Source organism: Terrabacter ginsenosidimutans, assembly GCF_039539425.1.
In the GTDB taxonomy this organism is placed as follows: Bacteria; Actinomycetota; Actinomycetes; order Actinomycetales; family Dermatophilaceae; genus Terrabacter; species Terrabacter ginsenosidimutans.
Map to the genome: position 1 here is coordinate 279,848 of NZ_BAABDC010000001.1, position 112,766 is coordinate 392,613.

The 112,766-nt window shown below is 71.3% G+C and carries 110 protein-coding genes, 4 tRNA genes and 1 pseudogene (2 of these 115 running past the window's edge); 50 read left to right on the forward strand and 65 right to left on the reverse strand.

Going from position 1 to position 112,766, the window contains the following annotated elements:
• From rlmB to ABD831_RS01435, 7 genes are all read right to left on the reverse strand, one after another.
• Positions 1–867: the 5' portion of a 23S rRNA (guanosine(2251)-2'-O)-methyltransferase RlmB gene (gene rlmB / locus ABD831_RS01405; protein ID WP_344940463.1), read on the reverse strand. Its footprint begins 102 nt before the window's first position; 867 of the gene's 969 nt are visible here — the first part of the coding sequence; the start codon lies at positions 865–867; its stop codon lies off the left edge, out of view.
• 1 nt (position 868) lies between these two features.
• Positions 869–2,362: a cysteine--tRNA ligase gene (gene cysS, locus ABD831_RS01410; RefSeq protein ID WP_344940466.1), complete on the reverse strand. Its 1,494-nt coding sequence runs from the start codon at positions 2,360–2,362 to the stop codon at positions 869–871.
• Positions 2,363–2,440: 78 nt separating this feature from the next.
• Complete coding sequence (locus ABD831_RS01415) at positions 2,441–3,115, reverse strand: MBL fold metallo-hydrolase (protein ID WP_344940469.1); 675 nt, start codon at positions 3,113–3,115, stop codon at positions 2,441–2,443.
• Complete coding sequence (locus tag ABD831_RS01420; protein ID WP_344940473.1) at positions 3,112–4,194, reverse strand: S-(hydroxymethyl)mycothiol dehydrogenase; 1,083 nt, start codon at positions 4,192–4,194, stop codon at positions 3,112–3,114. Before ABD831_RS01420 ends, ABD831_RS01415 begins: the two co-directional genes overlap by 4 nt.
• A gap of 130 nt (positions 4,195–4,324) precedes the next feature.
• Positions 4,325–4,819 carry a 2-C-methyl-D-erythritol 2,4-cyclodiphosphate synthase gene (gene ispF, locus ABD831_RS01425; RefSeq protein WP_344940476.1) on the reverse strand — a complete coding sequence of 165 codons (495 nt, stop codon included), beginning with the start codon at positions 4,817–4,819 and terminating at the stop codon, positions 4,325–4,327.
• Positions 4,816–6,453, reverse strand: a complete 1,638-nt coding sequence (ispD, locus tag ABD831_RS01430) for a 2-C-methyl-D-erythritol 4-phosphate cytidylyltransferase (protein ID WP_344942988.1) — start codon at positions 6,451–6,453, stop codon at positions 4,816–4,818. The genes ispF and ispD overlap by 4 nt, the downstream gene beginning before the upstream one ends.
• On the reverse strand, positions 6,419–6,901 hold the full coding sequence (locus ABD831_RS01435; protein WP_142176769.1) for a CarD family transcriptional regulator: 483 nt from the start codon (positions 6,899–6,901) through the stop codon (positions 6,419–6,421). The genes ispD and ABD831_RS01435 overlap by 35 nt, the downstream gene beginning before the upstream one ends.
• Before the next feature lie 298 nt (positions 6,902–7,199).
• Between ABD831_RS01435 and ABD831_RS01440 the strand changes: the two genes are divergently transcribed.
• Positions 7,200–7,721 (forward strand): hypothetical protein, encoded by a 522-nt coding sequence (locus ABD831_RS01440; RefSeq protein WP_344940480.1) that lies wholly within the window; start codon positions 7,200–7,202, stop codon positions 7,719–7,721.
• A 121-nt stretch (positions 7,722–7,842) separates the two neighbouring features.
• Here the strand turns inward: ABD831_RS01440 and ABD831_RS01445 are convergent, their stop codons facing one another.
• The gene (locus ABD831_RS01445) at positions 7,843–8,526 is read right to left on the reverse strand and encodes a response regulator (protein WP_142176767.1); all 684 of its coding nucleotides are present in this window, start codon (positions 8,524–8,526) and stop codon (positions 7,843–7,845) included.
• Between the two features lie 92 nt (positions 8,527–8,618).
• Positions 8,619–9,827, reverse strand: a complete 1,209-nt coding sequence (locus tag ABD831_RS01450) for a sensor histidine kinase (RefSeq protein ID WP_344940485.1) — start codon at positions 9,825–9,827, stop codon at positions 8,619–8,621.
• 271 nt (positions 9,828–10,098) lie between these two features.
• Between ABD831_RS01450 and phoU the strand changes: the two genes are divergently transcribed.
• A complete protein-coding gene (gene phoU / locus ABD831_RS01455; protein WP_142176766.1) occupies positions 10,099–10,815 on the forward strand; it encodes a phosphate signaling complex protein PhoU in 717 nt (238 codons plus the stop codon).
• Between the two features lie 70 nt (positions 10,816–10,885).
• Here phoU and ABD831_RS01460 read toward each other — a convergent pair whose 3' ends face one another.
• From ABD831_RS01460 to mshA, 3 genes are read right to left on the reverse strand one after another with little or no spacing between them, the layout of a single operon-like run.
• Positions 10,886–11,629, reverse strand: a complete 744-nt coding sequence (locus ABD831_RS01460) for a phosphoglyceromutase (RefSeq protein ID WP_344940489.1) — start codon at positions 11,627–11,629, stop codon at positions 10,886–10,888.
• Between the two features lie 24 nt (positions 11,630–11,653).
• On the reverse strand, positions 11,654–12,229 hold the full coding sequence (locus ABD831_RS01465; protein WP_344940492.1) for a type III secretion system chaperone family protein: 576 nt from the start codon (positions 12,227–12,229) through the stop codon (positions 11,654–11,656).
• A complete protein-coding gene (gene mshA, locus ABD831_RS01470) occupies positions 12,226–13,539 on the reverse strand; it encodes a D-inositol-3-phosphate glycosyltransferase (RefSeq protein WP_344940495.1) in 1,314 nt (437 codons plus the stop codon). The genes ABD831_RS01465 and mshA overlap by 4 nt, the downstream gene beginning before the upstream one ends.
• 158 nt (positions 13,540–13,697) lie before the next feature.
• Here mshA and ABD831_RS01475 point away from each other — a divergent pair, with 158 nt between their 5' ends.
• Positions 13,698–14,498, forward strand: coding sequence for a class I SAM-dependent methyltransferase (locus ABD831_RS01475; protein WP_344940498.1), 801 nt, complete (start codon positions 13,698–13,700; stop codon positions 14,496–14,498).
• Positions 14,499–14,574: 76 nt separating this feature from the next.
• Here ABD831_RS01475 and ABD831_RS01480 read toward each other — a convergent pair whose 3' ends face one another.
• The 9 genes from ABD831_RS01480 to ABD831_RS01520 form a co-directional block, all read right to left on the reverse strand.
• The gene (locus tag ABD831_RS01480) at positions 14,575–15,012 is read right to left on the reverse strand and encodes a phosphomannose isomerase type II C-terminal cupin domain (protein WP_344940501.1); all 438 of its coding nucleotides are present in this window, start codon (positions 15,010–15,012) and stop codon (positions 14,575–14,577) included.
• A 76-nt stretch (positions 15,013–15,088) separates the two neighbouring features.
• Positions 15,089–15,403, reverse strand: coding sequence for a DUF2516 family protein (locus tag ABD831_RS01485; RefSeq protein WP_344940504.1), 315 nt, complete (start codon positions 15,401–15,403; stop codon positions 15,089–15,091).
• 90 nt (positions 15,404–15,493) lie between these two features.
• A complete protein-coding gene (dtd, locus tag ABD831_RS01490; protein WP_344940507.1) occupies positions 15,494–15,919 on the reverse strand; it encodes a D-aminoacyl-tRNA deacylase in 426 nt (141 codons plus the stop codon).
• 30 nt (positions 15,920–15,949) lie between these two features.
• Positions 15,950–16,954, reverse strand: coding sequence for an asparaginase (locus ABD831_RS01495; RefSeq protein WP_344940510.1), 1,005 nt, complete (start codon positions 16,952–16,954; stop codon positions 15,950–15,952).
• A 106-nt stretch (positions 16,955–17,060) separates the two neighbouring features.
• Positions 17,061–18,185: a prolipoprotein diacylglyceryl transferase gene (locus ABD831_RS01500; RefSeq protein WP_344940513.1), complete on the reverse strand. Its 1,125-nt coding sequence runs from the start codon at positions 18,183–18,185 to the stop codon at positions 17,061–17,063.
• A gap of 1 nt (position 18,186) precedes the next feature.
• Positions 18,187–18,675 carry a helix-turn-helix domain-containing protein gene (locus tag ABD831_RS01505; RefSeq protein ID WP_142176758.1) on the reverse strand — a complete coding sequence of 163 codons (489 nt, stop codon included), beginning with the start codon at positions 18,673–18,675 and terminating at the stop codon, positions 18,187–18,189.
• 80 nt (positions 18,676–18,755) lie between these two features.
• Complete coding sequence (locus tag ABD831_RS01510) at positions 18,756–19,610, reverse strand: beta-keto acid cleavage family enzyme (RefSeq protein WP_344940517.1); 855 nt, start codon at positions 19,608–19,610, stop codon at positions 18,756–18,758.
• Positions 19,611–19,647: 37 nt separating this feature from the next.
• Entirely contained in the window at positions 19,648–20,694 is a 1,047-nt protein-coding gene (ygfZ, locus tag ABD831_RS01515; protein ID WP_344942991.1) for a CAF17-like 4Fe-4S cluster assembly/insertion protein YgfZ, read from the reverse strand.
• A gap of 51 nt (positions 20,695–20,745) precedes the next feature.
• On the reverse strand, positions 20,746–21,243 hold the full coding sequence (locus ABD831_RS01520) for a heme-binding beta-barrel domain-containing protein (protein WP_344940520.1): 498 nt from the start codon (positions 21,241–21,243) through the stop codon (positions 20,746–20,748).
• A 23-nt stretch (positions 21,244–21,266) separates the two neighbouring features.
• Here ABD831_RS01520 and ABD831_RS01525 point away from each other — a divergent pair, with 23 nt between their 5' ends.
• Positions 21,267–21,638 carry a DsrE family protein gene (locus tag ABD831_RS01525; protein ID WP_344940523.1) on the forward strand — a complete coding sequence of 124 codons (372 nt, stop codon included), beginning with the start codon at positions 21,267–21,269 and terminating at the stop codon, positions 21,636–21,638.
• 23 nt (positions 21,639–21,661) lie between these two features.
• On the opposite strand, the gene ABD831_RS01530 is transcribed toward ABD831_RS01525, so the two are convergent.
• Positions 21,662–22,510: a hypothetical protein gene (locus tag ABD831_RS01530; protein WP_344940526.1), complete on the reverse strand. Its 849-nt coding sequence runs from the start codon at positions 22,508–22,510 to the stop codon at positions 21,662–21,664.
• A 6-nt stretch (positions 22,511–22,516) separates the two neighbouring features.
• On the reverse strand, positions 22,517–22,816 hold the full coding sequence (locus ABD831_RS01535; RefSeq protein WP_344940529.1) for a MoaD/ThiS family protein: 300 nt from the start codon (positions 22,814–22,816) through the stop codon (positions 22,517–22,519).
• A 66-nt stretch (positions 22,817–22,882) separates the two neighbouring features.
• Between ABD831_RS01535 and ABD831_RS01540 the strand changes: the two genes are divergently transcribed.
• Positions 22,883–23,587 (forward strand): winged helix-turn-helix domain-containing protein, encoded by a 705-nt coding sequence (locus ABD831_RS01540; protein WP_142176754.1) that lies wholly within the window; start codon positions 22,883–22,885, stop codon positions 23,585–23,587.
• Between the two features lie 76 nt (positions 23,588–23,663).
• Here the strand turns inward: ABD831_RS01540 and ABD831_RS01545 are convergent, their stop codons facing one another.
• Positions 23,664–25,460: a bifunctional metallophosphatase/5'-nucleotidase gene (locus tag ABD831_RS01545; protein WP_344940534.1), complete on the reverse strand. Its 1,797-nt coding sequence runs from the start codon at positions 25,458–25,460 to the stop codon at positions 23,664–23,666.
• Between the two features lie 242 nt (positions 25,461–25,702).
• Between ABD831_RS01545 and mshD the strand changes: the two genes are divergently transcribed.
• The 7 genes from mshD (at position 25,703) to pstB (ending at position 34,339) form a co-directional block, all read left to right on the forward strand.
• A complete protein-coding gene (gene mshD / locus ABD831_RS01550) occupies positions 25,703–26,653 on the forward strand; it encodes a mycothiol synthase (protein WP_344940537.1) in 951 nt (316 codons plus the stop codon).
• Between the two features lie 44 nt (positions 26,654–26,697).
• Positions 26,698–29,046, forward strand: coding sequence for an RNA degradosome polyphosphate kinase (locus tag ABD831_RS01555; protein WP_344940540.1), 2,349 nt, complete (start codon positions 26,698–26,700; stop codon positions 29,044–29,046).
• Positions 29,047–29,083: 37 nt separating this feature from the next.
• Positions 29,084–30,034, forward strand: coding sequence for an NUDIX hydrolase (locus ABD831_RS01560; protein ID WP_344940543.1), 951 nt, complete (start codon positions 29,084–29,086; stop codon positions 30,032–30,034).
• A 301-nt stretch (positions 30,035–30,335) separates the two neighbouring features.
• On the forward strand, positions 30,336–31,457 hold the full coding sequence (gene pstS / locus ABD831_RS01565) for a phosphate ABC transporter substrate-binding protein PstS (protein ID WP_344940546.1): 1,122 nt from the start codon (positions 30,336–30,338) through the stop codon (positions 31,455–31,457).
• Positions 31,458–31,572: 115 nt separating this feature from the next.
• The gene (gene pstC, locus ABD831_RS01570; protein WP_142176748.1) at positions 31,573–32,580 is read left to right on the forward strand and encodes a phosphate ABC transporter permease subunit PstC; all 1,008 of its coding nucleotides are present in this window, start codon (positions 31,573–31,575) and stop codon (positions 32,578–32,580) included.
• A complete protein-coding gene (gene pstA, locus ABD831_RS01575; protein WP_344940550.1) occupies positions 32,577–33,542 on the forward strand; it encodes a phosphate ABC transporter permease PstA in 966 nt (321 codons plus the stop codon). The genes pstC and pstA overlap by 4 nt, the downstream gene beginning before the upstream one ends.
• A gap of 20 nt (positions 33,543–33,562) precedes the next feature.
• Positions 33,563–34,339, forward strand: coding sequence for a phosphate ABC transporter ATP-binding protein PstB (pstB, locus tag ABD831_RS01580; protein ID WP_142176744.1), 777 nt, complete (start codon positions 33,563–33,565; stop codon positions 34,337–34,339).
• A gap of 79 nt (positions 34,340–34,418) precedes the next feature.
• Here the strand turns inward: pstB and ABD831_RS01585 are convergent, their stop codons facing one another.
• The 7 genes from ABD831_RS01585 to ABD831_RS01615 all read right to left on the reverse strand — a co-directional run bounded on the left by ABD831_RS01585 (position 34,419) and on the right by ABD831_RS01615 (position 40,449).
• Positions 34,419–35,423: an inorganic phosphate transporter gene (locus tag ABD831_RS01585; RefSeq protein WP_142176742.1), complete on the reverse strand. Its 1,005-nt coding sequence runs from the start codon at positions 35,421–35,423 to the stop codon at positions 34,419–34,421.
• A 7-nt stretch (positions 35,424–35,430) separates the two neighbouring features.
• A complete protein-coding gene (locus ABD831_RS01590) occupies positions 35,431–36,051 on the reverse strand; it encodes a DUF47 family protein (RefSeq protein WP_142176740.1) in 621 nt (206 codons plus the stop codon).
• 144 nt (positions 36,052–36,195) lie between these two features.
• The gene (locus ABD831_RS01595) at positions 36,196–36,492 is read right to left on the reverse strand and encodes a hypothetical protein (RefSeq protein WP_142176738.1); all 297 of its coding nucleotides are present in this window, start codon (positions 36,490–36,492) and stop codon (positions 36,196–36,198) included.
• Positions 36,493–36,782: 290 nt separating this feature from the next.
• Complete coding sequence (locus tag ABD831_RS01600) at positions 36,783–37,394, reverse strand: hypothetical protein (protein ID WP_142176736.1); 612 nt, start codon at positions 37,392–37,394, stop codon at positions 36,783–36,785.
• A gap of 231 nt (positions 37,395–37,625) precedes the next feature.
• Positions 37,626–38,210: a LutC/YkgG family protein gene (locus ABD831_RS01605; protein WP_344940558.1), complete on the reverse strand. Its 585-nt coding sequence runs from the start codon at positions 38,208–38,210 to the stop codon at positions 37,626–37,628.
• On the reverse strand, positions 38,207–39,697 hold the full coding sequence (locus tag ABD831_RS01610; protein ID WP_344940561.1) for a lactate utilization protein B: 1,491 nt from the start codon (positions 39,695–39,697) through the stop codon (positions 38,207–38,209). The genes ABD831_RS01605 and ABD831_RS01610 overlap by 4 nt, the downstream gene beginning before the upstream one ends.
• Complete coding sequence (locus ABD831_RS01615) at positions 39,694–40,449, reverse strand: (Fe-S)-binding protein (protein WP_344940564.1); 756 nt, start codon at positions 40,447–40,449, stop codon at positions 39,694–39,696. The genes ABD831_RS01610 and ABD831_RS01615 overlap by 4 nt, the downstream gene beginning before the upstream one ends.
• Positions 40,450–40,639: 190 nt before the next feature.
• Here ABD831_RS01615 and ABD831_RS01620 point away from each other — a divergent pair, with 190 nt between their 5' ends.
• The gene (locus ABD831_RS01620) at positions 40,640–41,428 is read left to right on the forward strand and encodes a sigma-70 family RNA polymerase sigma factor (RefSeq protein WP_344940567.1); all 789 of its coding nucleotides are present in this window, start codon (positions 40,640–40,642) and stop codon (positions 41,426–41,428) included.
• Between the two features lie 189 nt (positions 41,429–41,617).
• Here ABD831_RS01620 and ABD831_RS01625 read toward each other — a convergent pair whose 3' ends face one another.
• Positions 41,618–42,139 (reverse strand): YbhB/YbcL family Raf kinase inhibitor-like protein, encoded by a 522-nt coding sequence (locus ABD831_RS01625; RefSeq protein WP_344940570.1) that lies wholly within the window; start codon positions 42,137–42,139, stop codon positions 41,618–41,620.
• Positions 42,140–42,304: 165 nt separating this feature from the next.
• Here ABD831_RS01625 and ABD831_RS01630 point away from each other — a divergent pair, with 165 nt between their 5' ends.
• The 3 genes from ABD831_RS01630 to ABD831_RS01640 all read left to right on the forward strand — a co-directional run bounded on the left by ABD831_RS01630 (position 42,305) and on the right by ABD831_RS01640 (position 47,004).
• Positions 42,305–43,234 (forward strand): hypothetical protein, encoded by a 930-nt coding sequence (locus ABD831_RS01630; RefSeq protein ID WP_344940572.1) that lies wholly within the window; start codon positions 42,305–42,307, stop codon positions 43,232–43,234.
• A 137-nt stretch (positions 43,235–43,371) separates the two neighbouring features.
• On the forward strand, positions 43,372–43,962 hold the full coding sequence (locus ABD831_RS01635; protein ID WP_344940575.1) for a hypothetical protein: 591 nt from the start codon (positions 43,372–43,374) through the stop codon (positions 43,960–43,962).
• Positions 43,963–44,439: 477 nt separating this feature from the next.
• Positions 44,440–47,004 (forward strand): glycoside hydrolase domain-containing protein, encoded by a 2,565-nt coding sequence (locus ABD831_RS01640; protein ID WP_344940578.1) that lies wholly within the window; start codon positions 44,440–44,442, stop codon positions 47,002–47,004.
• A 91-nt stretch (positions 47,005–47,095) separates the two neighbouring features.
• On the opposite strand, the gene ABD831_RS01645 is transcribed toward ABD831_RS01640, so the two are convergent.
• Positions 47,096–48,256: a DUF4236 domain-containing protein gene (locus tag ABD831_RS01645; protein WP_344940581.1), complete on the reverse strand. Its 1,161-nt coding sequence runs from the start codon at positions 48,254–48,256 to the stop codon at positions 47,096–47,098.
• An 85-nt stretch (positions 48,257–48,341) separates the two neighbouring features.
• Positions 48,342–49,694 carry an HNH endonuclease family protein gene (locus ABD831_RS01650; RefSeq protein ID WP_344940583.1) on the reverse strand — a complete coding sequence of 451 codons (1,353 nt, stop codon included), beginning with the start codon at positions 49,692–49,694 and terminating at the stop codon, positions 48,342–48,344.
• Between the two features lie 669 nt (positions 49,695–50,363).
• On the opposite strand from ABD831_RS01650, the gene ABD831_RS01655 reads away from it, so the two are divergent.
• Both ABD831_RS01655 and ABD831_RS01660 read left to right on the forward strand, forming a co-directional pair.
• A tRNA-Lys gene (locus ABD831_RS01655) sits at positions 50,364–50,436 on the forward strand.
• 72 nt (positions 50,437–50,508) lie between these two features.
• Positions 50,509–51,702 carry a thiolase family protein gene (locus ABD831_RS01660; RefSeq protein ID WP_344940586.1) on the forward strand — a complete coding sequence of 398 codons (1,194 nt, stop codon included), beginning with the start codon at positions 50,509–50,511 and terminating at the stop codon, positions 51,700–51,702.
• Positions 51,703–51,817: 115 nt separating this feature from the next.
• On the opposite strand, the gene ABD831_RS01665 is transcribed toward ABD831_RS01660, so the two are convergent.
• The 10 genes from ABD831_RS01665 to ABD831_RS01710 form a co-directional block, all read right to left on the reverse strand.
• Entirely contained in the window at positions 51,818–52,099 is a 282-nt protein-coding gene (locus ABD831_RS01665; RefSeq protein WP_344940589.1) for a hypothetical protein, read from the reverse strand.
• Between the two features lie 63 nt (positions 52,100–52,162).
• Positions 52,163–52,900, reverse strand: a complete 738-nt coding sequence (locus tag ABD831_RS01670) for an SDR family NAD(P)-dependent oxidoreductase (RefSeq protein ID WP_344940592.1) — start codon at positions 52,898–52,900, stop codon at positions 52,163–52,165.
• Positions 52,901–52,911: 11 nt separating this feature from the next.
• The gene (locus tag ABD831_RS01675; RefSeq protein ID WP_344940594.1) at positions 52,912–54,156 is read right to left on the reverse strand and encodes a sialidase family protein; all 1,245 of its coding nucleotides are present in this window, start codon (positions 54,154–54,156) and stop codon (positions 52,912–52,914) included.
• Positions 54,153–54,956 carry an HpcH/HpaI aldolase family protein gene (locus tag ABD831_RS01680; RefSeq protein ID WP_344940597.1) on the reverse strand — a complete coding sequence of 268 codons (804 nt, stop codon included), beginning with the start codon at positions 54,954–54,956 and terminating at the stop codon, positions 54,153–54,155. The genes ABD831_RS01675 and ABD831_RS01680 overlap by 4 nt, the downstream gene beginning before the upstream one ends.
• Positions 54,953–55,945, reverse strand: coding sequence for an aldo/keto reductase (locus tag ABD831_RS01685; RefSeq protein WP_344940600.1), 993 nt, complete (start codon positions 55,943–55,945; stop codon positions 54,953–54,955). The genes ABD831_RS01680 and ABD831_RS01685 overlap by 4 nt, the downstream gene beginning before the upstream one ends.
• Positions 55,942–56,790, reverse strand: coding sequence for an ATP-binding cassette domain-containing protein (locus tag ABD831_RS01690; protein ID WP_344940603.1), 849 nt, complete (start codon positions 56,788–56,790; stop codon positions 55,942–55,944). The genes ABD831_RS01685 and ABD831_RS01690 overlap by 4 nt, the downstream gene beginning before the upstream one ends.
• Positions 56,783–57,640 carry an ABC transporter ATP-binding protein gene (locus ABD831_RS01695; RefSeq protein ID WP_344940606.1) on the reverse strand — a complete coding sequence of 286 codons (858 nt, stop codon included), beginning with the start codon at positions 57,638–57,640 and terminating at the stop codon, positions 56,783–56,785. Before ABD831_RS01695 ends, ABD831_RS01690 begins: the two co-directional genes overlap by 8 nt.
• Positions 57,637–58,590 carry an ABC transporter permease gene (locus tag ABD831_RS01700; protein WP_344940609.1) on the reverse strand — a complete coding sequence of 318 codons (954 nt, stop codon included), beginning with the start codon at positions 58,588–58,590 and terminating at the stop codon, positions 57,637–57,639. Before ABD831_RS01700 ends, ABD831_RS01695 begins: the two co-directional genes overlap by 4 nt.
• A complete protein-coding gene (locus ABD831_RS01705; RefSeq protein ID WP_142176704.1) occupies positions 58,587–59,519 on the reverse strand; it encodes an ABC transporter permease subunit in 933 nt (310 codons plus the stop codon). Before ABD831_RS01705 ends, ABD831_RS01700 begins: the two co-directional genes overlap by 4 nt.
• Before the next feature lie 29 nt (positions 59,520–59,548).
• Positions 59,549–61,177, reverse strand: coding sequence for an ABC transporter substrate-binding protein (locus tag ABD831_RS01710; RefSeq protein ID WP_344940613.1), 1,629 nt, complete (start codon positions 61,175–61,177; stop codon positions 59,549–59,551).
• A gap of 246 nt (positions 61,178–61,423) precedes the next feature.
• Between ABD831_RS01710 and ABD831_RS01715 the strand changes: the two genes are divergently transcribed.
• The 3 genes from ABD831_RS01715 to ABD831_RS01725 are packed head-to-tail and all read left to right on the forward strand — an operon-like array spanning position 61,424 to position 64,567.
• Positions 61,424–62,764: a four-carbon acid sugar kinase family protein gene (locus ABD831_RS01715; protein WP_344940616.1), complete on the forward strand. Its 1,341-nt coding sequence runs from the start codon at positions 61,424–61,426 to the stop codon at positions 62,762–62,764.
• Positions 62,761–63,768: a 4-hydroxythreonine-4-phosphate dehydrogenase PdxA gene (gene pdxA, locus ABD831_RS01720; protein WP_344940619.1), complete on the forward strand. Its 1,008-nt coding sequence runs from the start codon at positions 62,761–62,763 to the stop codon at positions 63,766–63,768. Before ABD831_RS01715 ends, pdxA begins: the two co-directional genes overlap by 4 nt.
• Positions 63,769–63,778: 10 nt before the next feature.
• Positions 63,779–64,567 (forward strand): DeoR/GlpR family DNA-binding transcription regulator, encoded by a 789-nt coding sequence (locus ABD831_RS01725; RefSeq protein ID WP_344940622.1) that lies wholly within the window; start codon positions 63,779–63,781, stop codon positions 64,565–64,567.
• A gap of 84 nt (positions 64,568–64,651) precedes the next feature.
• Here ABD831_RS01725 and ABD831_RS01730 read toward each other — a convergent pair whose 3' ends face one another.
• The 3 genes and pseudogenes from ABD831_RS01730 to ABD831_RS01740 all read right to left on the reverse strand — a co-directional run bounded on the left by ABD831_RS01730 (position 64,652) and on the right by ABD831_RS01740 (position 67,420).
• A complete protein-coding gene (locus ABD831_RS01730) occupies positions 64,652–65,956 on the reverse strand; it encodes a phosphoketolase family protein (RefSeq protein WP_425582785.1) in 1,305 nt (434 codons plus the stop codon).
• A 27-nt stretch (positions 65,957–65,983) separates the two neighbouring features.
• Positions 65,984–66,989 (reverse strand): annotated as a pseudogene (locus ABD831_RS01735) (phosphoketolase family protein); the annotation flags it as partial.
• Positions 66,990–67,225: 236 nt separating this feature from the next.
• Positions 67,226–67,420, reverse strand: coding sequence for a CsbD family protein (locus ABD831_RS01740; protein ID WP_344940628.1), 195 nt, complete (start codon positions 67,418–67,420; stop codon positions 67,226–67,228).
• 135 nt (positions 67,421–67,555) lie between these two features.
• Here ABD831_RS01740 and ABD831_RS01745 point away from each other — a divergent pair, with 135 nt between their 5' ends.
• The 11 genes from ABD831_RS01745 (at position 67,556) to ABD831_RS01795 (ending at position 74,940) form a co-directional block, all read left to right on the forward strand.
• Positions 67,556–68,587, forward strand: a complete 1,032-nt coding sequence (locus ABD831_RS01745) for a cation diffusion facilitator family transporter (protein WP_425582770.1) — start codon at positions 67,556–67,558, stop codon at positions 68,585–68,587.
• Positions 68,584–69,096, forward strand: a complete 513-nt coding sequence (locus tag ABD831_RS01750) for a methylated-DNA--[protein]-cysteine S-methyltransferase (protein ID WP_344940631.1) — start codon at positions 68,584–68,586, stop codon at positions 69,094–69,096. Before ABD831_RS01745 ends, ABD831_RS01750 begins: the two co-directional genes overlap by 4 nt.
• Positions 69,097–69,201: 105 nt before the next feature.
• Positions 69,202–69,702: an RNA polymerase sigma factor gene (locus ABD831_RS01755; RefSeq protein ID WP_344940634.1), complete on the forward strand. Its 501-nt coding sequence runs from the start codon at positions 69,202–69,204 to the stop codon at positions 69,700–69,702.
• Complete coding sequence (locus ABD831_RS01760) at positions 69,695–70,306, forward strand: methylated-DNA--[protein]-cysteine S-methyltransferase (protein WP_344940637.1); 612 nt, start codon at positions 69,695–69,697, stop codon at positions 70,304–70,306. Before ABD831_RS01755 ends, ABD831_RS01760 begins: the two co-directional genes overlap by 8 nt.
• 163 nt (positions 70,307–70,469) lie before the next feature.
• Positions 70,470–71,018: an NUDIX domain-containing protein gene (locus tag ABD831_RS01765; RefSeq protein ID WP_344940640.1), complete on the forward strand. Its 549-nt coding sequence runs from the start codon at positions 70,470–70,472 to the stop codon at positions 71,016–71,018.
• A gap of 148 nt (positions 71,019–71,166) precedes the next feature.
• The gene (locus ABD831_RS01770) at positions 71,167–71,670 is read left to right on the forward strand and encodes a SigE family RNA polymerase sigma factor (RefSeq protein ID WP_142176684.1); all 504 of its coding nucleotides are present in this window, start codon (positions 71,167–71,169) and stop codon (positions 71,668–71,670) included.
• Positions 71,667–72,542 (forward strand): hypothetical protein, encoded by an 876-nt coding sequence (locus tag ABD831_RS01775; RefSeq protein ID WP_344940644.1) that lies wholly within the window; start codon positions 71,667–71,669, stop codon positions 72,540–72,542. The genes ABD831_RS01770 and ABD831_RS01775 overlap by 4 nt, the downstream gene beginning before the upstream one ends.
• Positions 72,543–72,581: 39 nt before the next feature.
• Complete coding sequence (locus ABD831_RS01780) at positions 72,582–73,628, forward strand: PHP domain-containing protein (protein ID WP_344940646.1); 1,047 nt, start codon at positions 72,582–72,584, stop codon at positions 73,626–73,628.
• Positions 73,629–73,720: 92 nt separating this feature from the next.
• Positions 73,721–73,793, forward strand: a tRNA-Glu gene (locus tag ABD831_RS01785).
• Positions 73,794–73,825: 32 nt separating this feature from the next.
• Positions 73,826–73,899, forward strand: a tRNA-Asp gene (locus ABD831_RS01790).
• Positions 73,900–73,983: 84 nt separating this feature from the next.
• On the forward strand, positions 73,984–74,940 hold the full coding sequence (locus tag ABD831_RS01795) for a D-2-hydroxyacid dehydrogenase family protein (RefSeq protein WP_344940649.1): 957 nt from the start codon (positions 73,984–73,986) through the stop codon (positions 74,938–74,940).
• Between the two features lie 33 nt (positions 74,941–74,973).
• Here ABD831_RS01795 and ABD831_RS01800 read toward each other — a convergent pair whose 3' ends face one another.
• On the reverse strand, positions 74,974–76,191 hold the full coding sequence (locus ABD831_RS01800; RefSeq protein WP_486389326.1) for a PucR family transcriptional regulator: 1,218 nt from the start codon (positions 76,189–76,191) through the stop codon (positions 74,974–74,976).
• A gap of 84 nt (positions 76,192–76,275) precedes the next feature.
• On the opposite strand from ABD831_RS01800, the gene ABD831_RS01805 reads away from it, so the two are divergent.
• Genes ABD831_RS01805 through ABD831_RS01815 form a run of 3 tightly spaced genes read left to right on the forward strand, consistent with a single transcriptional unit; the run spans position 76,276 to position 79,335 of the window.
• The gene (locus ABD831_RS01805) at positions 76,276–77,346 is read left to right on the forward strand and encodes a ferredoxin reductase (protein ID WP_344940655.1); all 1,071 of its coding nucleotides are present in this window, start codon (positions 76,276–76,278) and stop codon (positions 77,344–77,346) included.
• A gap of 14 nt (positions 77,347–77,360) precedes the next feature.
• A complete protein-coding gene (locus tag ABD831_RS01810; protein WP_344940657.1) occupies positions 77,361–78,644 on the forward strand; it encodes a fatty acid desaturase family protein in 1,284 nt (427 codons plus the stop codon).
• A gap of 4 nt (positions 78,645–78,648) precedes the next feature.
• Positions 78,649–79,335: an HAD family hydrolase gene (locus ABD831_RS01815; RefSeq protein ID WP_344940660.1), complete on the forward strand. Its 687-nt coding sequence runs from the start codon at positions 78,649–78,651 to the stop codon at positions 79,333–79,335.
• 48 nt (positions 79,336–79,383) lie between these two features.
• Here ABD831_RS01815 and ABD831_RS01820 read toward each other — a convergent pair whose 3' ends face one another.
• Together ABD831_RS01820 and ABD831_RS01825 are read right to left on the reverse strand one after the other, a co-directional pair.
• Positions 79,384–80,289: a hypothetical protein gene (locus ABD831_RS01820; RefSeq protein ID WP_344940663.1), complete on the reverse strand. Its 906-nt coding sequence runs from the start codon at positions 80,287–80,289 to the stop codon at positions 79,384–79,386.
• 121 nt (positions 80,290–80,410) lie between these two features.
• A complete protein-coding gene (locus ABD831_RS01825; RefSeq protein ID WP_344940667.1) occupies positions 80,411–81,847 on the reverse strand; it encodes a GuaB1 family IMP dehydrogenase-related protein in 1,437 nt (478 codons plus the stop codon).
• Positions 81,848–82,042: 195 nt separating this feature from the next.
• On the opposite strand from ABD831_RS01825, the gene ABD831_RS01830 reads away from it, so the two are divergent.
• Both ABD831_RS01830 and ABD831_RS01835 read left to right on the forward strand, forming a co-directional pair.
• Entirely contained in the window at positions 82,043–83,074 is a 1,032-nt protein-coding gene (locus tag ABD831_RS01830; RefSeq protein WP_344940670.1) for a M12 family metallopeptidase, read from the forward strand.
• 126 nt (positions 83,075–83,200) lie between these two features.
• A complete protein-coding gene (locus ABD831_RS01835) occupies positions 83,201–83,722 on the forward strand; it encodes a hypothetical protein (RefSeq protein WP_344940673.1) in 522 nt (173 codons plus the stop codon).
• Positions 83,723–83,771: 49 nt separating this feature from the next.
• On the opposite strand, the gene ABD831_RS01840 is transcribed toward ABD831_RS01835, so the two are convergent.
• Positions 83,772–84,338 carry a YceI family protein gene (locus tag ABD831_RS01840; protein WP_344940676.1) on the reverse strand — a complete coding sequence of 189 codons (567 nt, stop codon included), beginning with the start codon at positions 84,336–84,338 and terminating at the stop codon, positions 83,772–83,774.
• Positions 84,339–84,574: 236 nt separating this feature from the next.
• Here ABD831_RS01840 and ABD831_RS01845 point away from each other — a divergent pair.
• From ABD831_RS01845 to ABD831_RS01860, 4 genes are all read left to right on the forward strand, one after another.
• Positions 84,575–84,651: transfer RNA gene (locus ABD831_RS01845), tRNA-Phe, on the forward strand.
• 546 nt (positions 84,652–85,197) lie between these two features.
• Positions 85,198–86,172, forward strand: coding sequence for a cupredoxin domain-containing protein (locus ABD831_RS01850; RefSeq protein ID WP_344940679.1), 975 nt, complete (start codon positions 85,198–85,200; stop codon positions 86,170–86,172).
• A gap of 741 nt (positions 86,173–86,913) precedes the next feature.
• Positions 86,914–87,834 carry a hypothetical protein gene (locus ABD831_RS01855; protein ID WP_344940682.1) on the forward strand — a complete coding sequence of 307 codons (921 nt, stop codon included), beginning with the start codon at positions 86,914–86,916 and terminating at the stop codon, positions 87,832–87,834.
• Positions 87,818–88,276, forward strand: a complete 459-nt coding sequence (locus ABD831_RS01860; protein WP_344940684.1) for an SRPBCC family protein — start codon at positions 87,818–87,820, stop codon at positions 88,274–88,276. The genes ABD831_RS01855 and ABD831_RS01860 overlap by 17 nt, the downstream gene beginning before the upstream one ends.
• Before the next feature lie 200 nt (positions 88,277–88,476).
• Here ABD831_RS01860 and ABD831_RS01865 read toward each other — a convergent pair whose 3' ends face one another.
• Complete coding sequence (locus tag ABD831_RS01865; protein WP_344940686.1) at positions 88,477–89,238, reverse strand: DUF4386 domain-containing protein; 762 nt, start codon at positions 89,236–89,238, stop codon at positions 88,477–88,479.
• 260 nt (positions 89,239–89,498) lie between these two features.
• On the opposite strand from ABD831_RS01865, the gene ABD831_RS01870 reads away from it, so the two are divergent.
• Both ABD831_RS01870 and ABD831_RS01875 read left to right on the forward strand, forming a co-directional pair.
• Complete coding sequence (locus ABD831_RS01870) at positions 89,499–91,733, forward strand: glycosyltransferase (protein ID WP_344940688.1); 2,235 nt, start codon at positions 89,499–89,501, stop codon at positions 91,731–91,733.
• Positions 91,730–93,058, forward strand: a complete 1,329-nt coding sequence (locus ABD831_RS01875; protein ID WP_344940691.1) for a nucleotide disphospho-sugar-binding domain-containing protein — start codon at positions 91,730–91,732, stop codon at positions 93,056–93,058. Before ABD831_RS01870 ends, ABD831_RS01875 begins: the two co-directional genes overlap by 4 nt.
• A gap of 4 nt (positions 93,059–93,062) precedes the next feature.
• On the opposite strand, the gene ABD831_RS01880 is transcribed toward ABD831_RS01875, so the two are convergent.
• From ABD831_RS01880 to ABD831_RS01905, 6 genes are all read right to left on the reverse strand, one after another.
• Complete coding sequence (locus ABD831_RS01880) at positions 93,063–94,373, reverse strand: guanine deaminase (protein ID WP_344940694.1); 1,311 nt, start codon at positions 94,371–94,373, stop codon at positions 93,063–93,065.
• Complete coding sequence (gene xdhC, locus ABD831_RS01885) at positions 94,370–95,191, reverse strand: xanthine dehydrogenase accessory protein XdhC (protein WP_344942996.1); 822 nt, start codon at positions 95,189–95,191, stop codon at positions 94,370–94,372. The genes ABD831_RS01880 and xdhC overlap by 4 nt, the downstream gene beginning before the upstream one ends.
• A 1-nt stretch (position 95,192) precedes the next feature.
• Complete coding sequence (xdhB, locus tag ABD831_RS01890; protein WP_344940696.1) at positions 95,193–97,643, reverse strand: xanthine dehydrogenase molybdopterin binding subunit; 2,451 nt, start codon at positions 97,641–97,643, stop codon at positions 95,193–95,195.
• Positions 97,640–99,139, reverse strand: coding sequence for a xanthine dehydrogenase small subunit (locus ABD831_RS01895; RefSeq protein ID WP_344940699.1), 1,500 nt, complete (start codon positions 99,137–99,139; stop codon positions 97,640–97,642). The genes xdhB and ABD831_RS01895 overlap by 4 nt, the downstream gene beginning before the upstream one ends.
• A gap of 91 nt (positions 99,140–99,230) precedes the next feature.
• On the reverse strand, positions 99,231–99,926 hold the full coding sequence (locus tag ABD831_RS01900; RefSeq protein WP_344940702.1) for an AfsR/SARP family transcriptional regulator: 696 nt from the start codon (positions 99,924–99,926) through the stop codon (positions 99,231–99,233).
• Between the two features lie 305 nt (positions 99,927–100,231).
• The gene (locus tag ABD831_RS01905) at positions 100,232–100,501 is read right to left on the reverse strand and encodes a hypothetical protein (protein WP_344940705.1); all 270 of its coding nucleotides are present in this window, start codon (positions 100,499–100,501) and stop codon (positions 100,232–100,234) included.
• A 185-nt stretch (positions 100,502–100,686) separates the two neighbouring features.
• Here ABD831_RS01905 and ABD831_RS01910 point away from each other — a divergent pair, with 185 nt between their 5' ends.
• From ABD831_RS01910 to ABD831_RS01925, 4 genes are all read left to right on the forward strand, one after another.
• Positions 100,687–100,881 (forward strand): hypothetical protein, encoded by a 195-nt coding sequence (locus ABD831_RS01910; RefSeq protein WP_344940708.1) that lies wholly within the window; start codon positions 100,687–100,689, stop codon positions 100,879–100,881.
• A gap of 84 nt (positions 100,882–100,965) precedes the next feature.
• On the forward strand, positions 100,966–101,169 hold the full coding sequence (locus ABD831_RS01915) for a hypothetical protein (RefSeq protein ID WP_344940711.1): 204 nt from the start codon (positions 100,966–100,968) through the stop codon (positions 101,167–101,169).
• 92 nt (positions 101,170–101,261) lie between these two features.
• Entirely contained in the window at positions 101,262–103,781 is a 2,520-nt protein-coding gene (locus ABD831_RS01920) for a MinD/ParA family ATP-binding protein (protein WP_344940714.1), read from the forward strand.
• Positions 103,778–104,503, forward strand: coding sequence for a hypothetical protein (locus ABD831_RS01925; RefSeq protein WP_344940717.1), 726 nt, complete (start codon positions 103,778–103,780; stop codon positions 104,501–104,503). The genes ABD831_RS01920 and ABD831_RS01925 overlap by 4 nt, the downstream gene beginning before the upstream one ends.
• A gap of 15 nt (positions 104,504–104,518) precedes the next feature.
• On the opposite strand, the gene ABD831_RS01930 is transcribed toward ABD831_RS01925, so the two are convergent.
• From ABD831_RS01930 to ABD831_RS01955, 6 genes are read right to left on the reverse strand one after another with little or no spacing between them, the layout of a single operon-like run.
• On the reverse strand, positions 104,519–105,232 hold the full coding sequence (locus tag ABD831_RS01930; RefSeq protein WP_344940719.1) for a GTP cyclohydrolase II: 714 nt from the start codon (positions 105,230–105,232) through the stop codon (positions 104,519–104,521).
• On the reverse strand, positions 105,229–105,924 hold the full coding sequence (locus ABD831_RS01935; protein WP_344940722.1) for a RibD family protein: 696 nt from the start codon (positions 105,922–105,924) through the stop codon (positions 105,229–105,231). The genes ABD831_RS01930 and ABD831_RS01935 overlap by 4 nt, the downstream gene beginning before the upstream one ends.
• Complete coding sequence (locus ABD831_RS01940; RefSeq protein ID WP_344940724.1) at positions 105,917–106,888, reverse strand: lysylphosphatidylglycerol synthase transmembrane domain-containing protein; 972 nt, start codon at positions 106,886–106,888, stop codon at positions 105,917–105,919. Before ABD831_RS01940 ends, ABD831_RS01935 begins: the two co-directional genes overlap by 8 nt.
• A 60-nt stretch (positions 106,889–106,948) precedes the next feature.
• Positions 106,949–108,022, reverse strand: a complete 1,074-nt coding sequence (locus ABD831_RS01945) for a glycosyltransferase family 4 protein (protein WP_344940727.1) — start codon at positions 108,020–108,022, stop codon at positions 106,949–106,951.
• A 35-nt stretch (positions 108,023–108,057) separates the two neighbouring features.
• Positions 108,058–108,456 (reverse strand): 6-pyruvoyl trahydropterin synthase family protein, encoded by a 399-nt coding sequence (locus tag ABD831_RS01950; RefSeq protein WP_344940730.1) that lies wholly within the window; start codon positions 108,454–108,456, stop codon positions 108,058–108,060.
• A gap of 12 nt (positions 108,457–108,468) precedes the next feature.
• Complete coding sequence (locus ABD831_RS01955) at positions 108,469–109,497, reverse strand: zinc-dependent alcohol dehydrogenase (protein WP_344940733.1); 1,029 nt, start codon at positions 109,495–109,497, stop codon at positions 108,469–108,471.
• A gap of 84 nt (positions 109,498–109,581) precedes the next feature.
• On the opposite strand from ABD831_RS01955, the gene ABD831_RS01960 reads away from it, so the two are divergent.
• The 3 genes from ABD831_RS01960 (at position 109,582) to ABD831_RS01970 (ending at position 112,618) form a co-directional block, all read left to right on the forward strand.
• A complete protein-coding gene (locus tag ABD831_RS01960; RefSeq protein WP_344940736.1) occupies positions 109,582–110,418 on the forward strand; it encodes a CDP-alcohol phosphatidyltransferase family protein in 837 nt (278 codons plus the stop codon).
• A complete protein-coding gene (locus ABD831_RS01965) occupies positions 110,415–112,133 on the forward strand; it encodes an LTA synthase family protein (RefSeq protein ID WP_344940739.1) in 1,719 nt (572 codons plus the stop codon). Before ABD831_RS01960 ends, ABD831_RS01965 begins: the two co-directional genes overlap by 4 nt.
• Before the next feature lie 95 nt (positions 112,134–112,228).
• A complete protein-coding gene (locus ABD831_RS01970) occupies positions 112,229–112,618 on the forward strand; it encodes a hypothetical protein (protein ID WP_344940742.1) in 390 nt (129 codons plus the stop codon).
• Positions 112,619–112,674: 56 nt separating this feature from the next.
• Here ABD831_RS01970 and ABD831_RS01975 read toward each other — a convergent pair whose 3' ends face one another.
• A protein-coding gene (locus tag ABD831_RS01975; protein WP_344940745.1) for a sensor histidine kinase crosses the window boundary here: on the reverse strand, positions 112,675–112,766 show its final stretch. It continues 1,717 nt past the right edge of the window; the window shows 92 of its 1,809 coding nt (coding positions 1,718–1,809); the start codon falls outside the window, past its right edge — the gene reads right to left on this strand; its stop codon occupies positions 112,675–112,677.

A 112,766-nucleotide genomic window follows, 5' to 3' on the forward strand; every position in this document is an offset into this window, starting at 1 on the left:
GTCGCACGTCTCGCGCACCAGGCGCGAGAGGCCCTTGCCCTCGGACCCGGTGACGATGACGAGCGGCTCGGTCGCGAGCGTGAGGTCGGGCAGCTCGACGTCGCCGTCCATGTCGAGACCGAGGATGAAGAAGCCGGCCTTCTTGAACTCCTCGAGGGCTCGCGTGAGGTTGCTGGCGCGGGCCACCGGTATGCGGGCGGCCGCGCCGGCCGACGTCTTCCACGCCGACGCCGTCATGCCGACCGAGCGACGCTCGGGGACGACGACGCCGTGACCGCCGAAGGCTGCCACCGAACGCACGATCGCACCGAGGTTGCGGGGGTCGGTGATGCCGTCGAGCGCGACGACGAGCGGGATGCCGGGCATCTCGGGGTCGATGAGGTCGTTCGGGTGGGCGTACTCGTAGGGCGGCACCTGCAGTGCCATGCCCTGGTGCACGCCGCCGTCGGTGAGCCGGTCGAGCTCGCCGCGCGGCGTCTCGAGGATGGGGAGCCCGCGCTCGGTGGCGAGCTTCAGGGCCTCGCGCACCCGGTCGTCGGTGTCGATGCGGGTCGCGATGTACATCGTCGCCACCGGCACGTCGGCACGCAGGGCCTCGACGACGGAGTTGCGGCCGTAGACCATCTCGCTCGAGGCCTTGCTCCGCGACTTGCTCCGCGACTGGCCGCGGCCGGCGGCACCGGACGAGCCGCCGGCACGCTTCGCCGACGACGTGGCCCGCTTGTGCGCGGGGTGGTACTCGCGGTCGGCGGCCTTGGGGGTCGGCCCCCGGCCCTCGAGCCCGCGGCGACGCTGGCCGCCCGAGCCGACGGTCGCGCCCTTGCTGTTCTTGCGGATGGCGCCGCGCCTCTGGGAGTTGCCTGGCATGTCAGCCCTGTGCCTTCTCGGCCCCACGGGCCGCGCTGGTGGTTTCGGTGGAGTCGTGGTTCGCGTCCGTGCCGCGGCGCGCGAGCGACCACTGGGCGCCGGAGGGGGTGTCGGTGATCTCGATGCCGACGGCCGTCAGGGTGTCGCGAATCTCGTCGGCCCGGTCGAAGTCGCGCTCCTGCCGCGCGACCTGGCGGGCGTCGAGCTGGGCCCGCACGAGCGCCTCGAGCGCCAGCTCGGCGGCGGCGTCCTCGCGGCTGCCGCCCGAGCCCCAGTGCGCCGCAAGGGGGTTCACCCCGAGCACCTCGGTCATGGCCACGACGGCTCCGGCAGCCGCGAGGGCAGCCTCGTCGTCGTCCTCGTCGAGCGCGCTGTTGCCGGCGCGCACCGTGTCGTGCACGACGGCGAGCGCCCCGCTGACGCCGAGGTCGTCGTCCATCGAGGCGACGAACGAGGCCGGGAGGTCGGTGGTCGACACGGGCTCGATCGAGCCGCGCCGTGCCGCACGCTCGAGGAAGCCCTCGATGCGCTCGACGGCGCCGGCAGCCTCCTCGAGGGAGCCCTCGTGGTACTCGATCGTCGACCGGTAGTGCGCCGCGGTGAGGTAGTACCGCAGCACGATCGGCCGTGTCTGCTCGAGCAGGTGGCGCACCTCGAGGGCGTTGCCGAGCGACTTGCCCATCTTCTGGCCCCTGACCGTCACCCACGCGTTGTGGAGCCAGTAGCGGGCGAAGCCGAGACCGGCCGCGCGCGACTGCGCCTGCTCGTTCTCGTGGTGCGGGAAGCGCAGGTCGATGCCGCCGCCGTGGATGTCGAACTCGTCGCCGAGCCAGCGTCGGGCCATCGCCGAGCACTCGAGGTGCCAGCCCGGCCGGCCGGCGCCGAAGGGCGTCGGCCACGAGGCACTCTCGGGCTCCTCGGACTTGTGGCCCTTCCACAGCGCGAAGTCACGCGGGTCGCGCTTGCCGCGCGGGTCGGCGTCGTCGGCGTTCGCCATGTCGTCGAGCGACTGCCCCGTCAGGGAGCCGTACTCGGGCCAGGAGCGCACGTCGAAGTACACGTCGCCGCTGCCGTCGGGGGCGGCATACGCGTGCCCCTTCTCGACGAGGGTCTCCATCAGGGTGACCATGTCGGGCACGTGGCCGGTCGCGCGGGGCTCGTAGGTCGCCGGCTCGACGCCCAGCGCGTCGAGCGCCTGCGAGGTGAGGCGCTCGTTGCGGTAGGTCAGGGCGAACCACGGCTCACCGGCCTCGGCCGCCTTGCGCAGCACCTTGTCGTCGATGTCCGTCACGTTGCGCACGAGGGTGACGTCGTAGCCGTGGCCCGTCTCGAGCCACCGGCGCAGCACGTCGAAGGCGACGGCGAAACGGATGTGCCCGATGTGCGGCGCGCCCTGCGTCGTGAGGCCACAGATGTACATGCCGACCTTGCCCGCCTCGCGCGGCGTGAAGTCGCGCAGCTCCCGGGTTGCGGTGTCGAACAGTCGTAGGCTCACCCGCCGAAGTCTATCGGCGCGTCGCCGCGCACCCGACCAGCGACCGACGGCGTATGCCGTGTGGCGGCTGAGGGCGCGTCAGTGGCCCCGGCGGACCCACTCCTCGACGTCGGGCTTCTCGTCGGCGATCGTCGTGGCGCTCCCGTGCCCGGTGAGGACGGTCGTCTCGGGCGGGAGCGGGAGGAGCTTGTCCTTGATCGCCTCCACGATGGTCGGGAAGTCGGAGTACGACCTGCCGGTCGCGCCGGGGCCGCCCTGGAACAGCGTGTCGCCCGTGAAGACGACTCCCAGGTCACGCGCGTGGAAGCAGCACGCTCCGGGCGCGTGGCCCGGCGTGTGCAGCACGAGGAGCTCGACGTCGCCCACCTGCACGACGTCACCGTCGGCGAGGTCCTGCGTCGGGGGGACGCCCGGGTGGGTCTGGTCCCACAGCACCCGGTCGTCCGGGTGGAGCGCGACCGTCGCGCCCGGGTGGGCCGCGAGCAGCTCGGGGACGATGGTCACGTGGTCGTCGTGCGCGTGCGTGAGCAGGACGTGCGTCAGGCGACGGTCGCCGACGAGCTCGAGGATCGGGCCGGCGTCGTGCGGGGCGTCGATGACGACGCACTGGGTGTCGTCGCCGACGACCCAGACGTTGTTCTCGACCTCCCACGTGCCGCCGTCGAGGCTGAAGGTGCCCGAGGTCGTCGCGTGGTCGACGCGGACGCCACCCGGTGAGGGCTTGACCTGCTCGTACCTGCCGGGGGCGCTCACAGCTCCACCACCGAGCGCAGGACCTCGCCGGCGTGCATCTTGTCGAACGCCGCCTCGATGTCACCGAGGCCGATGCGCTCGGTCACGAAGGCGTCGAGGTCGAAGCGGCCCTGCTTGTAGAGCTCGACGAGCATCGGGAAGTCGCGGCTCGGCAGGCAGTCGCCGTACCAGCTCGACTTGAGCGCGCCGCCGCGACCGAAGATGTCGATCATCGGCAGGGTCACCTGCTGGTCCGGGGTCGGCACGCCCACGAGGACGACCGTGCCGGCGAGGTCGCGGGCGTAGAACGCCTGCTCGTAGGTCTCGGGGCGGCCGACCGCCTCGACGACGACGTCGGCGCCGTTGCCGCCGGTCAGGCTGCGGATCGCCTCCACGGCGTCCGTGCTCCTGCTGTTGACGGTGTGCGTGGCGCCGAAGTGCTTCGCCTGCTCGAGCTTGGCGTCGCTGACGTCGACGGCGATGATCGTCGTCGCGCCGGCCACCAGGGCGCCCGCGATCGCGGCGTTGCCGACACCACCGCAGCCGATGACGGCGACCGAGTCACCTCGGCCCACGCCGCCGGTGTTGACGGCCGCGCCGAAGCCGGCCATGACGCCGCAGCCGAGCAGGCCGACCGCGGCGGCGTCGGCCTCGGGCACCTTGGTGCACTGGCCGGAGGCCACGAGGGTCTTCTCGATGAAGGCGCCGATGCCGAGCGCCGGCGTCAGCTCGGTGCCGTCGGTCAGCGTCATCTTCTGCGTCGCGTTCGCGGTGTTGAAGCAGTACCACGGCTTGCCCTTGGCACAGGCGCGGCACTGGCCGCACACCGCTCGCCAGTTGAGGATGACGAAGTCGCCGGGGGCCACGTCCGTCACGCCCTCGCCGACGGCCTCGACGTAGCCTGCCGCCTCGTGCCCGAGCAGGAACGGGTAGTCGTCGTTGATGCCGCCCTCGCGGTAGTGCAGGTCCGTGTGGCACACGCCGCAGGTCTCGATCTTGACGACCGCCTCACCGGGCCCGGGGTCAGGCACGACGACGTCGACGACCTCGACGTCGGCTCCCTTGCTGCGGCTGATGACACCCTTGACGGTCTGCGGCATGACTTCTCCTGTCGATCTGCGGACGTGCGGCCACTCGGGCCTTCCTTGACCTACCCAAACGTCCCCTGGGTCCGGACGCAACGAGCCCCCGCCGGGTGTTCAGTCCCCGGCCCAGGCTCCCGTCGAGTGCTCAGTCCCCGACGGTGGCGACGACGAGGGCGGTGGCGATGGCTGCGACCCCTTCGCCGCGGCCGGTGAGCCCGAGGCCGTCGGTCGTCGTGCCACTCACCGAGACCGGGGAACCCGCGGCGGCCGACAGTGCCGCCTCGGCCTCCGCACGCCGGGTCCCGACCTTCGGGCGGTTGCCGACGACCTGGACGGCGATGTTGCCGATCTCGTAGCCGGCCGCTCGCACGAGCCGCGCGGCCTCGGCCAGCAGCGTGACCCCCGAGGCGCCGGCGAGCTCGGGGCGGGACGTGCCGAAGTGCGCCCCGAGGTCACCGATACCGGCGGCCGAGAAGATCGCGTCACAGGCGGCGTGCGCGGCGACGTCGGCGTCGGAGTGCCCCTCGAGCCCGCGCTCCCCCGGCCAGAGCAGACCGGCGACCCACAGCTCGCGGCCGGTGCCCTCCGGAGCGTAGGCGTGGACGTCGACCCCGACCCCGACGCGCGGGAGCTGCGTCACCGGGCGTCCTTCCAGTCGATCGGCCCACGGTGGATCTTGTGCGGGGCCGCCTGCGCCACCGGCTTGATCACCATCGTGTCGATGTTGACGTGCTGCGGCAGCCCGACGACGAAGCCGACGCACTCCGCGACGTCGTCGGCCACGAGCGGGCGGTCGACGTTGTCATAGACCCTGTCCGCCGCGGCCTGGTCGCCGTGCAGGCGCGTCAGGGAGAACTCTTCCGTGCGCACCATGCCGGGGCGGATGTCGACGACCCGGATGTTCTCGCCGTTCAGCTCCAGGCGCAGGGTCTCGGACACGACGGACGTGCCGTGCTTGGCCGCGACGTAGCCGCCGCCGCCCTCGTAGACACGCTCGCCGGCGATGGAGCTGATGTCGACGACGGTCGCGCGCGCCGACCGTCGGAGCAGCGGCAGCACGGCCTGGGTGACCCGGAGGGTGCCGACGACGTTGGTCGCATACATCCGCTCCCACTCCTCGGGGTCGCCGTCCTCGACGCGCGTCACGCCGAGCGCGCCGCCGGCGTTGTTGACGACGACGTCGCACCGACCCAGCGAGCCGATCCCGGTCGTGACCGACTCGGGGTCGGTGACGTCCATGACGAGCGCCCGCGCGGTGCCACCGGACCGTTCGATGCCGGCCACGACCTCGTCGAGCTTGTCCTTGCGGCGTCCGGCGACGACGACGTCGAAGCCGTCCCGCGACAGACGTCTCGCGATGGCGGCCCCGATGCCGGTGCCACCACCGGTGACGAGAGCCAGGGGTCGGGTCCGGTCAGCCGTCTGCTCGGTCGTCGCGTCGGTCACGCTGCCGAGGATAGGCAACTCCACCGGATCGAGGTATTCCGCGGTCACCTTTGACGGCCGGGACACCTCAGACGGGTGGAGGGGCAGGAGGCGAGCCGCTGTCTCGAGGTCGGCGGGAGTCGTGACCTTCAGCGCCCGGGGGTCGCCCTCGACGACGAGGACCCGCTCCCCGAGCCGCTCGACGAGGCCGGCGTCGTCGGTGGCGGCGCTCGAGACGGCGTGCGCCCGCTCGAGGACGTCGCGCCGGAAGCCCTGGGGCGTCTGCACGGCCCGCAAGGCCGCACGGTCAGGAGTCCCGACGACGAAGCCGCTCTCGTCGACCTGCTTGATGGTGTCGACCACCGGGGTCCCTGGCACGACCGCGACGGCTCCGGCCGCGACGGCGGCCACCACCCGGTCGAAGACGGCCACCGGTGTCAGGCACCGGGCGGCGTCGTGGACCAGCACGATCTCGACGTCGTCGCCGAGCACCGCCAGCCCTGCGGCGACGGAGTCGCCCCGCTCGGCCCCACCGGGCACCACGGTCACGGACGTCGCGGACCCGAGCTCACGGCATACGTCATCGGCCACGGCCTCGGCGTCACCCCGGTGCGCCACCGGGGCGACGACCACCACCTCGGACACCGCCGGGCACGAGAGAGCCCCCCGCAGGGCGTGCCCCAGCAGGGGCACCCCGGCGAGGGGCACGAACGCCTTGGGAACCGTGGCCCCCAGACGCGAACCGGAGCCGGCCGCGACGACGATGACGCCGACGCGACCGACCCCGGTCTCGTTGTTCAGGATCTCACCCGAATCAGGAAGCGAGGACCTCGTCGAGGATGGTCTCAGCCTTCTCCTCGTTGGTCTTCTCCGCGAGCGCGAGCTCGGAGACGAGGATCTGGCGGGCCTTGGCGAGCATGCGCTTCTCGCCGGCCGACAGACCGCGGTCCTGGTCACGACGCCACAGGTCACGAACGACCTCGGCGACCTTGATGACGTCACCCGACGCGAGCTTCTCGAGGTTGGCCTTGTAGCGGCGCGACCAGTTGGTCGGCTCCTCGGTGTGGGGAGTGCGCAGGACCTCGAACACCCGGTCCAGGCCCTCCTGGCCCACGACGTCGCGGACACCCACGAGGTCGCAGTTCTCGGCGGGGACTTCAATCGTCAGGTCACCCTGAGCGACCTTGAGCTTGAGGTAGAGCTTGTCCTCTCCCTTGATCGTTCGTGTGTTGATCTCTTCGATCAGTGCAGCCCCATGGTGGGGGTACACGACCGTCTCGCCGACCTTGAAAACCATCTGCTGTTTTCCCCTTTCGCGACCTCCAGATTATCACGAACCAAGGCACATAGCGATCTCAGGATCCGGCATCGTCGCAGGTCAGAGCCTTGATTGCCGACTCGGGAGCGATGATTGACGTCTTGACAGAACCCACATCGGCATGCATCACGCACCCCTCGTGACGGCCGTCCTGCGCCCTCACCGGCCCGGCCGGACGCGCGCGCCACCGACCCCGCGCTGCCGTCCCGGGGCCCGGCACGCGCACTCGCGCCGGGTGCACGGGTCCGCCGGGCGGCTCGCCGGTAGGCTGTCGCCCGTGAAGCGTCGAATCCTCGCCCCGGCCCCCGCGCGTCGCCCGTCCACCCGCCGGGTGACGACGGTGCTCGCCGGCGTGGCCCTCGCCCTCGCGACGACCGGATGCCAGGTCAACTCGCCGGTCCAGACCAACGTCGCGTACGTCCCGGCCGACGGAGTGCCGGCAGACGTGGGCCAGCTCGCGCTGCGTGACCTGGCGCTCGTCGGGGACGGCACCGGCCCCGTCGTCATCTCCGGCTCGGCCGTCAACCTCGGCGACCAGGACATGACCGTCCAGATCGCCGCCCAGGCCGACCCCAACGCGACGGCCGCCCCCACCGGCTCCGAGATCCAGCTGCGCCCGCGCGAGCAGGTCAACCTCGCGACGAAGGGCCTGCAGCTGAGCGGAGTCACGACCAAGCCGGGCGACCTCGTGCCGCTCACCATCACGTCGAGCAGCGGCGGCACCGGCGTCGTCAAGGTGCCCGTGCTCGCCCCCAAGGACTACTACTCAACGGTCACACCCGCACCGACCGGCAGCTGACCGACCCGAGCACGACGATGACCGGCCCACCACACGGGGGGCCGGTCATCTTCTCGTCGCTGCCGGGGTTCCGACGGCGTATGCCGGGTGCGCACCCCGCGTCGTCGACCTCGGGTCCGGCTCAGCCGGCCTCGAACTTGTACCCCAGGCCACGCACCGTGACGATGTGCACGGGGTTCGCGGGATCGGGCTCGATCTTGGCGCGCAGACGCTTCACGTGGACGTCGAGCGTCTTCGTGTCGCCGACGTAGTCGCTGCCCCAGACGCGGTCGATCAGCTGCATGCGCGTCAGCACCCTGCCGGAGTTGCGCAGCAGCATCTCGAGCAGCTCGAACTCCTTGAGCGGGAGCGAGGCCGACCGGCCCTGGACGCTGACGGTGTGGCGCTCGACGTCCATCCGCACCGGGCCCGCCTCGAGCGTCGCGGGGAGCAGGTCCTCCGGCTCGGCCAGACGGCGCAGCACCGCCTTGACGCGCGCGAGCAGCTCACGGCTGGAGTAGGGCTTCGTGACGTAGTCGTCTGCCCCGATCTCGAGGCCCACGACCTTGTCGATCTCGCTGTCCTTGGCCGTCAGCATGATGACCGGCACGGTCGACCGTTGCCGCAGCGCACGGCACACGTCGACGCCCGAGAGCCCGGGGAGCATGAGGTCGAGCAGGACGAGGTCGGCGCCGTTCTTGTCGAACTCGGCCAGGCCGTCGGGCCCGGTCTCGGCCACGGCGACGTCGTAGCCCTCCTTCTTCAGCAGGTAGGACAGCGGGTCGGAGAACGACACCTCGTCCTCGACGATGAGTATGCGACTCAAGACGGGCCTCTCAGGGTCTGGCAGCGGGCTGGTGGGTTGCTCAGGGAGGTCTGGGTGTCAGTGGTGTCGGTGGTGACAGGAGGTCAGGGACGTCAGGCGCTCACGGACGGGGCCTGGCCCGTGTCGTGCGGCAGGGCGGCATACGTGGTCGGCTCGGAGGGCTCGATCGCAGCGGAGGCGTTGGCGGGGGGCAGCTCGATGGTGAAGGTCGAACCGCGCCCCGGCTCGGACCAGACCGAGACGTTGCCGCCGTGGTTGTCGGCCACGTGCTTGACGATCGCGAGCCCCAGGCCCGTGCCGCCGGTGGCGCGCGAGCGGGCCGTGTCGACGCGGTAGAAACGCTCGAAGATGCGCTGCTGCTCCTCGGGCGCGATGCCGAGGCCCTGGTCGGTGACGGAGACGTCGATGACGCCGGCGCGGCCACGGCGCACCATGACGCCGACGCGGGTGCCGGTGTCGGAGTAGGCGATGGCGTTGCCGACGAGGTTGCTGATCGCGGTGGTCACGAGCTCGGCGTCGCCCCACACCTCGCAGCCCTCGTCGATCGCCGTGACGAGCTCGATGCGGTGCTCGTCGGCGATGAGCCGGCTGCGGTCGACCGCGTCGCGCGCGCACGCGCCGACGTCGATGAGCGTGGGGTCCTTGATGACGTCGGCGCCCTGCAGGCGTGACAGCTCGACGATCTCCTTGACCAGGCGGGTCAGGCGGTCGGACTCGACGCTGATCCGCCTGGCGAACCGCGCGACCGCCTCGGGGTCGTCGTGCGCGTCGAGCACCGCCTCGGCGAGGAGCGAGATGCCACCGACCGGGGTCTTCAGCTCGTGGCTGACGTTGGCGAGGAAGTCGCGTCGGATCTCCTCGACGCGGGCGGCCTTGGAGCGGTCCTCGACGAGGAGGAGCACGTGGTCGGCGCCGAGCGGCGCGACGCGGGCGGCCACGACGAGGCGGCCGTCGCCGATGCCCTTCTGCAGGGTCAGCTCGGCCTCGCGGATGACGCCGTCGCGGCGCACGGCGCGAGCGAGGTGCAGCAGCTCGGGGTGGACCAGCTCCTGGCCGCGCACGAGGCCCTGGGCGACCGCGGCCGGCGAGTTGTTGACCACGCGGTCGGAGGAGTCGACGAGGATCCCGCTCGAGCGCAGCACCGCGATGACCTCGCCGACGCCCGGCGGCAGCGGCGGCGCGGGCGGGGTCGGTGCCTCGGCTGCGGTCGAGCGGTCCGACAGGCGCACGGCGACCATCGCCAGGCCGCCCAGGGCGAGGCCGGCGATGCCACCGAGCGTTGCCGCGGTCGTCGGGTCCACGACACTCAGCGTACGCATCGGCGCGAGAGGCTCCGACCACGCGCGACGCGCTCGTGCGGTGCGTGAACCCACTGTTCACCTGAGCGTCCCCACCCATTCACGAAGCCCTGCGAGCCTCTGCACCAGCGGGACGTGTCGCCCCGTCCGTATGCCGTCCCGCGCACGTCACGTGGTGGCAGGCTGGCCCTCGTGACACCGACGGCGAGCCGCGGCGGCACGACCACCGACACGCACGACCGACAACGCACGACCGGCAACTGACAGGAAGACCATGCGCGACCAGTTCCACGAGGACCTCGACACGATCTCGGACCAGCTCGTCGAGCTGACGAGGCTCGCGGGTTCGGCCATCTCCCGCGCCACGACCGCACTGCTCGACGCCGACGTCCACCTCGCCGAGTCGGTCATCGAGGCCGACCGCAAGCTCGACGACATCCGCGTCGAGCTCGACGAGCTGTCGATCGACCTGCTCGCGCGGCAGCAGCCCGTCGCGACCGACCTGCGCATCGTCGTCACGGCGATGCACATGAGCTCGGACCTCGAGCGCATGGGCGACCTCGCGCGCCACGTCGCCAAGGTCGCCCGCCTGCGCACACCCGAGTCGGCGGTGCCGCCCGAGCTGCGCTCGCACATCCTGCAGATGGGCCAGGTCGCCGAGGCGATCGTCGCCAAGTGCGGCTCGATCATCGCGAGCAAGGACGTCGCCGCCGCCATCGCGCTCGAGAAGGACGACGACGTGATGGACGACCTCCACCGCGAGCTCTTCGCCGCGCTGCTCGACGAGAACACGTCGTGGTCGCGCAGCTCGCTCCTGGACCTCACCCTCGTCGGCCGCTACTACGAGCGGTTCGCCGACCACGCCGTGTCGGTGGCCCGGCGCGTGGTCTACCTCGTCACCGGCGAGTACGACTCCGAGGTCAGCTTCGACCACGAGGACGACGAGGACGCCGACGTCATCGCCGAGATCGAGCGCCACACCACCGCCTGACGCCCCAACCGTCGAGAGGCCACGAACCGGATCCCGGTTCGTGGCCTCTCGACGTGGTGCGTGGGGTCCGTCAGCGGCCCTGGTTGGCCACGGCCTCGGCCGCGGCCTTCGCCGCTTCGGGGTCGAGGTAGCGGCCGCCCCGGGTGACGGGACGGAACGCCTCGTCGAGCTCGTAGACGAGCGGCATACCCGTCGGGATGTTGAGGCCGGCGATGTCCTCGTCGGAGATCTCGTCGAGCGTCTTGACAAGGGCACGCAGCGAGTTGCCGTGCGCCGCGACCATGACCGTCAGACCGTCGGCGAGGTCGGTCTGGATCTCGTTCTCCCAGTAGGGCATCAGGCGGGCGACGACGTCCTTGAGGCACTCGGTCGCCGGCATCGCGGGGCCGAGCCCGGCGTAGCGGGGGTCGCCCGCCTGCGAGAACTCGTCGTCCTCGGCGATGGGCGGCGGCGGCACGTCGTAGGAACGGCGCCACAGCATGAACTGCTCCTCGCCGAACTGCTCGAGGGTCTGCTTCTTGTCCTTGCCCTGCAGCGCGCCGTAGTGGCGCTCGTTGAGGCGCCAGTCGCGCTTGACCGGGATCCAGTGCCGGTCGGCCGCATCGAGCGAGAGGTTCGCGGTCGTGATCGCACGGCGCAGCAGCGACGTGTGCACGATGTCGGGCAGGATGCCGGCCGCCTTGAGCTGCTCACCGGCGCTCACGCCCTCGGCGCGGCCCTTGTCGGTGAGGTCGACGTCGACCCAGCCGGTGAAGAGGTTCTTGGCGTTCCAGTCGCTTTCGCCATGACGGACGAGGACGAGCGTGTAGGTCATGCGGGCCAGCCTAGCGACGGCCGATCAGGCGTCCGACCCGTCGTCCAGCAGGTGTCGGAAGGCGTCGAGGTTGCGGGTGGACTCTCCGCGCGAGACGCGCCACGCCCACTCCTTCTTCATCGACCCGAGGAAGCCGAGGGCGAGGAGCTCGTTGAAGACGTCGTCGCTCGCCGACAGCACGATGCCGAAGACCTGGTCGAGGTGGTCCGCCTCCACCGCGACGGTCGGGATCTCGCCCCGCAGGTAGACGTCGCCGTCGGTGTCGATGGCGTAGGCGATGCCCTGCAGCCGGAGGTTCTTGCGCAGCAGGGCGCGGTAGAACGCCTCGTGATTCTCGTCGGGGTTGCGGATGACGAACGCGCTGAGGCTCGTCGTCCGGTCGCGCACGAGCACCGAGACGACGGTCTTGAGCTTCTTCTCACCCGGCAGCGTGACGACGTACTCCCCCGCCCGTCCGCCGAGCTCCCAGTCGAGCCCGACCGAGCCGAGGTATGCCGTGAGGCGGGCTTCCGCGGCCGCGCGCGGCGAGTCGTCTGCGGACGCGGCGACGGCGGGGTCCGCGGCGTCGACGTCCTGGCGCTCCTGCGGCTCGGCGCTCACGGGATCACCGCCGTCGGGACGCCGATGAGGCTCCGGCCCTCGTCGATGGGTGACTCGTTGGTGCCGGTGGCGCGTTCGCGGATTGCCTGCTGGTAGACCTCGAGGAGCCGGTCGGTCGTCGCGCCCCAGCCGAACTGCGAGGCATGCGCGACGGCTGCCGACCCGAGGGCGAGCCTGCGTGCGTCGTCGCGCAGCAGCGACTCGACCTCGTCGGTCCAGTCGGCGGTCGCGTGGCCGTCGACGAGGACGCCGGCGTCACCGACCGCGGTGGGCAGTCCACCGACGTGGGCAGCGACGACCGGCGTGCCGCAGGCCTGGGCCTCGATCGCGACGAGCCCGAAGGACTCCGAGTGGCTGGGCACGAGCACGAGGTCGGCGGCGCGGTACCACTGCGCGAGCACCGGGCGGGCAACCGGGGGGACGAAGCGGACGACGTCGTCGATGTCGAGGGCCCGTGCGAGCTCCTCGAGCTCGTGCGGACGGGTCAGACCGCTACCGCTCGGGCCGCCGAGGACGGCGACCGTGAGGCGCCGGCGGCGTGCCGGGTCGCGGCGCAGCAGCTCGCCGGCGACCCGGAGCAGGACGTCGGGGGCCTTGAGCGGCTGGATGCGGCCGACGAAGAGCAGCACGTCGCCGTCGAGCGGCAGGCCGAGCTCTCGGCGGGCGGCGAGCCGGTCGCCCGGGGTGAAGGTCGAGAGGTCGACGCCGGGAGGGACGACGGACACCTTGGCCGGCGGGGCGGCATACAGCTCGATGAGCTCGCGGGCCTCGTCGTCGGTGTTGGCGATGAGCCGGTCCGCCGCCTCGACGACCTGGACCTCACCGATCTCTCGGCCCCGCGGCTCTGGGGCGTCACCGTCGGCGAGGTGGAGGTTCTTGACGCGCGCCATCGTGTGCATGGTGTGCACGAGCGCGACGCGCCACCGGTCGGCCGCGAGCCAGCCGACCTGGCCCGAGAGCCAGTAGTGCGAGTGGACGAGGTCGTAGTGGTCCTCGGGGACGGAGAGCCCGGCCTGCATGATGCCGGCGGAGAAGGCGCAGAGCTGACCGGGAAGGTCCTCCTTGGCCAGCCCTTCGTACGGGCCAGCCGTCACGTGGCGCACGCGCACGCCGGGGACGAGGTCCGCCTCGACGGACGTCTCACCGGTGGTGCGGCGGGTGAAGATGTCGACCTCGACACCGCGGGCCGCCAGCTCCTTGGCGGTCTCGGCGACGTAGACGTTGAGTCCTCCCGCGTCCCCGGTGCCCGGCTGCTCCAGGGGCGAGGTGTGGACGCTGATCATCGCCACGCGTCTCGGCTCGACCGCCATCGGCATCCCTTCGTCCTGTTCTGCTGCTCGTCCCGCTCCTCCTCGACTCAACCACACCCCGGATTCGATGTATTCCGCAGTCGCTGGTGACGTCGGCGTGGGCCACCGGCGCGCGGGGGGAGGCACCTCGGGCCGATCCAGCGCGTAGCCTGCGGGTCGTGCCTTCTCGCCAGCGCCCCGTCGGCACGGTGACGCGTGGCACGACGAACCCGAACCGCCTGCGCCGCTGCGACCGGTGGATCGCGGGCCCGCAGGCATGGCGGCTCCGGCGCAGCCGCACGGCGCCCGTCGTCGTGGACCTCGGGTACGGCGCATCGCCCACGACCGCCGTCGAGCTGCACGACCGGCTGCGGCGGGTGCGCCCCGACGTGCAGGTCGTCGGCATCGAGATCGAGCCGGCCCGGGTCGCGGCCGGCAAGCCGCTCGAGCGTGACGGCCTGAGCTTCCGGCTCGGCGGTTTCGAGGTCCCTCTCGATGCGGGGGCCCGCCCGACCGTCGTGCGGGCCTTCAACGTGCTGCGGCAGTACGCCGAGGAGGAGGTGCCGGCCGCGTGGGCCCTCGTCCAGGAGCGACTGGCGCCCGACGGCCTGCTCGTCGACGGAACCTGTGACGAGATCGGTCGGCGGGCCGCCTGGGTGGCGGTCGACGCGCAGGGGCCGGTCAGCCTGACCCTCTCGCTCCGGATGGGCGGGCTGGACCGTCCGTCCGACGTCGCCGAGCGGCTGCCGAAGTCACTGATCCACCGCAACGTCCCGGGCGAACCGGTTCACGCCTTCCTGGCCGACCTCGACCGGGCCTGGGCGCGCCACGCGCCGCACTCCTCGTGGGGCGCCCGGCAGCGCTTCCTGGCCACCGTGGCCGAGGTGCGTGAGCGCTGGCCGCTGCTCGACGGTCCGTCCCGGTGGAGACTCGGTGAGCTCACCGTCGACTGGTCGGCCGTGGCCCCACGGGAGCGCTGAGCCCCCGCAGACGCACGTATGCCGCCCGGCGGGCCGGGCGGCATACGTGCGTTGACGTCGCGGTGCAGCGTGGTGCTCAGCGGACGTAGTCGTCCTCGAGGCGCTCGATGTCGCCCTCGTCGAAGTGGCCGAAGCCGACCTCGAGCAGGCGACCCGGACGGGTGCCCGAGTTGCCCATGCGGTGGATCGAGTTGCGCGGGACCCACACCGTCTCGCCCGGCTGGGCGCTCCAGGTGCGCTCGCCCACGGTGACGTCGATCGGCACGTCGAGGACCTGCCACATCTCGCCCCGGTGGTCGTGACGCTGGAGCGAGAGCCGGTGGCCCGGCTGCACCGTGATGATCTTGACGGTGACCTGCTCGTTGGAGACGAACTGCTGGAACTGCCCCCAGGGACGCTCGGCGACGAAGATGTCCTGCGCAGGGTTGCGGTCGCCGATCTCGTAGTCGTCAGGCGAGTGCGCCGGTCCCTGGCCAGGCGCCACGGCGGCGCCGGCGCGGTACTGGTCGGTCATAGGTTCCCCCATCGTCGGTGATGCCCAAGTGTGCCGCAAAGAGGCACGCTGGTGCGCCAGATGGAGCGTAGTGGGCCTACCAGCCCGAGCTCGAGCGGCCTCCGAGCCCTCGGACCTGACGCAGCGCAGGGCGGACGTCGGCGAGGTAGACGGCGGCGCCGAGGAACCCGGCCAGACCCAGCAGCCCGATCGGGTTGAACACCGAGATCGACCCGAAGAGCAGCGCCACCCCCGTGATGAGCATCCAGAAGCGCTTGGTGCGCTTGCTGGCAGCGACGTAGGCGTTGTCCGGGTGGCGCAGGGCGTCGACGAAGGCGAAGACCTCGCAGCCCAGGGCCACCACCCCGAGGACGAGGGTGACGAGGCTCTGGTAGCCGGCGTAGAGCTGCATGGAGGAAGCGTAACCCGCTCCCCCGTGAGACGGCGTCTCCCAGCCTGCTCCCAGCCCGCTCCCACCCTCGCGGGGCTGCGGGCGACCGTCTCAGGCGTCGACCACGAGCGTGACCGGGCCGTCGTTGACGAGCGAGACCTGCATCATGGCGCCGAACCGACCCTGCTCCACCTCGATGCCCCGTGCCCGGAGCGCAGCCACGAGGGCGTCGAGGACCGGCTCGGCCACCGGGCCCGGGGCGGCCGCGCTCCACGACGGTCGGCGGCCCTTGCGGGTGTCCGCGTAGAGCGTGAACTGGCTGACGACGAGCACGGGTGCGCCCGCGTCGGTCAGGCTCTGCTCGTCGCGCAGGATCCGCAGCTCGGCGATCTTGCGCGCCATCCGCTCGACCTGTTCGGGCCCGTCGTCGTGGGTGACGCCGACGAGGGCGAGCAGGCCCGGACGCGCGAGGGAACCGACGACCTCACCCTCGACCTCGACCCGGGCGCTCGTGACGCGCTGCAGCACCGCCCTCACGACTGGCTCACCGACGAGCTCACGAGCGGTTCAGACGCCGACGGCGACGACGGAGCCGACGGGCTGCCCGTGACCCAGCACCGGCTGGTGCTCGAGCACGGCGAGGACGTCGTCGCTCCCGACGCCGATGCGGCGCAGCACGGCGGCGAGCAGGACGCCGCGGGCGCGCGAGGAGCCGTCGGCGACCTTGACCGCGACTCCGCGACCGTCGGGCAGCCCCACGGCGTAGACGGCTTCGGCGCCGTCCTTGGCGACGAGGCCGTCGACGCCCCGGATGAGCGCTGTGACGTCCCGGTGGGTGCCGCCGAGGTACTCGGGGAAGTCGCGGATGGCCCGGGTGATCCTGGCCTCCGGCCCGTCCGTGGCGGCGGCGAGGCGACCGAAGGAGAGGGCCAGCGCGCTGAGCGGCACGGCGTGGATCGGGGCGCCGCACCCGTCCACGGCGACGGCACTCGGCTCGGCGCCGGTGAGCTCGCGGACGGTGTCGGCGATGGCCACCTGGAGCGGGTGGCTCGGGTCGCGGTAGGTCGTCAGGTCCCACCCGTTGACCACGCAGGTCGCGAGCATCGAGGCGTGCTTGCCCGAGCAGTTCTGCACGATCGACTGCTTGGGACGACCGCTCGCGATCCACCCGATGCGGGCCGCGTCGTCGTAGGGGTAGTCCGGGGTGTTCTGCAGGTCGGTCTCGGTCAGGCCCGCCCCCGCGAGGATCTCGCGGGCCGCCTCGACGTGGAAGTCCTCGCCGGAGTGGCTGGCGCACGCGAGCGACAGGAGGCGCCCGTCGTTCGCCAGGCCGTGGCGGACCATGGCGAGCGCCTGGAGCGGCTTGCTCGAGCTGCGAGGGAAGACAGGCCCGCTCGCGTCGCCGATCTCGAGCTCGACCGAGCCGTCGGGGGCCGTGACGACGGCCGTGCCGTGGTGGACCGACTCGACGAAGCCGGCCCGCACCACGTGCGCCACGATCGGGGCGGCGGCGAGCGCCGCGCTGACGGACGGGGACTCGGGGACGGGCGGGGGCGCGAGGTGATCGGACACGTCCCGCAGTATGCCGGAGCGACGCGCCAGGGCCGCCACCCCGGGTGGAGTGACGGCCCTGACGGCGGACGGCGCTGCAGCCGAGCTGCCGCGCCGGGGCGCGGGATCAGCTGGTCGCCGTGCCCGTCGTGCTGCCCGTGCTGCCCGTGCTGTTCGAGCCGCCCGTGCTGTTCGAGCTGGTCGTGCTGCTCGTGCTGTTCGAGCTGCTCGTCGTCGCGGCCTTCTTGGCCGGAGTGGACTTCTTGGCCGGCGTGGCCTTCTTGGCCGGCGTGGACGTCTTCGCGGCGGTCTTGGCGCTGGTGGAGGTGCTCCGGGCGGCGGCCGTGGTCTTGGCGGTCGCCTTCTTGGCCGACTTCTTGGCGGCGCGCTTGACCGGGGCGGCCTTGCGGGCCACCGTGGCGTTGGCGTCGTCGGTCGTGGCGGAGCTGCGGGCGGCGACCTTGCGGGTCGTCGTGGCCTCGACCGCGTTGTCCTTGCGCGTGGCGGCCGCCTTCTGCGCGGCCGACTTGCGGATGGCGCGCTCGTGGGCGGCCGTGCGCTTGGCCGGCACCGGGGCGGCCGCCGACTCGACGGCGTCGACCGAGGCCTCGACCTGGGAGCCGAGCTTGGAGGCGTCCTTGGCGACGACGTCCAGCAGGGTCTTGGCGACCTTCTCGCCCTCCGCGACGGCGGTCCCGGCGACGCGACGCCCACGGGTCACCGTGGCGGTGCCGCGCTCGCTGAGGTCGAAGGCGGCACGCTCGCCCTGGGCGCGCAGGTCGGTGACGACCTTCTCGCCGCGGGCAGCGGCGGCGTCGTACTGGTCCTTGGCGTTGCTCGCGATGACGAGGCCCTCGTTGAGGACGCGGGCCGGGAGGTCCTGGGCCCGCGTGACGAAGCGCTCGGCATACGTCGTCGCAAGCTTCTGGAGCTCGGCGGTGCGGTCCTGGAGCTCGGCGATGCGCTTCTGGAGGTCCTTCTGCAGCAGGTTCGCCTCCTTCTTGGCACCCTTGCGCAGGTCGGCTCCCTTGGCCTGGCGGCGGGCGACCTCGAGCTGCTCGCCGGCGGTGCGGACCGTGTCGATCGCGATGTTCGCGGCACCGACGACGGCGTAGAACGGCGTCGGGTCGACCTGGACGTCGGGCATGCGGTCCTCGACCTGGACGAGCTGGCCGCGCACGTCGGCGACAGCGGCCTCGGCCTGCTTCTGGGCGTCCTTGACGGCCTTGGTGATCTTCTTGGTCAGTGCCATCTCAGTTCTCCTTCTCGTTGAGCTCTGGGGTCGCGACAGCGGTCGTGCTGCGCGGGCGCCGGCGGGGTGCTGCCGCCGACGTAGGCGTTGGGCGTGGGACCTGTGGAGGGTCCACGGCCGCGGGCGGTGGGGCCTCGTCGGTGCCGACGAAGGACACGTAGATGTCGACGAGCACCGCGCGCTGCCGGTCGGTGAGGACCGGGTCGGCGGCGATGGCGGAGAGGACGTCGGGCACGGCGGCCGGGCCGTCGTCGGCGACCCGCTCGTCGAGGATGCCGGCCCGGACGTAGAGCGACTCGGCCGAGACCTGCAGCCCCTTGGCGATCTGCTGCAGGATCTCGGCGCTGGGGCGCTTGAGCCCACGCTCGATCTGCGACAGGTAGGGGTTGGAGACGCCGGCCATCTCGGCGAGCTGACGCAGCGACAGCTGGGCGCTCTCGCGCTGTTCGCGCAAGTAGGCCCCGAGGTCGGGAAGCGGAAGCTTGCTCATGCCTCCATTGTGCTAACTACAGCAAGCAAAATGCAAACTCTGGACAGCGTGAGACGCCCCACACCCTCGTGCGGGTGGGCTCAGCGGCTGCGCCGGTCCTTGATCGCAAGCTCCTGGCGCGCCTCGCTCGTCGTCATCGGCGGACGCTGCATCAGCGTCGCCAGCTCGGCGGCCCGCGCCACGAGCTCGCTGTTGTGCACGACGGGGCGGCCCTTGGCATACACGAGGTTGTCCTCCATGCCAACCCGCAGGTGGCCGCCGGCCGAGAGCGCCGCGGCCACGATCGGCAGGTGCGCGCGACCGATGCCGGTGGCCGACCAGCTCGTCACCTCCGGCGGCAGCATCGCGACCCCAGCGAGAAGGGCCTGCGGCGTGCCCGGCATCGAGCCCGGCACCCCGGTGACGAAGTCGACGTGGACCCTGCCGCCGAAGGGGAGGCCGCACTCGTCGATGAGGCGGCGCAGCGCGTGCACGTGCCCCAGCTCGAAGAGCTCGAACTCCGGCACGACCTCGCGTTCCTGCGCCTGCCGGTAGAGCTCGACCATGAAGCCCCAGGGGTTGAGGAAGACCCCGTCGCCGAAGTTCGTCGTGCCGCACGTGAGCGAGCACGAGTCGGGGTCCGCGTCGAGGACCGTGAGGCGCAGGTCGAGCGGGTCGGTGACGGCTCCACCGGTCGAGAGCTGGACGACGAGGTCGGTGGCCTCGCGCACCCCGTCGACGGCCTCCTTGAGGAGGGCGGGGTCGAGCGTCGGCTGGTGCTGCCGGTCGCGCACGTGGATGTGGATGAGGGCGGCACCGGCACGCTCGCACGCGACGGCGGTCTCGACGAGCTCCTCGGGCGTCGTCGGCAGCGCCGGCACGTCCGCCTTGGCTGTCTCGGCGCCCGTGGGCGCGATGGTGATCAGCGTGCTCGCGGCGCTGCGTGCGGGGCTCATGCGGCTCATCCTGCCAGCGCGGCGGCTCCGCCTCAGGTCAAGGAGCGACGATGACCGTCTGCGCGGCGGAGAGGTCGTCGACGAGCAGCTCGAGCGTCGGGTCGGTGTTGCGCTTGATCACCGCGAGCGCGATGGGTCCGTCGACGTGGTGGCGCGCGACGGAGGTGACCCGGCCGACGACGCGGTCACCGGCGCGGACCTCGCTCCCCTGCTCCGGCAGGACGTGCCCGGAGCCGTCGAGGTGGAGGAAGACGAGGCGACGCGGTGGTCGCCCGAGGTTGTGGACGCGCGCCACGGTCTCCTGGCCCCGGTAGCAGCCCTTGTGCAGGTGCACGGCCGTGCGCAGCCAGTCGAGCTCGTGGACGATCGTGCGGTGGTCGGTCTCGAGGCCGAGACGCGGGCGCCAGGCGGCGACGCGGAGGGCCTCCGCGGCCCAGAGGCCAGCGAGCGGCCGGTCCCCCACGGCCGCAACGAGATCGGCACGCGGGACGAGGACCTCGCGCCAGGCGCGCTCGGTGCCCGGGTGGCCGTCGACGGGGCCGTAGGCCGTCGTGTCGCCGACGAGGTCGGGCCACGGGTCGCGCCACGCGAGCGGCTCACCGTCGATCGACTCGCTCGCGTGCGGCTCGCCGAGGACGGCCCAGCCGTCGGTGACGAGGGCGACCTCGACCCGGAGCATGAAGCGCATCCTGTCGAGCCAGTCGGCAAGCGCCTGGCCGGCCCCGGGCTCGGTCGTGATCCACGTCGTCACGCCGTCGTCGACGACGTGGAGGGAGTGTTCGACGTGGCCCTTGGGCGAGAGCACCAGGGCCTCGCGCGACTGGCGCGGCTCGAGACCAAGGAGGTGCTGCGTCGTCAGCGAGTGGAGCCAGCTGAGCCGGTCGGGACCGGTGACGGTGACGACGTCACGGTTGGAGAGGTCGACGACGGCGAGACCCTCCTCGAGGAGGCGCTGCTCGCGCATCGGGTCGCCGTAGTGGACGGCGACAGGAGCCTCGAGACCCTCGCCCGCGACAGCCCCCGGTCGGGACAGCAGACGGCTCGGGGCCGTCGTCGGAAGGGTGGGCAGCTCCACGTCGCTCATGCTGGGTGGAACGCTCACGGCATACGCCTCATTCCGATGTCACGGGGTGGGTCACTCGACGCGCTTGAGGGTGGCCGACACGTGGCTCTGGAGCTCCTGCCCCACGGCCGCCATGTCCATGACCCACAGCAGGTTGGACTCGACGAGACCGTACATGCGCGTGGCCGCGTTGTACTCCTTGGCGCCCGGCGCGCGCAGGACGCCGTCGGTCTTGAGCTGGATCTTGGCCGGTTCGATCTTGCCGTAGTAGAGCTCGAGGATGCCGGTGGGGTGCGCGAGGAGCAGCTCGACCTCGCCGTTGTCGAGCGGGCGCCAGAAGCCGGACTCGACAGCGGCCGGGCGCACCTTGGCGCCGTTCTCGGAGTCGAGGATCCAGGCACGGCTCTCCCACTTGAGGAAGCCTCGCCCGTCGTGGGTCACCTCGACCTCCTGGCCGAAGTGAGCCGACTCGATCGTGGGGTAGCCCACGACCCCGGCACCCTCCCAGCGTCCGATGAGCCACGCGAGGGGTCGCAGCGGCTCCGGGATGTCCTGGTCGAGGTTGAACATGCGCCCGATCGTAGCCTGATCCCATGGACTCCCCCGCACGCTCACTCGTCGTCAAGGTCACCGCCGGCACCGAGGCCCCGGAGCGCCTCTCGCAGGCCTTCACGGTCGCCGCGACGGCCGTCGCGAGCGGCGTCGACGTCTCGCTGTGGCTCACGGGCGAGTCGACGTGGATGGCCGTCCCGGGGCGGGCCGAGGAGTTCGAGCTGCCGTATGCCGCGCCGCTCGTCGACCTCCGTGACGCCGTCCTCTCGGGTGGCCGGCTCACCGTCTGCACCCAGTGCGCGGCGCGGCGCGAGCTGACCGAGGACCAGCTCGTGGCGGGTGCGGTGATCAAGGGCGCGGCCGTGTTCGTCGAGGAGGTCACGGCGCCGGGCGTCCAGGCCCTCGTCTACTGACCGCCCTTCCCGACCGGGTGGAGTCAGGTGAGGACGGCGAAGAGGTGGACGACGGCGCCGACCACGAGCACCGAGCCCACGCCCGCGCCCACCTGCCCACGGACCGTCAGCATGGCCGGCTGCAGCGCGAGCACGCGGCGGAACGACCACGACACGGTCCCGGTCGCGGCACCGATGCCGAGCGCCTCCAGCGTGCCGACCTCGGCGAAACGTGACGCAGCGATGACCGCGGCGAGCACGGATGCCGCGAGCGCGACGAACCCGAGCAGGGGCGCCGCGACCCGGACACCGGAGAGCAGGTCGGTGACCACGGCGGCAGCGACAGCCGCCATCGCCACCACGGCGACGGCCTGCCCACGGTCGGTGTCGGCGGCGACGACGGCGGTCGTGCCCGATGCGATGACGACCAGACCCCCGAACGACGAGAGCAGGGTGAGGACGAGCCCCTCGCGACCGGAGCGCCGGACGAGCTGACCTGCGAAGGCGAGGACGATTCCGAAGGCCACCGCGGCCGGGACCCACAGCAGGTCCTCGCGCAGGGCGCTCAGCACGATGGCCACGGCTGCGACGGCGAGGACGACCGTCGTCGCGGTCGGCGTCCAGGACCCGCTGAGCAGCGGCCACCCCCAGGCCACCGCGAGGGACAGCACGAGCGTCACCCCCAGCGTCGCGGCATACCCCGAGTCCTGGGCCGCGAGCAGGGCCACGGCGGCGACGAGGGTCGCGACGACGCTGACCCAGCGGATCCGATCTGCGGCCACGGGCGAGAGCGGGAGGTGCAGCGAGCCGGCAGCCATCGAAGGGCCCGAGGGGCCGGAGGCGTCGGGGCCGGGCCGGCTCAGGGCCGCATTGTCCTCAGGCACGGGGGCCATTGTGCATCACCCGCCGGCGAAGGGCGGCAGCACCTCGACGGTGCCACCACCGGGCACCGGCTCGTCGCGGGTCACGGAACGCCCGTCGAGCAGGAAGGTCGCCACCGCCGCGACGCGGGCGAGGTCCGGGTGCGCGGCGACGGCAGCGTCGACGACCTCCCGCACGGTCGCGCCCGTTAGCGTCTCGCTGTCGGTGCCTGCCGCGGCCCGGGCCGCTGCCCAGTAGCGCACCGTGACGGTCGTGCGCGTCGCGACGGTCGGCCCGGCGGTCGGGACCGTGCTCGGCTCGGGTGCACTCGGTGCCATCTCACTCCGTCTCATCGTTGACGCGGTCCGGTTCGCAGATGACCAGTCTCGCCTATCCTGCATGAGATGGCCCGCCTGCTGCTGCTCACCAACGCGCTCGCCCCGAGCGCCGAGGTGCTGCCTGCCCTCGGACTGCTGAGCCACACGGTGCGGATCCTCCCCGCCGAGGCCACCGCGCTCGTGGACTCGCCCGACTGCGACGTCGTCATCGTCGATGCGCGACGGGAGCTGGCGAGCGCGCGCTCCCTGTGCCGGGTGCTGCGCACCACCGGGATCGGCACCCCGCTGCTGGCCGTCCTCACCGAGGGCGGCCTCGCTGGTCTCACGGCCGAGTGGGGTCTCGACGACGTGCTCCTCGACTCCGCGGGTCCGGCCGAGGTCGACGCGCGGCTGCGCCTCGCCATGACCAAGGGCCAGGACGACGACGCCGACCTCGACATGCCGATCACCTCGGGCGAGCTCGTCATCGACGAGTCGTCCTACTCCGCGAAGTTCCGGGGCCACCCGCTCGACCTGACCTACAAGGAGTTCGAGCTCATCAAGTACCTCGCGCAGCACCCCGGCCGCGTCTTCACACGGGCCCAGCTGCTGCAGGAGGTCTGGGGCTACGACTACTACGGGGGCACCCGCACGGTCGACGTGCACGTGCGGCGCCTGCGGGCCAAGCTCGGGCCCGACCACGAGACCCTCATCGGCACGGTCCGCAACGTCGGTTACCGCCTCGTTCCCGACCGCGCCGAGGCCCCGGCGGGCGAGCCCGCCGACGCCTGACTCCCGTCCTGGTCCCGGGCACGGGCGTGGCCCGGACCCACAGGGAGTCCGGGCCACGCGTCGGGCGTTCGCCTCGTCAGGGCACGACGGTGATGCGCGTGGCGGGAGCAGGCGAGTAGTTCGCGTTCTCCGGCTTGGCGAGGTAGTTCGCGAAGGCGTCGATGTCGAGCCCACCGAAGTACTTGGTCGTGCCGCCCTGGAAGGCGGGGAAGTTGTCGCCACCGTCGGACAGGAAGTTGTTCGTGACGATGCGGTAGGACGCCGTCTTGCTGACCGGCGTGCCGTTGATCGCGACGGTGCCGTCGACGACCTGCTGGGTCGCGGTGCTCCACGTGTAGGTGAAGCCCTTGTTGACCTGGAGCATCTTGGCCTGCGACCCGGCGTTCTTGCCGGTCCGCTGCTGGTTGAGGACGTCGTAGATCTGCTGGCCCGTGAGGTTCATCGACACGAGGTAGTTGTTGAACGGCTGGACGTTGAACGCCTCCTCGTACGTCACGGCGCCGGGCGCCTCCCCGTACTTCGAGTTGGCGTAGCTGAGGTCGCTCCGGATGCCGCCGGGGTTCATGAAGGCGACGACCGGCGTCTGGCCGCCCGTGACGACCGACGGGTCGGCCAGCTGGGCGTCGGCGATGAGGTCACCGAGAGGTGACTCCCCCGCGGCACTCTGGGTCCGCACGATGTCGGTCGAGATCGAGCCGATGATCTTGCTCGCGATCGCCTTGACGAGATCCTTGTACTTCGCGATGAGCGCGGTCTCGGTGGGGTCCGCGGCGACGGTGCGCGTCACGAGCTTGTTGGCCGAGTCGGCCTCGGTGGGACGGACGATGTCGGACGTGCGACGGTCGTAGGTGACCTCGGTGTCGTTGTAGAGGCGTCCGAACGAGGAGGCCGACGTCACGAGACGCGGGACGCCGTTCGAGTCGGGGATCGCGCACACGTACGGCTGGTGGGTGTGACCCGAGATGACCATGTCGATGGCGGGGTCGAGGTTCTTGACGATCGGGATGATCGGCGAGTCGGCCGACAGCGAGCCGCCGCCCTTGCACGTGAAGTCGTACGGGGTGTTGGCCGGCGGGGTGCCGCCCTGGTGCACGAGCACGACGATGGCGTTGACGCCCTGCTCCTTGAGGACGGGCACGAGCGCGTTGGCGGTCTGCACCTCGTCCTTGAACTCGAGACCGGCGACGCCGGAGGCGGTGACGATGGTCGGCGTGTCCTTGAGGGTCATGCCGATGAAGCCGATCTTGGCGCCGTTGAAGTTCTTGACCCAGTAGGGCGGCAGGATCGTCTTGCCGGTGGCCTTCTCGACGACGTTGGCGGCGAGGTACTGGAACTTCGCACCGGTGAAGGTGCCGGCGGGGCAGGAGTTCTGGTTGTTGGCGCCGTCACCGTCGTCGATGCAGCCGCCGCTCTGGAGGCGCTGCAGCTCCTTGTAGCCCTCGTCGAACTCGTGGTTGCCGACGGACGTGGCCTCGAGGCCGAGGCTGTTGAGCGCCTCGACCGTCGGCTCGTCGTGGAAGGCCGCCGACAGCAGGGGGGAGGCACCGACCATGTCGCCCGCGGCGACCGTGACGGTGTTGGCGTGGCCGACGCGGGCCGCCTTGAGATGCGTAGCGAGGTACTCGACGCCGCCGACGTCAGTGGTCTGCGACGAGGCGGGACCGGTCTGGAGGCGGCCGCTGGAGCCGCTCGGCGGCTCCAGGTTCCCGTGGAAGTCGTTGAACGACAGGATCTGGATCGGGAACTGGGTCTTGCCCGGGGCCTTGCTCGTGTCGGGCCCTGCGGTGGGTGCGGCGAGGGCCGGTGCCGCGAGGGCCGCGGCGCAGATCCCTGCGACGGCGACGCCCGTGAGGCGGCGGGTGGTACGGGACATGTGTCTCCCCTTGATCAGCGGTGTGAATCGCGTGCCCGTCGGCACCCACGGAGGCTAGTGCCCGGCGGGCGCCCAGAGGGGCTTGCTGCGGAACGAGTTGGTGAACTGCTGGCACTGGGCTCGAACCGGCCGTGACCGGTGTCGTGAGTCGCGGTGCAGGGCCCCCGTGCCCTGAGACCGGACCCTAGTCGGGACGGGCGACGAGCGGGAGGCCTTCGGGGTCGCTGTGGTGGAATCGCGGTATGCCGCGCCCGAACGTCGCCCTGCGCGACGCCACAAACCCGCTCACTCCGGACGAGTCCGACGCCGTCCTCGCGCTGGCCTCGGAGGCCGCGGCCGTCGACGGGTCCCAGGCCCTGTCCGAGCAGTTCCGGCTCTCCGTGCGCGCCCGCGAGCACGACAGGGTCGACCACCTGCTCGCGACCGGCCCCGGCGGCGAGCTCGTCGGCTACGCCCAGTCCCGTACGGGCGACGGGCCTCCGTCAGGCGAGCTCGTCGTGGCTCCTGCCGCCCGCCGCTCGGGCGTCGGCAGCACGCTGCTCGCCAGCCTGCCGGACGGCATACGGCTGTGGAGCCACGCGACGGGCGCTGCCGCCGACGCCGCCGCGGCGTTCGCCCGGGCCAACGGGCTCGTGGCGGTGCGCTCGCTCCACGTCATGGGGCGCTCGCTGCGCGACGGACCCGCGTGGCCCTCGGCCTCGCTCGACCCGAGGTATGCCGTCCGCTCCTTCGAGCCCGGACGTGACGAGGACGCCTGGCTGGCCCTCAACGCCGCGGCCTTCGCGCACCACCCGGAGCAGGGGTCGCTGCGTCGGGCCGACCTCGACCAGCGCACGGCGGAGCCGTGGTGGGACCCGGCGGGCCTCATCCTCGTCGTCGAGGCGGACGACCCCGACGTCATCGCCGCCTCGCACTGGACCAAGGTCGACCCGCCGGGCGGTGACGTCGGCGAGGTCTACGTGGTGGCGGTCTCCCCCGACCGCCAGGGCCAGGGGCTGGGCCGCGCCGTCACCGTCCTCGGCCTCGACCACCTGCGCTCCCTCGGGCTCGACCGGGTCGTGCTCTACGTCGACGAGGACAACGTCGCCGCCGTGCGCACCTATGCCGCCCTGGGTTTCGTCGACGTCGAGGTGCACCGGCAGTACGCGCGCGAGACCCCGCGCGGACCCTCCGCTCCCGCCTCCCTCGGCTGAGACGAGTTCACCCTCGGTCCACCTTTCGGTGACACCATGGGCGCATGAGCACCGGCAGCCTCACCAGCCCAGACCTCGACCAGCCGGACACCCCGACCGCACCCACGGCACCCACGGCGCCCACGGCATCGACGGCGGACGGCCCTGACGCGGGAACCGAGGAGGCGACGAGCGAGGCGGCCGAGGTCAGCTCGTTCACCAGCACCGTCCCGACCCGGCGCGTCCCCGCACGGGCACCCAACGGGCGCTTCGTCGGGGCGGGCGCGCAGGGCGAGACCGAGGACGACCTGCCGGCCGACCGCTACCTCGAGCGCGAGCTGTCGTGGCTGCAGTTCAACGAGCGGGTGCTCCAGCTCGCCATGGACCCGGCGGTGCCGCTGCTCGAGCGCACCCGCTTCCTCGCGATCTTCGCGAACAACCTCGACGAGTACTTCATGGTGCGCGTCGCCGGCCTCAAGCGCCGCATCGCCACGGGGCTCGCCGTGCGCACCGCGGCCGGACTCGAGCCCCGCGAGCTCATCGAGCGCATCGCCCGCCTGGCGCACGAGCTGATGCAGCAGCACGCCGGGGTCTTCCAGCACGACGTGCGCCCGTCCCTGGAGGACGAAGGCATCACCGTCGTGCGCTGGGACGACCTCGACGAGGACGACCGGGAGCCGCTGCACTACTTCTTCGCCGACCGCGTCTTCCCGGTGCTGACGCCGCTCGCCGTCGACCCGGCCCACCCGTTCCCCTACATCTCGGGCCTGTCGCTCAACCTGGCCGTGCTGCTCCAGAACCCCAAGACGGGCAGCGAGCACTTCGCCCGCGTCAAGGTGCCGCCGAGCCTGCCGCGCTTCATCCGGGTCGAGGAGGACCTCGACGCCGACGTCGAGCGCAAGCGCTTCGTGCCGCTCGAGGACGTCATCGCCAGCCACCTCGACCAGCTCTTCCCGGGCATGCTCGTCCAGGAGCACTTCAGCTTCAGGGTGACGCGCAACGAGGACCTCGAGGTGGAGGAGGACGACGCCGAGAACCTCCTCACCGCCCTCGAGAAGGAGCTGACCCGCCGCCGCTTCGGCCCGCCGATCCGGCTCGAGGTCGAGGACGACATCGACCCCAAGGTCCTCGACATGCTGGCCCGCGAGCTGCAGATCAGCGACCGGGAGATCTACCGGCTGCCCACCCCGCTCGACCTGCGGGGCCTGTTCACCATCGCCGACGTCGACCGCAGCGACCTCGAGTTCCCGAAGTTCTTCCCGCGCACCCACCCGGACTTCGCCCCGACCGAGAGCGCCAAGGCCATCGACCTGCTCACGGCCGTACGACAGAAGGACGTGCTCGTCCAGCACCCCTACAACTCGTTCTCCACGTCGGTACAGGCCTTCATCGAGCAGGCCGCGAACGACCCGAAGGTCCTGGCGATCAAGCAGACGCTCTACCGCACCTCGGGTGACTCGCCGATCATCGACGCCCTCATCGACGCCGCCGAGGCCGGCAAGCAGGTGCTCGCCGTCGTCGAGATCAAGGCCCGCTTCGACGAGGTCAACAACATCTCCTGGGCCCGCAAGCTCGAGGAGGCGGGCGTCCACGTCGTCTACGGCGTCGTCGGCCTCAAGACCCACGCGAAGCTGTGTCTCGTCGTGCGCCAGGAGTCCGAGGGGCTCGTGCGCTACTGCCACATCGGCACCGGCAACTACAACCCCAAGACCGCCCGCGTCTACGAGGACTTCGGCCTCTTCACGACCGACCCCCAGGTCGGCGAGGACCTGTCGCGGCTCTTCAACCTCCTCTCGGGCTTCGCGCCCAGGAGCAAGTTCAAGCGCCTGCTCGTCGCGCCCCGGTCGGTGCGGTCGGGCCTCATCGACCTCATCGACGAGGAGGCGGAGCTGCACGAGTCGCGCCGGGAGGGCGCGCCGGCCGGCCGCATCGTCATCAAGGCCAACTCGATCGTCGACGAGGCGCTCATCGACGCGCTCTACCGGGCCAGCATCGCCGGCGTCCGCGTCGACATCTGGGTGCGCGGCATCTGCGCGATCCGACCCGGCGTCGAGGGGCTCTCCGAGAACATCCGGGTCCGCTCGATCCTCGGGCGCTTCCTCGAGCACTCCCGGGTCTTCTGGTTCGACCACGGCGGCGACCCGCAGGTCTACATCGGCAGCGCCGACATGATGCACCGCAACCTCGACCGGCGAGTCGAGGCGCTCGTGCGCATCACCGACCCCGGGCACGTCCTCGAGCTGGCCGACCTCATCGACCTCGCCTTCGCCGAGACGACGTCGCGATGGGACCTCGGGTCCGACGGCCGGTGGGTGCGCCACCACCAGTCCGACGCCGGCGAGCCGCTGGACGACCTGCAGGAGAAGCTGATCGAGCGACACGACAAGCGACGCCGCAAGGCGCGGCGGCGCTGACCGGCATACCACCACCTCATCAGGCAGACTGACGCCTGTGTCCTCAGTGATCCCCGCCGCCGGCACGCTGCCCTGGCGCCGACGCGACGGACGTCTCGAGGTCGCCCTCGTGCACCGGCCGAAGTACGACGACTGGTCCTGGGCCAAGGGCAAGCTCGACCCCGGTGAGCACCCCTGCGTCGCGGCGGTGCGCGAGACCCTCGAGGAGACCGGTCTCGTCGTGCGGCTCGGCGTGCCGCTCCCGTCGGCGGAGTACCCCGTGCTCGACCCCACCGGCGGTCCGGCCACCAAGCAGGTGCACTACTGGTCGGCCCGGGTCACCGGCGGCACCGGGGCGCTCGAGCACGAGATCGACGAGGTCGCCTGGGTCGACGTCCGCACGGCCCACGACCGCCTCGACTACGCCCGGGACCGCGAGCAGCTGCTCGCGCTCATCCGTGCCGAGCGCGCCGACGAGCTGCGCTCGTGGCCGATCGCGTTCGTGCGCCATGCCAAGGCGACACCGCGCGGCCGGTGGAGCGGCGACGACCGGCGACGCCCCCTCGACGCCGTCGGCCGGTCCCAGGCGTCAGCCGTCTCCGCGGTCCTCGGCGCCTACGGCGTCACCCGCGTCGTGTCCTCGTCGTCCACCCGCTGCGTCGCGACCGTCGAGCCGTATGCCGTCGCGCACGGACTGCGCCTGCGCACCCGCGACGTGCTCTCCGAGGAGGGCTTCGCCGAGAGCGAGGTCGGAGCCGTCGCCCAGGTCCGGCGCCTGCTCGAGCGCGGCGACCCCGCGGCGCTGTGCAGCCACGGGCCGGTGCTCCCGACGCTGCTCGGCCTGCTCCAGGCCCGGGTGGTCCACTCCCCCGAGCGCGGCGAGGTCGTGGCCGAGCACCTTCGAGCCGCCGCCGACGAGTCGATGCACAAGGGCGAGGTGCTCGTGTGCCACCTCGTCGGACGCGGCGAGGACGCGCGCGTCGTCGACGTCGAGCGCATCGACACCTGACCCTGCTCGGCCCTCACCGGCGCACGGGCCGCCACGCGCGGGCACGCGCGGGCACGCCCGGGCACGCACGGGCACGCACGGGCACGGCCCGAACCCTTCATCGTGAGCCGGACCGGGCACCGTCGCATCCCGAGGTGGGCCCGCACCCCAAGACGTCGCCCCTCGTTCACCCTGCGTTAACCGCACGTGGACCGCTGGTCATCCTGCGCACCTATGTTCGCCGTGGATCACCATCCAGCACCGTCGCTCGGATCTGACCGGACGACCACCCAGGAACACCCCATCGAGAGGGATCACACTCGTGTCTGTTTCGCGTATCAGCGCTCTCGGCGCCATCGCCCTGTCCGGCGCTCTTGCGCTCTCGGCCTGCGCGTCCGAGAACAACGGCGCCACTCCCGGCGCGGGCTCCACCGCGGGCGGTTCGACCGCCGCGGGCGACTGCTTCAGCGGGGACCTCAAGGCCGAGGGCTCCTCGGCGCAGAAGAACGCCATCGACGAGGCCATCAAGGCCTACCAGACGGCCTGCGCCGACGCCAACATCGACTACCAGCCCACCGGTTCCGGTGCCGGCATCAAGCAGTTCATCGCCAAGCAGGTCGACTTCGCCGGCTCCGACTCGGCCCTCAAGACCGAGCCCAAGGACGGCAAGGTCGAGGCCGACGACGCCAAGGCCTCGTGCGGCTCCGACGCCTGGAACCTACCCATGGTCACCGGCCCCATCGCGATCGCCTACAACGTCAAGGGTGTCGACAAGCTCGTGCTCAACGCCGAGGTCGCGGCCAAGATCTTCGACGGCAAGATCACGACGTGGAACGACCCGGCCATCGCGGCGCTCAACAAGGGCGTCACGCTGCCGTCGACGCCGATCAAGGTCTTCTTCCGCTCCGACGAGTCGGGCACGACCGAGAACTTCACGAAGTACCTCAAGGCCGCCGCCCCCGACGCCTGGTCCTACGACACCGGCAAGAAGTGGACCGGCAAGGGCGAGGGCAAGGAGAAGTCGGCCGGTGTGGCCACCGCGACGAAGGGCCAGGACGGCGGCATCACCTACGTCGAGCTCTCCTACGCCCAGCAGAACCAGCTCCCGATGGCCCAGATCGACACCGGCTCCGGCCCCGTCGAGCTGACCGCCGAGTCCGCGGGCAAGACGATCGCCACCGCCAAGCAGACCGGCAGCGGCAACAACCTCGCGCTCAAGATCGACTACGCCACCAAGGAGGCCGGGGCCTACCCGATCGTCCTCGTGACGTACGAGATCGTCTGCTCGAAGTACGCCGACGCCGAGACGGGCAAGAAGGTCAAGAGCTTCCTCAAGACCTTCGCCTCGGACGAGGTCCAGAAGGGTCTCCAGGGCATCGGCTACGCCCCCCTGCCGGCCGAGGTCGCGACCAAGGTCCAGACCGCGGTCGACGCGATCTCCTGATCCACCGCCCGAGCCGGTCGGAGCGATCCGGCCGGGTCGACCACGCAGGGGTGGGCGCCGCAACCGGCGTCCGCCCCTGCGCCAGTACCACCCGAACGAAGGAAGAGGCCTCCACGTGTCCACAGTGACCGGCGTGTCCGCCGCGGACCAGGTTCCCGGGCCCGACGGGCAGCAGCCCCTGCAGGGCGACCGGGCATCCACCGGCCGTTTCGGCGACCGGCTCTTCGGCGGCGCCGCGACGGTGTCCGGCATCATCGTCATCGCCCTCGTCACCCTCATCGCGGTCTTCCTCATCGTGCAGGCCGTGCCCGCCCTGATGAACAACTCGGCGAGCTTCTTCACGAGCCGGGTCTGGGCCCCGGGCGGCGAGCAGCCCGCCTTCGGCATCCTCGAGTTCCTCTGGACCACGGTGACCGCCTCGACCATCGCGATGCTCGTCGCGGTCCCGGTCGGTGTCGCCGTCGCGCTGTTCATCACGCAGTACGCGCCCACCTGGATGCGCCGCCCGGCCGCCAGCCTCGTCGACCTCCTCGCGGCCGTGCCGTCGATCGTCTACGGCCTCTGGGGCCTCATCGCCTTCGCGCCGGTCTTCAAGCCGGTGCAGGGCTGGATCGAGAGCGCCCTCGGCTGGTTCCCCCTCTTCGCGCCCACCGGCATCAGCGGCGGCACGATCTTCTTCATCGGCATCGTGCTCGCCATCATGGTGCTGCCGATCGTCACGGCGCTCTCGCGCGAGGTCTTCGACCAGACGCCGACGGCGCACAAGGAGGGCGCGCTCGCCCTCGGCGCCACCCAGTGGGAGATGATCCGCACGGCCGTCCTGCCCTTCGGCCGGCCCGGCGTCATCTCCGCCTCGATGCTGGCCCTGGGCCGCGCGCTCGGCGAGACGATCGCCGTCACCTTCCTCGTGTCGGCGCTCTCCGACGGCAGCCCCTGGACATGGTCGCTCTTCAACGGCGGTGAGACCTTCGCCTCGAAGATCGCCAACAACGCGGCCGAGTTCAGCAACCCCGGCAAGACCGGTGCCTACATCGCCGCGGGCCTCGTCCTGTTCGTGCTGACGTTCGTCGTCAACAGCATCGCCCGCGTCGTCATCGAGCGCAGGAAGGCCTTCACCGAATGAGCACCGCCACCGACCGCCGCGTCCCCGACGACCGGGTGGCGCCCGCCGACCCGTCGACGCCCCCGGGTGGTCGCTCGGGTGGCGATGCGCTGTCCGAGATGAACAACCCGCACCGCGCCCGCATGGTCAAGGACGTCGTCGCGAGGATCGTCATGTGGGCCGCCTTCGCGCTGGCCATGGTGCCGCTCGTGTGGATCCTCGGCACCGTCATCGCCAAGGGCTTCCACATGCTCACCACGGCGACCTGGTGGACGGGCAACCAGCGCAACATCAACTCCGACGACTTCGGCGGCGGGGCGCGGCACGCCATCGAGGGCACCCTCCAGATGGTCGGCTTCACCGCGCTCATCGCGGTGCCGATCGGGATCCTCACGGCCGTCTACCTCGTCGAGTACGGCCGCGGCCGGCTCGCCAAGGCGATCAGCTTCACCGTCGACATCCTCTCGGGCGTGCCCTCGATCGTCGCGGCCCTCTTCATCTATGCCGTGTGGGTCACGACGTTCGGCCTGGGCCGGTCCGGCTTCGCCGCGTCCCTCGCCCTCGTGCTGCTCATGATCCCGGTGGTCGTGCGCTCGACCGAGGAGATGCTCAAGCTCGTGCCGAACGAGCTGCGCGAGGCGGCCTACGCGCTCGGTGTGCCCAAGTGGGTCACCGTCGTCAAGGTCGTGCTGCGCACGGCGTTCTCGGGCATCGTCACCGGCGTGCTCCTCGGCATCGCGCGCGTCATGGGCGAGACCGCGCCGCTGCTGATCCTCGCGCCGTACACGAAGAACTTCCAGCGGGACCTGTTCAACGGCAACTTCCCGACGCTGCCCATGATGATCAACCAGGACCGCGGCGACTTCGCGCTGGCGACCGCCGCCGAGCGCATGTGGGGAGCCGCCCTCACCCTGATCATCCTCGTCCTGCTGCTCAACCTCATCGGCCGTGTCATCGCGCACTACGGCTCGGTCAAGAAGTAAGAGAAAGCGAACCCCTAGCAATGGCAAAGCGAATCGACGTCAGCGACCTCAACGTCTACTACGGCTCCTTCAAGGCCGTCGAGGGCGTCTCCATGACGGTCGAGCCCCGTTCCGTCACGGCCTTCATCGGCCCGTCCGGCTGCGGCAAGTCGACCTTCCTGCGCACCCTCAACCGCATGCACGAGGTGATCCCCGGTGGTCGTGTCGAGGGCAAGGTCATGCTGGACGACCAGGACCTCTACGCCAGCTCGATGGACCCCGTGACCGTGCGCCGCACGATCGGCATGGTGTTCCAGCGCCCCAACCCCTTCCCGACGATGTCGATCTACGACAACGTCGCCGCGGGTCTGCGGCTCAACGGCGTCAAGAACAAGAAGACGCTCGACGGCATCGTCGAGAGCTCGCTCAAGGGCGCGAACCTCTGGAACGAGGTCAAGGACCGCCTGAGCAAGCCCGGCGCGGGCCTCTCCGGCGGCCAGCAGCAGCGCCTCTGCATCGCCCGCGCCATCGCGGTGCAGCCGCAGGTGCTCCTCATGGACGAGCCCTGCTCGGCCCTCGACCCGATCTCGACGCTGGCCATCGAGGACCTCATCAACGAGCTCAAGAACGAGTTCACGATCGTCATCGTCACGCACAACATGCAGCAGGCGGCCCGCGTCTCGGACCGGACGGCCTTCTTCAACCTCAAGGCGACCGGTGAGCCGGGCCGTCTCGTCGAGATCGGCGACACGACGCGGATCTTCAACAACCCGACCGAGCAGGCCACCGAGGACTACATCTCCGGCCGCTTCGGCTGACCCAAGCACCGCAGTCGACAAGAGCAGTTCGCCGGAGGTCCGGCGAACTGCTCTTCCGACTGTTGGGGAGTCGTGTCGGTCAGCGGAAGATGGCGGTCACGTACCAGGTGACGACGGCGACGAGACCGGCGCCGGGGAAGGTGAGGATCCAGGCCCCGACGATGTTGCCGGCGACACCCCAACGGACGGCCGAGAGACGCTTGGTGGCACCGACTCCCATGATGGATGCCGTGATGGTGTGCGTCGTCGAGATCGGTGCACCGAATGCGAGGCCGGCCACGTAGAGGATGGACGCGGCCGTCGTCTCGGCTGCGAAGCCCTGCGGCGGCGTGAGGTGGATGATCCGGCGCCCGAGGGTGCGCATGATCCGCCACCCACCGGCATACGTGCCGAGGGAGATGACGACTGCCGAGAGCAGCAGAACCCAGATCGGGACGGTGTTGCTGGTGTGAAGGCCCGAGATGTTGAGGGCGAGCAGCACGACGCCGGCGGTCTTGCCGGCATCCTGCAGGCCGTGACCGAAGGCCATCGCGGCAGCAGAGGCCGTCTGGGCCAGCCGGAAGCCACGCGTGACCCGGCCCGGGTTGGCGCGGCGGAAGAGCCAGAAGATCGCGATCATCACGAGGTAGCCCCCGACCAGCCCGACGACCGGCGAGACGATCATCGGGATGACGACCTTCTCCCAGATGACGCTCCACTTCACAGTGACGCCGGCAACCAGGGCAGCGCCGGCGAGGCCGCCGATCAGCGCATGGGAGGAGGACGACGGCAGGCCGAACCACCACGTGAGCAGGTTCCAGCCGATGGCGCCGACGAGGGCCGCGGCGACGAGCCACAGGCCGTTGACGCCCTGCGGCTGCTCGATGATGCCCGAACCGATGGTCTGGGCGACCTTCGTGCCGAAGAAGGCGCCGAAGAGGTTGGCGACCGCAGCCATGGCCAGCGCGACCCGGGGTGTCAGGGCCCGCGTCGAGACCGAGGTCGCGATCGCGTTGGCCGCGTCGTGGAAGCCGTTGGTGTAGTTGAAGCCCATGGCCAGTGCGATGACCGCAACGACCCCGAGCACGGGGATGGTCGTGTCCATCAGCGGCTCAGGACTCCTTGACCGCGATGCCCTCGACGACGTGGGCAACCTTCTCGAACGCGTCGGCGGCGTTCTCGAAGCCGTCGACGATGGCCTTGACCTTGATCAGGTTGACCGGGTCGGGCGAGTTGTTGAAGAGGGCCGCCACCATCTTGCGGTGGAGCGAGTCGGCCTGGTTCTCGAGACGGTTGATCTCGATCCAGTAGCTCTTGAGGTCCTTCATCGAGCGCAGGCGCGGCATCGCCTCGGCGGTCACCTCGGCCATGCGGGCGAGGATCTCGAACTGCTCGGCGAGACCCTCGGGGATCTCACCCATGCGGTAGAGCACGATGAGGTCGGCGGTCTCCTCGATGTAGTCCATGCAGTCGTCGAGGGACGCGGCGAGGCTGTGGATGTCCTCGCGGTCGAAGGGCGTGATGAACGAGCTGTTGACCTTGTTGATCAGCTCGTGCGTCGCATCGTCGGCGGCGTGCTCGAGGTCCTTGAGGCGGTCAGCCACGTCCTGTCGCTTCGAGGGCTCGACCTCGAGGAAGCGGGTCAGCTCCCGGGTCGCCTCGACGAGCAGTTGGGCGGAGGAGGTGAAGAGGGTGAAAAAGCTGGTGTCCTGGGGTGTGAGGCGAAAACCCACGGGGATGCTCCGGTCGATCGAGGGCTGGTCCGGGGAAGATGCTACGGGTTTGGGGACACTCCAGTGCAACCGAGCGTCAATCGGGCGTTCACCGAGGTCGGGTACGACCGCGCACGGGCCCTCGGCCGGTCCGGTCGCGGCCGCTCAGCCCGACGAGTCGGACGAGCCTGCGGCGTCGGAGCGCGTGACGCCCGTGCCGGAGGTGCCGTCGGCGGTCGGGGTCTCGGGCGGCGCCGACGTGACGTCGGCCGTGGAGCCGCCCGTGGAGACGGCTGAGTCGTCGCCCGCTGCACCCGGGACGCCGAGCAGCTCGTCGACCTCCTCCGGCGTGAAGTGGCGCGGGCTGGACGAGGCGGCGACGACGAGGTCGCTCACGAGTTCGATCTCGTCGGCAAGTGCGACATCGAGCAGGTCGCCTGACCGCTCCTCGGCGGGCGTCATGGGTTCAATCTAGCCGTCCGGTGCCCCGTGGGGGAAAGCCGCGGACGAGATTGCCCCCGGACCGTGAAGAGCCCGCACCGTTGTGGTGCCCGGCAGCGAGGAAGGTTGCGTCGGGCCGGGAGCGCCTCTCGGCACAGGGCCGCTCGAAGCGGCTGAATTTGGGACCCGGGGCTACCGCGACCCGACGCGCGTTCAAGGATAAAGCCGGCCGAACGGATCACCAAAGACGTCCCGGCGCAAGAGGCACCCGCTATGGAGCCGGCCGGCAGCCGACCGGGCGGGTGACTCCTTCAGTGGAGGTCGCCGGATCGCCACAACCGCGCGCAGACGGTGAGGTCCTCCGCCATGACGAGGACGTTGGCGGCCTGCTCGGCGGCCTCGTCTCCCGACGAGATGTCGGCGCGTCCCGCGGAGACGACGCGGCAGAAGGCAGAGGCGCGTTCGAGGGCGACGGCGAGGTCACCCTCGAAGACCCCTCGCAGCACCTCGTCGATGACCCGCCCCATCTCCTGTGGCCCGGGCGGCTCGGCCGCGCCCGCGACGGCATGGTTGGGGCCGGTGAAACGGATGCCCGCGGCATACTCCCGACTCGCCTCGTCCGGGGCGCGCTGGACCCACTCACGCAGCACGTAGAGGCGCCACAGGGCGCCCGGGAGGGAGCGGGCGGGCCGCTGCGACCACAGCTCGGCGAGGGTCGACAGTCCGATGTCGTCGACGAGGGCCACGAGCTTGCGGGTCACCGCTGGGTCGGACGCGGCCCGCCCGGCATGGACGAGCGCGAGCGCCGTCTCGTGCGCGACGTGGATCTGCTCGGTGGGGTCGTAGGCAGGACCGTGCGCCTCGAGGGCAGCCTCGCTGAAGAAGGCGGGTCGCCTCGGGGCGCGATGGTCACTCTCGCTCATCCCAGCAGGCTAGCTCCCGTCACTGACGGCGCCAGTCCGGCACGCTGCGCCTAGGGGCTCACGCCCGCCGCACCTCGACCGCGTCCGGCGCACCTTCTGACGCGGACGTGCACACGTCGCGATGGCGGATGGGAGTGTGGACGCAGTGGACGCGACGGCAGTTCGCCTGCACGACAAGCTGACCCGCGTGGCCCGTGCCTCGAGCACCGGCGGGATTGCGTATGCCGTCCGTCAGCCGACGAGGACGACGTGGAGCGTGCGGGGGCCGTGGACGCCCTCGACACGGTTCAGCTCGATGTCGCTCGTCGCCGACGGGCCGCTGATCCAGGTCGTCGGTCGGCCCGGGTCGAGCCTGCGGACGGCAGCCGGGACGTCGTCGACGACCTGGTCGGCCCGGACCACGCACACGTGGAGGTCGGGCACGAGCGTGAGCACCCGCCGCCCCTCTCCCGGGCCGTGGGAGAGCACGATCGTCCCGGTCGTCGCGATCGCCACCGTTGCCGTGGTGACCACCGCCGTGACGGCGTCGAGGTCGGTCGCGGTGAGAGCGTCGTCGCGGACCGCGCCCGGCACGGCATACGGCAGCCCGTCGGGCACGACCACGGAGGCGCCCTCGGGCAGCGCTTCGGCTAAGGCCGCGACGACGCCGTCGGGAGCGCAGCGCACGACGGTGGCGCGGTAGTCGGCGACTCGCTCGGCGAAGAGCTCGACGTCGCCCTCGCGCTCGGGCCGGGTGACCGGGGGGACGTCGACGGGGCGACGCGCGGAGCCGACGGCGTCGCGGACCGCTCTCAGGATCTCGTCGCGCGCGCTCACCGCCTGCCTCCGTCGGTGCGCTTCCACCAGGCGCGGAAGGACTCCGCCGGAGGTGTGGGCAGGTCGCGTGCGTCGGTCCACGCAGCGCCGGGGCCGGGCAGTCGACCGATCAGCCGCCGACCACCGGCGCGCCTGTCGCGATGGGTGATTCGCGAGACGGCGTCCAGGGCTCGACCCGCGAGGCCCGATGCCCGCTCGGCTGCGGCGAGCCGTCCACCCGACCCGAAGGTCGCGGCGGCCACTCGCATCGCGAGGGCCTCGGGCTTGGGCACGCCGGAGCGGTGGGCGTCGACGACCTGGGCGCGGAGGTCGACGAGGACGCTCGGGATGTCGATGCGCACGGGACAGGCCTCGAAGCACGCCCCGCAGAGCGACGACGCGTAGGGCAGCGAGTCGGTCTGTTCGTCGTGGCCGACGCCCTTGAGCAGTGGGTTGAGGATGGCGCCGATGGGTCCGGGATAGACCGAGCCGTAGGCGTGCCCGCCGGTGCGTTCGTAGACGGGGCACACGTTGAGGCAGGCCGAGCAGCGGATGCACCGAAGGGCTTGGCGGCCCACCTCGTCCGCGAGGGCCCGGCTGCGGCCGTTGTCGAGGAGGACGACGTGCACCTCCTGAGGGCCGTCGCCCGGCGTCACACCGGACCACGTCGAGGTGTAGGGGTTCATCCGCTCCCCCGTCGACGAGCGGGGCAGCAGGGTGAGGAAGACGTCGAGGTCGGTCCACGTCGGCACGAGCTTCTCGATGCCGACGACCGACACGAGCACCTCGGGCAGCGTCAGGCACATCCGGCCGTTGCCCTCGGACTCGACGACGACGAGGGTCCCCGAGTCGGCCACTGCGAAGTTGGCACCACTGACCGCGACCTTGGCCCTCAGGAACTTCTCGCGCAGGTGGAGGCGGGCCGCCTCGGCCAGCCTGGCCGGGTCATCGGTCAGGTCGTCGGGCGCAGGCCGCCCCACCCGTGCCATCTCGCGCTCGAAGATCGCGCGGATCTCGGCGCGGTTGCGGTGGATGGCCGGCACGAGGATGTGGCTCGGCAGGTCGTCGCCGAGCTGGACGATGAGCTCGGCGAGATCGGTCTCCCAGGCCGAGATGCCCTGCGCCGCAAGATATTCGTTGAGCTCGATCTCCTGCGTCGCCATGGACTTGACCTTGACCACCTCGTCGACCCCGTGCGCGCGGGCGACCCGCGCGACGACGGCCGAGGCCTCCTCGGCCGTGCGGGCCCAGTGCACGACGGCGCCGCGGGCGACCAGTGACTCCTCGAGCCGGACGAGGTGCTCGTCGAGGTGGAGCAGCACGTCGTCCTTGATCGCCGCGGCCCGCAGCCGGAGCGCCTCCCAGTCGTCGACCTCGGCGACGACCGCTGCCCGCTTGGCCCGGATCGTCGTCGTCGCATGGGCGAGGTTGCTGCGCAGCTGCGGGTCGGCCAGGGCCTCGCGAGCGGCAGTGGGGAACGGCGGCATACCGACGAAGGTGCGGCTCATCGGCCGACCCCTCGCACGCTCGCGCCCTCGGTCGCAGCGAGCACCTCGGCGAGATGCATGACGCGCACCCCGGCCCGTTGTCGGCTCAGCACGCCGCCGACGTGCATGAGGCAGGAGCTGTCTCCCGCGACGAGGACCTCGGCTCCGGTCTCGCGCACGTGGCGGGCCTTGTCGGCGCCCATCGCGACCGAGGTGTCGGCGTTCTTCAGCGCGAAGGTGCCGCCGAAGCCACAGCACTCCTCGGCGCGCGGCAGGTCGAGCAGCCGGAGGCCACGGACGGCACGCAGCAGCCGCTCCGGGCGGTCGCCGACCCCGAGCATCCGGAGGGAGTGGCAGGTCGGATGGTAGGTGACCGAGTGCGGGAAGGACGCGCCGACGTCCTCGACCCCCAGCACGTCGACGAGGAACTCCGACAGCTCGTGCACGCGCGGTGAGACCTCCTCCACCGCCGCCGCGAGTCCCGCGTCGCCGGATCGCCTTGCCACGATGGAGTGCTGGTGGCGCGCCGATCCGACACACGAGCCCGACGGCGTGACGACCGCGTCGTATCCCTCGAACGCGCGCACGAAGCTCCGGACGACCGGGACCGCCTCGTCGAGGTAGCCGGTGTTGACCATCGGCTGGCCGCAGCAGGTCTGCGCTGTGGGGAAGTCGACGTCGACGCCCAGTCGGCGCAGCAGCGTGACCACGGCCTTGCCGACGTCGGGGAACATCGCGTCGTTGATGCAGGTCACCATCAACGCCACTCGCATGCGCCCACCCTCGCACAGCGCGAGTCCACGCGGGGGTTGGCAAGGGTCCGGCGGGGCCGCCGAGATGCACCGGGTGACCGTGCGTCTCCAACCGTCACCTGTACAGGGCTTGTGCAATGTTGAGACTTTGTCTAATGTTCCTGACGTCGGTCAAGAAAGCGCCGCCAACCACACTCTGGATGGAGACGACATGACCGACCCGTCGCGCGGACCCCGCAAGGACGCCCGCACCCGCGAGCTCATCACCGTGGCCCGTACCTCGACCTCCGAGACCGAGAGGTCATCGGCCCTCGAGACCGTGACCCGGCTGCACATGCCTCTCGCCCGCTCCCTCGCGCACCGCTACTCCGGCAAGGGACTTGACCGTGAGGACCTGGAGCAGGTGGCTTTTCTCGCGCTGCTCAAGGCGATTCGTCGCTTCGACCTCGACCAGACCACCGAGTTCGGCGCGTATGCGACGCCGACGATCACCGGTGAGCTGCGTCGCCACTTCCGCGACCACGGCTGGCTCGTCCGTCCGCCGCGCGGCCTCCAGGAGCGCCGACAGCTCGTCACCGACGCTCGCACGCGGCTCGAGCAGACCCTCGGCCACGAACCCACCCAGGCCGAGCTCGCCACGTCGCTCGACCTGACGCTCGAGCAGGTCAAGGAGGCGCAGGTCGCCTCGACGAACCTCCGACCGGCCTCCCTCGACGCGACCACGACCGAGGGCGGCCGGCCGGTGCTCGACCTGGTCGACGCCAGCGCCGACCACCAGGACGACCCCGGTCTCGACGACGGCATCGTCGTGCGCACCGCGCTGAAGCGGCTCTCCGCGCGCGACCAGGAGATCGTGGAGCTGCGCTTCGCGCACGACCTGACCCAGGCGGAGATCGCGCAGAGGATGGGCCTGAGCGCCATGCAGGTCAGCCGTCTGCTGCGGCGCGTGCTCGCGGAGCTGCGTGAGCACCTCGACTCGGCCGAGCTGCTCAGCGCCTGAGCTCCCACCCTGACCGTTCCGGGGGGGACGGACGAGCCCGCACCGCAGACGACGGCGGTGCGGGCTCGGTCACGAGCGCCTGTGGCGAGCCGTGGCACGAGCGGGGCGCCGACGTCCGGCCACGTCACCTTCGCGTGAGCGCGCGCCGGGTCGCCGGGTGGCGACCCGGCATACGCAGTCGTGCAGCAGTCAGTGCTGGTAGGTGCCGTGGATGATGGCGCGGGCGAGTGTCTTGAAGGCCAGGTTGAACGAGACGACCGCCGGCGAGGCGGAGTCGTCGACGCCGAGACTTGGCTCTGACACGGCGTGCACGACGAAGAAGTAGCGGTGCGACATGTCGCCCTCCGGCGGAGCAGCACCCATGAAGCCCTTCTCTCCCCCGTCGTTGCGCACGTGAAAAGCTTTGCCGGGCAAGGTGGCCGAGGCGGCGCCGGTGTCGAGCGACGTCACGTCGGCCGGGAGATCGACGAGCACCCAGTGCCAGAAGCCGGACGGCGTCGGGGCGTCGGGGTCGAAGCACGTGACGACGTAGCTCTGCGTGCCCTCGGGAGCGCCGCTCCACGACAGCTGGGGCGAGGTGTTGCCGGTGGCGGCCACCTGGTCGTCATCGAGCGGGGCGCCGTCCGTGACGTCCGTGCTCGTCACGCTGAACGACGGCACCCGCGGCAACAGGTCGTAGGGGTTGGGTGCGACCGGTCGGTCGAGGCTCATGCTGTCCTCCTGCGAAGTCGTTGACGCTCGCACCATACCCACCGACTCCGTATGCCGTGTCGCCACGAGGCGGTACCCGTCGAGGTGACGTGTGCGCCACCTCTCCCTCCCTCTCACCCTGGACGGGTGACGCCCCAGCGGGGTGGCATACGCGGACAATCATTCATGAGACGCGCCCCTGCCTTCGTCGCCGCAGTGACCGCACTCCTCCTGCCGGCCGTGCTGGCGGCATGCTCGGGCAGCGGGTCGATCACATTGCCCACGACGCGACCCAGCACCAGCCTGCCGGCGCTCACGCTCCCCACCAAGCCGGAGCCGACGTCCCCGGGCGAGACCGTGACGGAGTCGGCCACACGGACGGCAACGCGGACGGCCACGGAGCCGGCCACCCAGACGGCCACCCAGACGGCCACGCCTACGGTCACGGAGACCCGGACCGTGACCCAGACCCAGACGCAAACCCAGACCCAGACGCAAACCCAGACGCAGACCCAAACCCAGACGCAGACGCAGACGCAGACCACCACGGTCACTGCCACCCCGACCGAGACGCCCACACCGACACCGACCCCGACCCCGGAGGCCGCACCGACCACCGCCACGAGCGACGGAGGGACGACCTGGTGGCCGTGGCTGCTGCTCGTTCTCGTCGCCCTCGGGGTGCTGACCTGGTTCCTGCTCCGTCGTCGGCAGACGCAGACCGAGATCCGCGCCTGGGACGAGCGGCTCACGGCCGCGGAGCGGGAGGCCTCGTGGATCGAGGACTCGCTCACCGCTCAGGTCCTGTCCGGGACGAGCACCGCTGAGTCCCAAGCGATCTGGACCGCCGCACAGCCACGGCTGCTCGACGCCGACGCGACCTTCCACACGCTTGCCCAGACGGCCCCGGACGCCTTGCGCGGGGAGCGCGCCACGGATGTCCGCGGGTTGCTGCGCGGGCTCGTCGAGGCAGTGGGCGCCGACCTCGCCGCGCCACCCGGGGCCGGACCGGACCTGTTCCGGGCCAGGCGCGCCGTGGTGGATTCCGCCCGCCGCGAGCTACGGACGACGCTGGGGCCGGTGGAGCCGACCGTCGAGTCGGGTGGAGCCGGGTGACCCCGGCTGGCGGCCGGCTGACGTGTCACTCAGTGGGCAGCGACGCCACGGCCCGCGGGGCGCGGACGTCCGCACGATAGGGGGCCCGGCTCGTTAGTCTGGAAGCCGCAGAACGTGACAAACCAGACAGGGGCCAGATGCGCAGCGAACGAGAGGCGCACCGCACCGACCCGGTGCTGCCGGACCAAGAGGGCCGGACGCGGGCGGCAGACCCGTCCGCCGTCCCGGTGTTCGCCGTCCGAGAGTGGGCCTCCCGCGTCCACGAGCAGGAGCGGCTGAAGCGTGAAGCGGCGTGGTGGCGCCTCGCCTGGCCGTTCGCCGTTGCCCTCGTCCTTGCCGCCGGCTCGGGCGCGGTGACCCGGCTCTGGCAGGTCCGCGAGTCCGACCTCGCCCTGGGCGGGGCGGTCGTCCTGGGGGCGGCCGCCGTCGGGGTCACTGCCGGGGGCCTGATCCGGTGGCGGGCGATCCTGCGTCGTCAGGCTGTCGCTGCCGCACGTCCGGCGACCGTCGAGAGCCTTCCCGAGGCCGCGCGGGCCCTCGTGCTCGAGTCCCCTCGGCTGCGTTTCCGCCGTCCCACCGACGGACCGAGCTTCGCCGCAGTGCGTGATGACGTGGCCGCAGCGGCGCCGCTGGGCGAGTTCGCAGCATCGGTCCTCGTCTGGGCCGTCGTGATGCGCGACCGCGTCGACGGGACGCTGGAGGACTGGGTGCGCGGCCGTCGCCCCTGAGGCCGTCGAGGCGACCTTCGCCCCCTCACGGCTCCGTACCTTCGGAACGTGAGCGTGATCGGAGCCCGAGGCTGAGGTGAGCTGCTCTCGACCGTCGTCCCACGCACACATTCCCACTCAGAACGAACCCCCGGCACACATCGCATGTGCACCCAGCGGGTCCCGCTGATCGCTCAGATCGTCGGGCCAGGCGCGCATCTTGAGCTGGGGTGAACGGCAGCGGGCCACGTGACGACCGGTGAGTGCGGGCAGGGCCTGCGCCAACCGAGGCGATCGGGCAGCCCTGAGAACAAACACGGGCCACCAGCCGGGCGGAGCAGCGTGCCGCGGGTGGGCCGCCACAGGACGTCACGGTTCTGTCTGCTCGAGCAACCGGATCGGACAAAGACGACATCTTGCATTGCCGGTCTGCGCGCCGCGTCCCTAGCGTGGCGGCGTCCGAGCCATCCCCAGCGTCGGGAAGAAGGAGAGTCCACCATGCACCTGTCGAGGGCCAAGGGGAGGTGGGCTGTTGCCGTGACGGCTGCCAGCCTTCTCGCCACCAGCACCGCCAGGGTCGCGAGCGCAGTCTCGGACCACCGCGCCGTACCGCCGCAGCACCGACAGGTGCTGCCGCTGACCCAGTACGTCAACCCGTTCATCGGCACGGCCGTGTCGGCCACGAGCGGCTACGCGGGCAACAACAACCCGGGCGCGAAGGTGCCGTTCGGGTTCACCAACTTCGGCCCGGACATGCCTCGGACCAACTTCAACGGCTCCGGCGGCTACCTCAACCCGCCCGACGCGACCACCGGGCGCATCAACTTCTTCAGCCTGACGCACCTCAACGGGGTCGGCTGCCCCGGCCAGGGCGCGGTCGGCATGATGCCGGCCTCGACGCCGACCGCCGTCGCCTCGGCCACGGGCGTCCCGATCGCAGTCCCCTTCCACACCAGTACCGAGTCGGCCGCCCCCGGTTCCTACGGCGTCACCCTCGACAACCAGGTGAAGGTGGACCTGACCGCGACGACCCGGACCGGCATGGCCCGCTTCACCTACCCGGACGCGGGCAAGGGCTACTTCTCCCTCGACACCCGGCTCAACGGCAACAGCAACCGGCGCACCGAGGCCGGCAAGATCACCCCCGACCACGTGTCCCTGAAGGTCAGCGACAACGGCCAGGTCCTGTCCGGTCAGACGGTCGCCCCGGCGTTCTGCACCCCGTACGGGACGCCGTGGAACTCCCCTGTGTACTTCTATGCGGAGTTCGACCGGGGCCTGACCAAGAGCAGCGAGAACTCGGTCAACACCGTCAAGGACGGCGCCGCACTCCTGCACTACGAGCTCCCCGCGTCCGACCCGACGCTCACGATGCGCGTCGGGATCTCGGCCGTCAGCGTCGCGAACGCGAAGCTCAACCTGCACACCGAGAACCGCAGCTCCACGTTCGAGCAGACCCGCAAGGCCGCCGACGCCGCATGGAACACGCGGCTGAACACGATCCAGGTCGACCGGGCTGCGGACCCCAGCAAGCTCACCGCCCCGGAGCGCGACAAGCTCGTGAAGTTCTACACCGCCCTCTACCGGGTCTTCGGCTCCCCCACCGTGTACTCCGACGTCAACGGGGACTTCCGAAGCATGGGCGCGGAACAACCGTTCCCGACCGGCGTCGACACGAGTGGCGGTATCGCGCCGCGCCAGGTGGCAAACGTCGCCGACTACGCCTACACGAGGCCCGACGGCAGCACGGGCGGGTACACCACGCAGTACAGCAGCTTCTCGATGTGGGACACGTACCGCTCCCAGGCCCAGCTGCTCGCGCTGCTCGCCCCGAAGGAGTCCAGCGAGATGATGCAGTCGCTGGTTGTCGACGCTCGGCAGTGCGGCGCGTTCCCACACTGGGTGGACGCCAGCGACGACTCGACCCCGATGGCCGGCGACAACGCCCTGCCCGTCCTGGCCGGCGCCTACGCCTTCGGCGTCAAGGACTTCGACGTCACGAACGCGGCGCGGCTGGTGAAGCAGTCGGTGTTCGACCCCAAGAGCGCGTGCAACGGCAACAAGAGCATGTCCTCCGCCGAGCAGTACCTGCGCGACGGCTACTACCCGAGCCCCGAATGGTCCTCGAGCAACATCGAGCGCTACAACAGCGACCGGGCTGCTGCCGCGTTCCTCCAGGCCGTCCCCGAGGCGGTCCGGACCAACCCGGCCGTCAACGTGACCCGAGCCGACCTCGGCAAGCTCTACGACCGCGCCGGCTGGTGGCGCAACATCTTCGACCAGGCCAACGGGACCATCGCTACGCGGGCCGCGCCGACGACGCCGGGAACGCCTGGGCCGCTGATGCCGGGCACCTTCCACGAGTCGACCGAGCCAAACTACTTCTGGTCCTTCGGCTACGCCTGGACCGACCTCATCAACGCGATCGGCGGGAAGGACCAGGCAGTCGCCCGCCTCAACAAGCTCTTCTCCATCGACTCCTCGCTGAGCACCGTGCCGACCATGGCCCAGCTCAACGGCGGCCAGGACGCCCAGACGTTCTACATGGGCAACGAGATGGGCTTCAACGCACCATGGGCCTACAACTGGGCCGGCGCCCCCGCGTCAACGCAGTACATCGTGCAGAAGCTCATGGACGTCACCTTCAACGCAGGCCGCGACGGCCTGCCTGGCAACGACGACATGGGCGCCCTCTCGAGCTGGTACGTCTTCGCTGCCCTCGGGATGTACCCGACCGTGGCTTCCGCGCCGGGACTGGCGCTGTCCACGCCGCAGTTCCCCGCTGCGACCGTCTGGCTGAAGAACAAGCCGCTCCGAATCACGACCGACCACGACGCGTCCGCCAACCCCTTCATCGGAGCACTGGCGATCGACGGCGCCTTGCACCCCAGCTCGTGGCTGCCGCTGCGCACCGTCAAGAACGGCGCTGACATGTCCTTCTCACTCGAGCAGCGCCCAACGACATGGGCGGCTGCACCGTCCCTGACACCGCCCTCGGGCGCGGACGGCGACTACACCCGCCCAACTGCGTCCCGGCCGCGCACCGGACCCGACGGGAGGTAGGAGCAACTCGACGGTCGGACCGGGAGGGTGGCGTGGCCCGACGCCACGCACCCTCCCGTCCCGGACGATGTGCCTGGCACGGGTCCTCGGATCACGAGTCGTACGTTCGGGACCACGCGTTCACGATGTCCCACGCCGCCGAGTCGGCACTCATGGACATCGGCACGACCTCTCGGGTGCTGCCCTTGCGGACCATCTCCGCGTTGTCGGCGGACATCACCAGGGCCAGCGGGTCGACGCTGCGCCAGTCTCGGCCTGCGAGGACGTCGCGGCGCAGCGATCCGGCATACACCGGCTCGACGCTGCCGGCGCCGTCGGGGCGGACGACGAGCACCCGGGCCTCGGTGGCCGCCGTCGCAACCGCCAAGGCCTCCTTGGCCGTGGCGACGACCGTGGAGGCGAGCGCCGTGGCGTAGAGGGCGTTGCGGTCGGTCTTGGTCCGCTTGCGCAGGGTGGGCTTGCCACCGGGTGTGGTGTCCGGCCGGTGCTCCGGCACCAGGTCGAGGCCGCCGTAGGTGATGACCGCGGTGACGTAGCGGGCGCCGGTGACGGAGTCGCTGCCTGCGTCGACGCAGGTGGAGTCGCTGGCGTTGTCGGCGAACGCGTCGTCGACGGCCTCGATCACCGTGTGCGGGTCATGAGCTTGCAGGGCCTGCCATCGCTGGTCGTTGTGCCACTGTTCCAGCTGGGTGGTGATGACCCGGCCGGTGTGCCGGCGCTGGGTTTCACCGGGGGCTTGGTGTGCGGCCCATGCCTTGGCCTGCTTACGCAGGGCGCGCTTCCACACGGACACACCCGCCGTCGCATCTCGGTAGAGCTCGCGCCGCACTGACTCCACCGAGGCGGGGTCCGGGACAGGCAGGACCTGCAGGACCTGGCGCGCCGACTGCGGGAAGTCCGTGAGATGCAGCATGGTCAGAGACCGCTCCACGTCGGCGATGTCGGCGACCTGCTGGGCGCGTTCCGCAGCGCGGGCCTGGGCCTGCAGCTGGGCGACGGTGGGCTGCCGGCCCCTGGGGGAACCCGCCGCGCTGGTTCTGGCGGAGAAGCCTGACGACGGTGGGTGTGTGGCGCGGCGTCGGCCGCCGATGGCGGTGGAGACGGTGACCGGGCCGGCGCCGGAGGAGATCCGGGTCCGGCCGGCACCGACGTGCACCCGGGCAGCCCGTGGGCCGATGCTGGTGCGCACGCCGCGGGAGGATGCGCGCACCCGCACGCCGGGGGCGATCTTGAAGCCGACCGAGAGCCCCATCTACCTGCCCTGCCTTTCGTTGGCCGCGATCGCGGCCGGTGTAGCCGGTGCACTCGCGTTGTCGTGATCGTGGGATCGGTGCGTCTCAGGCGGCGCGCCAACGGGCACGGATGTCGCCGGACTTGAAGGTGCACCGCATCAGGGTGCCGGCGCTGGTGTAGCCGAGGGCGCCTTGCGGGGAGCAGAAGGCGCCGGGGTGTACGCCTTGGATCGGCGACGGCGCCTGCGGCGTCGGGGTCCGCGTGGGCTTCGGGGCCGGCTGAGGCGCGGGCTTCACGCTGGGCTTGACGCTCGGCTTCGGCGTGGGAGCGGCGTAGAGCGGGAACCCGCCGAGCTTCGCCACGGTCGCTGTCGGCGCCTTGGTGCTGGCGCAGGTGGTCAGGATCGCGACCATCGCTGTGCGTTCCGGCGCGGTCACGGCCAGCTGGTACTTCGCCTTCACCGCGACCTGCCGGGCGACATACGCGCACCGGTAGGCCTTGGCCGGGGGCAGCCACGTGGCCGCGTCACCGGCGCCCTTTGCGGCGTTCACGCTCGCGGACACCGCGACCAGGTTGAGGGTGTCGTTCGCGAAAGTCGTCCGCTTGGCCTGCGGCCAGCCGGCTGCGCCCTTGACCCACGCGTCGGCCATAGCGACCGCGTGGTCGATCTGTACCGGTGAGGTGGACGATGTCTTGGTGAAGGACACGGTCCGGGAGGTGTAGGGGTCGATGAGGGTGCCGGTCATGACCGTGCAGCCGTTGGTGCCCGCCTTGAGCGTGACGGCTTTCAGGTCGCGTCGCAGGGTGTCGTTTCGCTGGTCGCATCCGTTGCGGTCGATGTCGGTCCAGGCGGGACCGAACTCGGCGCGAGAGTAGCCGGTCATCGTGCCGCGGCCCTTGACCGTCAGCGTCGCGACCAGCGCCAGTGCGGTGCCCGGTTTGGCGTCGGCGATGGCGGAGGCGACAGGGTCGGTCGGAGGTGTCTGCGATGCCGTCGTCGGCGGGACCGTCATGTTGGCGCTGGCGCTCGCGGCGGGTGTTGTCGCCGCGACGGAGGAACTCGTAGGTGGCGCGGTGGTCGTGGTCTCGGTCACCGTGGCAGCGGTCGGAGTCGTCTGTGGTGACACGGCGGTGCCGACGGCGACGGCGACGATGGCACCGACGAGAGCCACGGCGCCGGCGGCACGGGTGGGTAGGTGTGCCCACCTCACGCGTCCGCGGACCATCGCGACGACGGCGACGACGAACGCGAACAGGCCCGCGAGGAGCAGGACGCCTCCGACGCCGGAGGTCAGGCCTGCCAAGGCGGTCAGGGCCAGGCCGCCCCAGCCGAGCCCCGCCACCAGGCGCGCCCGGTCCCGTGGGGTCGCCGGTGCACTCCCGGCCGAGTTCGACGTCTGCGGGTCGGGCAGCACCGTGGCACCCAGAGTGGCGGGGGTGCCAGTCGAACCCGGCACGGTGGCGGCGGAGCTGGGGTCGAGCCATGGCGGCCGGAGCGGCGCCGTGGACCCGTACACCCCCGAGCCGCCCGCGGCCGGTACCACCGGTGATGCCCATGCCGAGGCCGGAAGGTCACTCGGCAGGTCGGCCGGCTCAGTCCAGAACTGCCATCCAGGTGGGGCGGCTGGCCAGGACGGGTCGGGCAGCCACTCCTGTGACGGCGCCCATCCCACGGGAGGTGCAGGCCAGCCGGGAGGCGGGTTGAACGCAGCAGGCATGTGGAGTCAGCAGTCCTTCTCATCGTCTGGGCGGTCGCCCCGTGCCGCCCGCCGCAGGCTACCTGCGGCAGCCCAGCCAAGTGCGCACTTCGGACAAACTGACGGCTCCCTCACTGAGCGGCCGAAGAACTGACGAGGGTCGACTTGGGACCCCGCAACAAACAGGTGCGCTCCACTTCCGGCTGTCGACATGCCGGCCCTCCCGCGCCCGGGCCCCGGATCCCCGTCGCCGACGTTGCCTCCACGTTGGTGCGACCGCCATGCTGCGCGGTGCTGGCGACAGGGCTGACGTCGAGAGCGGCTTGGGCTGCGGCATACTTGCCCGTGGGGTCGCATCGGTCGGTACTTCACGGCAGTTGTTCCGACCGGAGTCGCGAGGGAAGCTGCACCCAGAGCTCCCCACCCCCCGGGCCTCTAGCTCAGTCGGTAGAGCATCGGACTTTTAATCCGCCGGTCGTCGGTTCGAGCCCGACGGGGCCCACCCGGTAACGCCCAGGCAGGCGGGCGGCGTGCGCCTGTCGTATGCCGTCCGCTTCGACAGGAAGTCACCACCGTGAACGACGCGTTCGTCTACGACGCCGTCCGCACCCCCTTCGGCCGCTTCGGCGGGGCACTGGCTGCGTGCCGCCCGGACGACCTGGGGGCGCTCGTGGTGCGCGCGGTGGTCGACCGCTCCCCCGGGCTGGCCGCCGACGCCGGCCGGGTCGACGAGGTCGTGTTCGGCAACGCCAACGGCGCCGGTGAGGAGAACCGCAACGTCGCACGGATGGCGACCCTGCTGGCCGGGCTGCCGACGAGCATCCCCGGTACGACGGTCAACCGGCTCTGCGGCTCGAGTCTCGACGCCGCGATCATCGCGTCGCGCCAGATCGAGACGGGTGACGCCGACATCGTGCTCGTCGGTGGCGTCGAGTCGATGACGCGTGCCCCGTGGGTCATGCCGAAGACCGAGAAGCCCTACCCTGTGGGCAATCTCGAGCTGTCGTCGACGACTCTCGGTTGGCGCCTCGTCAACCCCAGGATGCCGGCGGCGTGGACCGTCTCGCTGGGTGAGGCGACCGAGCAGCTGCGCGAGCGCCACGGCGTGACGCGCGAGCGGCAGGACGAGTTCGCGGCGCGGTCGCACCGGCTGGCCGACGCCGCCTGGAACGCCGGGTTCTACGACGACCTCGTGGTGCCCGTGCCCGGGGTGGAGCTGGCGCGCGACGAGTCGATCCGTGCCGACACGACCGCCGAGCGCCTCGCGGGGCTGCGCACCTCGTTCCGCGCGGACGACGGCACGGTCACTGCCGGCAACGCCTCCCCCCTCAACGACGGCGCCTCCGCCGTCCTGATGGGCAGCGCGGCCGCCCGCGATGCCATCGGTCTCGCCCCCGTCGCGCGCGTCGCAGGCCGGGGTGCGAGCGCCCTCGACCCGCAGCTCTTCGGCTTCGCCCCCGTCGAGGCCGCGAACCGGGCCCTCGCCCGGGCCGGCATCACGTGGGCCGACGTCTCAGCCGTGGAGCTGAACGAGGCCTTCGCCGCCCAGTCGCTGGCCTGCGTCGACGCCTGGGGCATCGACCCGGAGATCGTCAACCGGCACGGCGGCGCCATCGCCATCGGGCACCCGCTCGGGGCCTCCGGCGGCCGCATCCTCGGCACCCTCGCGCGCAGCCTCCAGCGCTCGGGCGAGCGCTGGGGCGTCGCCTGCATCTGCATCGGCGTCGGCCAGGGTCTCGCTGTCGTCCTCGAGAACGTCACGGCCTGACGAGAGCGGGCCACACGGCATACGACCCCGCAACAGCCGCGCACGTCAGCGCGGTCGCCACGCCGTATGCCGTGTGGGGACGTCCCCGGGACGGGCGGGCCGTGCGGGACGCGAGTCAGCGGTACCAGATGCTGCCGGTCACCGCGGCGAAGAGGAGCACCGGCACGGCGATCGTGACCAGCAGGACCCCGACCCACGGCGGGCAGCGCACCACGGCGGCCCCCACGCCGGCCAGGAGCAGCAGGGCCGCCCGCGGCAGCAACGGGAGCATGGACGCAGCGACCGTGAGCCCGACGACGAACGCCCACTGGGCGCGGCTGGCCTGGCCGCCGTCGGTCAGGACGGTGCGCCAGCCCCCCGCGGGGTGAGCCGGCGTGTCGGTCGGGTGTTCCGTCATGAGGATCTCCTCGCCCTGTCCGGCCCCTGTGACCGTGCGCACCAGCCAAGCACGTCCGGGTGCTCAGGGCAGGGACGCGCCTCCGCAGATCACGAAGGTCTGGCCGGTGACCATCGCACCGGTGGGCTCGAGCAGGAAGCGGGTCAGCGCCGACACCTCCGACGGCTCGACGAGCCGGCCCAGCGGCGGCACGACCGGCGGCACCGAGGCGCGGTTGGGGTCCTCGAGCATGGCGGTGCGCGTCGGCCCGGGGGCGACGACGTTGACGGTGATGCCGCGCGGGGCGAGCTCGGCGGCCCACGAACGGGCCATGGCGGCGAGCGCGGCCTTCGTCGCGGCGTACTGGCTCTTGCCCGGCACGCCGGTCATCGTGCGACTGCCGACGAGCACGACGCGACCAGCGTTCACGAGAGCCGAGACGAGCCCGCCGACGACGAGCTCGGCGCCCCGCACGTGCACCGCCCACATCCGTTCGCCCTGCTCGGGTCGCAGGTCGCCGACCCGCCCGGAGTACTGCAGGCCGGCGGCGTGGACGATCGCGTCCACGCCGCCGGCCGCGGTCTCGCGCACCACCCTCACGGCCCCGTCGGCCGAGATCACGTCGGCCAGGTCGCACGGCACCCACGTGGCGGCGTCCGGCAGCGCGCCGCGCGAGCGGCTGAGCCCGAGGACGTGCCACCCGGCACCGACGAGGTCGTGGGCGATGGCGAGCCCGATGCCCGAGCTGGCCCCCGTGACGACCGCGGTGCGTGTGACGCGGTCGGCAGGTGAGGTGGGCACGGGCTCGGGCCGCGCCGCCACCGGCGCCGCGTTCACCGGGATGGGGCCCGGTGAGCGCCGCGGAGGCGGTCGACGACGTCAGCGGGCAGGTGGACGTGCTTGATGGCACGCCGGTGGTACGTGTAGGCGACGTGCAGGTCACCGTCCGGCCCCGGCAGCACCGAGGGGTAGGACAGCTCGCGGTTGAGTCCCTCGCGGGAGTTGTTCGACATGCAGTAGCCGTCGCCCGTCTCGAGGTCGACCTGAACTGGCCACGAGCGGCCCTCGTCGGGGCTGAGGCCCAGCGTCATCGGCGCCCGCGGCGCACCCCAGAAGGCCTTGGGCCGGCCGTCGTCGGTGTCGACCGACGGCTCGGCCAGCACCGGGCCGTCGATGCCGTCCCGCACGCCTTCGTCGTCGATCTCGTCGTAGAGCGAGACGCGCCGCTCCGTGGCGTCGAGGGCCGAGCTCCGGTTGAAGACGAGCGCGACCTCGCGGCCACCGGTCGAGACGGCCTGGATCGAGGAGTTGTTGTTGGGCAGCGGGGTCGGCGTCGGCTGCGCCCACGTCAGGCCGTCGTCGGTCGACGTCGTCTCCCAGACGTGGTCGGCCCACCGGCTGCGGAAGCAGGCCCAGAGCGAGCCGTCGTGTCGCACCACGATGTTCATGTGGACACACCCGAGAGACCCGGGGACCTGCGCCTCGGTCCACGAGGCGCCGCCGTCGTCGCTCCACCACACACTCGAGGTGTCCTCGTTGCCGACCCACTTCTGGCCGGGCACCGTGACGCAGTTGAAGACCGGCAGCAGGATGCGTCCGCTCGCGAGGACGACCGGGGGCTGCCGCACGAAGACGCCACCGTCGGCGGTGGCCGGCAGCAGCACGGTCGGCGCCTCCCACGTGCTGCCGCCGTCGCGCGACAGGCGCCGGCGCACCTCCGAGGTGTCCTGGTTGCCGGCGAGCTGCGCCGTGTAGAGCAGCCACACCGCTCCGTCCGGGGCGGTGAAGAGGATCGGGTTCTGCTCCGACCGCGTCGGGTCGTCGCTGAGCGGCACGGGGTCCGACCACGTGTCGCTGCCGGACGGCATACGGGAGAGGTACGCGGTGATGTCGCTGACGCCCTCCTGCGTGCCACCGAACCACACGCACGCGAGGTCGCCGTTCGGCAGCCACGCGAGGTTGGCCGCGTGACACTGCACCGTCGGGGTGGGGAGGTATGCCGTGTGGCCGCCCTCGTCACGCGGGCGCAGGACGCCGTCGGTGGGCAGCGTCTCCACAGCCGCTCCCGCCTCGCTCATGACTCGCCCCGCGCCGCCCTGAGGTGCGCCGAAGCCGCCTGCTCGAGGTGGATGAGGTCGGAGCTGACGGTGGTGAGGGTGAACCCCTGTCCGAGTCGCTTGGCCGCGACCTCACCGCTGGGAGTGTGGAACCCGGCCGCGATTCCCGCGGACTCAGCGGCCCGAAGGATGCGCTCGACCGCCGCCTCGAAGGCGTCGTCGACGGCGGGGTCGGTCGACGTCGCGCCGCCGACGGCGAGGCGCAGGTCGGACGGGCCGATGTAGAGGCCGTCGATGCCGGGCGTCGCGGCGATGGCCTCGACGTTCTCCAGCCCCTGCGGCGTCTCGATCATCGCCAGCACGACGGTGGCCTCGTTGGCGTCGGCCGGGTTGGGCCCGATCCGCAGCTGGGACCGCATCGGCCCGTACGACCGGATGCCCTCGGGGCCGTACTTCGCGTAGGACACCGCACGGGCGGCGTCCTCGGCCGTGTTGACGAGCGGCACGATGATGCCGGCCGCGCCGGCGTCGAGGGCCTGTCCGATGAGGAAGGGCTCGTTGCCGCCCACGCGGACCATGCCGACGGACTCGCCGCCTGCGTCGATGGCCTGCATGCCGGCGAGGATCCCCTTGTAGTCGAGGAGCCCGTGCTGGGCGTCGAAGCAGACGTAGTCGTAGCCGAGGCGGGCGAGCCGCTCGGTCGAGACCGGCGAGTCGATGATGACCCAGTAGCCGAGGATCGTCTCGCGCGCCCGGACCCGGCGGGCGTAGTCGAGCACACGCTCACGGCTGCGCTCCATCGCGGTGCCTCCGCCGCTCATCGGTTGTACCCCGGCATGGACCCGGCGATGGCCAGGCCGGCCTCGTCGCACGCGGCAACGACGTCGTCGGGGAGCGGACCGGCTTGTGCAGCAGTGATGTTGGCCTCCAACTGGTGTGGTTTCGAACCCCCGAGCAGCACTGAGGACACGACGGCCTTGCTCAGCAGCCAGCGCAGCGACAGCTCGGGAAGGGTGATGCCGGCCTGCGACGCGATGGCGCCGAGGGCCTCGATGACCGCGAACGTCTCTGCGTTCCAGTAGCGGTCCTTGTACATGCTCGCGAGCGCCGACGAGCCGAATCGCCCCTCACCCGGGGACTCCGTGAAGGAGTGCTGCCCGGTGAGCAGGCCGCCTCCGAGCGGGTTGTAGACGATGGTCGCGAGACCCTTCGTCGTCGCGAACTCGGCGTACTCCGCCTCGATGCGGCGGGCGACGAGGTTGTAGAGCTGCTGGGCGAGGACCGGCCTCGGCGTCCCCAGCGCGTCGCAGGCGGAGAAGACGTCGCCGATCTGCCAGGCGGAGAAGTTGGAGACACCGATCGCTCGGACCTTGCCCTCGGTGACGAGCTGCCCCAGCGCAGCGACGGTCTCGTCGATGGGCACCGACCGGTCAGGCTGGTGCAGGTAGTAGACGTCCACGTGGTCGGTGCGCAGGCGGCGCAGGCTCGCCTCCAGCGACGAGCGCAGACCCGCAGACGAGAGCAGGGGCGCCCCGCCGGCGTCACCGGGGTAGATGCCGGCCTTGGTCGCGATGGTCGCGGCGTCACGCCGGCCGACGAGGATGTCGGCGAGCATCTCCTCGCTGCGCCCCGCGGCATACCCGTTGGCGGTGTCGATGGACGTGATGCCGGCGTCGAGCGCGGTGTCGACCATGGTGCGGGCGGTGGACAGGTCGACGGTGTCGCCGAAGGTCATGGTCCCGAGGACGAGCCGCGAGAGCGGCCGGTCGAGGCCGGGCAGGTCGACGGACGGCAGGACTGCGGTGGTCATGAGGCCTTCTCGGTCTCCGCCGTGCGGGAGGCGGCGATGTGTCGGATGAGGTGTCGGGGCTTGATGCCCGTCATGAGCCCGGGCTCGAGGGCCGAGCGTCGCAGGCGCTGGGTGTACTCCTCCTGCGGGCGCGAGAGGAGGTCGTCGGTGCGGCCCGTCTCGACGATGCGACCGGCCCGCATGACGACCGTGTCCTGCGAGATGGCGCGCACGACGCCGAGGTTGTGCGAGATGAAGAGGTAGGTCAGCCCCGTCTCGGCCTGGATGTCGGCGAGCAGGTCGAGCACCTGCGCCTGCACCGACACGTCGAGCGCGCTCGTCGCCTCGTCGCACACGAGCAGTTCCGGACCGGATGCCAGGGCCCGGGCGATGCCGATGCGCTGGCGCTGCCCGCCGGAGAACTCCGGGGGCTTGCGCTCGAGCGCCGTCCTGGGCAGCCCGACGCGCTCGATGAGCTCGGCCGCCTTGTCGCGCTGGACCTTCCGCGACGCCTCGCCGCGCACCCGGATCGGCTCGGCGACGATCTCCTGCGCCGTCAGGTGCGGGTCGAGTGAGCCGTAGGGGTCCTGGAAGACCATCTGCACGCGGTGGCGCATCGGACGCAGCTGCTTCTCGGACAGCTGGGCCAGGTCGGTGCCGTCGAGGTCGATGACGCCCGACGTCGGCTTCAGCAGCCGCACGAGGGCCTTGGCGATCGTCGACTTGCCGCACCCGGACTCGCCGACGATGGCGAGGGTGCCCCCTCGGGGGACGCTGAACGACACGTCGTCAACCGCGCGGAAGACGTCCTTGCCACTGCCGTACTCGACGACGAGGTTGCTGACGGTGAGCAGGGCCTCAGCCATGGCTGATCTCCTTCGCGAGCTCCTGAGCCCGGGCCTCGGGCACCGCGGCCGCTGGGTCCTCCCAGGGGCCGAGCTCGGGCATCGCCCCGAGCAGCTTCCGGGTGTAGGGGTGCTGGGGGTGGTCGACGACGTCGGTGACCGGGCCGCCCTCGACGAAGGCGCCGGACTTCATGACGTGGATGCGGTCGCTCATCAGGCGCGCGACGCCGAGGTCGTGGGTGATGAGCAGCAGCGCGATACCGGTCTGCTCCTGCAGCTCGAGCAGCAGGTCGAGGATGCCGGCCTGCACCGTGACGTCGAGCGCACTCGTCGGCTCGTCGGCGACGATGAGGTCGGCGTCGGTCGAGACCGCCATCGCGATGAGCACGCGCTGGAGCATGCCGCCGGACAGCTGGTGCGGGTAGGCGTCGTACTGCTTGGCGGGGTTGCGGATGTGGACCTGCTCCATGAGCGAGAGGGCCCGCGCCTTCGCCTCCGCCTTGCTGAGCTTGGGGTACTTGATGCGGACGGCCTCGGTCATCTGGCGCCCGATCGTGCGGATGGGGCTCAGGGCCGTCATCGGGTCCTGCGGGATGAGCGCGACGGACCGGCCGCGGAGCTTGTCGATGACCCGGCGGTCACCGGTGACGTCCTGCCCCGAGATCCTGGCCTCGCCCGAGATGACCGCGAGGTCGTCGGGCAGCAGCCGAAGGATGGCCATGGCGGTCGTCGACTTGCCGGAGCCGGACTCGCCGATGATCGTGACGGTCTCGCCCCGGTCGACGTGGAAGGTCACGCCGTCGACGGCGCGCACGACGCTCGTGCCGGTCATCAGCTCGACCTGCAGGTCCTTGACCTCGAGGACTCTCATGCCTGGTCTCCCTTCGCGCGTCGCACCCGGTCGCGCATGCCGTCACCGACGAGGTTGACCCCGACGACGAGCAGTGCGATGGCCACGCCCGGCACCGTGACGAGCCACGGCTTGCCGGTGACGAAGAGCTCGCGGCCGTCGGAGATGATGCCGCCCCAGGTCGGGTAGGGGCGCTGGACGCCGGCCCCGAGGAACGACAGCGCGCTCTCGAGCAGGACCGCCTGGGCCAGCAGCAGGAGCACGACGACGAGCACCTGCTGGAGGATGTTGGGCACGACGTGCCTGCTGAGGATCGAGAGCTTCGGCAGTCCGAGCACCCGCGCGGCGGCGACGTACGGCTTCTCCCGCTCGACGAGCACGAGCGCCCGGGTGATGCGGGCCGGCTCGGGCCACTGGGCGAAGGCGATGACGAGCGTGATCACGGGGATCGACGGTCCGAAGAGCGCCACGACGAGCAGCAGCATGAGCAGCAGGGGCAGGGCCATCTGTGCCTCGAGCAGCCTCGAGATGATCGTGTCGACCCAGCCCCCGAAGTAGCCGGCGGCGGCACCCGCGACGATGCCGACGAGTCCGGAGACGAAGATCGCGAGCAGGCCGATGACGAGCGAGGTCTGACCGCCGTGCAGGATGCGGGAGAGCAGGTCGCGGCCGTTGGGGTCGGTGCCGAGCAGGTGTCCCGCGCTGAACGGCGGCAGCGACGACTCGCTCAGCTGTCCGACGATCGGGTCGGGCAGCGGAAGGACGTTCGCGAGCACGACCGGGATGACGACGACGCCGGCACAGATCGCACCGACCCAGATCTTGATCGTGCTGTAGCGCGCCCGTCGCGCGGCTGCCGAGCGGCGCGCCAGCACCTTGGTCACGGCCGAGTCGCGCCCGAGGATGGAGCCGGGCACCTCGCTGAGGTTCGGGACGGCCGGGTGGCCGGGCAGGTTCGTCGAGGTGGTCATGAGCTGGCCTCTCCGAGTCGGACCCGCGGGTCCATGAGCGGGTAGAGCAGGTCCACGAGCAGCTGGACCACGAGGGCCAGCACGACCGTGACGAGGACGGTGGCCTGGATGAGTGGGAAGTCGCGCTGCTTGAGCGCGTTGACGACGAGCTCGCCGACACCGGGCCAGTTGAAGACGACCTCGACGATGACGACGCCGTTGAGCATCGCCGCGAAGCGGGTACCGAGCGCCGTCACGACCGGGAGGGCGGCATTGGCGAACGCGTAGCGCCAGGTCAGCGCGCGCTCCGAGACCCCACGCGACCGGGCCACCGTGAGGTAGGGCGACGCCAGGTTGACGACCATCTCGCGCCGCACGAGGCGCGAGATGAGCGCGATCTGCAGGATCGCGATCGTCACCGTCGGAAGCACGATCGAGGCCGCCGAGTCGAAGCCCGAGGGTGCGAACCAGTGGAGGTTGACCGCGAAGAGGATGAGCAGCACGAACCCGATCCAGAAGTCGGGCATCGACTGACCGGCGATGGTGCCGATGTTGGCGCCGAGCTCGGGGGCCGTGTTGCTGCGCCGCGCCATCCACACCCCCAGCGGGATCGCGACGACCGACGTGACGACGATCGCCGCGACCGCGAGGGTGATCGTGTAGGGCAGTCGTTCCAGGACGACCTCGAGCGCCGGGCGCTTGAAGAAGAACGACGTGCCGACGTCGCCCTGGAACAGGTGCTGCAGGAACGTCACGAACTGCACCGGGATCGGCTGGTCGAGCCCGAACTGCTGGCGGATCGCCTCGAGCTGCTCCGAGCTGGGGTTCGGCGGCGCGTAGTTGGCCGCGGGGTCACCCGGCGCCATCCGGAGCAGGACGAACACGGTCGCCACGGCCAGGAAGGCCGTCAGGATCGTCTGGCCGACCCGTTTGAGGACGTACTTGAGCATGGGATCACCTTGGTCTGGTCGGCTGGACGTCAGCCGGAGACGGTCACGGCGGCGAGGTCATAGGAGTTCGTCGCCCGGAGGTTGAGGTTCTGGACCCGCTTGCGCTTCGCGAGGACGTTGTTCGGCGTCCAGGCCCACACGGCCGGCCACTGCGCCCAGATCTTCTCCTGCGCCTGCTTGAGCAGGTCGTTGCGCTTGGCCTCGTCGGACTCGGCCGCGGCCTGGTCGAGCAGCACGGTGATCTCGGGGACGACGAAGCCGTGGTAGGTGTCGCGCGTCTTCTCCTTCTCCGCCGTACCGCCGTACTGGCCCTGCAGGTTCGTCAGCGCGAGCCCGGTCTGGTTGCCGTAGCCGTTGGCGAGGATGTCCCAGTCGCCGGCCTCGCCTCGACGCCAGGCGTTGATCTCGCCGCCCTTGGGGATCATCTTCAGCTCGGCGGTGACGCCGACGGCGGCGAACATCTGTGAGACGGCCTCGAGGACGCGCGAGGCGCCCGCGAACTCCGAGTCCTCCCAGATGATCCGCACCTTCAGGCCGGCCGCACCGTTGTCGGCGAGCATCTGCTTGGCCTTGGCCGCGTCGTAGGTGTAGTCGCCGGTCTTGGCGAACCCGGCGAGGGTCGTCGGGACGACACCCTCGGCCGAGGTGACCTGGCCGTTCATGAGTGCCTTGATGAGCGACTCGTGGTCGACGGCGTAGGTCAGCGCCTCGCGCACCTTCGGGTTGGCGAGGGGGCTGCCCGCCGGCTTGCGGAAGTTGTAGAAGAGGTGGATCAGGCGCGTGCCCGGCGTCTCGATGACGTCGATGTCGGGGTTGGTCTTGAGCGACGTCGCGGACTCCGGCGTGATCGTGTCGATGACGTCGGTCTGGCCCGAGGTGATCGCGATGACGCGCGCGCCCTCCTCCTCCTGGTAGCTGACGTTGACCTGCTCGAGCTTGGCCTTCTCGCCCCAGTAGTTGTCGTTGCGGGTCAGCTTGTAGGAGCCGGTGCCGGAATCGGCGCTCGCGATGACGAACGGGCCGGTGCCGAGGCCCGTGCCGAGCTCCTCCGCCTTGTTGTCCTTGGCCGGCGTGATGAGGATGTTGGACATCAGCGAGTTGAGCGAGACGACGGGGCTCTTGGTCGTCAGCGTGAAGGTCCTGTCATCGACCTTGGTGAAGGTCGGCTGCTCGGGGAACTGCGAGGCGACGTAGCCCGCCTTGACCTCGAAGTAGAGCTTGAGGGCGGTCTCGACGTCCTCGACCGTGACCTTGGACTTGTCGGAGTAGTGGATGTCGCTGCGCAGCTTGACGGTCCACTCGGTCGGCTTGGTCTGCTCGAACGACTCGGCGAGGACGAGCTCCGGGGTCAGCTTGTCGCCGATCCTCGTGAGGGCCTCACGCACGGCACGCTGGACGGTGACAGCCGCGTCGTACTGGTTCAGCTTGTTGTCGAGGCTGACCAGGTTGCGGTTGAGCACGATGCTCAGTGTGCCCCCCGCAGCCCCTGCCCCGGCAGTGCTCGCGGTGTTGGCGGTCTTGGGCCCGGCACAAGCGGCGAGTGCGGGAGCGAAGAGCGCTCCGGCGCCGGCCAGCGAGGCGAGCTTGAGGATCGAGCGACGCGAGACCTCACGCGTCGGCTGGTCAGACGTGGGAAGCAGTGCAGGCTGCTGGGGCATCGGGACTCCTCGTTGAGCGGTGGCCTCCCCGTCGGTGGCGCACGCTGCGCCCCTCGGGTTGACCAACCTTCGCACTATTGCGCGATCTGCGCAATACCTGTAGCGTTTTTTGTGAAAGGACGGCTGGGCGCATGGCGTGCGGTACTGAACCGCAGGGTCCTGAGTCACCGTTCACACTACTGGGCAAGGTCGCCAAAACCCTTGCTGTTCAAGCAGACCGACGCTTCTACACAGCGAGGAGGAGACATGACCGAGCCGACTCTGGGCATCATCGCTGACGACCTGAGCGGGGCTGCCGAGTGCGCATCGCACGCTCTAGTGCGCGTTTCGCGCAGCATCGTGGTCCTCAGCTCCGAGTCGCTCCAGCGCCGAGGGCCCACGCTCGGGGAGCCCGACACCGTCGTCACGGTCGACACCGACTCCCGCCGGCGCGCGGGCGCAGACGCCGTGCGCGCCGTGCGCGCTGCCGCAGCCCTGGTGGCGGGCGCCGCCGTCGTGGTGAAGAAGGTCGACTCCCTGCTGCGTGGGCACCTCGGGGTCGAGGTCGCCGCCCTCGCCGACGAGCTGCAGCGCACGCCGGTCGTGGCCGTGGCCAACCCGGCGCTTGGCCGCGTCGTGCGCGACGGCGTGCTCCACGTCGGCGGCACACCCCTGCACGAGACCGACCTGTGGGCGGTCGAGACCACCGCGGCGCCCTCCCGGGTCGCCGAGGCCCTGCACCCGCTGCCCACGGTGCTCGTCCCCCACACGACGGTGCTGAACGGCATCGAGGCCGTCACCGAGGCCCTGACCGAAGCCACCCGGACCGGGCTCGTGCCGGTGTGCGACGCGGTGACCGACGCCGACCTCGACGTCGTCCACGCCGCCGCCGTCGCCGCGGGCGCCGGACGCGGCGCGCTGCTCGTCGGATCCGGCGCCCTGGCCGACGCGGCCGCGCGCGCCCTCCCACCGGAACCGCGCCGTGGCGCGCTTTCGGACGACGACGCGCACCAGATCGCACCAGATCGGCGCCGTGGCCCCGAGACGGCGGGCGCGGCACGCTCGGTGCTCTTCGTGCTCGGGACGCGGGCGCCCGGCCTCTCCGAGCAGCTCCGGCAGCTCGTGGCTGCGCACACTGCGCAGACCGTGCTCGTACGGCCCGACGTGCTGCTCGCCGACCCCGAGACCGTATGCCTCGAGCTGGCCCGGCTGCGCCCCGACGGTGTCGTCGTCGTGGCCCTCGACCCGACCGCTCCCGTCGACCCCACCCGCTCCCGAGCGCTGACCGAGGCCCTGGCTGCCGCGGTGGCACCGCTGCTCGACGGCTACGACGCGGCCTTCCTCTCCGGCGGCGAGACCGCCCGGTCCGTCCTGGACCACCTTCGCGTGCACTCCCTCGACGTCGTCGCCGAGGTCGGGACCGGGACCGTTGTGAGCGCTCGACCGGGCGGCCGACTCGTCGTGACCCGTCCGGGCAGCTTCGGCGACCCGTCCTCCCTCGTCCGCGTCGCCGCGCACCTGATCGGCGACCCCACGTCCCGCCATCCCGTACCGACTCACACCGCAACCCGCGCCGTCCCCGGCGCGACCACCGAGGAGAACTCATGAGCGCCGCCCTTCCCCGCATCGCCGTGACCATGGGAGACGGCGCCGGCATCGGCCCCGAGATCATCGTCAAGGCCCTCGTCGACCCGCACGTCGCGACGATGGCGCGCACCGTCGTCGTCGGTGACGCCCTGCGCCTCAAGCAGGCCGCCGCGGTCGCCGGTGTCGCTGTCGACATCGTCACGATCGACGACGTCGAGGAGGCGAGCGAGATCCCGGGCCGCATCAACGTCATCGACCTCGCCCTGCTGCCGGAGGACCTGCCCTTCGGCCGGCTGTCCGCGGTCGCCGGCGACGCGGCCTACCACTACATCCGGGTGGCGGCCGAGCTCGCCATGGCCGGCAAGGTCCAGGCCATCTGCACCGCCCCGCTCAACAAGGAGGCGCTGCACGCCGGCGGACACGTCTTCCCCGGCCACACCGAGCTGCTCGCCCACCTGACGGGCACGCCCGAGGTGTCGATGATGCTCTCGACCGAGAGGGTCAAGGTCATCCACGTCACGACCCACATCGGCCTCATCGACGCCGTCGCCCGGATCGAGCCGGGTCTCGTCGAGCGGGTCATCCGCCGCGGCCACCGGGCCCTCGTCGACGCGGGCAACCCGAACCCCAAGATCGGCGTGTGCGGCATCAACCCGCACGCCGGCGAGAACGGCCTCTTCGGCTACGGCGAGGAGGAGTCGAAGATCAACCCCGGCGTCGAGGCGGCCCGCGCCGACGGCATCGACGTGCACGGCGCCCTGCCGGCCGACACGCTCTTCTTCCTCGCCGGTCGCGGCGACTACGACCTCGTCGTCGCGATGTACCACGACCAGGGCCACGGCCCCGTCAAGGTGCTGGGTCTCGAGGCCGGCGTCAACGTCACCATCGGCCTGCCCGTCATCCGCACATCGGTCGACCACGGCACGGCGTTCGACATCGCCGGCACCGGCATCGCCGACCACCGCTCCATGATCGAGGCGCTGCGCCTGGGCGCGGAGATGGCGCCGCGGCCCGTGGACGCCTAGGGTGCCCAGCGTGGCGAAGCACACCGCACAGACGCGTCGGGGCGAGATCGTCCGCCTCGCCACCACCAGTGGGCTGGCGAGCGTGGAGGAGCTCTCCGACCAGCTCGGTGTCACGGCGTCGACGATCCGGCGTGACCTCGCCAAGCTGACCGCCCAGGGCAAGCTGGCCCGCACCTACGGCGGCGTCATGAGCCTGGCCCACCACCCCGAGGCCTCGCTGCGCCAGCGGCTCGGTGAGGCGCACGCGGCCAAGCGCGACATCGCCCGCTGGGCCGCGGACCAGATCGAGCCGGGCGAGACGATCCTGCTCGACGCGGGCTCGACGATGGGCGCCCTCGCCGACGCCATCACGAAGATGCCCGAGCTCAACGAGCTCACCGTCGTCACGGCCGGGATCAGTGCGATGGGCACGCTCACCGACAGCGTCGGCATCGACGTCATCGCCCTCGGCGGACGGCTGCGGCCACTGAGCCAGGCGTTCGTCGGCCCGCTCACCGAGGCAGCCGTGCAGCGACTGTCGTTCGACCGCGCCTTCATGGGCGCCGACAGCGTGCACGCCGAGCGTGGCATCTGCGAGGCCGACCTCGAGCAGACCCGCCTCAAGGAGCTCATGATGAGCCGCGCCGAGCACACCTACGTGCTCGCTCACGCCGACAAGCTCGGGCAGTCGCCCTTCCACGCGTGGGCGGTCATGCCGGCACGCTGGACCCTCGTCACGGACGAGTCCGCCGATCCCCTTGCGCTGCAGTCGTTCCGGGACAACGACATCGAGGTCGTCGTCGCGCCACGCCGCGACTGAGCCTCGTGCTCGACGCAGCCCACGACGAGCCGGGCGTATGCCGTGGGCCCCGCCACACGGCATACGCAGGCTGTCGCGTGTGGCTCAGTCCTCCACGACGGTCGTCAGGACCCAGTCGCGCACCTCGGGCATGTCCTCGAGGTGCTCGACGATGTAGTCCTGGTGCGCGGAGAGCTGCTCCTCGCACCACGCCTTGACCTCGCTCGACCCACGGACCTGGCGCCCTGCGTTGTTGATGGCGTCCATGACGAGGTGGTAGCGGTCGACGCCGTTGCGCACGACCATGTCGAAGGGGGTCGTCGTCGTGCCCTCCTCGCTGAAGCCGCGCACGTGGAAGCGGTCCGCATCGGGACGCCCGTGCACGAGCTGGTGGATGGCGCCGTGGTAGCCGTGGAAGGCGAAGACGACGTCGACGTGGTCGGTGAACAGCTCGCCGAAGCGCACGTCGTCCATGCCGTGCGGGTGGCTGCGCGCCCGCGGGAGCGTCATCAGGTCGACGACGTTGACGACGCGGACCCGCAGCTGCGGCAGCTTCTCCCTGAGGATCTGCGCAGCGGCCACGACCTCCATCGTCACGACGTCGCCGGCGCACGCGAGCACGACGTCCGGGTCACGGTCCCCGTCGTCGGTGCCGGCCCACTCCCAGATGCCGGCCCCGGCCGCGCAGTGCGCGACGGCCTCGTCCATCGACAGCCACTGCGGCTGCGGCTGCTTGTCGATGACGATCAGGTTGACGTAGTTCTTGGACCGGAAGCAGTGATCCGCCACGGACAGAAGGCAGTTCGCGTCCGGGGGCAGGTAGATGCGCGACACGTCACCCCGTGCGTTGAGGACGGTCTGGATGAGCCCCGGTCCCTGGTGCGAGAAGCCGTTGTGGTCGTTGCGCCAGGCCGTGGACGTCAGGAGGATGTTGAGGCTCGGCACGTCCGCCCGCCAGTCGAGCTTGTTGGCCTCCTGCAGCCATTTGCTGTGCTGGACGGTCATCGACGCGCTCACCATGGCGAACGCCTCGTACGTCGCGAAGAGGCCGTGCCGTCCCGTCAGGGTGTAGCCCTCGAGCCAGCCGTGGCACGAGTGCTCCGAGAGCACCTCCATGACGCGGCCGTCGTGCGAGAGCTTGACGTCGTCGTCGGTGATGCGCTCGGCCGTCATCCGCTCGGACACGTCGAAGACGGCGCCGACCCGGTTGCTGTTGGTCTCGTCGGGGCTGAAGAGCCGGAACGTCGTGGGGTTGCGCACGTAGAGCTCACGCATCATCTCCCCGATCGCGCGCGTCGACTCCTCGCGAGTGCTGGCCGGCGACGGCACGTCCCGGGCGAAGTCCCGGAAGTCAGGGATGTCGAGCTCGGTCGTCAGCACGCCCCCGTTGGAGTGTGGTGACGCGCTCATCCGGAGGTCGCCCTCCGGGTTCGCCTGCAGGACGAGGTCGACGGGCTTGCCGGACGCGTCGAAGAGCTCCTCGGGTCGGTAGGACCGCATCCACGCCTCGAGGAGCGCGAGGTGCTCGGGGTTCTCCTTGACCCCGGACAGCGGCACCTGGTGCCCGCCACGTGCCGGTGACCTTGACGCCGTCGACCTCCGCCGGGCCGGTCCAGCCCTTCGGGGTGCGCAGCACGATGAGCGGCCAACGCGGCCGCGCATCCATGCTCCAGCCGTCGGCCCGCGCCTCGGCCTGGATCGCACGGATCCGGTCGTAGGCGACTCCGAGCGTCTGCGCGAATCGCTCGTGCATGCCCGGCACGTCGTCCCCCTCGACCTCGAGGACCTCGTAGCCGTGGCCCTCGAGCAGGCTGCGGACCTCCGCCGGGTCCTTGCGGCCGAGCACCGTCGGGCCGGCGATCTTGGCGCCGTTGAGGTGCAGGACCGGCAGCACGGCGCCGTCGCGGCGCGGGTTGAGGAAGGAGATGCCCTTCCAGGAGCCCTCGAGCGGGCCCGTCTCGGCCTCGCCGTCACCCACGACGGCGAGCGCCAGCAGGTCGGGGTTGTCCATGACGGCCCCGAAGGCGTGGAAGAGGACGTAGCCGAGCTCGCCGCCCTCGTGGATCGAGCCGGGAGTCGTCACCGACACGTGGCTGGGGATGCCGCCCGGCGCCGAGAACTGCCGGAAGAGGCGGCGCACGCCGTCGGCGTCGCGCGTCACCTTGGGGTAGACCTCCGAGTACGTGCCCTCGAGGTAGCCCGCCGCGACGAGCGCGGGGCCGCCGTGCCCGGGGCCGGTGAGGTAGATCGTCTCCTGGCCGGTGTGCCGGATCACCCGGGACATGTGGGCGTAGACGAACGACAGGCCGGGACTCGTGCCCCAGTGACCCAGCAGTCGAGGCTTGATGTCGTCCGGCACGAGGGGGCGCTGCAGCAGTGCGTTGTCCTGCAGGTAGATCTGCCCGATCGTCAGGTAGTTGTTGGCCCGCCACCACGCATCCATCGAGGCGATCTCGTCGGCGGTCGGGGCAGGCACGGAGGTCGTGGTCGTCGTCGTCACAGCAGGGGCCTCTCGAGGGGTCTGAGATCGTCGTCCCGTCGAGCCTCACGGACGGTGGCCGGGCTGGCAAGGGGCCTGTCGTCGGGAGGGGCCACACGGCATACGCCGGCGGGTGGCCCCGAGCGGACAGAGCAGTGGGCCGGCCCCCGTCGGGACCGGCCCACCCCACTCCGGAAAGATCAGCGGTTGAAGGCGTCCTTGACGTCCTCGCCCGCGTCCTTGAGCTGCTCGCCCCGCTGCTTGAGGTCCGCCGAGGCCTGGTCACGCTCGCCCTCGGCCTCGAGTCGCTCGTTGTCGGTGACCTTTCCGGCGGCTTCCTTGGCCTTGCCCTTCAGGTCTTCGCCCATGTTGCTGGCCTTGTCTTCGATACCCATGTCGGGGCCCCTTTCGCCTTCGATCGGATGCTTCTACCCCTACCCGGTCGCCATGGTTCGTCACCACAGCTGCGCCGGCTGTCCAGAAGAGGGTCGTGCGCTCGGGGCGTCGGTGGCCTTTGCGACACTGGAGGTGTGAGCACGTTCCCCAACCCCGCGTCCGAGGTGTCCCCCACGTCCGGACGGGGGCCACAGACACGCGACCTCAGCCGGTTCGCCTACCTGTCCATCGCGGCCGCCGTCGTCACCATCACGCTGAAGGTCATCGCCTGGCGCATCACGGGATCCGTGGGCCTGCTCTCCGATGCGGCCGAGTCGGTCGTCAACCTCGTCGCCGCGATCGCCGTGCTCATCGCCCTCAAGGTGGCGGCGATGCCGGCCGACAAGAACCACCACTACGGCCACACCAAGGCCGAGTACTTCTCGGCGGCCATCGAGGGGATGATGATCTTCGTCGCCGCCCTCGTGATCATGTACACCGCGGTCGAGCGCTTCCTCAACCCGCAGCCCATCGAGAACGTCGGCCTCGGCCTCGCCATCTCGGTCGTCGCGTCCGCCGTCAACGGCGGCGTCGCGGTCGTCCTGCTGCGGGCCGGTCGGCGCTACCGCTCGCTGACGCTCACCGCGGACGGCAAGCACCTCATGACCGACGTGTGGACCTCCGCGGGCGTCGTCGTCGGCGTGCTGCTCGTCGGGCTGACACACGTCGAGCGCCTCGACCCCGTCATCGCCTTCCTCGTCGGCATCAACATCGTCTGGACCGGCTGGAAGCTCATCCGCGAGTCCACCGAGGGCCTCATGGACATCTCCATGCCCAAGGAGGACAACAGCGCCATCGCCGAGATCCTGTCGCGCTTCGTCACGCGCGAGGTCCACTTCCACGCGCTGCGCACGCGGGTCTCCGGCCACCACCGTTTCGCCGAGGTGCACGTCCTCGTCCCCGGCGCGTGGACCGTCCAGCAGGGCCACGACCTCATGGAGGAGGTCGAGCAGGCCGTCCACCGCGAGTTCGGCGAGATCGCGCTCACCTGCCACCTCGAGCCGTCCGAGGACCCCCGCGCCTACGGCGACTACGCCGCCGAGTTCCCCATCCCCACGCACGACGACATCGTCGCCGCACACGGAGCCACGCCGGCACGACCGGATCGGGGCGACGACAAGGCATGAGCCGTGCGCACGTCGTCGTGCCCTCGCCGATCGGTGACCTGACCGTCGTCGCCGAGGACGGCGTCATCACGCACCTGCTCATGGATGCCGCGAAGTACCGTCCCGACGACCCCGAGGTCCTCGGCGAGGTGGGCGACCCCGCCGACGAGCCGTTCGCCGCGGCAGCCGTGCAGCTCGCCGCCTACTTCACCGGCGCCCTGACCGAGTTCGACCTGCCGCTCGCCCCGCGTGGCGACGACTTCCACCAGCGGGTGTGGGCGCTCCTGCGCGAGATCCCCTACGGGCAGACCCGCAGCTACGGCGACCTCGCCAGGGCGCTCGGCGACCGCAACCTGGCGCAGGCCGTCGGCACGGCCAACGGCCGCAACCCGATCGCCGTCGTCGTCCCCTGCCATCGCGTCATCGGCGCCGACGGCTCCCTCGTGGGGTATGCCGGTGGGCTGAGTCGCAAGCGCTTCCTCCTCGCGCTCGAGGAGCCCCCCGCAGACGAGTCCGGCCGCCTCTTCTGATCCCCCTGCCCGTCGAGTGAACGCCCCGCCCCAGTCGAGTGAGCGCGGCGTCCCGTCCGTCACACTGGGACCTCACACTTCCGCAGGCCGGAGCGTCTACAGGGCATGAAGCGACCGTTCGAGCAGGCCGTCACCGAGCACGGGGCCGTGGTGCTGCGCGTATGCCGCGCCGTGCTCGGCCCGACCGAGGCCGACGACGCATGGTCCGAGACGTTCCTCTCGGCCCTCCGCGCCTGGCCCGACCTTCCCGACGACGCGAACGTCCGGGCATGGCTCGTCACCATCGCGCACCGCAAGGCCGTCGACGTCGCCCGAGCCGGCGCCCGTCACGCGGTCCCGGTCGCCGAGGTGCCCGAGGCCACCGCCCCACGCGCCGACCAGCCCGAGGAGGCCATCCCCGACGGGGACCTCTGGAGCGCTGTCGCCGCCCTCCCCGAGAAGCAGCGCCTGTGCGTGGCCTACCACCACGTCGCCGGCCTGCCTCACCCGGAGGTCGCCCGCATCGTCGGAGGCACGCCCGCGGCGGCACGCCGCGCCGCTGCCGACGGCATCGCGCGGCTCCGGTCCACGTACCCAGCCACCGGAAGGGTGAGCACCCATGTCTGACAACCCGATCCAGCTCCTGACCTCAGCGTCCACCGACGACGACGAGCACCTCGCAGCCCTGCATGACACCCTCATCCGTCGCGCCTCGGCGGAGTCGTCGGTCGACGCCACCTACCGCGTGGTCGACTCCCCCGTCGGCCCACTCCTGCTCGCGGCGACCGAGAGCGGCGTCATCCGCGTGGCCTTCGCGGTCGAGGACCACGACCGGGTGCTCGAGTCGCTCGGCGCGTCCGTCGGGTCGCGGATCCTGCGCGGCGGCAACCGGCTCGACCCGCTGGCCCGCGAGCTCGACGACTACTTCGCCGGGCGGCGGCACCGGTTCGACGTCCCCCTCGACCTGCGTCTCGCGCGCGGCTTCCGGCTCACCGTGCTGCGTCACCTCAGCGACATCCCGTACGGCTCGACCGAGAGCTACGGTGAGGTGGCCGTGGCGTCCGGCAGCCCGAGGGCAGTACGCGCGGTCGGCTCGGCCTGCGCGACGAACCCGCTGCCGATCGTCGTCCCGTGCCACCGCGTCGTGCGCTCGGACGGCTCTCTCGGCGGCTACCTCGGCGGCCTGCCGACGAAGGAGCGGCTCCTCGCGCTCGAGCGTGCCGCGGCTTGACCAGTGACTGGTGAGGCGGGGCGTTCACTCGACTGGGGCGGGGCGTTCACTCGACTGGGGCGGGGCGTTCACTCGACTGGGGCGGGGCGCTCACTCGAGCGGGGCGGGGCGCTCACTCGAGTGAGCGGTGGGACCATCGGGGCATGCGCCCTGGAGAGCCGTCGTGACCTGGCCCGTGCGTGAGACCCGCGTCGTCTACGAGAACCCGTGGATCCGGGTCCGTGAGGACGCCGTGACCCGGCCCGACGGGGGCGACGGCATCTTCGGGGTCGTCGAGGTGCAGCGCCCTTCGGTCTTCGTCGTCGCCCTGACCGACGACGACGAGATCGTGCTCGTCACCCTCGACCGGCACACCGTCGGCACGTCGGTCGAGGTGCCCGCCGGCGGCACCGACGGCGAGGACCCCCTCGTCGCGGCCCGGCGCGAGCTCGCCGAGGAGACCGGCCTCGTCGCCGCAACCTGGCAGCAGGTCGGCACGATGAACGCTCTCAACGGGATCTGCCGCGCGCCAGAGGTCGTCTTCCTCGCGACCGGCCTCGAGCCGGCGTCCGCCACCGACGACGCGGCCGCCCGCCACGAGGAGGGCATCCGCGAGGTCCGCCGCGTGCCCGTCGCCGAGGTGCTCGGTCTCGTCTCCGACGGGACGATCACGGACGGCGAGACGGTCGCCGCGCTCATGTTCGCGCTCGTGGCCCTGGGCCGCGTCGCCTGAGCGGCCAGCGTTCGGCGGCCGCACGGCATACGCCATCGAGTTCCACCGACCGTGCAACGGTTCGGGAGACAGCCGTGTCTAGGGGGTTGTACGACACTGGCAACCAGACGATCGGCACGACCCTGACGACCAGAACCGGCGGGAGCTCATGAGACGGAGGGACGAGGCGGCGTTCCGCAGCTTCGTGGAGGAGCGGCAGACGATGCTGCGCCGGCGCGCCTACCTGCTCTGCGGCAACTGGGCCGACGGCGACGAGCTCGTCCAGGAGGCGCTGGCACGCGTCTACGTCGCATGGCCGCGCATCGCCACCGGCGCCGAGACGGCCTACACGAGACGCACGATGATGAACCTTTATCTCAACGACCAGCGCAAGCGACGCCGCGAGGTCCTGACCGACGAGGCCCCGGAGCCTCCGACGCCGGACCACGACCGCGAGCTCGCGATGACCCTGACCGACCTGCTGCGTGACCTGCCCGAGAAGCAGCGCGCCGTCCTCGTGCTCCGCTTCTGGGAGGACCTCACGGTGCCCCAGATCGCCGAGTGCACGGGCGTCGCCGAAGGAACCATCAAGAGCCAGATCTCGCGCGGGCTCGCCGCCCTGCGCGGCCGGCTCGCAGAACCACCACTGACCGGGGCAGGAGCTTTTCCATGAGCGACGACACGACGCGAGGCCAGGGCGCCGCTCCGGAGGAGGGCGAGCTGCAGCTGCGAAAGGCGCTGTCCACCATGAACGACCTCGAACCACCCCACGACGACCTCTTCGCCCAGCGGGCCCTGATGCGCGGCCGGGCACGCACGTCCCGGCGCCGCTCGACGCTGCTCGGTGCGGCCGCCGCGGTCGTCGTCGTCGGAGCCGTCGGCGGCGCGTGGGTGTCGAGCAACCGCGCCTCCTCCAGCAGCGCGAGCAGCGCGGGCGCCGCTTCGGCCGAGGTCCAGAAGGACTCGTCCGGCAGTGCCGGTGCTGACAACGGTGCCCGCAGCCCCCAGTCGCTCTCGGGGAACGGCGCCCCGGGCGCGGCCCCGTCCTTCCCGTCGCCCCGCGACACCACGCGTTGGTTCGGCACCCTCTCGAGCCCGCAGACGAATGCCTTCACGGCCATCGAGCCGACGGTGGTCTCCCGCTGGCCCGAGGTCTTCTCGGGGGCGTATGCCGTCGACGCCGCAGGTGCCCGCGTGGCCGTCGTGGTCACCCGCCACGACCCCGAGCTGGAGGCCTTCGTGACCCGCGCGATGCCGTCACCGACCGATGTGGAGTTCGTCGTCATGAGCCATTCCCTCGAGGAGAAGCAGAAGGTCGCCAAGGAGATCGTCGACCAGCGAATGCTGTGGCGCTCCAAGGGAGTCCAGATCATCGCCGTCACCCAGGACGCCCGCAGCGACCAGGTCGTCGTCATGGCCGACGAGGGCACCTCGCCCGGTCTCATCGAGCAGCAGTACGGCGACATCGTCCGCGTCGTGCCGTCCAGCCAGACGGCGCCGGGCAAGCTGCCGAACGGGAGCACCCTGCCGACGATGCAGCCGTGAGCCGGCATCGCGCCGGCCGGCGCGGTTAGGCTGCCCGACATGGAGCAGCCGACCCCTCCGCAGGCACCGATCAGCCCGCTCGACGCACTCCGCCGCATCTGCTTCCTCCTCGAGCGTGGTCGCGAGAGCAGCTATCGCGTCGATGCGTTCCGCAGGACCATCGAGGCGATCACGCTCATCAGCGACGAGGAGCTGCAGGAGCGGGTCGAGGCCGGAACCCTCAAGCAGATCAAGGGAATCGGCGACTCGAGCGCAGCGATCATCGGGCAGGCGGTGCGCGGCGTCCTGCCGGCCTACCTCGTCTCGGCCGAGGAGAAGCACGGCGAGCCGCTGACCCGCGGCGGGGCGCAGCTGTATGCCGCCCTGCGCGGTGACCTGCACGCCCACTCCAACTGGAGCGACGGCGGCAGCCCCATCGAGGAGATGGTCCTCGCAGCCGTCGAGCTCGGCCAGGAGTGGATGGCCCTCACGGACCACTCCCCCCGCCTCACCGTCGCTAACGGGCTGAGCCGCGAGCGCCTCACCGACCAGCTGAAGCGCGTCGAGGCGATCAACGCGAGCCTCGGCGACGCGTTCACGGTCCTCAAGGGCATCGAGGTCGACATCCACCTCGACGGGACCCTCGACCAGGACGACGACATGCTCGACCAGCTCGACGTCGTCACGGCCTCGATCCACTCGAAGCTGCGCCAGCCGTCCTTCGAGATGACGCCGCGCATGGTCACCGCCGTCCGCAACCCGCGCACCAACGTGCTGGCCCACTGCACCGGCCAGCTCGTCACCGGCGGTCGTGGCAAGCGTCCCCCGTCGCAGTTCGACGCCGAGAAGGTCTTCCGGGCCTGCCTCGAGAACGACGTCGCCGTCGAGATCAACTCCCGGCCGGAGCGCTGCGACCCACCGGACGAGCTCATCGAGCTGGCGCGCAACCTCGGGTGCCTCTTCACCATCGACTCCGACGCGCACGCGCCCGGGCAGCTCGACATGAAGTCGCTCGGCTGTGAGCGCGCCGAGCGCCTCGGCATCCCGGCCGAACGCATCGTCACGACGTGGCCGGTCGACGACGTCCGAGCCTGGGCCAAGGGCTGATCCGGGGGGCTGTCGAGCGGCGCCGGGAGCCGATTTGGACGGTGCCAGAAACTCCCATATAGTTTCGACGTCCCAACGGATAGGTCGGGCAGGTCCCCATCGTCTAGCGGCCTAGGACTCCGCCCTTTCACGGCGGCAGCACGGGTTCGAATCCCGTTGGGGATACGCAGTACAGTTCGACACGCACCACCCAGTAAGGCCCCGTAGCGCAGTTGGTTAGCGCGCCGCCCTGTCACGGCGGAGGTCGCCGGTTCGAGCCCGGTCGGGGTCGCAAGACACCAGAAGCGCCGCTCTCATCAGAGAGCGGCGCTTCTAGCGTGTCAGGGGCCGTGACCCGCCTCGTAGGCTGTGGCGCGTGCGGATCGCGGTGCTCGACGACTACCAGGGCGTGGCCCTGTCCAGTGCCGACTGGGCGCCGGTCACCGGCCACCCGAGCACGCCCTGCACGGTCGACGTCTTCAGCGACCACGTCGGGGAGCCTGCCGCACTCGTCGAGCGGCTCGCGCCCTACGACGCCGTCGTCGTCATGCGCGAACGCACGCCGCTCCCGGCTGCCGTGCTCGCCGCCCTCCCCCGGCTGCGGCTGGTCGTGACGACCGGCCGACGCAACCCGAGCATCGACGTCGCCGCGGCCAGCACCGCCGGCATCACCGTGTGCGGCACCGAGAGCCTGCCGACGGCCCCGGCCGAGCTGACCTGGGCGCTCGTCCTCGGGCTTTCGCGCCACCTCGTCGAGGAGGCGGGAGCCGTGCGCACCGGCGGGTGGCAGACGACGGTGGGCCGCGACCTCGCCGGACACACCCTGGGCCTGCTCGGGCTCGGGCGCATCGGGAGCCAGGTCGCCACCGTCGGGCGCGCCTTCGGCATGGACGTCGTCGCGTGCAGCCGCAACCTCACCCCCGAGCGGGCCGCTTCCGCGGGTGCCCGGGCCGCCTCGCTCCAGGAGGTCCTCGCGGCCTCGGACGTCGTCTCGATCCACCTGCCTCTCGCCGAGGGGACCCGTGGCCTCGTCGGGGAGCGCGAGCTGGCGCTGATGCGACCCGACGCCCTGCTCGTCAACACCTCGCGCGGTCCGATCGTCGACGAGGGCGCGCTACTGGCGGCCCTGTCCCGCGGCCACCTGGGCGGGGTGGGGCTTGACGTCTTCGACGAGGAGCCTCTGCCGGCCGACCACCCGCTCCGCACCGCGCCTCGCACGCTCCTGACGCCGCACCTGGGCTACGTGACGCGCGACGTCTACGCGACGTTCTGGGGCGGCGTCGTCGAGGCCGTGACGGCATACCTCCACGGGTCACCCATCCGCACCCTCTGAGCCGATGGCGTATGCCGTGCGGCCGGCTCACGCTCAGCGGTGACCGGCGCGCAGGACCAGCTCGAGCTCGAACCTCACCTCGGGGTCGTCGAGTGCGTCCCCGAAGAGCTCCTTGAGCTGCGCGACCCGGTAGCCCACGGTCTGCTGGTGCACGAAGAGCTCCTGGGCGATCGGGGCTCGCTGGCCCTGGTGGCGCAACCACGACAGCAGCGTCTCGGTGAGGCGTTCGCGGACCGCGGGCCGCAGCCCGTCGAGCGGCGCCAGGCGCGTGCGGGCGAGGTCGTCGGTGGCCAGCGGCTCGGCGTGCACGACGAGCTCGGCGAGGTGGTCCGCGACCCAGACCGGGGAGGTCTCGGCGCCGGGATCGTCCGGGCCCGACCTCGTGCCACGCCCGACGCCGTGCGCCCCGGCGGAGGTCGCGAGGTGCAGGGACTCGCCCGCCTGCTGCCACGGCCGCGGTGGGCCGATGATGGCGCGGCGCCCCCGCAGCGCACGCTGGAGGTCGCGTGGCCGGGCGGCCCGGCTGACGAACGGGAAGATGACGACCACGTCGGTGCCCCGCTCGGCGACGAGGGCCTCCGGTCCCAGGGCCGCCCGCAGCCCGTCGACGTGGGGGAACGGCACGAGCGCGACCACGACGACCTCCGGCAGGGTCCAGCCCACGGCGGAGGCCAGTCGGGGCACGCCTCCGTCACTCGAGTCACCGCGCAGGATCATCTCGAGCAGCTCCGCCCGGAGCCGCACCTGCTCGCCCGCGCGCTCGGACTGCTCCTGGGCATAGCCCTGTGCGCTGGCCGCCGACAGCTCGTCGATGTAGGCGAAGAGCGACTCACCGAGCGCCAGCAGCGCGTCGGGGGGCATCTGCGACACGTTCACCGTGCGCGAGACCGCCCGGAAGGTGACGCGGGCCCCGTAGCGGTAGGCGGCGAGCAGCGACTCGAGGCTGCGGCCCGAGCGCACCTCGCCGCGACCGAGGTTCTCGTAGACCCACTTGCCGTCCTCTGAGAGGGCCGGCAGACGCGTGCCCGGAAGGTCCAGGAAGCGGTTCAACGCGATCGTGACCCCCTGCCGGACGCCCTGTCCGAAGCGCCCCTCCATGGGCATCGCGTAGACGGGTACGTCACGGGGTATGCCATCGATGATCGCCTCGACGATCTCCTTCACGACGGGTCGCAGCACCACCGCGACTTCGGTGGGGAGAGACAACCACGGTGGGTCAGATGTGGCCTGTGACACGTCGCCCTCCTGCATTCTGTCGTCACACAACAGTTTCTTGGGTCAAAGAGTACGCGTCACCCCAAGAGCCGCGGGGCCTTCGACGGCCATGATGGAACCATGACCCAGATCAGAGCTCTCCGGCGTGTGGCGTCGCTCCTGACGACCCCTCTCACGCCCGAGGACATCCTCGCTCTGGTGAACCCGCTGGCCTCGGCGCGCCAGCTGCGCGGCGTCGTGACCAAGGTGGTCCGCGAGACCCCTGACTCGACGACCATCCACTTCCGCCCCGGTCGCGGCTGGAACCCCCACGCCGCAGGCCAGTGGGCCCGCATCGGCGTCGAGATCGACGGCGTGCGCCAGTGGCGCAGCTACTCCCTCTCAGCGGCGGTGGGCCATGACCCGGCCATCACGGTGACCGCCATCGGCTTCGTCTCGACGGCGCTCGCGCGCGACACCAAGGTCGGCGACATCCTCTTCCTCGACACCCCGCAGGGCGACTTCGTGCTCCCGGAGCACCCGCGCCCGTTGCTGATGCTCACGGCCGGCAGCGGCCTGACGCCGGTCATGTCGATGATCCGCACCCTCGTGCCGCGCCGGCCGGACGCCGACGTAGTGCTCATCCACTCGGCCCGCACGCGCGACGAGGCCCTCTTCCACGACGAGCTCCTCGAGCTCGCGGACCAGTTCCCCGGCCTCACGGTCCGGCACTGGTTCACCCGAGAGGAGGACGGTCGTCGCCTGGACCTCTCGGACGCAACCGACCTCGAGACGCTCTGTCCCGACTGGCGCGACCGGGCGGCATACGCCTGCGGGCCCACCGAGTTCCTCGACGCGGCCACCGAGCTGTGGCTGCGCGACGGCAACGACGACACGCACACCAACCTGACGATCGAGCGTTTCGCGCCCGTCCTGCTGGAGGGATCCGGCGGCGAGGGCGGGCTGCTGACGTTCGAGAAGTCGGACAAGGAAGTGGAGGCGGGCGGCGACGTCCCCCTCCTCGAGGCCGGCGAGGAGTGTGGCGTGGTCATGCCGAGCGGGTGCCGCATGGGCATCTGCCGCAGCTGCCTCGTCCCGCTCGTCGCCGGCAAGGTCCGCGACCTGCGCACCGGCGAGGTGCACGGCGACGAGGGCGAGCTCATCCAGACCTGCGTCAACGCGGCCGCCGGACCCGTCCACCTGGACATCTAGGAAGGGAAACACCCATGACCGCCACCACGAACCGACCGACGACGACGCCCACCGGCGCCGTCGGTACCGTTGCAGGCACCGCCACGGCGACCCGGCCCAAGAAGCCGGTCCTGGCAGCGTCCGGCGGACCCGTCAAGCGCCCGAGCGCCGCTGCGCACCTCTCCGAGGCCGACGTCGAGCGCCTCGGCAAGGAGCTCGACGCCCTGCGCGACCGCATCATCGCCACGCGCGGCGCCAAGGACGCGGCCTACATCCGCCGCGTCATCCGCGTCCAGCGCACGCTCGAGGTCGCCGGCCGGGCCACGCTCCTGCTGTCGAAGAAGAAGACGGCGTTCGTCGCCGGCACGGCGATGCTCTCCGTCGCCAAGATCCTCGAGAACATGGAGATCGGCCACAACGTCCTGCACGGCCAGTGGGACTGGATGCGCGACCCCGACATCCACTCGACCACCTGGGAGTGGGACTTCGTCACCCCGGCGGCGGCCTGGAAGCACACCCACAACGACCTGCACCACACGTGGACCAACGTGCTCGGCAAGGACAAGGACGTGGGCTACTCCACGCTCCGGATGGCCGAGGACCAGCCGTGGCGTCCGCACAACATCCTCAACCCCGTCATCAACGGCATCCTGGCTCCCTTCTTCGAGTGGGGCATCGCGATCTACGACCTCGAGCTCGAGGCCGTCCAGGAGGGCGAGAAGTCCAAGGAGGACCTCAAGAAGGACCTCAAGGCCTTGGGGCGCAAGGTGGTCCGCCAGTTCACGAAGGACTACGCCGCGACCCCACTTGCCGCGGTGCCGTTCGGCTCGGGCAAGCAGGCCCTCCTCGGCACCTTCACCGCCAACGCGATCCGCAACGTCTGGGCGCACTCGGTCATCTTCTGCGGGCACTTCCCCGACGGCGTCGACGTCTTCACCGAGGAGGAGATCGAGGGCGAGACCCGCGGCGACTGGTACATCCGCCAGATGCTCGGCTCGGCCAACATCTCCGGCAGCAAGCTGCTGCACCTCATGACCGGCAACCTCAGCCACCAGATCGAGCACCACTGCTTCCCCGACCTGCCGAGCAACCGCTACCACGAGGTCGCCGTCGAGGTGCGCGAGATCTGCCAGCGCTACGGCCTCCCGTACACGACCGGGCCGATGCCGAAGCAGGTCTACCAGGCGTGGGCCAAGGTCTTCCGCCTGGCGCTGCCGAACCGCCCGCGCCCGCTGCCCAAGGGTGCGACCGATGCCGTCAACGCACCGGTCCCGCCGCGCCGCAGCGCAGCCCTGCCGATGGTGGCGCGTGTCGGGTGAGGCGGTGGCACGACCCGTGCCGACGGCCGCCTTCTTCGACCTCGACCGCACCCTGATCCGCGGGTCGGCGAACTACCCCCTCGCGATCGCCGCGTTCCGCAGCGGCCACGTGCCGTGGAAGGACCTCGTCAAGGACACCGTCAACGCGATCTCCTTCCACCGCAAGGGATCCACCGACGAGGGCTCGGAGGCACTGCGTGAGCGCATCCTCCGGGCCGTCGCCGGCATCCGGCAGTCCGACATCATCCACCTCACCGACGTGATCACCCCCGGCATCGTGCGCAAGGCCATCCCCGCCTCGATGACGCTGCTGTCGGAGTGCCGGGCCCTCGGCCAGGACCGCATCGTCGTGTCCGCGTCTCCCATCGAGCTCGTCAGCCGCATCGCGACCGCGCTCGGGCTCGAGGGCGCCGTCGCCACACGCAGCGAGCTCGACACCGAGGGCCGCTACACCGGCCACCTCGCCGGTGAGTTCTGCTACGGCGCGGGCAAGGTCATCGAGATCGAGAAGCTGGCCGCCGAGCGTGGCTACGACCTCTCGCGGTGCGCCGCCTACAGCGACTCCATCAGCGACCTGCCGATGATGGAGCGCGTCGGCACCGCGGTCGCGGTCAACCCGGACGGAGAGCTGCGCGAGCTGGCCCGGGAGCGCGGCTGGCGCATCGTCGAGGTCGGTCGCAAGCGGCACTGAGCCACTGAGCCACGGGGTCTGTGGGCCTGGGGCCGATGCGCACCTCGGTCAGCCGACAAGCTGCTGGCGCCGGGTCTCGAGCGTGGCGAGTGCCTCCTCGACCCGGGCGACAGCAGCGTCGACGTCGCGCTGGGTGCGCTTGATCCGGTCACGCACGAGGAGGTCGACCCCGACGTTGTCCCACCAGATGTCGACTCCCCGGACCGGTCCGCCGAACTCCGGCAACGCGATGCCCGGCATCCGGAGGTCGTCGAGCTCGCGGGTGAAGCGGGTCAGCGCCTCTCCCGCGACCTGCAGGCGCTGACGGGCCTCGTCGAGGCGCTCGTGCTTCATCGCGGAGCTGAGCATGCCGCCGCCGCCGAAGGTGTCCCACGTCGACCAGCTGTCGGCGCTGCCCAAGGTCTGTCGAGCCGCCACGAGTCCCTGGAGAGCGGATCGTCCAGCCGCGGAGGCTTGCTCGAGCTCCTGCAGCTCCCGGCGGTGAGCCAGCTCCTGCACGGCCGCTGCGACGTGGGCGTCGTCCACGGTGCCGCCGCTGCCGGCAACACGTTCGAGGGCGGACTGGTAGTCCCTGTCGGCGTGCTCCAGCGCCTCGGCCCGTCGCGCGAGGGACTCGGTCACCTCGCGGAGCAGCTCAACCGTGCGAGCTTGCACCTCCACGGCTGCTGCCGCAGTTCGGGCCTGCTCGCGCTCGCGCTCGAGATCCCGTTCCCGCGAGCCGCGCAACGAGGACCAGACCCGGGAGGCGGATCGGCCTTCGAGGCGTCCGACGTCGAGCTCCTCGCTGGTCAGGACGTCACGGAGCCGCTGGTGCTCCGCCTGGGCCTCGTGGAGCGCGTCGTGGGCCGCCCGGAGCTCGACGTGCACCCGGGCCCGCTCGGCGAGGTCGCTCCGCGCCACCTCGAGCAGCCGGAGCGGAGGGACCGCGTCGTCAGGAACCGTGTGTGACGTCATGCCACCACGATGCTCGACCCGAGCTGACGGTTCCCCGCCTCGTCCACAGCACCGTCCCGCACCGCCCGCGTTGCCCACCTGTCCTCGCGCCGCCCACAGGTCCTCGAGCCGTCGACCAGGTTCACCAGGAGGTGTGCAGCGGCCGTCCCTCGGCGAAGCCGGCCGTGCTCTGGAGGCCGACGACCGCTCGGTCGTAGAACTCCTCGAGAGTCCGCGCACCGGCATACGTGCAGCTGCTGCGCAGCCCGGCGACGATCTCGTCGATGACGTCCTCGACGGACGGTCGCGACGGGTCGACATACATGCGCGCCGTGCTGATGCCCTCCTCGAAGAGGGTCTTGCGGGCGCGGTCGTACTCCGTGTCGGTTGCGGTCCGGTTGCGCACCGCGCGGCTGCTCGCCATGCCGAACGACTCCTTGTACTGGCGACCGTCGTTGTCGGTGTAGAGGTCGCCCGGCGACTCGAGGGTGCCGGCGAACCACGAGCCGATCATGACGTTGGACGCGCCGGCAGCCAGCGCGAGGGCGACATCGCGCGGATGGCGCACACCCCCGTCCGCCCAGACGTGCTTGCCGAGATCCCTTGCAGCCGTTGCGCATTCGAGCACGGCCGAGAACTGAGGGCGACCGACGGCGGTCATCATGCGGGTCGTGCACATCGCGCCGGGCCCGACGCCGACCTTGACGACGTCGGCGCCGGCTTCGATGAGCTCACGGGTGCCGGCCGCCGACACGACGTTGCCGGCGACCACGGGGATGCGCGGGTCGAGGGCCCGAACGGCGCGCAGAGCCTCGATCATCTTGTCCTGGTGCCCGTGGGCGGTGTCGATGACGAGGACGTCGGCGCCGGTGCCCAGCACCTCGGCGGCCTTGGCGGCGACGTCGCCGTTGATGCCGACAGCGGCGGCGACGCGAAGCCGCTGGGCGTCGTCGACCGCGGGTCGGTAGAGCCCGGCGCGGATGGCGCCGCCACGCGTCAGGATGCCGACGAGCTCGCCGTGCTCGGACACGACCGGGGCCACCTTGCGGCGGGCCGCGGACAGCCGCTCGAAGGCCTCCTGCGGGTCGAGGGTGTCTGGCAGCACCACCAGGTCCTCGTGCATGACGTCGTGCACCTGCGTGTAGCGGTCGACGCCGGTCAGGTCCTTCTCGCTGACGATGCCGACCGGCTTCGGACCGTCCACGACGACGGCCACCCCGTGGGCGCGCTTGCCGATGAGGACGAGCGCCTCACCGGCCGTCATGTGCCGCTCGAGCGTGATCGCCGTGTCGTGGACGAGATGGCGCTGCTTGACCCAGGCAACGACGTCGCGGACCACCTCGACGGGAATGTCCTGCGGGATGACGGCGATGCCACCGCGTCGGGCGACCGTCTCGGCCATGCGCCGCCCCGCGATGGCGGTCATGTTGGCCACGACGAGCGGGATGGTGGTGCCCGACCCGTCGACGGTCGACAGGTCGACGTCGAGGCGACTCGTCACCGACGAGCGGCTCGGCACCATGAAGACGTCGTCGTAGGTGAGGTCGAGCTGGGGCTGGAGACCGTTGAGGAACTGCACGGTCACCAACTCTAGGCGCCCGGGCCGGCCGACCCCACGGGACAGCCCCCGACGTACGGCACGGGACGGCACGAGACGGCTCGGACGGCAGGCGGCGGTGAGACGGCATACGCCCGTTTTGCGTGTGCCGGACGGCCCCCGGGAGGACGATGGCACGTGGGCGCTCTTGCGCCCCGGACCGATTGGGGAAACGCCATGACGGACGCACCGCACGTGTGCTTCGACCGAATCCTTCCCAAGGACCTGATGCGCCCTCACCGGCGCGAGCGCGGCCTGCCCGGGCCCAACGGCGCCGACCGCGCGATCTCGCCGATCGGCAAGGCGTGGATGAACGGCACGACGCTCAAGGTCCGCTTCCTCGAGGGCACACCCGCGGAGCAGGCCACGGCGCGCGAGCAGGCCGCCTGGTGGCAGGCCGCGTGCAACATCGCCTTCGACTTCGGCGACCACCCGGACGCCGACATCCGGATCTCCTTCGACCCCAACGACGGCGCCTGGTCCTACGTGGGCACCGACATCAAGAGCATCCCGGCCAACGAGGCGACGATGAACCTCGGATTCCTCGACGGGGGCACGGCGGGGCACGAGTTCGGCCACGCCATCGGACTCGCGCACGAGCACTCGAACCCGCAGGGCGGCATCCAGTGGAACGAGCCGGTCGTGATTGCCGCGCTCGCCGGGCCACCGAACCGCTGGGACGAGGCGAAGGTGCGCCACAACGTCTTCATGAAGTACGCGCTCGACCAGATCAAGGGGACCCAGTTCGACCCCGACTCGATCATGCTCTACGCGTTCCCGTCGAGCTGGACCCTCAACGGCGTCGCGACGCATGCCAACGACGTCCCCTCGGCCCTCGACAAGGCGTTCGTCTCCGGGGCAGCGATGTATCCCAGGTCGGCGCCGGTCGTCGGTGACGCGGTGCCGCTGGCCGTCGACGGGCCGAAGGTCGACGCGACCATCGGCGCGGCCGGCGAGGAGGACCTCTACGCCTTCGACGTCACGAGCGACGGGCTCTACGAGGTGACGACCCGGGGCTCGACCGACGTCTACCTCACCCTGTTCGGGCCGAACAGCGAGACCGACCTCGTGGGCGAGGACGACGACGGCGGCTACGGCGTCAACGCGCGCGTGCGGGCCGGGCTGACGCCGGGACGTTACGTGGCCCAGGTGCGCCACCACGCCTCGAGCGGCACCGGCGCCTACTCCATCCGAGCCCGCCGCCGCTGAGACGCGACCCGCCGAGGACGCGACGGGTCGTATGCCGTGTGGCCGTCGCCCTGCGGCATACGTGCGTGCGCTTCGCCTCGGGCGTAAGGCATTGACCCTGATAGGTAATCGGGTAATCCTGATTACATGATTACGAACGAAGCACTGGAGCGGGTGCGCGGCTGGTTCGTCGGCCGCCTGCCCGAGGAGTGGCGCAGCACGCCACCCGAGATCACCGTCGACCGCGAGGAGATCACGGTCGTGCTCACCCTCGCCGACGTCGACCTGCCCGACGGGTCGAGCGACGCGGAGCGCGACGAGGCCCGCGCCGGTCGCACCAAGGCCTTCCGCGAGGACACCCGAGGACGCCGCATCGAGATCGCCCGCGAGGCCGAGCACCGTTTCGAGCGCAAGGTCTCCTGGGCCGTGCGCGTCGGTGACCGCACGGAGCTGTTCACCCACGTCGCCGCTCCGGCGATGACGCGGCTGCGCCAGCCCGAGCGGCTCGTCCTCGACACGCTCGTCGACGCCGGCGTCGCCCGGTCACGCGCCGAGGCACTGGCCTGGTGCGTCAAGCTCGTCGGCCAGCACGAGAGCGACTGGCTCGGCGAGCTGCGCGAGGCCATGTCGCACGTCGCCGACGTGCGCACGAAGGGTCCGGAGGCCTGACGAGTCAAGGGCCCTCGGAGCCAGAGTGGCCGCGGCCGCGGCCGCGGGTTCAGGCCTGCTGGTCGGTGCCGCGCTTGACCGCGGAGATCTCGAACTCGAGCGAGATCTTCTCGGACACCAGGACGCCGCCGGCGTCGAGCGGCATGTTCCACTCGAGGCCGAAGTCACGGCGGTTGATCCGGCGCGACCCCTCGAAGCCGGCGCGCAGGGCGCCCTGCGCGTCGGTCTGCACACCCACGAGCTCGATCGGGATCGTGACCGGCTTCGTGATGTCGCGGATCGTCAGGTCACCCGAGACCATGTAGGCGTTGTCCTCGACCTCCTCGATGCGCGTGCTCTCGAAGCGGATCTCGGGCCACTTCTCGGCGTCGAAGAAGTCACCGCTGCGCAGGTGATCGTCGCGCTGCTGGTTGCGGGTGTCGACGGTCGCGACCTTGAGGATGACCTCGGCGTACGACTTCGACATGTCGTCGAGGTCCGCGTAGAAGCGCCCGGTCACGTCGTTGAATGAGCCGCGAACCGTCGTCACCATGGCGTGGCGCGCAGAGAACCCGATACGGGTGTGGGCCGGGTCGAAGTCCCAGTCCCCGCTCAGCGCGGATCCGTGGTCGGTCATGATCTCTCCCCTGCGGGTCGGTGATTGAGTCGCGGCATCTTCTCACGACCCAGGGTGCTTGAATCTTTCACTATCGCCTCGTTCGTTGGCAAGCGCAGGGCACACCACACGCGCCCGACCCCGAGCGGGCACCCTGCTCATACCCCCTGAGGATCCCGCACCAGCGGGTGTCGCACCACTCGCAGACGGTTTGCGAGATGGCCGGACCGGTCGGCTATAGTTCCACTCGTTGTCCCGGCCAGGTAGCTCAGTTGGTACGAGCGTCCGACTGAAAATCGGAAGGTCGGCGGTTCGACCCCGCCCCTGGCCACCACCCCCGAAACCGCAGGTCACTCTCCACGTGACCTGCGGTTTCGTCGTCATGCCAGTGTCCTACCACTGGCGCACGGGGCGGGTCGTGCCGCGACCGGAACTCCCGGATCGTGCTGTGCGGACGAAAAAGCCGCCGCATCTGTGCGTGCCCACAAACACGTGAAAAGCAATTCCAGACCGTCATCGGGATGAATGGGGCGAATGCGCTCTTGCGCCCGTGTCGGAATCGAGCCAGCGATCTTCTGGCGAACGGGTGACTCCCTGGGTCGGACGAATGGCTGTGTGGACATCGGGCGCACGGTTCGAGTGAAGACTCGCGGTCGAACAGGCACACGGTCGGAGCCGGAACCGCCTGACATGCAAGGACATCGGCATGACGTCACGAAATGAGGAGGGAAGTCATCCCTCTTCATACTCTGACGCTCTCGGATGACCTGCACGTTTGCTGGGACTTTCCTGTTCCCGTTTCGGTGACGCGAGCCGCCACTAACGTGAGAGCGCCCTTTGGGGCCCCGAAGGGCGATGGTTCGCACCTTTGGAGGAGACGATGAAGTCCCATATTTTCGGAAGAATCCAAACCATTCTGGCAGCGCTGGGGGCGGTGCTGCTCGGCACGTTCTTCCTCGCGCCGGTCAGTGCAGGCGCGGCGACCCAGAGTCCCGTGACGTGGCACGTCCACGTCGGCGAGCAGTCGCCGAACGGCGCGATCCAGGGGATGCAGTTCCTGCCGGGAGACATCTGGGTCGATGTCGGTGACACGGTCCACTGGACCGCCGACTCGATGGAGCCGCACACGGTCACGTTCCTGCCCGTCGGGCAGCTGCCCCCGCCGTTCGACCCGACCGACCCGACTCAGACGACACCGACTGCGGACCACATGATCAGCGCGCCGGGAGACTTCCGGAACTCGGGAGTGCTGTCCACGCTCCAGTTCGCCGAGCTCCCGTCAGGCACGGTCACGTCGTACAACCTCACCTTCACGGGTCCGGGAACCTACGTCTACTACTGCCTTCTCCACGGCCAGGTGATGAAGGGCACGGTCCACGTGGCCGCTGCCGGGACGGCCTACCCGCACACCCAGGCGTTCTACGACACCCAGTTCAACGTCGGCCGAGGTGCCACCATCGGCGCCGGCTACCGTCTCTACGCGCGCGCGATGTCCACCTCGAGCAACCACCACGTCTACGTCGGCGCAGTGGACGAGGCGGCGATGGCCATGGTGATGCGGTTCATGCGACCGACCGTGACGGTGCGCGTGGGTGAGACCGTCGACTTCGACTGGTCGCTCAACAACGGCGACCCGGTGCCACACACCGTGACGTTCGGTCCGGAGCCTCCCGCGCCCTTCCCGGTCGGGGACCCGACGAACTTCACCGGCGGCATGCTGAGCTCTGGCGTCCTTCCCACCGCAGGACCCGGCGCGCACTTCCGCGTGACGTTCAACAAGGCCGGCGTCTTCGACTACATCTGCATGTTCCATGACGGGATGGGCATGACGGGCAAGGTCATCGTCACCCCGTGAGGACCGGCCCTTGACACCTCCCTCCCGAGGGAGGTGTCAAGGTTCGCGGCCTTCCCTCATTCGACTGTCGCGTCAAGCACTCCTGCAGCTCTGTGGGACCCTCCTGCCCCGGACGCCGGGCACGGAGAATGGCTGCGAGGGCGGGAAGAGCTGACATGCCGAGTATCGCGAGCAGGATCAGGCCGAGGTTGGCGGCCACGCCAGCGATGACGGGTGTGAGGTGCGGGCCAGGGGCACGAACCGTGACAGGACAATGGCTTTCGCGCCCTGCCGGTCGAAGAGCACGCGGGCCCGGCGATGCGCTTCGGAGAGATGAACCTCGACCCACGGCCCTTGTGCAGCCCGGGGCCCAACCGGCGCCCCGCCAGGTAGGCCACCTGACCGCCGCAGGCAGCGGCCAGCCCGACGGCGATGAGGGAGAGCCACACGGGGATCTTCAGTGCGCCCGCCGCCATGAGCACGCCGGCACTGACGAGCAGCGTGTCGGCCGGCAGGAGGACGCCGACCAGAAGCCCGGTCTCGGCGAAAGCCACTGCCACGAGCACGAGCAGGGCGAACGGACCGAGCGACGTCAGCAGACCAAGCAGAAGGCCATTCACAGCGACACCCCACGTCAGTGCGGGCTCGAGCGGCGGGGACCTTTGGCCCTGCTGGGGCCGCGACCCGGTTTCTAGGGTGGTGAGTGCGCGAGGTGGTCGGTCCGCGCCCGGCCGGCAGGCCATCCGCGGAGGAGGCAACGCCATGGTCACGATCCACAGCCACCAGCGGCCGGGACTCCAGCGACGCGGGCAGCCGGGTCTGGGCCGCGGGACGGCCGGGCTTGCCTGGGCCACTGCCGTCCTCGCCCTGGGGGCCGCGGTGCTGGGGCTCGTGCTCGAGGGGGTCTACACCGGTGCACGCTCCACCGCGGAGATCCTCCGGGGGTTCGATGCGGTGACGGCGGTCCTGGTCGCCCCGGCGTTGGCCGTGTCCGTCGGGTACGCCCGTCGCGGGTCGGTGCTGGGCCGACTCGTGACGGCGGGGCTGCTCGCCGACCTCGTCTACAGCTACGCCTTCTACGTCTTCGGCACCGACTTCAACGACCTCTTCCTGCTCCACGTGGTGGTCTTCTCGATGAGCCTCACCGCCCTGGTGCTCACGATCGGCGGTCTCGACGTCGACGCGGTCGGTGAGCAGTTCCGCGGGATGAGACACGTGTGGCCAGTGGCGGTGGCGACGGGGGTCCTCGCCGTCTCGCTCGGCGGCATGTGGGTCGGGGCCGCCGTTGTCAATGCGGTCAACGGGACGGTGCCCGTCGGCAGTCGCCTGGTGGAGACCCCCGAGATGATCCACACCGCCCTGGTGCTGGACCTGGCCGTGCAGGTGCCCTTGTATGCCGGTGCCGCCGTGCTGCTGTGGCGCCGGGAGGCGTGGAGCTTCGTGCTCGCTTTCGTGGCGACGCTTTCAGGCATCCCCGAACAGCTGAGCTACCTCGTCGGGCTGCCCTTCCAGGTCGGCGCAGGCGTGCCCGACGCGGCGTCGTTCGACCCCTTGGAGCCGGTGATCGCCGGGCTCTTCGTCCTCGCGTTCGGGCTGCTGCTCGCGGGTGCGTCCTCGCCCGGCCGAGACCGATCTGGCGCCGGCGGTGGACTGAAGGAGTGGGCTGGTGGGCATCCAGGGTGACATCACGATCGGGCGTCCGGTGGACGTCGTCTTCGACTACGTGGCGGACCAGACCAATGAACCGCGGTACAACCCGCAGATGATCCGCGCCCGGAAGCTCGGCGCCGCACCCATCGGTGTGGGAACCACGTTCCGCTCAGCGGTGCGGTCGGGAGCGCGCGTCGCGGACCTGCTCATCGAGATCACCGACTACGAGCGGCCCCGGCTGCTGGCCTCGGTCACCACGATGGCGCAGGCCGACATCGACTACGTCCTGAGGTTCGAACCGGTCGCAGCCGGGACCCGCATGAGCTGGTCCGGTCAGGTCCACCCCAAGGGAGCCCTGCGACTGCTGGGGCCGGTGATCGTCTGGTTGGGCCGACGCCAGGAACAGCACATCTGGCAGAGCCTGAAAGAGCACCTCGAACACGAGCCTGCGAGTCGAAGTGAGACGCCGAGATGAACCACAGAACCATGCCACGCGCACGAGCTACCGACCCCCGGCCGCCTCGTACCGGCGCACCGACTGGCTCTGCGTGCTCCTGACCACCGTCAGGGTCCAGCGGTTGGCGGAGCCGGGCGCGGATGCCGCCGCCACGTGACCCACATCGCGCCGAGGACGCGAGCTCGACGTTCCCGACACGTCGAGGCCGCGTCCACCGCTCACGACTCCGCGGCTGCGAGCGCCGACCGGTCGAAGCCCCTCACGAGGAGCCATACCGCCAGCACCATCTCCTGCACGCCGATGGGCACGGCAAGAGCCACCTGACCGGTCGACATCGGGCTGACGACTCCGAAGATGATCAGCACGGCCGCGACCATGAGCAGGACCACCCCGCCGATCCCCCACACCGACAACCAGATCGGGATCAGCCTGCTCCGGTAGAAGAGCAGGTAGTACGAGAGGCCGCCGATGCCGAAGGCCAGCAGCAGTCCCACATCAGCCAGCCACCGGTACTGCCCCAGCATCGCGTCACCCAGGATCGTGAAGCGCTGGTCACCGGGCACCCTCGCGTCGACGAAGTCCCGGCTCAGCGTCGCCAGCGACAGCAGCTGCACCATGCCGAAGGCGTAGAAGATGCCCTCGATGATCCTGAAGGCGACGGAGCCGAGCGCCAAGCCCTCACCGAACCGGCGCAGCACCGGATACAACGCGATCGCGACGCCAGGAGCTGCGAACGCCGCGATGAACCCGAGGACCACGCCCGTTGCCACCTGGCTCTGGTGACCTGCAGCGTCGGCCAGGTGGTTGGCGCCGGTCACCGGCGCGAGAAACGGCCCGCTGAGCAGGCTCGCCACGGTTGCCACGATGAGCATCACCCCCGCGACCACCGCGTTCGTACTGGTGAGAGCGTCCGGTCGGCCACTGACGGACCTCTCACGGTTGCCGGTTGTGACTGCCATTCCACCCACCCACTTCTCCATCTGATGTCCGGTAGCACTGTCGTGACCTCAGGTCAGGCGCTCCTCGCAGACTCCAGCCCGCCGGACGCGGACGGCATCCGTCCTCGTTCCCCACGCTAGGAAGCCTCAGCCCACCGGCCTAGGGCCGTAGGTCCCCCCGGCACGGCCTGAGCGGCGTCTCGCGGGCCCACGCCGGTTCCCGGTGGCTGCGGGCTCCCCGTCACGGTCAACCTTGGACAGCGTTCCGACGCGAAGGCCGACGGCAACCTACTGTTGATGACATGGACGTCGGCCCCGCGCTCGCCGCCGTGCGGGCCGCCCCCACCCTCCTCGAAGCCATGCGCGAGGCGCGCGTCCTGGCCACCGTCACCGTAGGAGACCCCGGCGGCGACACCCTGTCGGTGCTCCGCTCCGCGGCACGCACGAGCGACCCGCTCACCGCCATCGCGGCCGTCCACGCCCTGGGCGCGAGCGGCCACCCCTCAGCCGGGCGCGTCCTCGCCGAGCTACTGGCCGGCGACCGTCGCCACGTCGCGCAGCACGCCGTCGACGCCCTCCGCCACGCCCCCCTCGTCCACAGTGCCCTCCCGGTCCTCGTCCGGCGCTGCCAGGACGGCGGGTTCACCGGGATGCTCGCCCAACACACCCTCGAGCAGTGGGCGAAGGACGAGCCCGAGGCCGTTCGTGCCCCCCTGGTGGGGGCCCTGTCGACCTCTGTCGAGACCGCGGTCCGCGCGCGACTGGTCGAGACCCTCGGGCTCGTGGCAGGCGGAGCCTCGACACAGGCCCTGCTCGACCTCGCCGGCGACGACCACGAAGCCCTCCCCGTCCGGGCTGCGGCGCTGGCCGCCCTCGGTGACGGTCCGGCGGCAGACCGCGGCGCCGAACCTCTCCTCGTCGCCCTGACCAGGAGTGTCGGCCCGCTGGCCCAGACCGCCCGGCTCGCACTGCACGACCTCTGCCCGGCGCCCACGGTCTCGACCCCGGGAGGCCTCACCGTGGCTCAGGTCTTCCTCCACTCCGACATCGACGGTCGGCTGCACCACTCGGGCCAGGGCGACACCGGGGGCATCGCCACCCTGCTGGTGCACCTCGGCGACGCGCTCCTGCGCCAACAGCCGCACATCGGACGCGTCATCACGATCTCGGGCGGCAGCCCTGACCCCGCACAGTTCCCTCTCGTGCGCCACCGGTCGCCCGACTGGCCCATGCCGGCCTCGGAGCTGCTCACCGCAGGCCACCACTACGCCCGCGTGCCGCTCACGGGTGCGTCGACCGGGATCTCCCGAGGCTGGCCGGCGCGGGTGTCCGCGCGACGCGGCATACGCAGGGTCCTGCGGGCGGCAGGGCACGTCGACGCGATCCACCTCCGGATGGCCGACGTCGGTTCGATGGCCGCGGCGGAGGTGGCGGTCGACCTCGGCATCCCGGTCGTGCTCACCCTGGCCCCGGACCCGCAGGCCCTCATCGACGCCCGCGACACGGCCGGGACCCTGACCCGGTCCGGTTTCGGGGAGGCGGACCTCGTGGAGCACCTGTGGTTCCGTGACCGTCTGCTGCTCGACCTGACCGAACGGGCCGACCACCTGGTGCTCTTCCCCCGACCCCAGGTCGAGCGCGACCTGCGGCGCTACCTCGCCCTCGACCTCTCGACCCACCCGGAACGGGCCACCGTGGTCGGCGAGGGCGTCGACGTCTCTGCCATCGACCGGACGGTGCGAGAGGTCCGCGACGAGTCGGGGCGCGGCCTGGCGACCTCCGCGGCGCTCCGCGCCGTCGACGACCTGCTCGCGACGCTGCCGGCCGACCGGAGGAGTCTGCCGGTCGCCGTGTCGGTCGGTCGGCTGAACGCCGTCAAGGGCATGGCCACCCTCGTGCGGGCCTGGGCGGACGACGCAGATCTGCACGACCGCTGCAACCTGCTGCTCGTCGGCGGCGACCTCGAGCACCCCACCGACGAGGAGGCGGCCGAGCTCGCGCGCATCGATGCCGTCGTGCCGAGACACGAGGCGGCCAGGCGAGGGCTGCTGCTCGCGGGCCACCGGCCGAACGCCACGACCATCGCCTGGCTCGCGGCCCTGCAGCAGCGTCGCGCCGGCACGGGAGCGCCGCCCGGGATCTACGTCAGCGCGAGTCTCAAGGAGGAGTTCGGCATCGCCATCCTCGAGGCGATGGCGGTCGGCCTCGTCGTGGTCGCGCCGGCCGGCGGCGGCCCGGCCACCTACGTCGCCGACGGCGAGACCGGCATCCTGACCGACACCTCCACGCCGTATGCCGTGGCTGCCGCGACGCACGCCGCGCTCGACCTCGCCGTGGCGCCGGGTGCCGACGCCCGCGCGCGGGAGGCGCAGCACATGGTGCGCACGAGGTTCGGCATCGACACCATGGCCGTGTCCCTCGCGGAGGTCTACCAGCGCATCGCAGCCCCACGCCGCCCGGGCAGTACTGGCACCAGCGGCAGTTCGAGCACGACCGAAGGTCCCACCCAGCCCGACGTCATGGAGGGCGCATCGTGACGCTGCTCGTCATCAGCCCCGACTACGCCTCGCACCTCTACCCCCTCGCCACCCTCGCAACGGCCTGGCGCGACGCCGGCGAGCGCGTCGTGGTCGCCACCGGTGCAACGACCGATGCCCTCGTGACGATGTTCGGCTACGAGCGGGAGCACCTCCAGCTGGGCCGCGGCTCGAACCCGGGCGTGATCCGCGCCGAGGAGCAGCCGGCCGGTGAGGACGACTCGCTGCGGGGCTTCTTCGCGGCGACACGCATCGGTGCCATCGAGACACTGGCCTACCAGGCGAGGGCCCGAGGTGACGACCTGCTCTGGAACGCCGTGGGCGTCGCACGAGCCGTCCACGACGTCGTCGACCGCGTTCGCCCTGACACGATCGTCGTCGACCACCTGGCCTTCGGCGCCCGGCTCGGTCTCACCAGCCAGGGCATCAGCCACGCCGACGTCGTCCTCGGCCACCCGTCGGCTCTCACCGTGGGAGACGAGGTCTATGGCTACCCTCCCGCGTGGCCGCGTGCCTTCCGGCCCGACCCGGACGCGCTCCAGGAGCTGCGACGGTTGTCCGAGGGGGTCCGCGACGACTTCACCGCCCAGTGGAACTCCGCGCTCGCGCAGCTGTCGCCCGGTGCGGCACCCAGCAACGACGCCTTCGCCGAGACCGGCGACGTCCTCCTGCTCAACTATCCCGAGGAGCTGCACGAGGCGCAGCGCACGTCGCTGCTCCCTCACCACACCTTCCTCGGATCCGCAGTGCGTGAGGAGGCCCGGGACGAGCAGGTGGAGCGGTGGCTGGACAACGGGGACGAGCCGGTCGTGTACGTCAGCCTCGGCAGCTTCCTCTCGGCGCGCTCCGACGTACTGACGCGGATCGCGGGAGCGCTGCGCGGACTCGACGTCCGCGTCGCGCTCGCCAACGGATCGACGCCCCGCGACCTGCTCGGCCCCCTCCCGCCCTCCTGGCTCGTGCGCGAGACGCTGCCGCAGGTGACGCTCCTGCACCGGGCGGCCCTCGCGGTCTCGCACGGCGGCAACAACAGCGTCACCGAGGCGCTGACGGCGGGAGTGCCCCTGCTGCTGCTCCCCCTGTCCACCGACCAGTTCGCAGGCGCCGCCGCCATCGAGCGCTCCGGGCTCGGCGAGGTGCTCGACCCCAACCGGGCGAGCGCCGAGGACATCCGCGCCTCGGCCGAGCTGCTCCTCGGCCTCGACCCCTCACGCGGTCTCACCAGCCCGAACGTGCCCGGGCACCGGCTCAGCACCTCGCTGCGTGAACGGCCCGGACCGCAACGGGCGTGGGCAGCCATGACGCAGACGACCGGCCGCGACTGACCCGTCAGGGGTGGAGCGGGAGCCGCCAGCGACCGGAGGCGATCTGGTCTCCGCCGACCCACACCCCGCCGACGTCCGAGGAGGTGCCGAGCGCGAAGATCTTGGACAGTGCGTCATCGGGCGACGAGGCGTTCGCCAGTCCGACGGCGAGGGGGTCGCCCGGCTCGGGCAGCAACCAGATGGCGTCGAACTGCTTGCCGACCGACAGGTCGCCCACGTCCTGGGCCAGTCCGAGCGCGTCGGCCCCGGCCCCGGTGCACAGCCAGAGCAGGTGGGCCGAGGTCAGTGGCATCCCTGCCGGGCCGAGGAGCTGCTGGACGAAGTAGGCCTGCAGCCCCTCCTTGAACAGCGAGAACCCGGTGCCGGCCCCGACATCGGACCCCAGGGCGACGCGCACCCCGGCCTCCACGTGACGACGCAGCGGGAACAGCCCGCTCCCGAGTGCCGCATTGCTCGTCGGACAGTGCGCCACGGCTGCGCCGCGCTCGGCCAGCGTCGCGAGCTCGGCGTCGGTCGGGTGCACGTCATGGGCGAGCACGGATCGCGGCGTCACGAGCCCGAAGCGGTCGTACGTGTCGACGTAGGCCGCACCGTCGAAGAGGGCGGCCACCTCACGGATCTCATGCAGGTTCTCGTTGACGTGCGAGGTGAACCACGACCCGGGCACCTCGGACAGGACGGCAGCGCAGGCCTCCAGCACCGCCTCGCTCGCCGACAGCGAGAAGCGTGGCGTCACGGCGTAGCGCAACCGGCCCTTGCCGTGCCAGCGGGTCGCGAGGTCGAGGGACTCGGAGTAGGCGCGCTCCGCCGTGGTGAGCAGGGGCTCAGGCAGGAGCCGGTCCGACGTCACGAGTCCCGTCGTGACGCGAAGGCCCCATTGATCGGCCGCCTCGAACATCGAGTCGACGGCCGACGCGTAGTGGGCGCCGAAGACGAGCGCGGTCGTGGTGCCGGCGTCGACGAGGCCGGCGACGAAGTCGCGCGCCACGCTCCTCGCGTAGTCCGCCTCGGCCAGTCGCATCTCCTCGGGGAGGGCGCACCGGTCGAGCCAGTCGAGCAGCGGGAGGCCGAGTCCGCCGATGACGCGCACCTGGGGGAAGTGCACGTGCGTGTCGACCATGCCGGGCAGGAGCAGTCCCTCGCGCAGGTCCAGGACGGGCTCGTCGGCATGCTCGGCGCGCAACACGTCGAACGGTCCACGTGCCGCGATGACCCCGCTCCGGACGAGCAGCCCACAGTCGTCCTGCGACCTGAGGGAGCCACCGGTGAAGGGGCTCGTGGGCGTATCGAGGACGTTGCCCCGGAACAGTGTCACGAGGGGGCGTCCAGGCCGGTCCGCTCGCGGGCGAAGGTGCTGAGGAGGTCGGCCGCCACGGCCACCGCGATCGCCGCAGGGCTCTTACCGGCGATACCGGGAAGCCCGATGGGCGACTGGATCCTGGCCAGGTCCTGTGCCGAATGCCCTTCGGCCGCAAGGCGTTGCTCGAACCGGCGCCATTTCGCCGACGATCCGATCAACCCCACGGACCCGAGGTGGGAGCACCTCAGCGCGGCGTCGCACAGCGCCACGTCCTCGGCGTGGTCGTGGGTCATGACCAGCACGTGGGTGCCGTGCGGGACCTGCCCGAGCACGAGCTCGGGCACGGGCGCGTGGTGGACGTGCACCCCTGCCACGGCATCCGCCAGCATCCCGAGACGCTCTGGGGCCAGCCGGTCCGCGCGGCCGTCGACGAGGTGCAGCTCGAGGTCGTGCCGGCTCAGGATGCGAGCCAGCTCGGAGCCCACGTGCCCCATGCCGAAGATCGCCACCGAGGGCACGACCGCGAGCGGCTCGAGCAGCACCGACACCTCTCCACCACAGCACTGCTGACCGTGCTCGACGGGTGCACGCTCGTTGAGCGACAGGTCGAGCTGCTCGGGGACGCCGTCGCCGCGCAGCAGCATCGAACGCGCGCGTGCGACGGCGGTCTCCTCCAGGTTGCCGCCGCCGATGCTGCCCCACGAGCGGTCGGCCGACACGACCATCTTCGCGCCGGGCTCACGGGGAGCATGGCCGCGGATTGCGACGAGGGTGACGAGGACGCCGGGCTCGCGGTCCGCCCGGAGCTGCTGCACCGCTGCCAGCCAGTGCACCTCAGCCACCCGATCCGGACGCGACCTGCTCGGAGCGCGGCTCCAGAGGGCGCGCGGCAGGGTCGGGCTGTTCCGGCACGAGGCCGACGCCCCCTTCGACGAGGGGGGCCAGACGGGGCGGCTGACCGCCGCCGCGAGCCTGGCGGACCGCCCAGAAGACCGCCTCAGGCGTCGCCGGGGACGCGAGGTCGACGGAGGTGCCCGAGGGCCCGAACGCGGCAGTGGCCTGGCGCAGTGCCTCACGTACCGAGATGGCGAGCATGAGTGGGGGTTCACCGACGGCCTTGGACCCGTAGACGACGCCGTCCTCGGTGGCGCGCTCGAGCAGCGCGACGTTGAAGACCTCGGGCATCTCGGAGAAGCTCGGCAGCTTGTAGGTGCTGGCCGATGCCGTGAGGAGCCGCCCGCGCGCCGGTGTCGAGGAGTCGTCCCAGCGGAGGTCCTCGAGGGTCAGCCACCCGGCGCCCTGCACGAAGCCCCCCTCGACCTGACCGAGGTCGATGAGCGGCGACAGCGAGTCACCCACGTCGTGCACGATGTCGACACGGCGCAACCGGTAGGCCCCGGTGAAGCCGTCCACCTCGACCTCGGTGGCGGCGGCCCCGTAGGAGAAGTACTTGAATGGCGACCCGTGCATCGCCGTGGAGTCCCAGTGCAGGCCCTCGGTGCGATGGAAACCGGCCGCCCACAGCTGGACCCGCTGATAGTAGGCCTCGCTCACGAGGTCGGCCCAGGCGACCTGCTCGCTGCCTCCTGCCGCTCGCACGAGCCCGTTCTCGAACCGCACGTCGACGTCCCTCACGCCGAGACGTGCCGAGGCCACGACGCGCAGCCGCCCGAGGATCTGCTCGCAGGCGTTCCTGACTGCCGCACCGTTGAGGTCGGCGCCCGAGCTCGCGGCGGTGGCCGATGTGTTGGGGACCTTGTCGGTGCGGGTGGGGGCGAGGCGCACGAGCGAGAGCGGCACTCCGAGCGCCGTGGCGGCGACCTGGAGCATCTTGGTGTGCAGGCCCTGGCCCATCTCGGTGCCGCCGTGCGTGATCAGCACCGATCCGTCCTTGTAGACGTGCACGAGCGCACCGGCCTGGTTGAAGGCCGTGAAGTTGAAGGAGATCCCGAACTTCACCGGGGTCACGGCCAGCGCCCGCCTGGTGTGCTCGTGGGTGGCGTTGAACTCGGCGATCCGTGCCGAGCGTGCCGCGACCTCACCGGTGGCGAGCACCTGCTCCCAGCACCGGACAGCCCGCTCCGGGTGACGAACCGGCTGGCCGTACGGGGTGTGCTGACCCTCCACGTAGAAGTTCCGCCGTCGCAGCTGCGCAGGGTCGATCCCGAGGCGTGGGGCGCACCGGCCGAGGACGTCCTCGATGACGAGCATCCCCTGGGGGCCGCCGAACCCGCGGAACGCGGTCTGGGACGTCTTGTGCGTCAAGGCGATCCGGCCGTTGACCCGCAGGTTCGGGATCCAGTACGCGTTGTCGACGTGGCAGAGGGCCCGGGCGAGAACGGGTTCCGAGAGGTCGAGGCTCCAGCCACCGTCCGAGGTCAGGGTCGCATCCAGAGCCTGGACGGCGCCGGTGCCGTCGAAGGCGGCGCGCCACTGGATGTGGAAACCGTGCCGCTTGCCGGTCATGGTGAGGTCCTGGCTCCTGGTGAGGCGCAACCGCACCGGCCGGCCCGTCAGGACGGCCCCGAGGGCCGCGATCGCGGCGAACCCGTGTGGCTGCATCTCCTTCCCGCCGAAGCCCCCTCCCATCCGCAGACACTGCACCGTGACAGCGTGGCTCGCGAGGCCCAGCACGTGCGCGACGATCTCCTGGGTCTCGCTGGGGTGCTGGGTGCTGCTCTGGACGAACACCTGGCCGCCCTCGTCCACGTGGGCGACCGAGCAGTGGGTCTCGAGGTAGAAGTGCTCCTGCCCGGCGAGGTCCAGCTCACCACTGAACACGTGCTCCGCACCCGAGAAGGCGGCGTCGACATCCCCGCGTTCCAGCTTGGGCCGGCCCCCCTGGAAGCTGTCGGCCGCGATCGCCTCGCGGACCGTCACGATCGAGGAAAGTGGCTCGTAGTCCACCTCCACCGCCAGGGCCCCGAGCCGGGCCGACTCGAGGGTCTCGCCCAGCACCCAGCACACGGCGTGACCGAGGAACATCACCTCCGAGGGGAACAGCGGCTCGTCGTGCTTGACGCCGCCGTCGTTGACGCCGGGAACGTCGGCGGCGGTGAGCACTCGCACCACGCCCGGGACCTCGAGCGCCGGTGCCGTGTGCAGCCTGGTGACTCGGGCATGAGCGTGCGGGGCCTGGACGGGATGCGCGTGGAGGATGCCGTGCGTGCGCACCGTGAGGTCGTCGGTGTAGAGGGCCGCACCGGTGACGTGCAGGGCCGCGGACTCATGCGGGATCGTCTGCCCGACAACGGGATCGGCTGCTTGGTTCGACGGACTTGTCACGCGCCCACCCCACGCCCGGTAGGCGCCTCGACAACCGGGCCGGCAGTGCTCTCGGCGTGGAGCCGGAGCAGCGCGGTGCCGAGCACGGCCCTGCGGTAGTCGGCACTCGCCCGGTGGTCGTCGAGGGGAGTGCCCTCGCCGTGGAGCACGTCGGCGGCGGCGTGGGCCGTCTCGGCGGTCCAGGGCTGCCCCTCGAGCGCTGCCTCGGTCGTGTAGGCGCGGATCGGGGTGGCGGCCACGCCACCGAGCCCGATGCGTGCGCGGCGCACCACGCCGCCGGCCACGTCGAGCGCGAACGCGACGGCGACGCTGGAGATGTCGTCGAACCGGCGCTTGGCGACCTTGTGGAAGGCCGTCGTCCCACTGAGGGGAACGGGGATGCGCACGGCGCGGACCATCTCGTCCGCGCATCGCAGCGTGCGCCGGTAGCCCGTGAAGTAGTCGGCGAGCGCAACCTCGCGTTCCCCGCCCGCGCCGACGAGCACCACGGCGGCCTCGAGGGCGAGCAGCGCCGGCAGGAGGTCACCGATGGGTGAGGCGGTGCCGAGGTTGCCGCCGATCGTGGCGCCGTTGCGGATGAGCCGCGAGGCGAACTGGGGTACGAGCTGGTCGAGCAGGGGGACCCGTCCAGCGAGTCCGCGCTCGACCTCGGTGAGGCTGAGGGCGGCACCGATCTCGACGACGTCGTCGCCGACGGCCAGGTGGCGCAGCTCGGGCAGGCGGTCGATGCCGATGACGAAAGGCGCCCGGGATCCGCGGAGGTTGACGTCGACGCCCCAGTCGGTCGAGCCCGCGACGAGCACCGCGCCCGGGTGGGCCGCGAGGAGATCCAGGGCCTCACCGAGGTCCGCGGGACGGGCGTACGTCCCGGTCGGTCCCTCGAGCCAGGTCGCTGCAGCGGCAGGCGGCGGACCCGCCCGGCGTCTCGCGATCGGGTCGTGGTCCGCCGGCTCACCGAGCGCAAAGGCGGCGTCCCGGATGGGCCGGTAGCCGGTGCACCGGCACAGGTTGCCCGAGAGCGCGTCCAGCTCGAACCCGTTGGGCCCGCACTCGTGTCGGCGGGGGTGGGCGGCGTCGGCGGCAGTGTCGTCACGCGTCGCGGAACGGTCGCCGCGGTAGTACTCGGCGGCCATCGAGCACACGAAGCCAGGCGTGCAGTAGCCACACTGGGAGCCTCCGCGCACCGCCAACTCGCGCTGAACCGGGTGCAGTCGACCTGGAGCACCGAGGCCCTCGGCCGTGACGACCTCCTGGCCGTCGAGTGCCGCAGCCGGGAGGAGGCAGGCGTTGAGGGCGGTCCACTCGGTGCCCGAGCCGGTGTCGGCGCGGGCCAGCATGACGGCGCACGCACCGCACTCTCCCTCGGCGCAGCCCTCCTTCGCGCCGGTCAGGCCCTGGGCGCGCAGCCAGTCGAGCGCGTTGGTCGACGGGTCGGTGCCGGCGAGGCTGAGGTTCTCGCCGTTGACCGTCGCCGAGAGTCGCCGTCCCGGCGTCATCCGAAGTTCCTGTCGTCCACGGACCCATGATGCACCGCGGCCGGACGGTCGCGGGTGCACGCGCCGACGCGCTGTTGCCGGCCGAGCCCGGTCAGTGCGAGCGGCTCGCCGGTGCGGCGTTGCGGAGGATCCGCGAGGTGAGTGTCGCCCGGGGGTATGCGGACATGAGCTCCGTGAGAGTGCGGCCCGGCGTGATGCCGAGCTCCTTGACGAGCCGCTGGCGGTAGCGGTCGTACTCCGACACCGCCGCCGAGTGGTTCCCTGCCGCCAGGTGCGCCCTGACGAGGAGGGTCGCCGAGCTCTCGAGCAGCGGCTCCAGGGCGAGCGCCTCTTCGGCGACCCGGACAGCAAGGGCGAGCTGACCGCCATCGAGCAGGTCCCTGCCGAGCTTGTCGAGCGCCCGGATCCGGCGATGGTGCAGTCGCTCCCGTTCGAACAGGACCCAGTCGTCGTACCACCCCGGCAGCAGGTCCGGTCCCTCCAGCGCGGCCAGGACCTCGGGAGCCTGGACCGCGCTGACGACGCGGCCTCGTTCGACGTGGTCGAGACAGTCAGCCAGGTCCCACACGTCGACGGTGACGTTGCTGCTCAGCGCCAGTGCGGTACGCGTGGTCGCGACGAGGCCGCCACCGATCCCCCGCAGACGCTGGAGTGACGTGCGGAGGTTCGCCCGTGCTCGGCTCTCGGTGCTGTCCGGCCAGAGGGTGCCCGCGATCGCGATGCGCGTCTGTGGCCCGCGCAGGGCGAGCAGCGCGGTGACACGCTCCTCCCGAGACCCCACGGACACCGGCCGCTCGCCGTCGTGGAGCCTCCAGCACCCAAGCAGGCTGATCCGGCACGTGCGCGTCTCGGTTCCCATCGATCCCCCAGATCGACCGGTCCATACGGCACGTCCAGCTTGCCTGATTTCCTTGCGGGCGTCCGCGCGGGCCGACAGTGTGCGTGTTGTCGTCGTCTGACCAGTATCCACACATTGGCGCTCTCTTTACCGTTGAAAGGGATAACTGCTACCCACAGCCCTTTCCCGGTGCGCGCACGGCCGGTGAGCCGTGGCCACAGCCGCGGAGGCAGCGAAGGCGCCTCCTCGACGCGTCAGTCGGTGCCCGGCTCGCCGGGCGCGTCGCGGTCGGGCTCGCGGCCCTGCTTCACCGCACCCGGGTCCAGCGAGTCGTCCAGCCACTCGTCGAGCAGCTCGTGGACGCGCGATCGGTCGACGGTGTGGACCACCCGTGGCTCGCGGGCGGAACTGGAGAGGGTGGCGCGGACGAGCATGCCCCCCGCCACTCCGTGAGGCCAGCAGCTGAGCACCATGACTGACTCCGGCGCGCCTGCCTGCGGCGCGCCGGTGGCGACCTCGTTCATGTTTCCTCCGCACATCCTCAGCCCCCGGGACGCGGTTGGTTCGCAACCGCCGCCCTGATTGTTCCGTACCGCCGAGGCATTCCCAAGGACCGAGGACCGCGGGTCACGATCGGGTCACGCGCGGGTCACGGTGCATTCGCTGCACTGGGACGTCTCGACGTTTCGGGGGGAAGGAGGTGACACCGATGGACACGAATCTGACCTATTCCGAGCTGGACTCGGAGATGGCGGCCCTGCTGCCGTCCAAGGAGACGCTGTCGTGGCACTACAACTGGAGCAACTTCTACGCCAGCAACTCCTCGATGGCGGTCAACGCAGCCACGCTGCTCTCCCAGGCCAACAGCGCCGCAGTGCAGACGATCACCTTCCACCAGGGCTGATCCCGCGCCGGCGCGGCCCCCGTCCACACCGGGGGCCGCGCCCAGGGGGTGTGAGTCATTCGCACCGGAAGGGAGGTGCTCGCCATGCACGAGCGCCCAGTCGTAGACCTGGCCGAGCTCATGGGCCAGAGCGCCGCGATGCTGCCGCGTCGCGACACGTTGTGCTACATCGGCTGCGTCAACGTGACGAACATCGTCGGGGTCAACCTCGCCATCGCGGTCAACGCGGCCACGAGCCACAGCTCGGCCACGGCCCTGGCCGGCCAGTACCTGGCGTTGTTGCACTAGCACGATTGGCAGCCATCACATCGGGTTGGGCGCGCAGGATCCCGCGCCCAACCCGGTGCCGACCACCGATGTCGACCACCGACGGGGGTTTCGTGACCCAGACAGAACACCTCATCGACATGGACGCCTCGGCCCCGACGGGTTGGCGGGCCGCGAACGGCCTCCAGCACCTGGGGCTCGTGCAGGGGTCCGGGCTGACGCAACCCACCTACCTCGTGCGCCGGAGCGACGGCCAGGTCGTGCAGCTGTCCGCGCTGCTCCACCTCGTATTGGTCCACCTCGACCCCGACCGGAGCGGACGGGCCGTCGCGGCGGCCGTCAGCGACGGCTACGGACGCCAGCTCTCGGAGGACGGGCTCGCCTACCTCGTCACGAACCGGTTGCAGCCGCTCGGCCTGGTCGACGGTCCACGTCGGGCCGTCGAGGCGGAGCGGGACCGGGCGCCACGGGGGGACGGCAGTGACGCAGCCGCGCCCGCGCCCGCGCCCGCGCCCACCGCGGCACCGCTGCTCGCCCTGTCGTTGCGCGGCGTCATCCTGCCGGCACGCGTCGTCCCTGTGCTGGCTCGGGTGCTGTCGCCACTGTTCTGGCCCCCTGTGGTGGTCCTCTCCCTCCTGGCTGTCGTCGCCCTGGACGTCCGCCTGCTGGGTGCCGGCGACCTCACAGGGTCACTCACTGCGGTGATGACCACACCGGCCCTGATGCTCGGGCTGTTCGTCGTGCTGACCGCCGCCGGTCTCGTCCACGAAACCGGCCATGCAGCTGCGTGCGCCTACGGCGGGGGACGGCCGGGTGCGATCGGCTTCGGCGTCTACCTGCTCTTCCCGGCGTTCTACACCGACGTGACCGACTCGTATCGCCTGAGCCGGGCGGCCCGGGTGCGCACCGACCTCGGCGGCCTCTACTTCAACGCCCTCACGCTCGCCGGTCTCGCCCTGGCCTACCTCTCCACCGGCCAGCCCGTCTGGCTGCTCGCTGTCCTCCTGCTGCACATCGAGATGGTTCAACAGCTCGTCCCGGCGGTGCGGCTGGACGGCTACTACGTGCTGGCCGACCTCGCCGGCGTCCCGGACCTGTTCGCCCGGGTGGGACCGGTGCTGCGGAGCATCCGGCCGAGTGCGCAGACGGACCCTCGCGTCAGTGAGCTGCGGCCGGCGGCTCGGCGCACCGTCATCGCGTGGGTTGCCTTCGTCGTGCCGACCCTCCTCGCCGGGACGGCGTGGCTGCTCTGGAACCTGCCGTTGATCGTCGGGACCAATCTCCGCGCCATCGGCGCGCAGGCCAGCCAGTGGGCGACAGCGCGCGCCGAGGGAGACCTCGTGCTCGTGGCGATCGCCAGTGTCGCCATGGTGCTGCTCGTGGTCCCGCTGCTCGGTATCGGGGTGATGATCGTGCGCCTGGGTCAGGTTCTCGCTCGCCTCTTCACCAGCCGAATCAGCATGAACAGCATGGCCATTCGGTCGAGCGCCGCTTCGTCGAGGCCAAGCACCACGGGAGCCAGCAGTAGCCGGGTCGCGCCGACCGAAACCCCGAAGGAGAACAGGATGACCGCCCCACCCAGCACCTCGTCAGACTCCTCGCCACTCGATGAGTTCTCGCCAGCCCGCACCGAGGCCCGGCGCCCGGCGGCGCGCAGTGCGAGCGCCGATCCCGAGCCGGAGGCCTCGGAGCTCCCAATCCTGACGGCCGATGCCTTCCGTGACGAGCTGATCCTGCCCAAGGCCGCGCCGGTCCCGTCAACCGGGTGGCGCCGCGCCGTCTACCGTGCCACGGCCGGGACGCTCAACCCGGGCCTGGGCCCGGCAGAGCGGCAGCGCATCGCCATCCAGGCCCGGCTGTGCGCCCCGATCCGTGGCTCGCACCGGATCGTCGTCATGAGCCGCAAGGGCGGCGTCGGCAAGACGACCACGACCTTCGCGCTCGGCAGCACCTTCGCGGCCCTGCGTGGGGACCGGGTGGTCGCCGTCGACGCGAACCCGGATGCCGGCAACCTCGCCCATCGCGTGGCCGAGCCGAACAGACGGACGATCACCGACGTCCTCCTCGATCGCGACGCGATCTCCACGTATGCGCAGCTTCGGGAGTACACCTCGCAGGCTGGCGAGTCACGCCTCGAGGTCCTGGCCTCCGACGACGACCCGCGCATCGGGATGGCCCTGGGGCGCGAGGACTACCACCACCTCATCAGCCTGCTCGACCGTTTCTACAACCTCATCGTCCTGGACACCGGCACCGGCATCCTCGACAGCGCCAACCAGGGCCTGCTCACCGAGGCCGACCAGCTCGTCCTGGTGCTCCGCGCGGGGATCGACGGCGGGCGCGCCGCCGCGCTCACCCTGGACTGGCTCGACCAGCACGACGACGCCGAGCTCGTCGCGAACGCCGTCGTCGTCATCAACGCCGTGCGCAAAGGCGTGGGCGCGCCCATCGGTCCCATGGTCGAGCACTTCACCCGCCGGTGTCGCCGTGTCGTCACCATCCCCTGGGACCCCGCCCTCGAGGTGGGCGCCCAGACCCACCTGTCAGCCCTGCACCCATCCACCCGAGACAGCCTCGTCGAGATGGCCGCCGCCGTCGCCGACGGCTTCGACACGAGAGGAACACACTCATGAGGACCTTCACCGCGGCCTCGCTCATCGCCCTCGCCACGCTCGCCTCGGGTCTGGGGGCGGCGGAGGCGAACGGACGCGTCGCAGCGCCGCCGAAGGCCAGTCCGGTACCCGTCGTCCGTGGGCTCGACGCCGTCGCCCTTGCTCTCGCCAGCCCACACACGCCCACGCCGGTGGAGCGTGCCGTTACCGTCGGCCACCTGCACCCCTGGGGCGCGGGTTCCGAGACGGAGTCCACGGCCGGCGCCACCGCGGACTGCGACGGCTGCACCGCGAAGGCGACCGCCCTCGCGGTCGTCTACGGGAACGGGCCAGGCCGCGTGAGGGCGGACAACCTGGCCACCAGCATGACGGGCTCGTGCAGCGGCTGCGGGACGGTTGCCGTGTCGGTGCAGGTCGTCATGCTGCGTCGGGCCGGCACCGTCGAGGCCAACAACCGCGCGACGGCCGTCAATGCTGCCTGCACCGAGTGCCGCGCGTCCTCCGCCGCCTACCAGACCGTCATCGTCGACCCGCGTGGGCGCCGGCTCTCCGCGCGTGACCTTGCCGGGCTGCGCGACTGGCTCCAGGACCAGGCTGACCAGATGGCCTCCTCGGCTCCCGCCCAGTCGCTGCGGCGCGGCGCGGCCACGAGCAGCCCGGAGAGTGTCCTCGACCAGCAGCTGCAGGCGGCGCTCGGCCAGGGCGCGAAGGTCACCACGAAGGTCGACCGCGTCACCCGGTGACCGGCGGCGGGACTCTCAGGGCGCTCCGCCCACGCCCTCGGACGACAGGTCGAGGGTGTGGGAGCCGCGCTCGACCTTCGTGGCGAGGTAGTGGGCGTTCGCGTCGGACAGGTGGACGCCCGTGGGAACCCGGCTCGCCACCGTCACGCCCAGCCGGCGCAGCTGCTCGGCCTTGTCGGGGTTGTTGCTGAGCAGGGCGACCCGGCTGACGCCGAGGGCCCCGAGCATCTGGGCGGCGACGGTGTAGTCCCGCTCGTCCTCGCCGTAGCCGAGGGCGACGTTGGCCTCGTAGGTGTCGAGCCCGCGGTCCTGGAGCACGTATGCGTCGAGCTTGGAGTAGAGACCGATGCCGCGTCCCTCCTGCCGGAGGTAGAGCAGGAACCCGCCTGAGGTGTCGAGCCGCTCGACGGACTCGCGCAGCTGGGCGCCGCAGTCGCACCGTTGGCTGCCGAAGACGTCGCCGGTCAGGCACTCGCTGTGCAACCGGGTCGGTGTCGGCCCGGTGTCGCCCGCTGTCGCGTGCGGCGGGGCGGCCCGGTCGCCGAGCCCCAGGGCAAGGTGCTCGCGTCCGTCGGCGAGCCCGTCGAAGGTGAAGACGCGTGCCGTGGTCCCGAAGCCGTCGGCGAAGGCGAGCGGCACGAGGACGTGGGTGCGGATCCGAGCTGCTGCGGGACCCGGGCCGTCCGGGATCCCGGGCGTCCTCGGGGTCGTAGGTCTCCCCGTCGTCATGTCCCCTCCTCGAACCGCGGCGACAGGGCGTACCGCAGGAGCACCACGTCCCCGATCTGGCGCACCTCGGCGAGCGTCGCCCGTCGGCCCGGGTGCCATGGGTAGCGTCCGTCGCCCACGAACCGGCACGCCGCCGAGTCGCCGACGAAGAAGGGCGCAACGACGAGCTGCAGCTCGTCGGCGAGGTCCTCGGTCAGCATCTGGGTGTGCACCGACCCACCCCCCTCGACCATGAGCCGCCGCACGCCCCGGTCCCCGAGGTCCTCGCAGACGCGGCGCATCGTCGGGGGCCGGCCGGCGTCGACGACGGTGGCGACCGCGCCGAGCCGCTCACGGACCACAGGGACCGCGTCGCTCGGGCAGTAGACGAGCTTGGCGGCATCGTCGGCCGCGAAGAACGCTGCAGCACAGTCGAGCTCGGCCTGGCGCGTCACGGTCACCTTCACCGGTGACGGAGGCAGGCCGCGTGCCACCCGCGCGGCGCGACGCTCCGACGAACGGACCAGCAACCGTGGGTCGTCCCTGCGGATCGTCATCGCTCCGACGAGGATCGCGTCGCTGGCAGCCCGTTCCGCGTCGACCCGGTCGAAGTCCGCGTCGTTCGACAGCAGGAGCCGGGTCGCGGTCCCTGCGCTGAGGTAGCCGTCGATCGACATGCCACAGCTGAGCAGCGTGTAGGGACGGTCAACCACGGGCAGCTCCCTCCACCGACACCGGGCGGTCCGCCCTCGGCCGGTTGCGACGTGCCAAGGCGATCACCGCCGCACCCGGCAGGCTCGAGACGAACGCCATGAGCCCGTAGACCACGGCGGTGCCAACTCCACCGGCAACGCCGAGCCCGGCGGCGCCGAACACCCAGGCCGCGGCGCCCTCGCGCGGCCCCCACCCGGCGACGTTGAGGGGCAGGCCCATCGCGACGAGCACGACGAGGGCCAGTGGCAGCAGCTGGGCCACCGGTGCGGTCACCCCCGCGGCCCGGGCCGCCACGACGAACGTCGCCGTGTGACCGGCGACGACGGCCGTGGAGCTGCCGAACACGCCCGGCCACGTATGCCGTCCCATCAGTCCGCTGCGCAGGTCGGCCACCACCGCCCGCGACACGCGGACGGGCAGGGCAGGCGCCGACAGGCGGCGCGACAGGACGATCGCGGCCAGCACCGACCCGGCGAGCGCCGCTGCGACGAGGAGCATTGTCGCCAGAGCGGGTCCGGCCGACCACGAGGACGACAGCGGCGACGGCAGGAGCACGACGGCAAACACGGTGATCGCGAGGAGGACGACCTGTCCCGCGGTGCGCTCCCACGCGACGGAGCGCAGCCCGCGCCCGAGGTCGCCGCCGGCCCGGCCGTGCCGCACGCCGCGGTTCACGTCCCCCAGCACGCCGCCCGGGAGGGTCACGTTGAGGAACTGCGACCGGTAGGACTCCGCGACGGCCGAGCGAAGCGTCAGCTCCGATCCCAGACCGCGGGCCACGAGCACCCAGCGCCACGCCCCGCACACGGTGGTGAGGACGGCGATGGCCGCTCCGGCAGCGACGGACCACCCGTCGAGGTGGTGCAGGGCCTCGAGGAAGGCACCGGCACCGACGTGCCGGACGAGGACGGCGAGGATCACGAGCCCCACGAGGGGGCGCAGCCACGACCGGTCGCGTTGCATCTCCTCCGACCTTTCTGCGTTGACTCCCGATGGTGAGGACGTCCGTCTCCCCGATCGGGTTCAGGCGTCCCGTACCCCGCCGAGCACGGCCGAGACCTGCTCCGCGGTGCGCGACCACGGCGACAGGTCGTGCCGTCGCTGCCGGGCACCCTGCCGCAGCCGCTCGCGCAGGTCCCTGTCGACCAGCCAGCACCGCAAGGCCTCCGCGAGCGCGTCGGGACGGCCGGCCGGGACCAGCAGACCCGCCGGGCCGCTCCCCCGGCCCCCTTCCCGACCATCCTCGGCACCTCCTTCCGGGCCGTGCATCGCCTCGGCCACGCCGCCGACGGCCGTCGCGACCACGGGAACGCCGTGGGCGAGCGCCTCCGTCACGACCATGCCGTACGTCTCGACGTGGGAAGGCAGCACGACGAGGTCGGCGGCGGCATACGCCTCCTCGAGGTCCGTGCCACGAAGCGCGCCGACGAGTCGCACCTGGCCGGCCAGGCCCGCCTTCGTGAGCCGGTCGCGCAGGTCGGCCACGACGTCCGGTTCACGGTCCAGCGAGCCCGCCATGACGCACGACCAGGGGAGGTCGGACACGAGCGTGAGTGCGGCGACCAGGTCGGCGTGCCCCTTGAGGGCGGTGACCGCAGCGACACACAGCAGCCGTGTCCCTTCCCGCGACCCGACCGTCGACGGCGCGCGGTCGACGCCCGGCCGAGCGACGTGCACGCCCTCCGGGCTGAGCGCACCGGAGTCGAGCAGCACCTCACGGGTCCAGCCGCTCGTCGCCACGACGGCCGCGGCCGCAGCGAGCACCCGCCGTTCCTTCTGTGCTGCAACAGGATCGGCCAGCCCGAGCGGCAGGTGGACGAGGACGACGAGTCGCAGGCGGTCCGTTGCCGGCACGAGGACGTCATCGGCGCAGCACGCCACGAGGCCGTCCACGAGCAACAGCCCGTCCGGGGGCACGGCGGCGACGACGGCGGCCAGGCGCTCGAGCGCGGCGGCATCGGGGCGAGGCCAGGCACCGGACACGTGGTGCTCCCTGACCGTCCACCCGTAGGCCCGGAGCCCGTCGAGCACCCGGCGGTCGTAGGCGTTGCCGCCGCTCACCCGGTCGGGGTCGTCGATCCCCGCTGGGACCACCACGTGGACCTCCGCGTGGACCTCCGCGTGGACCTCCGTCAGAGGTCGCACTCGTAGCTCGCCCACGCGACGTGCGACTCGTGGAGGGTGACGGCAAGGCCGGCCACCAGGTCGCCGGCACCGCCGAGCTCCCGGGCGCGAACACGCTCGGCGATGCTGTCGGCGACCGAGCGGGCCAGGACCTCCGTCGTGGTGTTCACTCCGGCAAAGGCCGGCTCGTCGTCGAGGTTGCGGTAGCTGAGGGCCCCGACCACCTCGCGCACGTGCCGGGTGGCGAGGCCGATGTCGACGAGGATGCCGTCGGCATCGAGCTCGGGACCCCGGAAGGTCACGTCGACGACGAACGTGGCACCGTGCAGCTGCTGGGCCGGACCGAAGACCTCCCCCCGGAAGCTGTGGGCGACCATCATGTGGTCCCGGACGGTCACACTGAACATCGGCTCCCCGCTTCAGTCGGTGGGTCGGTTGGTGGGTCGGTTGGTGGGTCGCTTGGTGGTTCGGTAGGTGATGGTGTGGCAGATGGCCGGCAGGGAGCCGTCCGCGAGACGGCGCATGACCTCGGGCAGCTCCTCGAACGGTGAGTCGCCAGTGAGCAGCGCGTCGAAGGACGCGTCGCGCAGCAGCTGGACCGCGAGCGCCAGGCGTTCGGCATACGTGTAGCGCGAGCGCCTGGCTGCCGCAACGGAACCCACCTGGCTCGCCCGGATACGCAGGCGCGAGGAGTGAAAGGACCCTCCGAGCGACAGCTCGACCCGCGAGTCGCCGTACCAGCTCAGGTCGAGCACGGTCGCCTCGGGAGCCAGCAGGTCGAGCGAGAGCTGCAGACCGGATCCCGTCGCGCTCGTGTGCACGACGAGGTCGTGATCACCACCCTGCCCCGCGAGATCGTCGGGCCGCGCGAAGTTCACGCCGAGGCGGCCCGCCACCGCGGACCGGCCCGGGTCGACGTCGACGAGCGTCACGCGGCAGCCCGGGATCCCGGCGAGCAGCCGGGCGACGCAGCAGCCCACCATGCCCGCGCCGACGACGGCGACCCGGTCACCGACGCGCGGCGCTGCGTCCCACAGCGCGTTGACCGCCGTCTCGACCGTGCCCGCGAGCACCGCTCGACGCGGCGGCACGTCGTCGGGGACGACCACCACCGCCCCGACGGGGACGACGTATGCCGTCTGGTGCGGGTGGAGACAGAAGACCGTCCGACCGACGAGGTCCTCCGGGCCCTCCTCGACCCTGCCCACGCCGAGGTAGCCGTACTTGACCGGCCCCGGGAAGTCGCCCTCCTGGTGCGGGGCGCGCATGACCGCGCGCTGGCTCTCGGGCACGGCCCCGCGAAAGACGATCGTCTCGGTGCCACGGCTCACGCCGGAGTGCAGGGCGCGCACGAGCACCTGTCCGGGGCCGGGGGCAGGCAGAGCGACGGGGCGGATCTCACCCCTGCCGGGCTCGACCACCCAGAACGCCCGCGCATCGGTGGACACGCGACCAGACTAGATCGGACCCGTGAACTCCGGCGGCCGAGACGGCGTCCTTGGGTCAAACCCCGATCGGTGAGGTGGAGCGCGGTGCGACAGGTGATCCTTCCCGGCCCTCGTGCCGGACGTGTCGAGCTCCGTGTGGTGCTCGTCGGGCTCGTCGGCGTGGCGGCGCTGCTCGCCGCCCTCGAAGCGACCTCGGACGGCGCGCTCGGGGGCACGGGCTGGGTCATCGGGCTCGCCTGCGGCGTCAGCCTGGTCGGGCTGCTCACTGCTGGGCTCCGTCGTGCAGCGCGACGCCGTCTCACCCCCGCCGACCGCATCACCCTGACGCGCGCCGTGCTGGTCTGTGGCGTCGCAGCCCTCGTCGCCCAGGACGCCGACGGCAGCACCCGACCGACGGGCACGGGGGCATCCGTCGGCGTCCTGGTCGCCCTCGCCTCGGTCGCGCTCGTCCTCGATGCGGTTGACGGTCGGGTCGCGCGGCGAACCGGGACCGTGCACCCCCTCGGCGCGCGGTTCGACATGGAGACCGATGCCTTCCTCATCCTCGTCCTCAGCGTGCACGTCGCTGCCGACCTCGGCTGGTGGGTGCTCGGCATCGGGGCAGCCCGCTACGTCCTGCTGCTCGTTGCCGCCCTGTCCCGGTGGGCGCCGTGGCTTCGCGGGCAGGTTCCGGCGCGCCTGTGGCGCAAGGCAGTCGCGGCCTACCAGGGCATCGTGCTGACGGTGGCGACCGGCGACGTCCTGCCCTCACCGATCGCTGTCGTCGCCCTCGCCGCCGGGCTCGCGCTCCTGTTCGTGTCGTTCGGCACCGAGGTCACGACGCTGCGGCGTCGGTCGCTCTCGACGGCGCGGAGTGTCGAGGCGACCGTCGGGTGGACGGCCGCGTCGTCGCCCGTCGTCGACGCCGGCGTCGCGCCATGACGGGGCCATCGCCCCAGACGTCGCCCCAGAAGTCGGCCCAGACGTCACCTCAGACGTCGCGGCGCCGCGTCGTCGGTGCCATCGCGACCGCACTGGCGGTCCTGCTGGTGTGGGTCGCCCTGACCGCGCCGGCGCCGACCCTCGGCTGGTCGCCGACACCCTTGTCGCTCGTGCGCATCCCGGTCGAGGGCATCGTCGTCGCCACCCTCTTCCTCCTCCTGCGCGGCGCTGCGATGCGCTGGTTCGCGATCGCAGCGGGGATCGTCCTGGGCGTCCTTCTCGTCGTGCGGATCCTCGACGCGGCGTTCCTCGCCACGCTCTACCGACCGTTCAACCCGCTGACGGACTGGCGCTACGCGGGGTCTGCCACGGAGCTGCTCGGCGACTCGGCAGGTCCGGCGACGGCGGTGCTGGCGGTCGCCGCGACGATCCTGCTCGTCGTCGGGCTCGTCACCTTGACCCCGGTCGCGCTGCGACGGGTCGGACGGCTCGTCGCGCGGCACCGCAGGACTGCACTGCGCGCCGTGGTGACGGCCTCGGTGGTGTGGGTGGCCTGCGCCGCGCTGGCTGTCCGCACGACCGGCGACCTGCCGCTGGCGTCGTCCAGCGCCGCGGCCCTGACTGCCCATGAGGTCACGACCGTACGTGACGGACTCCGCGACCGTGAGGCCTTCGCTGCCGAGATTCCCGTCGACGCCTTCCGCACCGTCCCGTCGGGCGACCTGCTGACAGCCCTTCGTGGCAAGGACGTCGTCGTCGTCTTCGTCGAGAGCTACGGCCGGGTCGCCGTCGACGGGAGTCCCGACGTGGCAAGGGCGCTCGCATCAGGCACGAGCGGCCTGCATGCCTCCGGCTACACGGTCCGCAGCGCCTGGCTGACGTCGCCCACGTTCGGCGGGATCAGCTGGCTCGCCCACTCCACCCTCCAGTCAGGGCTCTGGGTCAGCAGCCAGCAGCGATACGAGCAGCTCCTGGACACCGCCTCGTCCGGCGACACTGCGGGCGCCCCACGACTCACCCTCGCGCGCGCCTTCTCCCGCGCCGGGTGGCGCACCGTCGACGTCATCCCGGCCAACCGCCACGACTGGCCCGAGGGGAAGGCGTTCTACGGCTACGACGAGGTCTACGACGCGCGGACGCTCGGGTATGCCGGACCCGGCTACGGCTACGCCCCGATGCCCGACCAGTTCACCCTGTCCGCGTTCGACCGGCTCGAGCTCGAGCGCCACCCCACCGGTGGTCGCCCTCCGGTCATGGCCGAGATCGACCTCGTGTCGAGCCACGTCCCCTGGGCGCCCCTGCCACGGCTGGTCGACTGGGCCTCGATCGGCGACGGCTCGGTCTACCTCGCCCAGGCGGGCACGGCGACGCCCCGCGACGTCGTCTGGGCCAGCACGCAAGGGGTGCGGACGGCATACGGCCAGACCGTCGCCTACTCCCTCGACAGCGTCGTGTCGTTCCTGCGTGCGACCCACGACGACAACCTCGTCGTCCTCGTGCTCGGTGACCACCAGCCGATCAGCCTGGTCTCCGGGGACCACGCGGGACACGACGTCCCCGTCAGCATCGTCGCGCGGGACCGGGCCGTGCTCGACCGCATCTCCGGCTGGGCGTGGCAGGACGGCCTGCGGCCAGCACCCACTGCACCGGTCTGGCCGATGGACCGCTTCCGCGACCGCTTCCTCACGGCCTTCGGCCGCGGCGCCGGCGGCTGAACCGCGCGCCCCCACGAGTCGTCTTCGGGGAGAGAGTCCAACACCGCGACGCCAACGGGGCGGCGCGGCGCGACCCGGACGACAGGAGCGTCATCATGAGACTCCGAATCGTGGGAGCGGCGGCACTGCTCGTCTCCGCGGGAGTTCACCTCTATCTCTGGTTCGACGGGGTGCGCCACCAGAGCGTGGGCCCGATGTTCCTCGTCAACGTCGTCGCGGGCGTCACCATCGCCTTCCTGCTGGTGCGGTGGGAGCACTGGGTGCCTGCCTTCCTCACCGCTGGGTTCGGGGTGGCCACACTCGGGGCGTTCATCATCGCCTCGACGGTCGGGCTCCTCGGCGTGCACACCGTCTGGGCGGGCGGGTCGGTCTGGACTGCGGCCGTCTCCGAGGTCGTCTGCATCGTGGTCGGCGGCATCCTGCTGCTGCGCACGCGCCCCGCGACCCCGCAGCTGGCGCTCCCCGGCCGCCGGCACGCGTCCTGAGTCCGAACCGGACGCGTGCCCGGCACCGCAGTCAGCGGTCCGACCGGCCGCGGAGCTCAGAGAGCCGGCAGGAGGAGCCTGACGCTCGTCCCGCGGCCCAGCTCGGAGTCGACGTCGATGCGTCCTCCGTGGCGTGTGACGACACGCT

Bases quoted from the DNA above. Each gene is read 5' to 3' on its own strand.
- mshD (WP_344940537.1), top strand. From the start codon at position 25,703: ATGCCGCGCCCGAACGTCGCCCTGCGCGACGCCACAAACCCGCTCACT.
- ABD831_RS01850 (WP_344940679.1), top strand. From the start codon at position 85,198: ATGAAGTCCCATATTTTCGGAAGAATCCAAACCATTCTGGCAGCGCTG.
- ABD831_RS01525 (WP_344940523.1), top strand. From the start codon at position 21,267: ATGGACTCCCCCGCACGCTCACTCGTCGTCAAGGTCACCGCCGGCACC.
- ABD831_RS01925 (WP_344940717.1), top strand. From the start codon at position 103,778: ATGAGGACCTTCACCGCGGCCTCGCTCATCGCCCTCGCCACGCTCGCC.
- ABD831_RS01505 (WP_142176758.1), bottom strand. From the start codon at position 18,675: ATGAGCAAGCTTCCGCTTCCCGACCTCGGGGCCTACTTGCGCGAACAG.
- ABD831_RS01930 (WP_344940719.1), bottom strand. From the start codon at position 105,232: ATGACGACGGGGAGACCTACGACCCCGAGGACGCCCGGGATCCCGGAC.
- ABD831_RS01910 (WP_344940708.1), top strand. From the start codon at position 100,687: ATGGACACGAATCTGACCTATTCCGAGCTGGACTCGGAGATGGCGGCC.
- ABD831_RS01705 (WP_142176704.1), bottom strand. From the start codon at position 59,519: ATGCTCAAGTACGTCCTCAAACGGGTCGGCCAGACGATCCTGACGGCC.
- ABD831_RS01540 (WP_142176754.1), top strand. From the start codon at position 22,883: ATGGCCCGCCTGCTGCTGCTCACCAACGCGCTCGCCCCGAGCGCCGAG.
- ABD831_RS01775 (WP_344940644.1), top strand. From the start codon at position 71,667: ATGAGCGACGACACGACGCGAGGCCAGGGCGCCGCTCCGGAGGAGGGC.
- pdxA (WP_344940619.1), top strand. From the start codon at position 62,761: ATGAGCGCCGCCCTTCCCCGCATCGCCGTGACCATGGGAGACGGCGCC.
- ABD831_RS01750 (WP_344940631.1), top strand. From the start codon at position 68,584: ATGAGCCGTGCGCACGTCGTCGTGCCCTCGCCGATCGGTGACCTGACC.
- ABD831_RS01770 (WP_142176684.1), top strand. From the start codon at position 71,167: ATGAGACGGAGGGACGAGGCGGCGTTCCGCAGCTTCGTGGAGGAGCGG.
- ABD831_RS01510 (WP_344940517.1), bottom strand. From the start codon at position 19,610: ATGAGCCCCGCACGCAGCGCCGCGAGCACGCTGATCACCATCGCGCCC.
- ABD831_RS01520 (WP_344940520.1), bottom strand. From the start codon at position 21,243: ATGTTCAACCTCGACCAGGACATCCCGGAGCCGCTGCGACCCCTCGCG.
- ABD831_RS01545 (WP_344940534.1), bottom strand. From the start codon at position 25,460: ATGTCCCGTACCACCCGCCGCCTCACGGGCGTCGCCGTCGCAGGGATC.
- ABD831_RS01685 (WP_344940600.1), bottom strand. From the start codon at position 55,945: ATGACCACCGCAGTCCTGCCGTCCGTCGACCTGCCCGGCCTCGACCGG.
- ABD831_RS01855 (WP_344940682.1), top strand. From the start codon at position 86,914: ATGGTCACGATCCACAGCCACCAGCGGCCGGGACTCCAGCGACGCGGG.
- ABD831_RS01610 (WP_344940561.1), bottom strand. From the start codon at position 39,697: ATGAGCCGCACCTTCGTCGGTATGCCGCCGTTCCCCACTGCCGCTCGC.
- ABD831_RS01585 (WP_142176742.1), bottom strand. From the start codon at position 35,423: ATGGACACGACCATCCCCGTGCTCGGGGTCGTTGCGGTCATCGCACTG.
- ABD831_RS01865 (WP_344940686.1), bottom strand. From the start codon at position 89,238: ATGGAGAAGTGGGTGGGTGGAATGGCAGTCACAACCGGCAACCGTGAG.
- ygfZ (WP_344942991.1), bottom strand. From the start codon at position 20,694: ATGAGCGACGTGGAGCTGCCCACCCTTCCGACGACGGCCCCGAGCCGT.
- ABD831_RS01755 (WP_344940634.1), top strand. From the start codon at position 69,202: ATGAAGCGACCGTTCGAGCAGGCCGTCACCGAGCACGGGGCCGTGGTG.
- ABD831_RS01970 (WP_344940742.1), top strand. From the start codon at position 112,229: ATGAGACTCCGAATCGTGGGAGCGGCGGCACTGCTCGTCTCCGCGGGA.
- ABD831_RS01535 (WP_344940529.1), bottom strand. From the start codon at position 22,816: ATGGCACCGAGTGCACCCGAGCCGAGCACGGTCCCGACCGCCGGGCCG.
- ABD831_RS01950 (WP_344940730.1), bottom strand. From the start codon at position 108,456: ATGTTCAGTGTGACCGTCCGGGACCACATGATGGTCGCCCACAGCTTC.
- ABD831_RS01640 (WP_344940578.1), top strand. From the start codon at position 44,440: ATGCACCTGTCGAGGGCCAAGGGGAGGTGGGCTGTTGCCGTGACGGCT.
- ABD831_RS01615 (WP_344940564.1), bottom strand. From the start codon at position 40,449: ATGCGAGTGGCGTTGATGGTGACCTGCATCAACGACGCGATGTTCCCC.
- ABD831_RS01730 (WP_425582785.1), bottom strand. From the start codon at position 65,956: ATGAGCGCGTCACCACACTCCAACGGGGGCGTGCTGACGACCGAGCTC.
- ABD831_RS01800 (WP_486389326.1), bottom strand. From the start codon at position 76,191: ATGCAGGAGGGCGACGTGTCACAGGCCACATCTGACCCACCGTGGTTG.
- ABD831_RS01435 (WP_142176769.1), bottom strand. From the start codon at position 6,901: ATGGTTTTCAAGGTCGGCGAGACGGTCGTGTACCCCCACCATGGGGCT.
- ABD831_RS01830 (WP_344940670.1), top strand. From the start codon at position 82,043: ATGACGGACGCACCGCACGTGTGCTTCGACCGAATCCTTCCCAAGGAC.
- ABD831_RS01480 (WP_344940501.1), bottom strand. From the start codon at position 15,012: ATGACCGACCAGTACCGCGCCGGCGCCGCCGTGGCGCCTGGCCAGGGA.
- mshA (WP_344940495.1), bottom strand. From the start codon at position 13,539: ATGGCGGTCGAGCCGAGACGCGTGGCGATGATCAGCGTCCACACCTCG.
- ABD831_RS01810 (WP_344940657.1), top strand. From the start codon at position 77,361: ATGACCGCCACCACGAACCGACCGACGACGACGCCCACCGGCGCCGTC.
- ABD831_RS01500 (WP_344940513.1), bottom strand. From the start codon at position 18,185: ATGGCACTGACCAAGAAGATCACCAAGGCCGTCAAGGACGCCCAGAAG.
- phoU (WP_142176766.1), top strand. From the start codon at position 10,099: ATGCGCGACCAGTTCCACGAGGACCTCGACACGATCTCGGACCAGCTC.
- ABD831_RS01895 (WP_344940699.1), bottom strand. From the start codon at position 99,139: ATGACGCCGGGACGGCGACTCTCGGCGACGGTCAACGGCGAGAACCTC.
- ABD831_RS01905 (WP_344940705.1), bottom strand. From the start codon at position 100,501: ATGAACGAGGTCGCCACCGGCGCGCCGCAGGCAGGCGCGCCGGAGTCA.
- ABD831_RS01620 (WP_344940567.1), top strand. From the start codon at position 40,640: ATGACCGACCCGTCGCGCGGACCCCGCAAGGACGCCCGCACCCGCGAG.
- ABD831_RS01635 (WP_344940575.1), top strand. From the start codon at position 43,372: ATGCGCAGCGAACGAGAGGCGCACCGCACCGACCCGGTGCTGCCGGAC.
- ABD831_RS01820 (WP_344940663.1), bottom strand. From the start codon at position 80,289: ATGACGTCACACACGGTTCCTGACGACGCGGTCCCTCCGCTCCGGCTG.
- ABD831_RS01835 (WP_344940673.1), top strand. From the start codon at position 83,201: ATGATTACGAACGAAGCACTGGAGCGGGTGCGCGGCTGGTTCGTCGGC.
- pstA (WP_344940550.1), top strand. From the start codon at position 32,577: ATGAGCACCGCCACCGACCGCCGCGTCCCCGACGACCGGGTGGCGCCC.
- ABD831_RS01630 (WP_344940572.1), top strand. From the start codon at position 42,305: ATGAGACGCGCCCCTGCCTTCGTCGCCGCAGTGACCGCACTCCTCCTG.
- ABD831_RS01915 (WP_344940711.1), top strand. From the start codon at position 100,966: ATGCACGAGCGCCCAGTCGTAGACCTGGCCGAGCTCATGGGCCAGAGC.
- ABD831_RS01700 (WP_344940609.1), bottom strand. From the start codon at position 58,590: ATGACCACCTCGACGAACCTGCCCGGCCACCCGGCCGTCCCGAACCTC.
- ABD831_RS01675 (WP_344940594.1), bottom strand. From the start codon at position 54,156: ATGAGCGAGGCGGGAGCGGCTGTGGAGACGCTGCCCACCGACGGCGTC.
- ABD831_RS01420 (WP_344940473.1), bottom strand. From the start codon at position 4,194: ATGCCGCAGACCGTCAAGGGTGTCATCAGCCGCAGCAAGGGAGCCGAC.
- ABD831_RS01485 (WP_344940504.1), bottom strand. From the start codon at position 15,403: ATGCAGCTCTACGCCGGCTACCAGAGCCTCGTCACCCTCGTCCTCGGG.
- ABD831_RS01690 (WP_344940603.1), bottom strand. From the start codon at position 56,790: ATGGCTGAGGCCCTGCTCACCGTCAGCAACCTCGTCGTCGAGTACGGC.
- ABD831_RS01840 (WP_344940676.1), bottom strand. From the start codon at position 84,338: ATGACCGACCACGGATCCGCGCTGAGCGGGGACTGGGACTTCGACCCG.
- ABD831_RS01710 (WP_344940613.1), bottom strand. From the start codon at position 61,177: ATGCCCCAGCAGCCTGCACTGCTTCCCACGTCTGACCAGCCGACGCGT.
- ABD831_RS01805 (WP_344940655.1), top strand. From the start codon at position 76,276: ATGACCCAGATCAGAGCTCTCCGGCGTGTGGCGTCGCTCCTGACGACC.
- ABD831_RS01530 (WP_344940526.1), bottom strand. From the start codon at position 22,510: ATGGCCCCCGTGCCTGAGGACAATGCGGCCCTGAGCCGGCCCGGCCCC.
- pstB (WP_142176744.1), top strand. From the start codon at position 33,563: ATGGCAAAGCGAATCGACGTCAGCGACCTCAACGTCTACTACGGCTCC.
- ABD831_RS01680 (WP_344940597.1), bottom strand. From the start codon at position 54,956: ATGAGCGGCGGAGGCACCGCGATGGAGCGCAGCCGTGAGCGTGTGCTC.
- ABD831_RS01965 (WP_344940739.1), top strand. From the start codon at position 110,415: ATGACGGGGCCATCGCCCCAGACGTCGCCCCAGAAGTCGGCCCAGACG.
- ABD831_RS01695 (WP_344940606.1), bottom strand. From the start codon at position 57,640: ATGAGAGTCCTCGAGGTCAAGGACCTGCAGGTCGAGCTGATGACCGGC.
- ABD831_RS01780 (WP_344940646.1), top strand. From the start codon at position 72,582: ATGGAGCAGCCGACCCCTCCGCAGGCACCGATCAGCCCGCTCGACGCA.
- ABD831_RS01870 (WP_344940688.1), top strand. From the start codon at position 89,499: ATGGACGTCGGCCCCGCGCTCGCCGCCGTGCGGGCCGCCCCCACCCTC.
- ABD831_RS01595 (WP_142176738.1), bottom strand. From the start codon at position 36,492: ATGACGCCCGCCGAGGAGCGGTCAGGCGACCTGCTCGATGTCGCACTT.
- ABD831_RS01940 (WP_344940724.1), bottom strand. From the start codon at position 106,888: ATGCAACGCGACCGGTCGTGGCTGCGCCCCCTCGTGGGGCTCGTGATC.
- ABD831_RS01460 (WP_344940489.1), bottom strand. From the start codon at position 11,629: ATGACCTACACGCTCGTCCTCGTCCGTCATGGCGAAAGCGACTGGAAC.
- ABD831_RS01715 (WP_344940616.1), top strand. From the start codon at position 61,424: ATGACCGAGCCGACTCTGGGCATCATCGCTGACGACCTGAGCGGGGCT.
- ABD831_RS01555 (WP_344940540.1), top strand. From the start codon at position 26,698: ATGAGCACCGGCAGCCTCACCAGCCCAGACCTCGACCAGCCGGACACC.
- ABD831_RS01625 (WP_344940570.1), bottom strand. From the start codon at position 42,139: ATGAGCCTCGACCGACCGGTCGCACCCAACCCCTACGACCTGTTGCCG.
- ABD831_RS01600 (WP_142176736.1), bottom strand. From the start codon at position 37,394: ATGAGCGAGAGTGACCATCGCGCCCCGAGGCGACCCGCCTTCTTCAGC.
- ABD831_RS01760 (WP_344940637.1), top strand. From the start codon at position 69,695: ATGTCTGACAACCCGATCCAGCTCCTGACCTCAGCGTCCACCGACGAC.
- ABD831_RS01665 (WP_344940589.1), bottom strand. From the start codon at position 52,099: ATGACGGAACACCCGACCGACACGCCGGCTCACCCCGCGGGGGGCTGG.
- ABD831_RS01645 (WP_344940581.1), bottom strand. From the start codon at position 48,256: ATGGGGCTCTCGGTCGGCTTCAAGATCGCCCCCGGCGTGCGGGTGCGC.
- ABD831_RS01740 (WP_344940628.1), bottom strand. From the start codon at position 67,420: ATGGGTATCGAAGACAAGGCCAGCAACATGGGCGAAGACCTGAAGGGC.